This is a genomic window from Enterococcus sp. DIV1328a (assembly GCF_050536905.1).
Taxonomy (GTDB): Bacteria; Bacillota; Bacilli; order Lactobacillales; family Enterococcaceae; genus Enterococcus; species Enterococcus faecalis.
Genome location: NZ_CP172912.1, coordinates 115,343 through 212,500 on the forward strand (window position 1 = coordinate 115,343; position 97,158 = coordinate 212,500).

The window sequence follows — 97,158 nt, forward strand, 5'->3', positions numbered from 1 at the left end:
AAACGGCCATTGCAGAGAGTAAAGGCGTTTCTCTTGCAGAGATGCAAGCGGCTGCGCAACACTATTTAAAACGAATTAGCTACGCCAACACAGACCTTGAAGCACAAAATAAAGCCGCAGAAGCAGTGACACAAGCAACGACGCTTTATGATGTGAATAAAGCTATTTTAGGTGGCGATTATGGCCAAGGGATTTCAAATACCTATGATGCTGAATTAGAAAAAGGCCTGTTAGCCATTGACTTAACCACTTTATATCGTGCGTTGGATCAAGCAGTTACAGCCATTGAAAAGGCAGAAAGCTATACACCAGAAACGATTCAAGCACTACAAACAACAAAAGAGACAGTCGCAACAGAACTTGCGGGAAAAACGTATACAGCCGCGCAAGTGACTACTTGGCAAACGGAGGTCCAAACAGCTTTGGATAATTTAAAAGAGAAACAAACACAACCTTTAAAAAGTGTCTTTTCCATTGATGCGGGAAGAAAATATTTTTCCGTGGAGCAACTGGAAGAATTAGTAGCCAAAGCCAGTCAAAATGGGTACACAGATGTCCAATTAATTTTAGGAAATGATGGCTTACGGTTTATTTTGGATGATATGTCGGTCAATGTGAATGGTAAAAAATACAACCACAACCGGGTTTCAAAAGCAATCCAACGAGGCAACAACGCATATTACAATGATCCTAATGGCAACGCGTTAACACAAAAAGAAATGGATCGGTTGTTGGCTTTTGCGAAAGCGCGCAACATCAACATCATTCCCGTGATTAACAGTCCAGGACATATGGATGCGTTGTTAGTGGCCATGGAAAAACTAGCGATTAAAAATCCCGCTTTTGATGGCTCAAAACGAACAGTAGATTTAGGGAACCAAAAGGCAGTGAATTTCACAAAGGCGATTATCAGTAAGTACGTGGCTTATTTTTCCGCGCATAGTGAAATTTTCAATTTTGGTGGCGATGAGTATGCAAATGATGTCGACACAGGCGGTTGGGCGAAACTGCAATCTTCTGGGCGCTACAAGGATTTTGTCGCTTATGCGAATGATTTAGCTAAAATAATTAAAGATGCGGGCATGCAGCCAATGAGCTTCAATGATGGCATTTATTACAACAGCGACGATTCTTTCGGTACATTTGACCCAGAGATTATTATTTCTTATTGGACAGCCGGTTGGAGCGGATATGACGTAGCCAAACCTGAGTACTTTGTTCAAAAAGGACACAAAATTTTTAATACCAATGATGCGTGGTATTGGGTCGCTGGCAATGTTGATTCTGGCATTTATCAATATGACGATGCTTTAGCAAATATGTCGAAAAAAGCATTTACAGATGTGCCAGCAGGTAGCCCAAATCTTCCAATTATTGGAAGTATTCAATGTGTTTGGTATGATGACCCTAGTCGTGACTATGATTTTGAACGAATTTATACGCTAATGGATACGTTCTCGGAAAATTATCGTGAGTATATGGTGGTTAAATAAAACTAGTTAAAGCTAACGAGGTATCTATAAAGACTGATCCTGGGACAAAAACCACTTTGGATTTTTGTCCCAGGATCAAAACCTGATAAACGGCGGGAACAGAACCAACTCCTTCGGAAATAAGCCGAAATTCTCCAAAAATTAAAGAGCAATTTTCGGAAATTTCTTCTTATTTCTCGGAGCTAAACGGTTCTTTCCCGACCTCAGCCTTCTTTAACGGAAGAAGATTTGTTTGAGGGCCAACAATCAATTTAGGAATGCCTTATTGAAATGTTCCTGTTCTTATTGTAGACTGAAAGAAGTGGTGGTGGAAAGCTATCACCATTAATAGAAAAGCAGGAAAATAAAAAGGATCTTGTTGGAAGTTTAATGCTTGAAAATGTAAGCGGAATCATTTTGTTGGAATGCTAAAAAAGGGAGTAGAGTTATGAGTAATGAAAATATCGTCTTAGCAAGAAATACAGAGCGTGCACTAAAGCATCCTCTCGCAGCCCAAACAGTCGCATTTTCCCACTATAATCATTTGTCGGCACAGTTACCTATTGAGCCAACCTCTGGACAATTGGTAGAAGGTGGCATTCGGGCCCAAGCGACACAATGTTTGAAAAATATCCAAGCGGTTGTTGAAAGTATCAACCATGTGATGAGTGACATTGTCAGAATGACCATTTTTGTCAAAGATATGCGGGATGCTGCCGCAGTTGAGGAGGTCTATGCGGCCTTTTTTACCCATTATTATCCAGCTAAAACAGTGGTCGCCGTCACAGATTTGCCGTTAGGCGCTTCCGTTCAAATGGAGGCACTTGTTTCAAATGGGGAAGGAACTATCCCTAATGCGCCTCAAGCTGGGGATTTAATTAAATTAACAAATCAGACTGTTCAGGCACCAATTGATGCTCTAGCCAGTCAAACGGTCGCGTTTTCTCACTATAACAATCTGTCTGCACAATTGCCTATAGATCCTCAAACGGGCAGAGTTGTGGCTGACTGTGTTAAAACGCAAACAAAACAATGTTTGAAAAACATAAAAGCCATTTTAACCAGTATTGATGTGCCTTTTGATGATATTGTGAAGGTCAATATTTATTTAAAAGATTTATCTAAGCTAGAAGCTGTCAATCAAGTATATGCCGCTTTTTTCCCAGATTCAGGAATTGCGCGTACGGTCAATTATATGCCAGCACGAACAGTGATTGCTGTTGCTGATTTACCAATGGGCGCGGCGGTGCAAGTAGAAGCGGTGGTTTCTCATGGGGATGGTACGCCACCACAAGCGATTGAAGATCGACATGGATTAATTATTGAAGCAAATAATACAGAGCACGCACCGAAGTGTCCATTTTCGACACAAACTGTTGCTTTTTCTCATTACAACCATCTATCAGCTCAGCTACCATTGGACCCTAAAACAAATGCGTTAGTCGCTGGCGGAATCAAGGAACAAACGACGCAATGCTTAGAAAACATCAAAGCGATTATTGAAAGTGTGGATCACAGCTTAGCTGATCTGGTGAAAGTGAATATTTTTGTGAAAGAGATTGAAGAGCTGGCGGCAGTAGATGACGTCTACCAAACGTACTTCCCTGAAGGCACGCCTGCCAGAAGAGTGATTGGTGTGACGGATTTACCAAAAGGTGCCCAGATTCAAATCGAAGCGATTGCTGGGAACGCAGAAGGTACGCCACCAATTGGCTAAACAGTAAAATAAACAAACGTCAGCTGGCTTCTGAAGCCAACTGACGTTTTTAGTATTTAGATAAATCAGTAAAGTAAGTTAGTTGCCATTTTTGTGTTTTTTTTGCGGTTTGATTAAGGTTTTGGCACCAAGAAGGATAAAAACGGGCCGCCATTTTGCCTTTTTGTTGGTGCATTTTGAGAATTTTTTGTTGGATTAAACATTCTTTCGGCAGAAGAAAGAGACCTTGCTTTTCTTGATCAGCAATGACAATTGCTAACATTTCAGGGGCTTCCGTAGCATCAAAGGCTTCGTTCTGATTTTGTTGATTTTTTTCCCAGAAGGCTACAAAATAGCCTTCTTTTTTCGGCGTTTTTTTGGCTAAGCGACTGCGGATAAGTTGTTGCGATTCATTAACTTGACATAAAAAGCCTTCATATTCGGCATTTTGTTTTTCTTCGGAAAGCAGGGTGATCGCGCCCACTGCTTTTTCAAGTATTGGTAATGAATTCATCATCTTCCTCCAAATTAAATAGAATAGTTGCGAGAAACAAAGGGAACTTCTTCACCATTTTCGAGCTGATTTAGGTACAAAGCTAACATGAAAAAGTAACCTGAGAGTAAGTTGACTACATCATACAGCTGCGGATCAATTTTTTTACCACCATAGTCCATGCGATAAAGTAAACGAACAATATCTTTGGCTTTGGCTCTTAAAATGTGTGCATAAGAGGAACAGATTGTGCCCATCGGTAAAACAAAAGGACGATTTTCTTCGTATGTCAGTTCATTCATAGCATTGACACGTTCCAAAAGCCAGGCTATTTCGTCCTCTGTGACTGTTAATTTTGTTCGGGTCGTTGGATTGACATGGTAGATTAACTCGCAAATTTTGGCTAGTTCTTCTGTTAGTGCAGGCTGTTCAGGGACGTCTAATTGTTGCACATATCCTCGTAGAAGACCTGTCATCGAGGCCAATTCATCAGTCATTAATTCAAAATCACATCGTAAATCTTCTGGTTTAGAAGATAGATACGGGTATGCTTCATACGGACTGCGGTACATTTTTTTCATTCAATTTCCCTACTTTCTAAAAATAAAAAGCCCTCAAAAAGAATGCACGAAAGCCAATCTTTTTGAGCGCCGTTGCTCGACTGTTCACAGTACACCATTGTACTTGCTAAGGTAATCATAGCCAAGAGTGAAGGGAGAGTCAAGGGGGAATCAATATGAGATAACTTTATTGATTTATTTTTTGCTTAATATAATCAATGACATCTTTCTTTTGTTCTTTAGCCTCTGATATATATTCCTTTAGTTCTTTATCCGTAATTGTTGAACTGTTAATTCCTTGTTCATACAATTGTCGTCTAGTTTTTGAAACATCATCTGTTGGATTCAATTCTCTATTCTTTAAATTCTCGGTTGTTTCAATTGTTATAGATGATGTAGAAGTTGGTGTTGTGTCCGGATTACTACTATCTTTTTTAGAAGACTGGGTAGTTTGCTGTTTAGTTGATACTTCAGTAGATGAAGCGTCTCTATTTTTTCCCCCAGTATTATTACTACATGCCGTTAAAAATAAGGCTAACAATAGTACAATAAGTTTTTTTTTCATTATATCCTCCTATAAAATAACGAAACATGGTCGGCCTTCTGTCCAATCAATTGGATCATTTGACGGAGTATTCCAAAGTGCTTGTGTTGACACCCAACCTGAGTAAAACTGGCGGCTGTATGGATCATAGGTTAAAGTGTAACCATTTTTGTACTCATGAACAACAATAGCATGTCCAATCCCAACATTTTGATATAAAATAACAGGATATCCTTCAGAAAGATAGGCGTTCAATGTAGCTACATCATTAATAACTTTGATCGAACGGCCATATGATTGAGCTGTTATCACTAAATCAGTTGCAGAAGCGCCAAAGTATCTTTGATTTAACCCGCCATAAGATGCCATTCTTGTTGCAACACTGACAGGATTTACATTATAACCGTAAGAGCCTCTTAAAATCATAGATAAACTTGTTGGAACACATCCTGCTGCGCCAATGGTATAGTTTCCGATATAAGTATTAATCCATTGTGGGTCACGTTGAGAATAATAATAAGGTTTTTTCTTTAATCTTTCTGCACGTAATCTGTTTGCTATCTCTGCTGGTGTGCGAGCTTCATCGCCAACTAAAAAAGCTTTTCCAGATCCTTTAGGAGCCGCTTCACCCTTTCTAACTATTTTGATTTGAATAGCTTCCAATCGTTTAGATGCAGATTGACTCCCAGATGGTGCACCATTAGCTGCCCAATTCAACCAACCTTTATCTTGGATATGAACACGGTAATAGACATCATAATATCTGGAAACATCTCCAGATAGGTTTATTTTAATCGCTTCCAAACGTAATTTTTTCCCACTAGTACCAGATAACTCACCATTTTTTTTCTTCTCTTGCCAACCAATACTTTGAACATGTGTCGAATATTCTATATTTCCGGCTAAAGCAGCATCACTAAGATTGATTTTAATCGCTTCTAATCGTAGTTTTTTTCCACTAGTACCAGCGCTTTCACCATTTCTAACAAACCCTTGCCATCCGATTTCTTGCACGTGTGTTTGATAATTGACATTTGGTTTGATTTCATCTGGACGTTTTGCTTCATTTCCAATTAAAAAGGCTTTTCCAGATCCTTCAGGTGCCGCTTCGCCCTTCTTCACTAATTTAATTTGAATGGCTTCTAATCTTTTAGCGGCGCTTTGACTACCTGCGGACTCACTGTTTTTTGCCCAATTCAACCAACCTTTATCTTCTATATGCACACGATAATAAACATCATATGCGTTAGCTATTTCTCCAGTTAAGCGAATTTGAATCGCTTCGAGCCGCAAAGACTTTCCGCTTGTACCAGACAATTGATTATCTTTCACATATCCTTGCCACCCAATTTCTTGGACATGTGTTCTATATTCTACAGATCCAGCCAAATCTGAATTTGAAATATTCATTTTAATTCCTTCAAGACGTAAAGAGCGTCTGCTAGTCCCAGATATTTCCCCGTTTTTGACAACCCCTTGCCATCCGATGTCTTGGATATGTGTCTGATAATTAATATCAGGAACTTTTTCTTCTGCTTTTGCCGGTGCTACAGGTGTGTCCTCATTACTTTGTGATGTTTCCAAAGTAGTTTCAGTATCGTCGCTACTATTTTCTGTATCATTAACAGTTGTTACTTCTGATGTAGAAACTTCAGTGGTAGAATCGGAGGTTGAGGAAGTGGAAGTTGTTTCTGTTTCCTCTTGAGAATTTATGATGCTTGGATTCATTTCTTCAGTGACACCGCTACTCATTTGTTGCTCCGTTAGAGATGTTTCTGAAGCCACCGTTTCTTCAGTAGTTCCCTTAGAGCGTTCCAAAGCGTAAGCAGAAATAGGGGTAACGAGAAATCCCGACAATAAAACCGCTAACATAGAACTAGTTATAACACTTTTTTTCATTAATTTACTCCTTCATAGCTTATTTATTATTTATAGTATACGACAACGTCAAAGGCCAAACAAGAACGTCTTGTTTTTATAAGAACAATAGTGAAAAAGTGTCTATAAAATGACTGAAAAAATTACCAGAAGTAAACCAATCAATAAACTGACAAGACCAGAGATTTGACCTAATCGTTGTTGGATAGAAGAAGGCTGGTCGGTAACTGTGAGCAAACTTGAGAAAAAGTTCATTTTTTTCACGAGTATTAAATACGCAACAATAAGCAAAAGAATACCCGAAAAAAGGTACGAAAGGGGCTCAGAAATAAATTTTTGGGCACGAAGTAAAAAAATTCCTATGAAGAGGACAACAAAACCATACTTAAGAAAAGTTTCTTTTGACATGTTAAAATCGCTTCCTTTTAATTGATGAATTTTATTAATAGCCACTATTCTTATGATTAAATTATAGGACTTTGAGGGCGGTGGAGCAAAGGAAAAATGGAGAATGGTGGGAGGAAAGTGTGATAACACAAAAGAAAACCCGCTAGAAACACCTATTTTATAGGTTTTCTAGCGGGTTGATTGTTATTCCCACTCCACAGTTGCAGGTGGTTTTGAAGTAATATCGTACACGATACGGTTTACATGTGCAACTTCGTTCACGATGCGCACAGAGATTTTTTGTAAAACATCCCAAGGGATACGGGCAAAGTCAGCGGTCATGCCGTCGATAGAAGTCACAGCACGGATACCGACTGTGTAATCGTAGGTACGGCCATCGCCCATAACGCCTACTGAGCGGATGCCAGGTAAGACAGTAAAGTACTGCCAAATGTCACGATCTAAGCCAGCTGCTGCGATTTCTTCACGTAGGATAGCATCTGAATCACGAACGATTTGTAATTTATCTTCTGTAATTTCACCAAGCACACGAATACCTAATCCTGGTCCTGGGAATGGTTGGCGCCAAACGATTGCATCAGGCATGCCAAGTTCAGTTCCTAAGGCACGAACTTCGTCTTTGAATAATGTATTTAAAGGTTCAATTAATTCAAATTGCATGTCTTCAGGAAGACCACCAACGTTGTGATGTGATTTAATTGTTTGCGCAGTTTCTGTACCAGATTCGATGACGTCTGTGTAAAGAGTTCCTTGTGCTAGGAATGAAACGCCTTCTTCCCCAGCAAGTTTAGTTGCTTCGTCATCAAAAACATACACAAATTCGTTACCGATGATTTTACGTTTTTGTTCAGGGTCAGAAACGCCTGCTAATTTGCTTAAGAAGCGTTCTTTCGCATCTACTTTAATAATGTTTAAGCCAAATTTACCGCCTAAACTTTCCATTACTTGCTCTGCTTCACCTTTACGTAATAATCCATGGTCAACGAAGATACAAGTTAATTGGTCGCCAATGGCTTTTTGTAAAAGTACGCCGACAACACTTGAGTCAACGCCACCTGATAAACCAAGTAAGACTTTTTTATCGCCTACTTGTTCACGGATTTTAGCGACTTCCATATCGATGAAGTTTTCCATGCTCCAGTCACCAGTACAGCCACACACATCAAAAGCAAAGTGACGTAATAAGTCGTTACCATATTCTGAATGACGAACTTCTGGGTGAAATTGTACGCCGTAGAATTTGCGGTTGGCATCTTCGATAGAAGCGATTGGACAATCGTTGCTTGTCCCAACTTTTTCGAATCCAGGAGCGATTTCTGTTACTAAATCACCGTGGCTCATCCAAACGGTTTGTTTCGCAGGTGTTCCTTGGAATAATGTCGCATCACCAAGGATTTCTAATTCTGCTTTTCCGTATTCACGGTTTGCGGCAGGTTCTACTTTTCCGCCTAAGTTATGAGTCATTAATTGCATACCGTAGCAGATGCCAAGAATGGGAATTCCTAACTCATAAATTTCTGGATCAATGCTAAAAGCATCTTTGTCATACACGCTGTTTGGTCCACCTGAGAAGATGATTCCTTTAGGCGCGATTTTGCGAATTTCTTCTGCCGTAGTTCGGTGGCTTAATAACTCAGAGAATACGCCAAATTCACGAATACGACGAGTAATCAATTGGTTAAACTGACTACCAAAGTCTAAAACAATAATTTTTTCGACAGATGTCAAATCGGCAACGTTAGTCACGTCTATTACCCCTTATCCATTTAAATTTATCTAAAGAAAAGGCGGTTAAAAAGTGGTCAGCACCAAGAATTAAGAAAGGATTTTCAAAAATTGTTTTACGATTTTTAGAAAATTTTGGCTTAATTCCGCAGGGGCTACTTTTAAACAGCCGAGAATCAGGCGGTTAAAAAGTGGTTCACTTTTGTTCCGTACTCTTCTTTGTCTAGCTATACTTATTAAAACATTTTACTCCTTGAAAGTCATGCATTCTGCTGAAAATTTTCAAGGATATTTCTACAAAAGATACAGGATATTTCTTAGCTCGTCAACCCTTAATATTTACGTAGATAGATTTGGTCAATCAAATGATTTTCCGTTTTATGCAAAATAATGTCCGCACGTCCGCGCGTTGGCAAGATATATTCCTCCAAGTTCGGCAAGTTCACGGTTTTCCAAACATTCCGTGCCATGGCGAAAGCATCTTCTCGTTTGCCAATTGCATATTGGTAATAATAATTATTAGGATCTAAGAAAGCCGTATCTAATAAGGCCCCAAAACGTTCTAGGTACCATTTTTCAATTAAGGCTGGATCGGCATCCACAAAAATAGAAAAATCAAAAAAATCACTCACATAAATTTGTTGATTGGCGGGTAACTGTAATGTGTTAATGCCTTCAACAATCAGAATATCTGGTTGTTGAATCAACTCATATTCGCCTTCGATAACATCGTAGACACTGTGAGAATAGACGGGTGCTTTAATTTCGTCTTTGCCGCTTTTGACTTCGTTTAAGAAATTAATTAGCTTCTCCATGTCATAACTTTCAGGAAACCCTTTTCGGTCCATAATTCCCTGTTCTTCTAACACTTTATTGGGATACAAAAATCCATCCGTTGTAATGAGTTGAACGTTTCTTCGTTTAAACGTTCGGGCCAGAATTCTTTGCAAAAGACGAGCGGTGGTGCTTTTACCAACGGCGACACTGCCGGCAATTCCAATGATGAATGGTGGTACAGAGACATATTCATGTAGGAATAATCCTTTGCTAAGTGTTAGCGATTCAAATTCTTTCATGTATAAATGAATAAGATGCGTTAAGGGTACATAAATTTCTTGTACATCTTTTAGTGAAATTTGGTCGTTCACACTTTTAATGTTATCCAATTCTGCTTCGGTTAACGGTGCTTTGCCGTCATGATAAAACCCATGCCATTCTTCTCTGGAAATTGGGTAGTAATTCATTTTATCGTCCATTGTTCCTCCACCAAACCCTGTTCAATCTTTGTACATTTTACCATAATTTCACAAGGGAAACACAGGATTTTACAAAAGAATTCCCTTCTTCGCCAATTTATGATGAAAATGGTATCATGAAAAGAGAAAACTGTTAGAAAAGAGGGGAAAAGCCATGAGAAAAATTGTATTATTTGGTGATAGCATTACTGCTGGTTATTTAGACGAAGCCGTCTCACCTGTTCTTGTTGACTTAGTGAAACGGGATATTGCTGCGATGGGTCTAGAAGAAGTGGCCGTTATTAATGCTGGAATGCCTGGCGATACAACAGAGGATGGTTTAAAACGATTAAATAAAGAAGTACTGATTGAGAAACCTGATGAAGTGGTGATTTTCTTTGGCGCCAATGATGCGTCACTGGATCGAAAGGTAACAGTAACCACGTTTAGAGAAAACCTTGAAACAATGATTCACGAAATTGGTTCAGAAAAGGTGATTTTAATTACGCCACCATATGCGGATAGTGGCAGACGTCCAGAACGTCCACAAACGCGTATCAAGGAATTGGTCAAGGTTGCACAAGAAGTCGGAGCGGCACATAACTTGCCAGTTATTGATTTGTATAAAGCGATGACTGTTTATCCTGGAACGGATGAATTTTTACAAGCGGATGGTTTGCATTTTTCACAAGTGGGCTATGAATTATTAGGTGCCTTGATTGTTCGAGAAATAAAAGGTAGACTAAAACCAAAACAAGCATAGATAGGAAGAACAAAATGGCGAATCATTATTATACAGAAAATCCAGAATTAGCACATGATTTAGAAAGCTGGTCTTTTCCATTACGTGGTCGGACCTTTCAGTTTACGACCGATAGCGGGGTCTTCTCAAGAGGAACAGTGGATTATGGTTCTCGTGTGTTGATTGATGCCTTTGAATGGGAAAATTTACCAGCAGGCCGTTTGTTAGATGTTGGTTGTGGCTATGGACCAATTGGGTTGTCCTTAGCAGCGGCGACTGGTCGACTGGTGGAAATGGTAGATGTCAACCAACGGGCAGTTGGGCTAGCTCAAATGAACGCCCAACGCAACCAAATTACTACTGTGGATATTCATTCTTCCAATGTGTATGAAACCTTAAACGAAACGACCTACGCGGCGATTGTTAGCAATCCGCCCATTCGTGCAGGCAAAAAAGTTGTCCATGGCATTTTAACAGGGGCTTTTCCGTTGTTGAAAGTTGGTGGCACACTAACGGTAGTTATTCAAAAGAAACAAGGTGCACCTAGTGCAGAAAAGAAAATGGCTGAAGTATTTGGCAATGTTGAAATTGTGACAAAAGACAAAGGCTATTATATTTTACGAAGTGTTAAAGAAGCAGAGTAAAAAAGAACCGCCACTTTAGTGGAGGTTCTTTTTTAGAATAGATACGCTTGATCAATTTTTTGGTTCAACAGTTTTTTTTCGTCTGGCGATAAAAAAGCACCTGCAAGCGCATTTTTAGTGAGTTGCTTCATTTCGTCATAACTTAATTGATACCAAGTGGCCAATTTCATGAATTCTTTCGTTAACGTAGTATCTGAAACAGTGCGATTATCGGTATTGATGCAGACGGCTAAGCCAGCCTCTATAAATTGTTGAAAAGGGTATTCAGCCAATGTTTTGACGGTGCCTGTTTGGAAGTTGCTAGTTGGACACATTTCTAAAAGAACCTTTTTTTCTTTTAAGAGCGCCAAATATTCGGGTGTATCTTTCAAAGCAATACCGTGACCAATCCGAGTAGCACCTAAAGTGACAGCATCAGCGACATTTTTGCCACAGCCGCATTCCCCAGCGTGGAGTGTTAATGGAATTGACAATTGGTTGGCTAAAGCTAATACGTCTTCAAATGTGTATGGAGGGAAATCGACTTCATTGCCAGCTAAATCAAAGCCGACAACGCCTGTCTCTCTGAAATCATGCGCTAAGTGAACGATTTTTTCTATGGCTTGTTGTTGGTCATGCCGCATGCCGCATAACAGTGCATTGCTTTTTACACCAAAATCTTCTTCGCCTTGTTTTAAGCCAGTTAAAACAGCAGTCACGATTTCAGGTAACCGTAAGCCTTTTTCTGTATGTTGGGAAGGCGCAAAACGCACCTCTATGTAAGCCACGCCATCTTCTGCAGCTTGGCTAATCACGTCATACGCCGCTGCTTGCAAAGCTTCAGCTGTTTGTAGACAGGTTAGCACGAAGTCGAACCGAGTTAAATAATCATTCAAATCGGTGCATTTTTCAGGGGCAACCACTAACTCTTTCAAGGCTTGTTCGTCTTGGGGTAATGGAATGTTTTGTTTTTCAGCAATGGTGCGTAAAGTGGTTGGTCGAATCGACCCATCTAAGTGACAGTGCAGCTCGATTTTTGGTAATTGACGGACACGGGATTCTTCCATGAAAAAAATAGCCTCCATTTTCTTTTGTTTTTTAATCTTTTTAGTCTATTTCTTTTGTCTTTTTTTTGTTAAAATGTAAAAGATTCGATAAGTATTTTGAAGACTGTAACACGTCTACAAATGTCTGTCAATGCAAAAGGAGACGTTGGGAGGGGCGCGATGAAACTAACGATTAAAGAAATTGCTGATATGGCTGGTGTTTCTGTCACAACCGTCTCACAAATTCTGAATAATAAAGGGAGTCGTTTCAGTGAAAAAACCCGCAACAAGGTGTTGGCGGTAGTCGCTGAAAATCATTACAAACCAGATTACTTTGCTTCGAATGTAATCAACCGTCATTCCAAAACCATTGGTATGATTGTGCCAGATGTGACGGATTTCTTTTTCTCAAAAGTGATTGAAGGTGTGGAAACATATTTAAATTCGTTAGGCTACATGATTTTGTTATGCAATTCAAAGCATGATTCCGAGCAAGCGATGCAATATGTTAGCGAGTTGATTCATCGGTCGGTGGATGGCATTATTTTTGCCACGCCGAATGTTTTGCCAGAAAATCATATTTTAAAAGACCGACGAGAACATCCGATTCCTGTCATTCTTGTCGATCGTGGGATTAATCCACGAGATAGCGGACGACTAATCGTTAAAGAGTACGAAGGTGCTTATCAAGCGGTCCATCATTTGATCCAACAAGGGCATCAGCATATAGGTATGTTGCGCGAAAGTGCCGGCTATTATCGTTTAACGGAACGAGTGACGGCGTATCAGCATGCGTTACAGGACAACAATTTACCTTTTCGTCCGCATTATGTTTGTGCTGGGGAATTGAACTTGCATGGCGGCTATGCTGCGGCGAAAGAAGTTTTGAAAAATGAAGAAATCACAGCAATTTTTTGTGGTAATGATGAAATGGCGATGGGAGCTTATCAAGCCATTGAAGAAGCGGGCAAGAAAATTCCTGACGATATTTCGGTGGTTGGCTTTGATGGCTTGGAAATTTCCGAATATTTGGTGCCGAGTTTAACAACCGTCTATCAGCCGAGTTTTGATATTGGCTATTATGCAGCAAAATTTTTGGTGGAAGCTATTGCAGATCCAACAGGGAAAGTTCCAAATAAAGTTTTTGATGCGACGTTTATTGCTAGAAAAAGCACAAAACCGATTTAAAAAACAGCTTAGAAATGGAATGTTCGTGTTGTTTGCGTTTTCACAAGAAAAAAATAATAGTAAACTGGTTTACTAAATGGTTTAAAGCTGAACGATTTTGTTGTATAATACATTATCGGGAAATCGGAGGGAACGAATTCATGAGAATGGTAGACATTATTGAAAAGAAACGTGACGGGCATCAACTAACAAGCGAAGAAATTCAATTTATTATCAACGGATACACAGATGGTTCAATTCCAGATTATCAGGTAAGTGCCTTTTTAATGGCTGTTTTTTACCAAGATATGACAGACGAAGAAATTACACAAATGACGTTAGCAATGGTCCATTCAGGCGAAATTGTGGATCTTTCTTCTATAGAAGGAATCAAAGTCGACAAGCATTCTACAGGTGGCGTAGGCGACACTACGACGCTTATTTTAGCGCCATTAGTTGCTAGTGTCGGGGTCAATGTAGCAAAAATGTCTGGTCGTGGCTTAGGCTATACGGGCGGTACGTTGGATAAATTAGAAGCGATTCCTGGTTTTAAAGTTGAATTGACAGAAGAACGTTTTATTCAATTGGTGAACGATACAAAAGTGGCAGTAATTGGTCAGTCAGGTGATCTAGCACCAGCAGACAAAAAACTTTATGCGTTACGTGATGTGACCGCCACTGTTGACTCAATTCCATTAATTGCAAGTTCCATTATGAGTAAAAAAATTGCCGCAGGGGCAGATGCGATTGTCTTAGACGTGACTACTGGTGAAGGGGCCTTTATGAAAGACCTAGCAAGTGCTCGTCGATTAGCGGAAACAATGGTTCGCATTGGAAAACTGGCAAATCGCCAAACGATGGCAGTAATTTCAGACATGTCACAACCTTTAGGGGAGGCCATCGGAAATAGCTTAGAAATCGTTGAAGCAATCGAGACCTTGCAAGGAAATGGGCCAGAAGATTTAGTGGAGATGTGCTATGTCTTAGGAAGTCAGATGGTCGTTTTAGCTAAAAAAGCCGAGACGTTAGACGAAGCACGGGCTTTATTAGAAGAAGCTTTAACAAGCGGTCGAGCGCTCGCAAAATTTAAAGAAATGATTGAAAATCAAGGCGGCGACAGTTCCGTTGTTGACCAGCCAGAAAAATTATTAACCGCAACTTATCAATTTGATTTACCTGCCAAAGAAACAGGCGTGGTACAAAAAATCGTTGCCAATGAAATTGGCGTTGCCGCAATGTTGCTGGGCGCTGGTCGGGCTACGAAAGAAGATACGATTGATTTTGCAGTTGGCTTGAAACTTCACAAAAAAGTAGGGAGCCCAGTTGAAAAAGGCGAATCATTACTAACCATTTATGCCAATCGTGAAGACGTGACAGAAGTCGAACAATTGCTTTATAAAAACATTGAAATTGGACCAACCGGCGAAGAGCCTATTTTGATTCACGATATTATTACGGAATAAAACAAAAAGAAAAGAGGAATTCTCATCATGGAATTAAACCGCATGATTGACCACACTATTTTGAAACCAGAAGCGACAGAAGCCGCTGTCCAAAAAATTATTGACGAAGCTAAGGAGTACAACTTCTTCTCTGTATGTATCAATCCTTGTTGGGTCGCTTTTGCTAGCGAGCAATTAGCTGATACCGACGTCGCTGTGTGTACCGTTATTGGCTTTCCTTTGGGGGCGAATACACCAGAAGTTAAAGCATACGAAGCAGCTGATGCAATTAAAAATGGTGCGAATGAAGTGGATATGGTGATTAATATTGGTGCATTAAAATCACAACAATACGATTACGTACGTCAAGACATTCAAGGCGTAGTAGATGCAGCCAAAGGAAAAGCGTTAGTCAAAGTGATTATTGAAACAGCATTATTAACAGACGAAGAAAAAGTTAAAGCTTGTGAATTAGCCAAAGAAGCAGGTGCCGATTTCGTTAAAACATCTACTGGCTTCTCAACAGGCGGCGCTAAAGTAGCAGACATTCGTTTAATGCGTGAGACAGTTGGTCCTGACATGGGCGTTAAGGCTTCTGGTGGCGTGCATAATGCAGAAGAAGCGCTAGCAATGATTGAAGCGGGGGCAACACGTATCGGTGCAAGTACGGGTGTAGCAATTGTTTCTGGCGCAACTGGCGAAGGGTATTAATTCGTATTTCAAATTAAACGAAGGTGTGGCGAAAAAGATGACAGTAAAACAAGAATGGCTTGATTGTGCCGTAGAAGCATTGGCACACGCCTATGTACCGTATTCTAACTTTCCTGTGGGCGCTTGCTTAGTGACTGCAGACGGAAAAATGTATCAAGGAGTCAACATTGAAAATGCCTCCTTTGGTTTAACAAATTGTGCAGAAAGAACGGCGATTTTTAAAGCCATTTCAGAAGATGAACGGACCTTCCAACATTTAGTTGTAGCAGGTAATACAGAGGCACCCATTTCTCCATGTGGCGCTTGTCGTCAAGTAATGGCTGAATTCTTTGATCCACAAATGCCAGTCACGCTAGTTGGTAAAGATGGCGCGACTAAAACAATGACAGTTGAGGCATTATTGCCCTATTCATTTACAGATAAAGATTTTTAAAAAAAGGACATAAGGTTTCGTTGGGCTCAAAGTAGATTTCAATAGCATAAATGCGAATGAAATAATAGATAAAATAGTAGGGGGCTTTTCGGAAAGTGAAACAAGCAAAATTTTTAGGTCTAGGATTGGCAGCAGTTGCCTTAACCATTGGGTTAGCTGCATGTGGTGGCAATAGCAAAAAGAACGCCAACACAAAAGGTGATCCACAACATAGTGTCGTAATGGTCACAGATACAGCCGGCATTGATGACAAATCTTTTAACCAATCTGCGTGGGAAGGAATGCAAGAGTGGGGCAAAGAGCACAAACTTCCAGAAGGACCTCAAGGGTATGCGTATATTCAATCAAATGAAGCATCTGATTATACATCAAACATTGACCAAGCCATTTCAAGTCAATTTAAAACGATTTTTGGCATTGGGTATTTACTAAAAAATGCAGTAGTAGATGCAGCGGACGCCAACCCAGAAACGAATTTCGTTCTAATCGACGATACAGTTAATGGGAAAAACAACGTCGCTTCTGCAACATTTAGAGATAATGAATCTGCGTATTTAGCAGGTGTGGCAGCAGCTAACACTACGAAAACCAACAAAGTAGGATTTATCGGCGGGGTTGAAGGACCTGTTATTGGCCGTTTCCAAGCTGGTTTTGAAAAAGGTGTAGCAGATGCTGGCAAAAAATTAGGAAAAGATATTCAAATTACGTCTACTTATGCAGGGACATTTGCAGACGCTTCAAAAGGACGGGCCTTAGCTTCTTCTATGTATCAAGCAGGTGCCGACATTATTTATCACGCAGCGGCGACTACAGGACAAGGAATCTTCCAAGAAGCCAAAGCGCTAAATGAAACAGGTTCAAAAGATAAAGTTTGGGTGATTGGTGTTGACCGTGACCAAAACGAAGACGGTAAATATACAACCAAAGATGGCAAGGATGATAACTTAACGTTAGCTTCAACCATTAAAGGGGTAAATATTGCTGTGAAAAAAATCTCTGATCTTGCATTAGAAGATAAATTCCCTGGCGGCGAACATTTAACTTATGGATTGAAAGATGGCGGTGTTGATTTAACAACAGAAGCCCTAAGCGATCAAGCCAAAACGGCAGTTAAAGAAGCCAAAGAACAAATCATCTCTGGTGACGTAAAAGTCCCAGACCAACCTTAGAAACAACTTAGTTGTTTAAATACATTAAACTATTTTTAGGAGGCTTTACAGAAATGAAAAAAGCAAAATTATTCGGTTTTAGTTTGATTGCATTAGGTTTATCAGTTTCACTTGCAGCATGTGGTGGTGGCAAAGGCAAAACCGCTGAAAGCGGCGGTGGCAAAGGGGATGCAGCGCATAGTGCTGTAATCATTACAGATACAGGCGGCGTGGATGACAAGTCGTTCAACCAATCTTCTTGGGAAGGATTGCAAGCTTGGGGTAAAGAACATGATTTACCAGAAGGTTCAAAAGGGTATGCATATATTCAATCGAATGATGCAGCTGACTATACAACAAATATTGACCAAGCGGTATCAAGTAAATTCAACACAATCTTTGGTATTGGCTACTTGCTAAAAGATGCAATTTCTTCTGCAGCAGATGCCAACCCTGATACAAACTTTGTTTTAATCGATGATCAAATCGATGGCAAAAAGAATGTCGTTTCTGCAACATTTAGAGATAATGAAGCAGCTTACTTAGCCGGTGTTGCTGCTGCAAACGAAACAAAAACGAACAAAGTCGGTTTTGTTGGTGGTGAAGAAGGGGTCGTAATTGACCGTTTCCAAGCTGGTTTTGAAAAAGGTGTGGCTGATGCTGCGAAAGAATTAGGTAAAGAAATTACTGTTGATACAAAATATGCGGCTTCATTTGCTGATCCTGCCAAAGGGAAAGCTTTAGCTGCTGCAATGTACCAAAACGGCGTTGATATCATCTTCCATGCTTCTGGTGCGACTGGACAAGGGGTCTTCCAAGAAGCAAAAGACTTGAATGAATCAGGTTCTGGCGACAAAGTTTGGGTAATCGGTGTTGACCGCGATCAAGATGCTGATGGCAAGTACAAAACAAAAGACGGCAAAGAAGACAACTTCACGTTAACTTCAACGCTTAAAGGTGTCGGCACAGCGGTTCAAGATATTGCCAACCGTGCGTTAGAAGACAAATTCCCTGGTGGCGAACATTTAGTTTATGGATTAAAAGATGGTGGCGTTGACTTAACAGACGGCTATTTAAACGACAAAACAAAAGAAGCTGTTAAAACAGCAAAAGATAAAGTAATCTCAGGTGACGTAAAAGTCCCAGAAAAACCAGAATAATTTAAGCTCCTAAATGAAAAAAGAAGGGCTCATTATTGTTCCTTCTAAAAATGAAGTGGTCCTTGGCAGCGACGGCTGCCAAGGAAACCCTTTATGATGTTTGGATTTTTAACTAAATAGTTGAGGTTCTTCAACTACTTAGTTAAGGGTCAAAATTACCCTCTAAAGTATTGCCAATATAATTTTGTTAGGAAGTGAATAGACCTTGTCTCAAGAAGAAAACGTAATTGAGATGCGTAAAATCACCAAAGAATTTGGGACGTTCAAAGCCAACGACCAAATTGATTTACAAGTAAAACCTGGTGAAATCCACGCACTGCTAGGTGAAAATGGTGCAGGCAAGTCGACCTTGATGAATATCTTATCAGGGCTATTGGAACCGACCTCAGGTGAGATTTATATGAATGGCGAAAAAGTCAACATTACAAGTCCTACTGCAGCCAATCGTTTAGGAATCGGAATGGTCCATCAGCATTTTATGTTAGTTGAAGCCTTTACTGTGACTGAAAATATTATCTTAGGTAGTGAACCTACCCATGGCGGTATTTTAGACCGGAAAAAAGCGAAAAAAGAGATTGAAGAAGTGTCTAAGCAATACGGGTTGGATGTAAATCCCAATGCCTATATTCGCGATATTTCTGTGGGTATGCAACAACGGGTTGAAATTTTAAAGACCTTATATCGCGGGGCGAACGTTTTAATTTTTGACGAACCAACCGCAGTATTAACGCCACAAGAAATTGATGAATTAATGATTATTTTGAAAGAACTAACCGATGAAGGCAAATCGATCATTTTAATTACACATAAGTTAGATGAAATTAAAAAAGTGGCGGACCGTTGTACGGTCATTCGCCGGGGGCAAAGTATTGGCACCGTCAATGTGAAAGACGTTTCTTCGCAACAGTTAGCCGATATGATGGTGGGCCGTTCTGTTTCTTTCAAAACAGAGAAAAAACCAGCGCAACCGAAAGAAACAATTTTATCAATTAAAGATTTAGTAGTGAAAGAAAGCCGCGGCTTAGATGCGGTGAAAAATCTTAGCTTAGATGTCCGAGCAGGGGAAGTTGTTGGGATTGCGGGGATTGATGGCAATGGACAAACAGAATTAATCCAAGCCTTAGCAGGATTAACGAAAGTCGAAAAAGGCTCCATTCATTTGAATGAAAAAGAGATTACTAATCGCAAACCTAGGGAAATTACGGAAATGGGTGTCGCCCACGTTCCTGAAGACCGACATAAATATGGTTTGGTATTAGAGATGACATTGGCTGAAAATATTGGCCTACAAACGTATTACCAAAAACCATACAGTTCAACAGGTATTTTAAACTATCGAATGATTAACAAACATGCCCGTGAATTAATTGAAGAATATGATGTACGGACTCCTAATGAATTAGTACCAGCTCGGGCGCTTTCAGGTGGGAATCAGCAAAAAGCGATTATTGCCCGAGAAGTTGACCGCGATCCAGATTTGTTGATTGTTTCTCAACCAACACGCGGTTTAGATGTCGGAGCTATTGAATACATTCATCGTCGACTAATTGAACAAAGAGATAAAAATAAAGCTGTTTTATTAGTAAGTTTTGAATTAGACGAAATTTTAAACGTTTCTGATCGTATCGCTGTTATTCATGCGGGGGAAATCGTCGGAATTGTTGATCCGAAAGAAACGACAGAAAATGAATTGGGCTTGTTAATGGCTGGCTACTCATTGGAAGAAGCCCGTGCTGAGTTATCAAAAGTAGAGGCAGGTGAAACTGTTGAATAATCGTTCTGAAAAAATAAGAAATATTTTAGTCCCTGTGTTATCTGTTATTATGGGTTTCCTCTTAGGGGCAATTATTATGGTTATCTTTGGCTATGACCCAGTGGCTGGGTATCAAGCGATGTTTGAAACAGCTTTCCAAGGAAAGAAAAGTATTGGTGAGATTTTTGTCACCGCAGCACCGTTGATTTTTACCGCTTTAGGATTCTCGGTGGCAAATTCGGCTGGATTCTTTAATATCGGGCTTTCTGGACAAGCCTTATGTGGTTGGGTGGCTAGTATTTGGGTCGCTTTATCCATGCCTGATGCCCCCCGGATGATTGCGTTGCCGGTGGCGATTATTGTTGGGGCAGTTGCAGGAGCTTTAGCAGCAGCCATTCCAGGTTTCTTGCGTGCCTATTTTGGGACGAGTGAAGTTATTGTTACGATTATGTTGAATTATATTTTATTATACACAGGAAATCATATTGCTAATAATGTCATGAAACCAAGTATTATGGCGAATAAAGGGATTACCAAAATGATTGGTGCGAATGCATCATTACGCTCACCGTTTTTAACAAGTATCAGTGATGGCTCTCGTTTGAACATCGGCATTTTCTTGGCCTTCATTTTCCTTATTCTTGTGTGGTTCTTGATGAAAAAAACAACGCTTGGTTTTGAAATTCGGTCGGTGGGGTTAAACCCATTTGCTTCTGAATATGCTGGAATGAGCAGCAAGCGAACGATTATTTTATCCATGATGATTTCAGGAACGCTGGCTGGTTTAGGTGGTGCGGTCCAAGGATTGGGGACTTTCCAAAACTTCTTTATTCAAAACACATCGTTGAGCATTGGGTTCGATGGTATGGCCGTGTCTCTATTAGGAGCAGGTAGCTCAATCGGGATTTTACTTTCCGCATTACTGTTTGGAATGTTAAAACTTGGTGGACAAGGAATGCCGTTGATAGCTGGTGTACCAACCGAATTAGTTGATGTTGTTATTGCAGCAATTATTTTCTTTGTGGGAATTAGTTATTTAATTCGTTTCTTGTTAGCGAAAGCGTCTGGTAGTAAAAAAGAAGTAGCGATTGTAGAAACAATTGAAGCGGCGCCAGACAAAAACAATCAAGAGGGGGGAGACATCTAATGGATTTAGCAACAATTTCCTCAATCATCACGCAAACATTAGTGTATGCAACTCCGCTCATCTTGACAGCATTAGGCGGAACGTTCTCAGAACGAAGTGGTGTGGTTAACGTTGGTTTGGAAGGTATTATGGTAATGGGCGCTTTCAGTTCGGTCGTTTTTAACTTGACGTTTGCTGATACATTTGGCGCGGCGACACCATGGATTGCTTGTTTAGTAGGAGGCGTTGTCGGGATTGTCTTTTCTCTCTTACATGCCGTTGCAACTATTAACTTACGAGCAGATCATATTATCAGTGGTACTGTCATTAACTTGATGGCACCGGCGCTAGGGGTTTTCCTAGTAAAAGTTATTTATCAAAAAGGACAAACAGATATGATTACACAATCATTTGGTTATTTTTCTTTCCCAGGATTGTCAAAAATTCCAGTGATTGGTGAACTATTCTTTGCAAAAACCTCTTTGCCAGCTTTCGTAGCAATTTTGATTGCGATTTTAGCTTGGTTTGTCATTTATAAAACACGTTTTGGCTTACGGTTACGTTCTGTGGGAGAACATCCACAAGCGGCAGATACATTGGGAATTAATGTCTACTTAATGCGTTATTCTGGCGTCTTGCTATCCGGCTTCTTAGGCGGTATGGGCGGAGCTGTCTTTGCTCAAAGTATTGCGGGTCGTTTTGGGATTACCACAATTGCAGGACAAGGGTTTATTTCAATGGCCGCAATGATCTTTGGTAAATGGAATCCACTTGGGGCAATGGGCGCAGCCTTATTCTTTGGTTTTGCACAAAACTTAAGTATTGCTGGGGAAAACTTACCAATTATTTCAGAAATTCCAAAAGTTTATCTACAAGCAGCACCATACGTATTGACCATTTTAGTCCTAGTTGTGTTCTTCGGAAAATCATCGGGACCAAAAGCGAACGGGAAAAATTACGTCAAAACGAAATAAGAAAAGAAATAGGCCCTCCGTCAAAGCGACGGGGGGCCATTTCTTTTCTTAGGATAATCAGTTGAACACAAGCGACATTAGGTACTGCTTCACTGCAAAAAAGCGAGTTGATAAAGGTAACTTTTCTTTTTTCTTTTGGCTGTTTTTTACAATTCGAAGGAAGTGTCGAAATTTTGAAAAAAACCAACAAGTCTAGCAGCTTTTTTTTCAAAAATCGTTGGTTTTTCTGCTATACTTTTGTTTGTAGTAAGAATAGGAAAAGTGGAGGACGTTCAATGAATAAAACACGTGTAGAAGCATTTAGTGATGCAGTCATTGCCATCATCATGACCATCATGATTTTAGAAATTAAGACTCCTCAAGTGGGTGTTTTGGCAGGTTTGATAGAAAATATCCCATATTTTTTATCGTTTATTGTCAGTTTTATTTTTATCTGTATCGCTTGGTACAATCATCATTACATAATGTCCGTAACTCATTGGTTTTCTAAAAAAGCGTTTTGGGCAAATAATTTTTGGTTATTCTCCATGGCCTTCATTCCGGTAGCAACTGCTTGGGTGAGTGAATTTTGGTGGATGCGGGCACCTGTTTATTTTTATCTTGTTGTGTATACGGTTTGGGATTTTGCCTACTTCTTGCTAACAAGGATCATTTATGAAGACAATGTAGTGAAAGATCCACAAGGTGCAGCTAAGTTAAGAAAATCGAAATCTTATAGTAAGGCAACAAAAATCATTCATCTTTGTCTTTTCGCAATCGGATATATCGGCATTTATTTTTATCCGCCCATTGGCATTGGTGTGATTTTATCAGAAGCGGTTATCTGGTATTTAAATGTGCCAAAAGAGGGAGACCGCTTGGAGTGTTAAAAGTTTCGATTGTATAAAGAGTCGTGTTCTTTTTAAAGAGCAGGCTATTCGAAAAAAACAATAAAAAAGTTTCCTAATTACGGTGGGAGACTTTTTTTCTTTCAATTTTTAAGCCCTGCTAAAATCGAAGGAATCAGTGAAAATTTTAATGCTCTTTCAGGCAATAATAGCGGATTCATGGTATAATTGAAGAGCTGAGAATAAATAGATTATTCTGTTTGATTCTCGAGACTATTTAAAAGGCTAGCGTAAAATAATTGTCATTCTTGACGTATTTACGACCTTAGAGGAGGAAGCAAGTGTGTTTAAACGTGTTCATTTAATCGTACTAGATTCAGTCGGTATTGGTGAAGCACCAGATGCTGAAAAATTTGGAGATGTCGGCAGTGATACACTGGGTCATATTGCCAAAGAAGCGGGACTAACCATTCCTCATTTAGAAAAACTTGGATTGGGAACTATTGCTCCTTTAACAGGTGTCAAAGCAGTGGCAGACCACGATGGCTATGCCACCAAATTAGAAGAAATTTCTGTTGGAAAAGATACTATGACCGGTCACTGGGAAATTATGGGCTTGAACATCAAAAAACCTTTTCGAGTATTCCCAAACGGCTTTCCTGAAGAATTACTGAAACAAATTGAAGATTTTTCTGGGCGAAAAGTTGTTTGTAACAAACCATATAGCGGGACAGCAGTCATTGATGATTACGGCGAACATCAAATGAAAACAGGGGATTTAATCGTTTATACTTCAGCGGACCCTGTTTTACAAATTGCGGCGCATGAAGACATTATTCCATTAGAAGAATTGTATAAAATTTGTCAATATGTTCGTGACATTACGAAAGACGAACCTTATATGATTGGTCGGATTATCGCTCGCCCGTATGTTGGTGAACCAGGTAATTTCACTCGAACCAGTAACCGTCATGACTATGCTTTAGATCCTTTTGGCCATACTGTTTTAGATTCGTTGAAAGAAAACGGCAATGATGTGATCGCTGTTGGGAAAATTAACGACATCTTTAATGGACAAGGAATTACTGAAGCTATCCGCACGAAGAGCAATATGGATGGGGTGGATCAATTATTAACGGTCATGAAGAAAGATTTCACAGGTTTAAGTTTTACTAACTTAGTGGATTTCGATGCGCTGTATGGCCACCGTCGTGATGTGAAGGGCTATGCAAAAGCCATCGAAGATTTTGATGGTCGTTTGCCAGAGATTATGGCAGCTATGGCCGAAGATGATTTGCTTTTAATTACAGCAGATCACGGGAATGACCCAACTTTCCCAGGAACAGACCACACACGTGAATATGTGCCTTTATTGGCTTATAGTAAAAAAATGACAAAACAAGGCAGCTTGCCACAAGGATTTTATTCAGATATTTCAGCAACGATTGCTGAAAACTTTGAAGTTCCTGCAACGGAAAACGGTCAAAGCTTTTTAAATCAATTACAATAATTCGAGGAGGCAACACATGACAACGTTAACGAACCATTTAAACGAAACAACTGAGTTTTTGAAAGAAAAAGGGGTGCAACAAGCAGACTTCGGTCTAATCTTAGGTTCTGGGTTAGGTGAATTAGCTAATGAAATAACCGATGCGATTGCTATTCCTTTCTCTGAAATTCCCCATTTTTCTGTTTCAACAGTCGTTGGACATGCTGGACAATTAGTTTACGGAACGCTTTCTGGAAAAAAAGTTTTGGCGATGCAAGGACGTTTTCATTATTATGAAGGACATTCGATGCAAACGGTCACTTATCCCGTTCGTGTGATGGCTGCTTTAGGCATTCATTCAATGATTGTAACCAACGCAGCTGGTGGCGTAAATGAAACATATACACCGGGGAATTTGATGTTAATCAATGACCACATTAATTTTACAGGCGATAATCCGTTAATTGGTGAAAATGATGAAGAAATCGGGCCGCGTTTTCCAGATATGAGTCATGCTTACACGCAAGAATATCGGGAAGTGGCAAAAAAAGTGGCTGCGGAACAAAATATTGATTTAAAAGAAGGCGTGTATATGGGCTTTTCTGGCCCGACATATGAAACGCCTGCAGAAATTCGGATGTCACGGACGATGGGTGCGGATGCAGTTGGCATGTCAACTGTTTCGGAGGTCATTGTAGCTGTGCATAGTGGCATGAAAGTACTAGGCATCTCTTGTATTACGAATTTAGCAGCTGGTATGCAAAGTAGTTTAAATCATGCAGAAGTAGTTGAAACAACTGAACGCGTTAAAGGACAATTCAAAGAGTTAGTGAAAGCAACACTAGCAGCTTTATAAAAAAGGAGTAAACCAGAATGAGTGTGCATATCGAAGCAAAACCAGGTGAAATTGCCGATAAAATTTTACTACCAGGGGATCCCCTCAGAGCAAAATATATTGCGGAAACTTTTTTAGAGAATCCTGTCTGCTATAATCAAGTTCGTGGAATGTTAGGTTACACAGGAACATATAAGGGACAGCGTGTTTCGGTCCAAGGAACAGGGATGGGGATGCCTTCAGCAGGTATTTATGCCCATGAGTTAATTAACTCTTACAATGTGAAGAAGTTAATTCGTGTTGGTACGTGTGGTTCTATTTCAGAAAAAGTCAACGTTCGTGAATTAGTTATCGCACAAGCAGCAGCGACACCTTCTTCCGCGATTCGCAATGATTTTCCTAAATATGATTTTCCACAAATTGCGAGCTTTGATCTTTTACTCAAATCTTACGAAATTGCTAAAGCAAAAGGCTTTACTACCCATGTTGGTAACGTATTGTCAGATGATGTTTTTTACAAAGATAGCTTAGATGATGTCTTTCGTTTAGGTCGATACGGGGTATTAGCGATTGAAATGGAAGCGGCAATGTTATATTATTTAGCAGCAAAATTTGATGTAGAAGCATTGGCGATTATGACGGTGAGTGATAGCTTGGTGACAGGCGAAGAAACAACGGCAGAAGAACGCCAAACGACGTTTAATGAAATGATTGAAGTTGGTTTAGAAACGGCAATTGCTAATTAAAAAAATGCTTGGATGATTATTTTCATCCAAGCATTTTTTTTAATTTAAGAGCGCTTTTTTTACATCTTCAACAATTTGAGTATTCGCAATAGGTCCGTTGTATAACCAACTACTTTTTTTATCATAGGTATGAACTTGGTTATTTTTCACAGCAGGTAAGTTCTTCCAAATTGCTTCTTGGAAAAGAGGTGCTGATTCATCGCTGTTTACAAGGAAAATGTGGTCTGCGTCAAGCTCAGCTAATTTTTCTAAAGAAACTTGATTCCAATCCGCAGTAGCGTTTTTAGAAATTTCTTCCACTAATTTTGGAACTTGGAGGCCTAAGTCCTGATAGAGCACAGTTCCGCTTGAGCGATTATCGCTAACCATAAAGACTTGGTTGTTGGTTACCCATAAGACTGCCGCAGATTTGCCAGCATCTTTTTTGCCAAGGTCTTCTTGGACGCCTTTGGTTAAGGTATCATAATCTTCTAACACTTTTTTCGCTTGTTCTTTTTTATCTAAAACAGTGGCAATATCTTCCAATTGATCACGCCAGGTGACATTTTCGCCGTTTTTGACTACATAAGTTGGCGCAATTTTACTGTATTCTTTGTATTTACCGCCTTCAACTAGAGCAGATGAACTGATTAATAATAAGTCAGGTTCAAATTTTAGAACCGCTTCATATGGCAAGTCATAGGAAATAGTGGGGACATCTTTCAATTCTTTCGCTAAATAATCTTGAATGCTGCCTTGTCCAACTGTCCATTGTGCCACTGGTTTTTCTCCTAGTGCAACTAGATAATCTTCTAAATAGCTCGCAATAATCCGTTTGGGTTTCGCGGGGACGGTTACTTTATTGCCTAAGGTATCTGTTACTTCATGTGTTTTGTCAGCGTTATTGGCTTCTTTATTCGTATTACCACAAGCTCCGAGTAAGAATGAACCAAGAAGAAGGGTGGTACCAATTAGGACCGTCTTTTTTAAAAGTTTCATTGTGTAACTCCTTTATTTTTAGTTGATAACGATTCTCATTATCAGTTAAAAACGACGGTTTGTCAATCATCGCTTGCTTTTTTGAGCAAATAAGTTGCATTTTTTAGATAATTCGTTTTTTTGATTGGAAGAAACATTGCTTTTTAAGGAAGGCTCTTTTATAATCAAGGAACAATGAGTGAGAACGATTCTCAATAAATGTAAAATAACGACAAAAAAATTAAAGAGGAATGGTTATGAATTATTTAGAGGCAGAGGACTTAACTACAGGATATGGTCGTCAAGTGATTAGTGAAGCGCTGAACTGTTCATTTGAAGCGGGAACTATTACAAGTATTATTGGACCAAATGGTTGTGGCAAATCGACCTTGTTAAAAACACTTGCGCGTATTTTGCCAGCTGAGAAAGGCAAGGTGTTCATTAAGAACCAAGAACTTCAACATTTTTCTTCAAAAGAAGTGGCGCAAGAACTAGCGATTTTATCACAAACGCCAGAAAATACAATCGATTTATCTGTTTTTGACCTCGTCTCTTTCGGGCGATATCCTTATCAATCGGGCTGGAAAAGTGTCACCACAGAAGATCAAGAGTACATACAATGGGCATTAGAATTAACAGGCTTAACTGAGTTAGCTAGAGAGTCTGTGGCAATTTTATCAGGTGGACAACGGCAACGGGTTTGGATTGCTATGGCGCTAGTGCAGGATACAGATATTTTAATTTTAGATGAACCGACCACCTATTTGGATCCTGCGCATCAGCTAGAAATTTTAAATGTGTTAAAACGAATCAATCAAGAACATCAGAAAACTATCGTGATGACGATTCATGATATTAATTTAGCTTCTCGTTTTTCTGATCGCGTGATTGCGATGAAAGAGGGAAAGATTATCAATGAGGGAACACCGCAAGAAGTGATTACTGTTACTGGCTTAGCAGATGTTTTCGCTATTCAAGCAGAAATTAGTTATCATAGTCAGACACAGCGGCCACTAGTGCTTTCTTATGAGTTGATGGAAATGGAGCTGGATGGATGAAAGGCATAAGCGGATTTTATAGACACCAATGGCAAGTGTTGCTTGTCTGTCTTTTTTTGCTGCTGGGGACAATGCTTCTGTCGCTGATGTTTGGTGCGACGTCGGTTTCGATTCAAACGATTATTGAATCATTTACGCACTTCGATGCGACCAATCAAGCGCATCAAGTCATCCAAACGGTTCGGTTGCCGCGGATTTTAGGTGCCGCTTTTGTGGGAGCAAGTTTAGCGGTGAGTGGGGCGTTAGCGCAAGGGATTACGCAAAACCCATTGGCAGATTCTGGCTTGCTGGGTATCAATGCTGGGGCTGGCTTGGGCTTAGCGCTTGTTTTTGCTTTCCTCCCTCAGGCAAGTTATTGGTGGCTTTTAGTTGTTTCTTTTCTTGGTGCCGGCGTGAGTGTGGCACTGATTTATTATCTTTCTAATCATTCAATTCGAGGAGCAAGCCCCATGCGTCTGACCTTGGTGGGGGCTGGTATTAGTGCCCTTTTTTTATCATTTAGTCAATTCTTAGCCATTCAGTTCAATTTGAGTCAAGAGTTAACGTTTTGGTTTCTTGGCGGCGTCAGCGTTATTTCTTGGGCACAATTAAAAATAGTCGTCCCGATCTTTCTGGGCGCATTTGCATTAGCAGTTCTGATTAGTCCGTCGATGACTATTTTACGGTTTGGCGATGATGCAACAATTGGTTTGGGGCGAAATCCGCAGCGTATTCGGTTGTTTGCCAGTATAACGATTTTGCTTTTATCAGGATTGTCTGTGGCGCTGGTTGGCTCGGTCAGTTTTGTTGGTTTGGTGGTGCCTCATGTGATGCGAACAGTTTCTGGAGAAAATTACCGTCGCTTGATTCCGTTCTCGGCGTTAGGCGGTGCGCTCCTCGTTTTGGTGGCAGATTTAATCGCTCGAATGGTGAATCCGCCTTTTGAAACACCATTTGGGATTATCACGGCCTTAATTGGCATCCCATTCTTTCTTTATTTATTTCGTAAAGGAGGGCAACTAGGATGACACAGAAAAAAGTGTCCCGTTGGGTGGCTGTCTTAATAGTTGGGATTATCCTAACTGCTTGTATCAGTTTAACGCAAGGGGAATTATCTGTTTCCGTCATGGATTTAAAAGCCCTTCTTTTGGGACAGGGAAGTCAGGCCAAACAACTGTTAGTTTGGGATTTTCGGTTACCACGGATTGTGCTAGCGGTCCTTTCGGGCGCAGCTTTAGGCTTAAGCGGCGCTATTCTTCAAGGGATTACTCGGAATCCGTTAGCAGATACTGGGATTTTAGGCATTAATGCGGGTGCGGGTTTGGCAGTGATTTTGTTTATTAGTTTTGTTGAGACGACAAGTATCACAACGTTTGCACTTCCGCTCGTGGCCTTAGTTGGCGGCTTGCTAGCGGCTGTTGGGATTTTAGTAATCGCGTATCATCATCGTTTAGGATTGACGCCAGTTCGAATGGTCTTATCGGGTGTCATTTTGAGTACGGGTATTTCAGCACTCACCTTATTAATTACATCAAAAATTGACACTGAAAAGTACCGTTTTGTTACAATGTGGCAAGCAGGCAGTATCTGGGGTAGTAATTGGTTCTTTGTGGGCGCTTTGTTGCCTTGGCTAGTCATCGGGTTCTTTTTTGCGATGAAGCGTCATCGTCTGTTGGATATTTTACAATTGGGGGACGAAACAGCTATTTCTGTAGGTATTGCTGTGAAAAAAGAACGAATCGTTTCGTTGCTGTTAGCGGTGATGTTGGCGGCATCAGCGATTTCCGTTACAGGGGGAATTAATTTTTTAGGTTTACTTGCGCCACATATTGCTCGCAAATGTGGTTTTACGCAACAAAAACAGGTATTGCCATTGGCGGCGTTGTTTGGGAGTTTACTTTTATTGGTTAGTGATACGATTGGTCGGCTATTGCCTGGCAATGGAGAAATGCCTGCAGGGATTATTGTTGCGATCATCGGTGCGCCTTATTTTCTTTATTTGTTAATCAAAACAAGCGATTCGTTATAAAAAAGAATCAAAAGCTGGGTCAATTGGTCGTTGTGAAAGCAACTGTCATTTGCTCGGCTTTTTGATTGGCGGATTTTTGAAAAAATAGTATGATAAATGCGTAAGAGCATTGAATGGAGGATGAAAGAATGGAAAACTTTAATTTTTATGTACCAACAGACATCCGTTTTGGGAAAGATCGTTTAGACGAATTACCTGCTGTGTTAGATCAATTTGGCAAAAATGTCTTACTTGTTTATGGTGGCGGTAGTATCAAACGTAATGGCTTGTACCAACAAATTACTGATTTGGCCCAAAAAAACGGGCATACATTGATTGAGTTGAGCGGTGTCGAACCAAACCCGCGCATTGAAACCGTTAGAAAAGGAATTGAGTTGTGTAAAGAAAACCAAGTCGATGTTATTTTAGCAGTTGGCGGTGGTTCAACCATTGACTGTTCCAAAGCAATAGCTGCGGGCTTTTATTCGGAAGAAGATATCTGGACAGTCATTGCAGCCAGAAAAGGGTATACAGGTCCTGCTTTACCAATCGTGACCATCTTGACTTTAGCAGCGACAGGTAGTGAAATGAACGCAGGTGCTGTCATTTCTAACTTAGAAACCAATCAAAAATTAGGCTTTGGTGGTCCGAATATGATTCCAAAAGTTTCGTTCTTGGATCCAACGAATACTTTTACGGTTCCTCAAAATCAAACAGCAGCTGGCTCAGCGGATATTTTCAGTCATTTGATTGAAAACTATTTTAGTATTTCGACAGGCACGGACGTCCAAGATTTTGTGTCAGAAGGCTTAATGCGAACGGTTATCAAAAATTGTCCTATTGCTTTAGAAAATCCAGAAGATTATGATGCACGTGCTAATTTAATGTGGGCAAGCAGTTTAGCCTTAAATGGTTTAACAGGGCGCGGCAAACAAGGTGTTTGGTCTTGTCACCCAATGGAACATGAATTAAGTGCGTTTTATGACATTACGCATGGGATTGGCTTAGCAATTTTAACGCCTCGTTGGATGAATTACGTTTTGTCTGAACAAACCGTAGGCAAGTTTGCGCAATTTGCTCGAAATGTTTGGGGAATAGTCGAACAAGAAGAGGAAGTAGCAGCGAAAAAAGGTATTCAAGCATTATATGATTACTTTGTGGCTTGTGGCATTCCAATGACATTACCAGAAGTTGGCATCGAAGCAGATAAATTTGAAGAAATGGCACAACAAGCTGTGGACCATAGTGCAATTGCCGAAAAGGCTTATGTGCCATTGGATGCAGCGGATATAGTAGCGATTTATAAAGATTGTTTAACCGAAAGTCAATTTATTTAATCCATAAAAAAGCGGTTTGCCTTGGCAAACCGCTTTTGTTAATAAGAAACAGGTTCTTATAAGTAGTATTTTTCTTTCACAGTTAAATCATCGTTTAATTCATAAACTAATGGTTTACCTGTTGGGATTTCAAGATCCATAATATCTTCATCAGAAATGCCTTCGATGTGTTTAGCTAAAGCACGTAATGAATTACCATGAGCCGCTACTAAGACAGTTTTGTTGTCTTTTAAAGCTGGCGCAATTTCATCTTGCCAGAATGGTAATGCACGTTCCAAAGTAACTTTCAAGTTTTCGCCACCAGGAATATCGCGTTGGTCTAACATTGCATAACGACGGTCGTTTGCTGCAGAACCTTCATCTGTTGCTTCCATTAATGGAGGAAGAGTATCGTAAGAACGACGCCAGATGTGGACTTGTTCGTCTCCGTATTTTTCAGCAGTTTCTTTTTTGTTTAGTCCTTGTAATTTACCATAGTGACGTTCGTTTAAGCGCCAAGATTTGATTTGAGGTACCCATAATTGATCTGAGTATTCTAGTAAATAGTTACAAGTTTTGATGGCACGAGTTAAAACAGAAGTATAAGCAACGTCGAATTCGATGCCTGCTTCTTTAATTTTACGGCCGCCTTCTTTTGCTTCTTCAACACCTTCAGGTGCTAAATCTACGTCAGCCCATCCAGTAAATTGGTTTAAGGCATTCCATTCGCTAAGTCCATGACGAGAAAAAACTAATTTTGGCATGTATAAGCTCTCCTTTGAGTTTAGTTTTCTGAAAATAAGATTTCCACGTTTATTGTACACCGTTTTGCGCAAGATTTCCAATGGAAAATAGTAAAAAAACGTGAAAGTTGCTGAAAAGATAGAAAGATGGATACCTCTATTTAGTTTGAACATTTATGGAGTAGTAGTTATAGAAATATTAATTGGTTCTTTCAAAGGAAACTTTGACATCAAATGAGTTTGACTTTAGTAAAAGTAAACTTCCTTTTTTTAAGTCAATGTCAAGTGTTTGTTGCTCGTCATTTAATTCACTCAGTTGTTCATTCTTTTGATTATCGCTTTGAATTAACTGAATTCGTTGCTCCTTTTGTAAAGCAGTAAAGGTAACCTGATACTTTCCAGAAGCTATTTGACTGCCAACATAATATGTCCCTATTTTCGTTAGAGTAAAAGCTTCTTTGCTGCCTAATAGCTTAAACGGTACCGGTGTGAATTGGACGGTTGTATTTGCGGGAATTTCAATTGAATCATCGTTAGTTAAATAGACACCAGTAAAAGTTTTGCCCATGGGTGGAATCATAGAATCAGCAGAAGCCGCTGAAGTATCTTTCATAGCAGTTGTCGAGATTTCATAAATCCCTGTTTTTTCTAGGGACATGTTTTTGTTTTTAGAAGTATTATTAGAAAGCACTTGTTCCTGTCCAGGGTTATTTTTTTGTTTGAAAAGGGCTAGTTGAGGCTGTTCCGTCTGTTTTTTAAAGAGAAAATAGTAACCGCCTAACGAAACCAGTATCAAAAAGAGTGGGACTAATAGTTTAGTTTTCGTAATCATTATTGTTTCCTCCAGCTAATAGTTTTTCTAGGTTTATAACAACATCTACCTGATTATAAATATGTGGATCATGAGTAGCGATGATCACGTAAGTTTCTGGTGTTGCTAAATCTAATATACGAGCAATGATATCCGCACCGGTCTTTTCATCTAACGCTCCAGTAGGTTCATCTGCTAAAATAATTTTTGGTTTTTTTAATGCCATTCTAGCCATTGAAACACGTTGTGCTTGTCCTCCCGATAGTTCATATATCTTGGATTTTAGTAAGTCTGAATCTAATCCATAATCTGAAAGCGCTTCTATTTGTTGGTCGATATTCTTATTTACGAGGGATAAATTATAAGCAACGGTTTTTTCATCAATTAAAGCATAATTTTGAAAAACGTAGCCGAGATACTCTTTGAAAAATTTTTGTTCTTTGATTTTCCAAATGTTTTGGTTATCAATTGAAATTTGTCCTTGTGTTGGTCGAATGATTCTTGCTAAGGAATTAAGAATCGTTGATTTTCCAGAACCGGAAGGCCCAATAATGGCATAGGTTTTATTCGGTTCAAATTGTAAATTAAGGTTTTCGTAGATTACCTTTTCTTGGTATTTTTGTGATAAATTCGCTACATAGATGGTCAAATTTCAAAATCTCCTTTCAAGAAATCGCTGGTTCTTTTTGAAATAATCCTTTTTAAAATGAAAAAAACGAGTACGATTTCAACGATGCTACCTAATAGAAGTAGATATTTAATTAGCGCTTGATTGGTAATTAAAAAGGCAACAATAAATGTTAGCAGTAATAAAACCAAATAATAGCTAAAAGTCATCAGAAGCACTTGATTTAGATTGATGCCTAACAAGCGTTTAATACTAATTTCTTTTAAGTGCTGTTTTAACATACCTGTAAAAAATTGGAGCAAGAGCATAAATTGAACCATGACTAAAACGCCAACAGCTAATTTGGCACTGTTGATTCGATCAACCAGCCGATTCATTTTAAGTTGAATAGATTTATACGGACTAATAACATCGGCAATGTTTTTCGTTAAAGAAGTATCTGCTGTTAAACGAGCAAGAGCATTGGCAGAAAAAAGACCATTAGTGATGTTGTTATAAGTTGAAACGGCAGAAGGGATGGCTAAGACCGTTTCCATGTTTAAAACGACTATAATTTCATCTAGGTTGTATTGAGTCCGGCTTTTATCGAAGCGAGTTAATTCTGCTCCTTGGTAATCAAATAGAAATGTTTTTCTACCATTTGGCACAAAAACTATCTTAAATTCACTTCTTTTGATATCGGAGTCACGAAAAAATTCCATATATGTAGCGTTTTTGACACTTTCGATGTCTGCTTTGTATTTATGAGGAACATACATGGTAGCAGGAACTTTGGATTGCCTATTTTCTGTTGTTTCATTTTGTAATTGCCGATTGATTTGATACGCGTTGTTGTTCATATAAGTAATATGTTTAGTTACTTCTGGCTTAACCTTATCTTTAGCATAATTTTTAAGTATTTCTTGCTTTTGCTGACTAGACAACTGTTCAGGGATGATAATTGCTGATTGTTGGGCGAAAATATAATCCTTTTCTGAAAAGTAATTCATAAATTTTTTGCCATAGTCTTCATCGGCACTGACATCGATAAATCCATTTTTTACTTGTTGTTGATCACTAGGGAATTCAACAAGAAGCGTGCGATAATCCTTTAATTGTTGCCAAGGTTTTAATCCTTGAATATGTTGTGTTAAAATAGCTTGCTCGTTGGTCAGTTTATTTAAAATCAGTGGAATCACTAAGAGTGTAACAACAATTCCAAAAAACCAAATAATATTTACTAATATAGGCATATTTTTGCCTTTTAAAATTGCTAAAATATTGCCATATTTGGTCAACTGATAAAATAAGACGCTGCCAAGGGTAATTAATAAAAGTAAGAAGATGGCATTAGTTAGTAGGATGGAGAGTAGAGAAAGTGCGCTCATAGAAAGCCAATTATTTTGGGTGATTAGCAGAAATACGCCAAATAGACTGACGGAACTCACTATGATTGTTAAGCAATCGGTTAACCAACTTTTCCAAGCAAAAATGGCTCCTTTGCCCATAAAGCGTGCCACATAGGTTTTTTTACGGTATAAGTAGAGAATCGAAAAATAAGCAAAAAACAGTGCCAATGTTAGGCTCCATAAACCAACTGCACGAATGCCGTCAGACCAAAGAGCTGGGCCTGCGAGATACCACTGCAATTCCATACTTTGCGGCTGAACGCCTTTGTTTTTTAACTGTTGGAGCGTTTCCTCAGTAAAAGCCTTATCGGAATAATAACTACTTTCGAAGGAAACATTCGCTAATTTTTTGAGATTTGTTTCAAATTTTTGTTTATTTTCAAGAGTAGGTAGGAAAGCAAAGTAACTTTCATTCCCTTGATCATTTAAATAGGTTCGAAAGAGTTGTTGCTGATTCTTTTGACTATTTTCTGCTAAAAGCTGGTAAATTGTATGGGAACTGATTTTTTCTGTGTCGCTGGATAATTGAATCAGATATTTAGCGGGGAATTTAATATCATCGGCAATTTCTTTTAATTGCGTAAGGCCAATCAATGCGAAGGTTGATAAAGCAAAGATTAGTAAGATACCACGTGCTTTCATTCCTCAAGTCCTTTCTTTATAAAAAGTGCGAGGTACTCCTTTTTGAATTAACTCATTTTAAAATGCATACCAACCATAAAAAGCATCTAAACGAACATCGTTCCAAGCTTTTGTAGCATCAGCTCTAGCCCAACCATAATTTGCAGCAGATCTAGCTTTTACTCTACCAAACATATTTTTGACAGCTGAAGAAGAGCCGAGTCTGACAGGAGCTTGTAAATAATAATAAGACCAACCGTGATTACCGCTTCTTCCGTAATTCCAAGTATCATAATAAGTTGGATGAGGGCGAGCGATAGTTGCTTGTGCGACAGTGCTACCAACACCAATAGTGAACAATAGAACACTTAGGGAAACTACAGCTTTTACTACTAATTTTTTCATAAAAAAACCACCTTTTTCATCATTTTTTTTGTACCTCGCATTAAAATTATATAACAACAAGAACTGTTGCACAACAAAATTTGAATAAAAAAATTAAATAAAATTTAAATAAAAAAACATATAATTAATAATTTGTGAAGATAATAGGGATAAAAATGAGGGGTCTTACAAGTGATTGAGGAGAGGGGGAACTGTATAAAATAAATTCAATTATTTTTAAATTAATAAAAAAATAAAAAGTTTGAGTGCGGGAACAGAACCAACTCCGAGAAATAAGTCAAAATTCTTCAAAAATTAAAGAAAATTTTTCGGAAATTTCTTCTTATTTCTCGGAGTTAAACAGTTCTGTCCAGACCTCAAACTCTAAAACTTAAAATAAACGAGTAGAAATAAATTAAAACGCTTTGAGAGACTAGATGGATTTATCAAAAGCTTAAAATCATTCTTTTAGTAATTTTATTCTTAGGAATACAGCCGCTCGACATCTGTCTCAGGTAAATTGATGTACTTATAACAAGTGCCCACCGAAACGCCGCATTTATTAGAAATAAATTGGATTGTTTCTTTGTTTTCATAATATAATGCACGGATTTTGCGGACGGTACGTCCATCAATTTTTGGACGTCCACCTACTTTTCCGTTTTCACGAGCTTTGTGGAGCCCAACGAGTGTTCGTTCTTTAATTAGTGCACATTCCATCGCAGATAAGCTCTCCATTAATTGGAAATAGGCTTCACCTGTTGGAAGGTGAGTATCAATTCCTTCTGAAATGCTGACAAAATCAACTTGTTTTTTCTTTAACATTTTCATAAAGTCTGTTAATTGGCGGGTTGTTTTACCTAAATGGTGCAATTTACAAACAATAAGTGTATCCCCAGCAGAAAGAAGTTTTTCGACTTCGTCTAAGACACTGATCTCCGCTTGAGGATCAAATGTCTCTTGGAAAATATCATCACAACCAAACGATTGGAGAGTGGTTAGTTGATTTTTTAAATCGTCTTCAATAATAGTTGTGCGTGCATAACCAATTCGTTTCATATATTATCCTTCCTATATAAATAATCTTTTTTCACACATTCTTAACGTGCGGGAACATGTAAGGTTTTCGGTCCAGCTTCATAACCGACGATTACCATAGAAACCATATTTAAAAATAAGCCGTGTTCAACGACGCCAACCAAGTTGTCTAAATAAGAACCTAAAGCTTCTGGATCTGTAATTTTTTCTAAATGCAAATCGATGATATGGTGGCCTCCATCTGTTATTAATGTTTCGCCAGCAGCGTTTAAACGAAGTGTTGGGTGATAGCCTTTTTCTTCAAATAAATGCACTAGTTGGCGGCTGCCATAAGGAACAACCTCAACTGGAAGTGGGAAAGCCCCTAAATCGTCCACCATTTTTGATTTATCCACAATCCAAATACATTTCTTTGAATAAGTGGCCACAATTTTTTCAAAAAGTAAGGCAGCGCCACCGCCTTTGATTCCTTGAAAATCAGCGCTGATTTCATCGGCGCCATCAATCGTAAGATCTACATACGGAACCTCATCAATACTTTTTAAAGGAATGCCCAAGGCCAAGGCTTGTTTCTCTGTTTCTTTTGAAGTAGTAACCCCTACGATTGACAATCCTTCTTCTTTTACGCGACGACCAATTTCGTCTACCATAAATTTTGCTGTTGAGCCAGTACCCAAACCGACAATCATGCCGTCTTCTACATATTTTGCAGCTTCGATTCCTACCATTTGTTTCAGATTCATCGCTGTTTTCCGCCCCCTTCAATAGTCAAAGATATTGTACCGTTAATTAACTAAAAAAGATAGAAAGTTTTTGAAAAAGTCATAAAAATTTTTAAAGGAAAAGTGCGTTTAAATAGAAGGAAAAGCTTTTTTTCGAAAGGCGAAAGAAGAGGGTTGACAGCTGATACTTATCGTGGTATCCTAACAAAGGTGCTTTATCTACAGGTTCCTTATAGGGACGTGCTGACTGTCTATCAAAGCATATTTGATAAAGAGTGCAGAGATTGCATTATTTTTTATCGCGAAAAAAGAACCACCTGGATGTGTGGAACTAGAAGCGAAGTAAGGAAGGAGGAGAACAAGGAATGCCTACAATTAACCAATTAGTACGTAAACCTCGTAAATCTAAAGTAGAAAAATCTGATTCACCAGCCTTAAACAAAGGATATAACAGTTTTAAGAAAACTCAAACAAACGTTAACTCTCCGCAAAAACGTGGAGTTTGTACACGTGTGGGTACGATGACACCTAAAAAACCGAACTCAGCTTTACGTAAATATGCCCGTGTTCGTTTGTCAAACTTAATCGAAGTTACAGCTTATATCCCAGGTATCGGTCACAACTTACAAGAACACAGCGTGGTATTATTACGTGGTGGACGTGTAAAAGACTTACCAGGGGTACGTTACCATATCGTTCGTGGTGCGCTTGATACTGCCGGTGTTAACGACCGTAAACAAAGCCGCTCTAAATACGGTACAAAACGTCCTAAAGCTTAATTATAATAAGACAATAACAACTTGAAAAATCATATTTCGGAAGGAGGAGTTACGGATGCCTCGTAAAGGTCCTGTTGCAAAACGTGATGTTTTACCAGATCCAATTTATAACTCAAAATTAGTAACTCGCTTAATCAACCGTGTAATGGTTGACGGTAAACGCGGGATTGCTGCTAACATTATCTATAATTCATTTGATATCATCAAAGAATCTACAGGTAACGATCCATTGGAAGTTTTTGAACAAGCAATGAAAAACGTTATGCCTGTTCTTGAAGTTAAAGCACGTCGTGTTGGGGGTTCTAACTACCAAGTACCAGTTGAAGTTCGTCCAGAACGTCGTACAACTTTAGGTTTACGTTGGGTAGTTAACTACGCACGTCTACGTGGTGAACACACAATGGAAGAACGTCTAGCGAAAGAAATCATGGATGCTGCTAACAACACTGGCGCTTCTGTTAAAAAACGCGAAGACACACACAAAATGGCAGACGCAAACCGCGCATTTGCTCATTATCGTTGGTAAGATCCTCTCTGTCTGTCGCGTAAAGTGGCAGCAGAAAGTCAATTTACAATCGATTTAAATAAAGAGAGGAGTAAACATACAAAATGGCAAGAGAATTTTCACTTGAAAAAACTCGTAACATTGGTATCATGGCCCACGTTGATGCTGGTAAAACAACAACAACTGAGCGTATCTTGTACTACACTGGTAAAATCCATAAAATCGGTGAAACCCATGAAGGTGCTTCACAAATGGACTGGATGGAACAAGAACAAGAACGTGGTATCACGATTACATCCGCTGCGACAACTGCACAGTGGAAAGGCTACCGTGTAAATATCATCGATACTCCAGGACACGTGGACTTCACAATTGAAGTACAACGTTCTCTACGCGTATTAGATGGTGCGGTAACAGTTCTTGACTCTCAATCAGGTGTAGAACCTCAAACAGAAACTGTTTGGCGTCAAGCGACTGAATATAAAGTTCCTCGTATTGTATTCTGTAACAAAATGGATAAAATCGGTGCGGACTTCTTCTATTCAGTAGAATCATTACATGATCGTTTACAAGCAAACGCTCATCCAATTCAAATTCCAATCGGAGCTGAAGAAGACTTCACTGGAATCATTGACTTGATTAAAATGAAAGCTGAAATCTACACAAATGATTTGGGAACAGATATTCAAGAAACTGATATTCCTGAAGATTATTTAGAAAAAGCGCAAGAATGGCGCGAAAAATTAGTTGAAGCTGTTGCTGAAACTGACGAAGACTTAATGATGAAATATCTTGAAGGTGAAGAAATCACTGAAGAAGAATTAGTCGCTGGTATCCGTCAAGCAACAATCAACGTTGAGTTCTTCCCTGTATTAGCTGGTTCAGCATTCAAGAATAAAGGGGTTCAATTAATGTTGGACGCTGTTCTTGATTACTTACCATCTCCATTAGATATCGATGCTATCAAAGGGATCGATACTAAAACAGACGAAGAAACAACTCGTCCAGCTGATGACGAAGCACCTTTCGCTTCATTAGCATTTAAAGTTATGACTGACCCATTCGTAGGTCGTTTAACTTTCTTCCGTGTTTATTCTGGTGTCCTTGAAAGTGGTTCATACGTATTGAACGCTTCAAAAGGCAAAAAAGAACGTATCGGTCGTATCCTACAAATGCACGCCAACACTCGTCAAGAAATTGACAAAGTGTACTCTGGTGATATCGCTGCTGCTGTTGGTCTAAAAGACACAACAACTGGTGATACATTATGTGCATTAGATGCACCAGTTATTCTTGAATCTATTGAATTCCCTGATCCAGTTATCCAAGTCGCTGTTGAACCTAAATCAAAAGCTGACCAAGATAAAATGGGCGTGGCTCTACAAAAACTTGCTGAAGAAGATCCATCATTCCGCGTTGAAACAAACGTTGAAACTGGTGAAACAGTTATCTCTGGTATGGGTGAATTGCACTTAGACGTTTTAGTAGACCGTATGAAACGTGAATTCAAAGTTGAAGCTAACGTAGGTGCTCCTCAAGTATCTTACCGCGAAACATTCCGTGCTGCGACTAAAGCAGAAGGTAAATTCGTTCGTCAGTCTGGTGGTAAAGGACAATACGGTCACGTATGGGTTGAATTTACACCAAATGAAGAAGGTAAAGGCTTCGAGTTTGAAAACGCAATTGTCGGTGGTGTGGTTCCTCGTGAATACATCCCAGCAGTTGAAAAAGGGTTAGAAGACTCTATGAACAACGGTGTTCTTGCTGGTTATCCATTAGTTGATATCAAAGCAAAACTTTACGATGGTTCATACCACGATGTCGATTCAAATGAAACGGCCTTCCGTGTAGCTGCTTCTATGGCATTGAAAGCTGCGGCTAAAAATGCAAACCCAGTTATTTTAGAACCAATGATGAAAGTTACAATTACTGTTCCTGAAGATTACTTAGGTGATATCATGGGACACGTAACAAGTCGTCGTGGACGTGTTGAAGGTATGGAAGCACACGGTAACTCTCAAATCGTTAATGCGATGGTACCTTTAGCTGAAATGTTTGGTTATGCTACAACATTACGTTCAGCAACACAAGGACGCGGTACATTTATGATGGTATTTGACCACTATGAAGACGTACCTAAGTCTGTTCAAGAAGAAATCATCAAGAAAAACGGCGGCAACGCATAATTTTCCTTGAGAATAAAAGGTTTGTTTTTAGAACTATCCTTTTTTCAAGATTTCGTGTAAAATAGCTTATGATGATCAGACGATTTTTAGTAACGTCTATCACATATAAAACAAACAATAAAATTTATATTTTTAGGAGGAACATTCAAAATGGCAAAAGAAAAATTTGACCGTTCTAAATCCCATGTTAACATTGGTACTATCGGACACGTTGACCATGGTAAAACTACATTAACAGCTGCAATTGCTACTGTATTATCAAAACACGGTGGCGGGGAAGCACAAAGCTACGATTCTATCGATAACGCTCCAGAAGAAAAAGAACGTGGAATCACAATCAACACTTCTCATATCGAATATGAAACTGAAACTCGTCACTATGCACACGTTGACTGCCCAGGACACGCGGACTACGTTAAAAACATGATCACTGGTGCTGCTCAAATGGACGGAGCTATCTTAGTAGTTTCTGCTGCTGATGGTCCTATGCCTCAAACACGTGAACATATCTTATTATCACGTAACGTTGGTGTACCATACATCGTTGTATTCTTAAACAAAATGGATATGGTTGATGACGAAGAATTATTAGAATTAGTAGAAATGGAAGTTCGTGACTTATTATCAGAATACGATTTCCCAGGCGATGATGTTCCAGTTATCGCAGGTTCTGCTTTGAAAGCTTTAGAAGGCGACGAGTCTTATGAAGAAAAAATCTTAGAATTAATGGCTGCAGTTGACGAATATATCCCAACTCCAGAACGTGATACTGACAAACCATTCATGATGCCAGTCGAAGACGTATTCTCAATCACTGGACGTGGTACTGTTGCTACAGGCCGTGTTGAACGTGGTGAAGTTCGCGTTGGTGACGAAGTTGAAATCGTTGGTATTAAAGACGAAACATCTAAAACAACTGTTACAGGTGTTGAAATGTTCCGTAAATTATTAGACTACGCTGAAGCAGGCGACAACATCGGTGCTTTATTACGTGGTGTAGCACGTGAAGATATCGAACGTGGACAAGTATTAGCTAAACCAGCTACAATCACTCCACACACAAAATTCAAAGCTGAAGTATACGTATTATCAAAAGAAGAAGGCGGACGTCACACTCCATTCTTCACTAACTACCGTCCTCAATTCTACTTCCGTACAACAGACGTTACTGGTGTTGTAGAATTGCCAGAAGGTACTGAAATGGTAATGCCTGGTGATAATGTTGCTATGGACGTTGAATTAATTCACCCAATCGCTATCGAAGACGGAACTCGTTTCTCTATTCGTGAAGGCGGACGTACTGTAGGTTCAGGCGTTGTTACTGAAATCGTTAAATAATTAACTTTTTAACTATAGCTTTAACCAGCGTAAAAAACTGGGGTATTCGGACGTAAGACCAGAGAATTTATTCTCTGGTCTTTTTTTGTTTAGAAATTGGCTGGCTAAAAAATAAGCCAATTGGCTGTTTTAGCAGACTTGTTTCTTCAGTATACTTGGAGAAAAAGGTTAGGTGATTTAATGGAAAAAGTATTGTCGATTGCAGGCTCCGATTCAACTGGAGGGGCAGGGATTCAAGCAGATTTAAAAACATTTGAAGAGTATGGAGTTTTTGGATTTTCAAGTTTAACCTCGATTGTGACGATGGATCCTACGACAGGCTGGTCGCATGAAGTAACTGAATTGCCAGAAACGCTCTTAGAAAAACAATTGATTTCGGTTTTTGCAGGCGGTCCAGTAGCGGCTTTGAAAACAGGGATGATGGGTAATGAACAAAATATTAAAATGGCTAGTAAGTACATTAAACAAGAGAAAATTCAAAAAGTCGTGATTGACCCAGTCATTGCTTGTAAGGGAACGGCACAAATTCTGCAACCCAAAAGTGTGGAAGGCCTAAAAAACGATTTACTGCCATTAGCATTAGTTGCCACGCCTAATTTAATTGAAGCGGGCATCTTATCTGGTTTAGGCGAAATTTCTTCCGTGGCGGAGATGGAAGAAGCGGCAAAACGAATTGTACAAATGGGAGCCAAACATGTCGTGGTTAAAGGGGGACATCGCTTAGCTGGTGAAAAAGCACTGGACTTGTTTTACGATGGTCACACCGCGCATCTTTTGGAAAATGAATTATATCCTACTGATTATAATCATGGTGCAGGTTGTACTTTTTCAGCGGCAATCACAGCTGGCTTGGCAAAAGGTTATTCGGTGTTAGAAGCAGTAACTTTAGCAAAAAAATTTGTAGCAGCGGCGATTAAACACGGTATTCAAGTTAATCCTTATGTGGGGCACGTGTGGCATGGCGCATACACTCATGCGGAACAACGGATGCGTAAGAAAGAATAATATTTAGAACTAGAGGAGTCTGTCAAGGACTGGCTCTAGTTTTTTTGTGATAAAGAATAACAATAGTAGGTATTACGTTAAAAGAATGTTCAAATTTTTAAAAGAGGAGTAGAATAGAACTGTAATTGCAAAAAAAGAAGCGGAACATAGAAGGGGTGATAACTTTTCTGTGCTTCAGTTTAGAACGGACTGTGGTGTTTGTTTTGACGAACTACCGGAAAGCGACTTCTTTTTGTTTTGGCTTCAAATGGTATTTAATGGAGGGAATGCAATGTTAGAAAAAGAAACGTACAGTCAACTGTTTAAATGGTCTTTTTCAAAAAAGACACAAGTCACATACTGGGATGGTACCGTCAAAGAGTATGGGCAAGGGTCGGGGGATCCGGTTTTTAAAATTGTATTCAATGAAAAAATTCCTGTGAAGGATTTACTGAATAACGCTTCGTTAACTTTAGGGGAAGCCTACATGGATCGCAAAATTGAAATCGAAGGCGATATCCAAGCGCTGATTTATGATGTGTATAACCAAAAGGATAGCTTTTTACACAATGCTAAATTTATTAAATGGCTTCCTAAAGAAAGTCATTCAAAAAAACGTTCGCAAGAGGATATTCACAGCCATTACGATCTAGGAAATGATTTTTACAAAAAATGGCTTGACCAAACAATGACGTATTCATGTGCTTATTTTAAAACGCCTGAAGATACATTAGAACAAGCGCAAGTGAATAAAGTTCATCATATTTTAGATAAATTATTTATCAAAGAGGGCGACACTTTACTGGATATTGGCTGCGGCTGGGGCACGTTAATTTTAACTGCGGTGAAAGAATATGGAGCCAAAGCAACTGGGATTACATTAAGTGAAGAGCAATTTCATCATATTCGCCATATTATAGAAAAAGAAGGCCTACAAGATCGAATGACTGTCAAATTGATGGATTATCGTGATTTAAAAGGAGAGTCTTTTGACCATATTACGAGTGTTGGGATGTTTGAACATGTCGGTGCAGAAAATCTACATGAATATTTTGACGTCGTTCAACGAAACTTAGCGCCTAAAGGTACGGCGTTGATTCATGGTATCAGTCGCCAACAAGGTGGGGCTAAAAATGCTTGGATTAATCGTTATATTTTCCCTGGTGGCTATATTCCTGGTGTCACTGAGCTAGTCGGCCATATGACAGAAAATGACTTGCAAGTGATTGACTTGGAAAGTTTGCGCAGAGATTATCAATTGACGTTGGAACATTGGACAAAAAACTTCCATAATATAGAAACAGAAATTGTTGACGAAAAAGGGGAGCGCTTCTATCGAATGTGGGACTTATATTTGCAAGCATGTGCAGCCTCATTCCAAGCAAGCAATATTGATGTTATTCAATATTTATTGGTTCATCCAGATAACAATGATATTCCAATGCGCCGGATTGGTTAATAGAATAAAAAAGAAAGAATTTGAGATTCTGGTAAAAAAGGAATCCCAAATTCTTTTTTTATAAAAATAGGATGAAAAGAATTGAAAAACAAAACAAATGCTTTTCAAAACAAGAAAAAATTCTTTCGAAAAAACGCAGAAAATCCTTGCTAACACTATCCTTTCATAGTATAATCAAAAAGGTGCTGTTTACAGGAGTGTAAAAAGCATTGGTAGATCAACGATTTGATTTGCCGGCTGTGAAGCGAGAGGTTGCGACACGCTCGGACGCTTTGCCATGAACGAGCATGCCGGATAAATTTTCGTGGAGCTATGTCTACTTTTAAAATAGGCGAAGGAGGGAACAAGATGGCAAAACAAAAAATTCGTATCCGTTTAAAAGCGTATGAACACCGTATTTTAGATCAATCAGCGGATAAAATTGTGGAAACAGCAAAAAGAACTGGAGCTGACGTATCAGGTCCGATTCCATTACCAACAGAACGCTCACTTTACACAGTTATTCGTGCGACTCATAAATACAAAGATTCTCGCGAACAATTCGAAATGCGTACTCACAAACGTCTAATTGACATTGTGAACCCAACACCAAAAACAGTTGACGCTCTAATGAAGCTTGACTTACCGTCTGGTGTTAATATTGAAATCAAACTATAAAATTAAGATGGAGGTGTACTCATGACCAAAGGAATCTTAGGGAAAAAAGTGGGAATGACACAAATCTTTACTGAGTCTGGTGAATTAATTCCAGTAACAGTAGTTGAAGCTACGCCAAACGTAGTTTTACAAGTAAAAACTGTTGAAACTGACGGATACGAAGCTATCCAAGTTGGTTACCAAGACAAACGTGAAGTTTTATCAAACAAACCTGCGAAAGGTCATGTTGCAAAAGCAAACACGGCTCCTAAGCGCTTCATTAAAGAATTCAAGAATGTTGAGCTAGGAGAATATGAAGTAGGTAAAGAAATCAAAGTAGATGTTTTCCAAGCAGGAGACGTTGTTGATGTTACAGGTACTACGAAAGGTAAAGGATTCCAAGGGGCAATCAAACGTCACGGCCAAAGCCGCGGACCTATGTCTCATGGTTCTCGTTATCACCGTCGTCCTGGGTCAATGGGTCCAGTAGCGCCTAACCGTGTATTTAAAAATAAACGACTAGCCGGCCGTATGGGTGGCGACCGCGTAACAATTCAAAACCTTGAAGTTGTTAAAGTGGACGTAGAAAGAAATGTTATCTTAATCAAAGGAAACATTCCTGGAGCGAAAAAATCTTTAATCACAATCAAATCAGCTGTGAAAGCTAAATAAGTGTAGGGAAAGGAGGAACTAAGGAATGCCGAATGTAGCATTATTCAAACAAGATGGAACTCAAAACGGTGAAATCACTTTAAATGAAGAAATCTTCGGAATCGAACCTAATGAAAGTGTTGTCTATGATGCAATCATCATGCAACGTGCTTCATTAAGACAAGGAACACACGCAGTTAAAAATCGTAGCGCTGTTCGTGGCGGTGGCCGCAAACCATGGCGTCAAAAAGGAACTGGTCGTGCTCGTCAAGGTTCAATCCGTTCACCACAATGGCGTGGAGGTGGCGTAGTCTTTGGACCAACACCGCGTTCATACAGCTACAAACTTCCTAAAAAAGTTCGTCGCTTAGCAATGAAATCTGTATTATCAGACAAAGTTGCTGAAAATAACTTGGTAGCAGTAGAAGGTTTAAGCTTCGATGCACCAAAAACAAAAGAATTCAAACAAGTTCTTGCTAACTTGTCTATCGATACTAAAGTATTAGTTGTTTTAGAAAATGGTAACGACTTTGCAGCTTTATCAGCTCGTAACTTACCAAACGTTTCTGTAGTAACTTCTGATAACGTTAGTGTGTTAGATGTTGTGTCAGCTAACAAAGTCTTGGCAACACAAACAGCTCTTACTCAAATTGAGGAGGTGCTTGCATAATGGAATTACTAGACGTAATCAAACGCCCAGTGATCACTGAAAAATCCATGTTAGCTATGGACGAAAAGAAATATACTTTCGAAGTGGACACTCGCGCAAACAAAACTTTAGTAAAACAAGCTGTTGAATCAGCATTCGATGTTAAAGTAGCAAACGTAAACATCTTAAACGTGCGTCCAAAATTCAAACGCATGGGTAAATATGCAGGTTATACAAAAAAACGTCGCAAAGCGATCGTTACATTAACTGAAGATTCAAAAGAAATTCAATTATTCGAAGCTGCTGAATAAGCAGTCCTGAACAATATCAACGTAGGAGGGAAATAAGACGTGGCGATTAAAAAGTACAAACCTACCACAAATGGCCGTCGTAACATGACAAGTTCTGATTTCGCTGAAATCACAACTTCAACACCAGAAAAATCATTGTTACAGCCATTAAAAAACAATGCCGGTCGTAACAACAACGGTCGCATTACGGTTCGTCACCAAGGTGGCGGTCACAAACGTCAATACCGTGTGATTGACTTCAAACGTAATAAAGATAACGTCGCAGCGGTTGTTAAAACGATCGAGTACGATCCAAACCGTTCTGCTAACATCGCGTTAGTTCATTACGAAGACGGGGTTAAGGCATACATCTTAGCACCAAAAGGATTAGAAGTAGGCATGCGCCTAGTATCTGGTCCAGAAGCAGATATTAAAGTAGGTAACGCATTACCATTGGAAAACATTCCAGTTGGTACAGTTATCCACAACATTGAAATGAAACCTGGTAAAGGTGGACAATTAATTCGTTCAGCTGGAACAAGCGCGCAAGTACTTGGTAAAGAAGGCAAATACGTATTAATCCGCTTAAACTCTGGCGAAGTTCGTATGATCTTAGCAACTTGCCGTGCAACAATCGGTTCAGTTGGTAACGAACAACACGAATTAATCAACATTGGTAAAGCTGGCCGCTCTCGTTGGATGCGTAAACGCCCAACTGTTCGTGGTAGCGTAATGAACCCTAACGATCACCCACACGGTGGTGGTGAAGGTAAAACACCAATTGGACGTAAAGCGCCAGTATCTCCATGGGGTCAACCAGCAATTGGATACAAAACACGTAATAAAAAAGCTAAATCAGACAAACTTATCGTTCGTCGTCGTACTAAATAATTTTTTTGACCATGTGTCGTACATTTTGAGAGGAGGTTCACCATGGGTCGTAGTTTAAAAAAAGGACCTTTCGTCGATGATCATTTGATGAAAAAGGTCGAAGCACAACAAGGTGCCGAAAAGAAAAAAGTAATTAAAACTTGGTCTCGCCGCTCTACAATTTTTCCATCATTCGTAGGTTTCACAATCGCTGTATATGATGGACGGAAACATGTCCCTGTTTACATTCAAGAAGACATGGTAGGACATAAATTAGGTGAATTTGCACCAACTAGAACTTATCGTGGCCACGTTGCTGACGATAAAAAAACTAAACGCTAATTTTGAGGGGAGGATATGCAAATGTCAGAACAAATTACATCAGCTAAAGCAACTGCAAAAACAGTTCGCACTTCACCTCGTAAAGCACGTTTAGTAATCGATCTTATCAGAGGGAAAAGCGTTGCGGATGCAATTTCAATCTTGAAATTCACACCGAACAAGTCTGCTGGAATCATTGAAAAAGTTTTAATGTCAGCAGTTGCTAACGCAGAAAACAACTTTGACTTAGACGTTGAAAGCTTAGTCGTATCTGAAGCATTTGTTAACGAAGGACCAACAATGAAACGTTTCCGTCCTCGTGCAAAAGGTTCAGCTTCACCAATCAACAAACGTACTAGTCACATCACAGTAGTTGTAACAGAGAAATAAGTCTCATGAAATAGGCTGTTTTCTTTATGAAAACAGAGCTTAAACATTTAAGAGGAGGGACAATCAGTGGGTCAAAAAGTACATCCAATTGGAATGCGTGTAGGCATCATCCGCGACTGGGATGCGAAATGGTATGCTGAAAAAGAGTATGCTGAATTCTTACACGAAGATTTAAGAATCCGTAAATTTATCGCAACAAAACTTGCTGATGCTGCTGTATCTACAATTGAAATCGAACGCGCTGCAAACCGTGTTAACATTTCAATTCACACAGCTAAACCAGGTATGGTTATCGGTAAAGGCGGATCTGAAGTCGAAAACCTAAGAAAAGAATTAAATAAATTAACTGGCAAACGAGTTCACATCAACATCGTTGAAATCAAAAAACCAGATTTAGATGCAAAATTAGTAGGCGAAGGAATTGCACGTCAATTAGAAAACCGTGTTGCTTTCCGTCGTGCTCAAAAACAAGCTATCCAACGCGCAATGCGTGCTGGTGCTAAAGGAATCAAAACTCAAGTATCAGGTCGTCTAAACGGTGCGGATATCGCTCGTTCAGAAGGATACTCTGAAGGAACTGTACCACTTCACACATTACGTGCGGACATTGATTACGCATGGGAAGAAGCGGACACTACTTACGGAAAACTAGGAGTTAAAGTGTGGATCTATCGTGGAGAAATTCTTCCAACGAAAAAAAACACTGAGAAAGGAGGGAAATAATCATGTTAGTACCTAAACGTGTAAAACACCGTCGTGAATTCCGCGGAAAAATGCGCGGTGAAGCTAAAGGCGGAAAAGAAGTAGCATTTGGTGAATGGGGTTTACAAGCAACTGAATCTCACTGGATTACTAACCGTCAAATCGAAGCAGCCCGTATTGCAATGACTCGTTACATGAAACGTGGCGGGAAAGTATGGATTAAAATTTTCCCTCACAAGTCTTACACAAGTAAAGCTATCGGCGTACGTATGGGTAAAGGTAAAGGGGCACCAGAAGGCTGGGTATCACCAGTTAAACGTGGTAAAATCATGTTTGAAATCGCAGGCGTTCCTGAAGAAGTAGCTCGTGAAGCTCTTCGTCTTGCATCTCACAAATTGCCGGTAAAAACTAAGATCGTAAAACGTGAGGAAATGGGTGGTGAATCGAATGAAGGTTAAAGAAATCAGAGAATTAACCACTGCCGAAATGCTAGATAAAGAAAAACAATTAAAAGAAGAATTGTTCAACTTAAGATTCCAATTAGCAACAGGTCAATTAGAAAACACTGCACGTATTAAAGAAGTACGTCAATCGATTGCACGCATCAAAACAGTATTGCGTGAACAAGCTAACTAATAGTGGAAGGAGGCCAAACGCGTATGACTGAAGAAAGAAATCAACGTAAAGTTTACCAAGGTCGTGTGGTATCAGACAAAATGGATAAAACAATCACAGTTGTCGTTGAAACAAAGAAAAACCACCCTATCTATGGCAAACGTATGAAATATTCTAAAAAATATAAAGCGCATGATGAAAACAACACAGCGAAAGTTGGAGACATCGTAAAAATCATGGAAACTCGTCCATTATCAGCTACAAAACGTTTCCGTTTACTAGAGGTAGTCGAAGAAGCAGTTATTATCTAATAAAACGAGAATTTCCTAATAGATTGAAGCACAAAATCTGAAAGGGGGATACACATCGTGATCCAACAAGAAAGTCGTTTAAGAGTCGCTGACAATTCTGGCGCACGTGAAATTTTAACGATCAAAGTCCTAGGCGGATCTGGTCGTAAAACTGCTAACATCGGTGACGTTATTGTTGCTACTGTCAAACAAGCAACGCCAGGTGGGGTTGTTAAAAAAGGTGAAGTAGTTAAAGCCGTTATCGTTCGTACAAAATCTGGCGCTCGTCGTGCTGACGGTTCTTACATCAAATTTGATGAAAATGCTGCGGTAATTATCCGTGACGATAAAAGCCCACGCGGAACACGTATCTTCGGACCAGTTGCACGTGAATTACGTGAAAACAACTTCATGAAGATCGTTTCTCTAGCACCAGAAGTATTATAATCTCGAGCCCACGTTAAAGGAGGTGCGAAACAGTAATGTTTGTTAAAAAAGGCGATAAAGTAAAAGTTATCACTGGTAAAGATAAAAACAAAGAAGGCGTTGTCTTAGCAGCGTTTCCTAAACAAGATAAAGTTATCGTTGAAGGTGTCAACGTCGTTAAAAAACACCAAAAACCAAACCAAGCAGCCCCACAAGGTGGAATCCTTGAAGTGGAAGCGCCAATTCATGTTTCTAATGTAATGGTGATTGATCCTTCAAACGGAGAAGCTACTAAAGTTGCGTTTAAAGAAGTCGACGGCAAAAAAGTCCGCGTTTCTAAAAAAACAGGTGAAGTTTTAGATAAATAAAAATTGCGGAAGGAGGGCTTACTGAATGAACCGCCTGAAAGAAAAATATATTAAAGAAGTAACACCATCATTGGTGGAAAAATTTAATTACAGCTCAGTTATGCAAACACCTAAAGTTGATAAAATCGTTATCAACATGGGTGTGGGTGATGCAGTATCAAATGCTAAAAACTTAGACAAAGCTGTTGAAGAATTAGCATTAATCACTGGTCAAAAACCACTTATCACAAAAGCTAAAAAATCTATCGCTGGATTCCGTTTACGTGAAGGAATGCCAATCGGTGCGAAAGTAACGCTACGCGGCGAAAGAATGTACGAATTTTTAGATAAATTAGTAACAGTTTCTTTACCTCGTGTACGTGACTTCCACGGTGTCAGCAAAAAAGCTTTCGATGGTCGTGGTAACTATACTTTAGGTATTAAAGAACAATTAATCTTCCCAGAAGTTGATTATGATTTAGTAGATAAAGTACGCGGTATGGACATCGTAATTGTTACAACAGCGAACACTGACGAAGAGTCTCGCGAATTGTTGGCACAATTAGGTATGCCATTCCAAAAATAATATAAGGAGGCGAACTACGTGGCTAAAAAATCAATGATTGCTAAAAACAAACGTCCTGCTAAACATTCAACACAAGCTTATACTCGTTGTGAACGTTGTGGACGTCCACATTCAGTTTATCGTAAATTTCATCTTTGCCGTATTTGCTTCCGCGAACTTGCCTATAAAGGTCAAATTCCCGGCGTGAAGAAAGCTAGCTGGTAAACAAGTAAACTCGCATAAAGGAGGTAAATAGTTCAATGGTCATGACAGATCCAATTGCAGATTTTCTAACTCGCATTCGTAATGCGAACATGGTTAAACATGAAACTTTAGAAGTACCTGCTTCAAAAATCAAACGTGATATCGCAGAAATCCTGAAACGTGAAGGATTTATCCGCGACGTAGAATACATCGAAGATGACAAACAAGGCGTAATCCGTGTTTTCCTAAAATATGGTAAAAACGAAGAACGTGTTATCACAAACTTAAAACGTATTTCTAAACCAGGTTTACGTGCATACGTAAAAGCTGACGAAGTACCAAAAGTATTAAACGGTCTAGGAATTGCAATCATCTCTACATCAGAGGGTGTAATTACTGACAAAGAAGCTAGAGCGAAAAATATCGGCGGCGAAGTAATCGCCTACGTATGGTAATTCTAAAAAATACACAAGGAGGTGTCTCTAAGTGAGCCGTATTGGTAATAAAGTTGTTGTTCTTCCTGCTGGTGTTGAAATCAAGCAAGACGGAAACAACATTACAGTTAAAGGACCTAAAGGTGAATTAACACGCGAATTTTCTTCTGATATCAAAATGAACATCGAAGGAAACGAAGTGACATTCACTCGTCCAAACGATTCAAAAGAAATGAAAACAATCCACGGAACAACTCGTGCAAACTTCAACAACATGGTTGTTGGTGTTTCTGAAGGTTTCCAAAAAGCACTTGAACTTATCGGGGTCGGATACCGTGCCCAAGTACAAGGCAACAAATTAACTTTAAACGTTGGTTATTCTCATCCTGTCGAAATGACAGCACCAGAAGGCGTAACATTTGAAGTACCTGCGAACACACAAGTTATCGTTAAAGGCATCAACAAAGAAGTTGTTGGTGAATTAGCTGCTAACATCCGTGGCGTTCGTCCTCCAGAACCTTATAAAGGCAAAGGGATTCGCTATGTTGGTGAATTTGTACGCCGTAAAGAAGGTAAAACTGGTAAATAATAACAGCTGTGTAGAAAACAGAAGTCAACAACAAGCAACTGTCATTTTATGGGATTTTTCCAATAAAATGCTTTTGTCTTGTCTGCCAGCTTCTCTTTTCCGTAATCTGCTGACTGCTTGAAATATTAGTAGTAAACATTAAATCAAAGAGGTGAAAATTGTGATTACAAAACCAGATAAAAACAAAACACGTCAAAAGAGACATCGTCGTGTACGTAACAAAATCTCTGGTACTGCTGAGTGCCCACGCTTGAACATTTTCCGTTCTAACAAAAACATCTACGCGCAAGTCATTGATGACGTAGCGGGTGTGACGCTAGCAAGTGCCTCTGCCTTGGATAAAGAAATTTCAGGTGGAACAAAAACAGAAACAGCTGCAGCTGTTGGTAAACTAGTTGCTGAACGTGCCGCTGAAAAAGGCATCAAAAAAGTAGTCTTCGACCGTGGTGGATACCTTTACCATGGCCGCGTGCAAGCTTTAGCTGAAGCTGCTCGTGAAAATGGACTAGAATTTTAGGAGAAGGAGGAACACCATTCATGGTTTATATTGATCCAAAACATTTGGAATTAGAAGACCGCGTTGTAGCGATCAACCGTGTAACAAAAGTTGTTAAAGGTGGACGTCGTTTACGTTTCGCAGCTTTAGTTGTTGTCGGTGACAAAAACGGACACGTTGGTTTCGGTACTGGTAAAGCACAAGAAGTACCTGAAGCTATCCGTAAAGCAATCGAAGACGCGAAGAAAAACTTAGTTGAAGTGCCTATGGTTGGTTCTACTATCCCGCACGAAGTAATTGGCGTATTCGGTGGCGGCCGTATCCTTATGAAACCTGCAGTAGAAGGTTCTGGGGTAGCTGCTGGTGGACCAGTTCGTGCCGTATTGGAATTAGCTGGTGTAGCAGATATTACATCTAAATCACTAGGTTCAAACACACCTATTAACGTTGTTCGCGCAACTGTTGAAGGTCTAAAACAATTAAAACGTGCCGAAGAAGTGGCAGCACTTCGCGGTAAATCTGTAGAAGAAATTATCGGTTAAGGAGGACAAAAATAATGGCTGAATTAAAAATTACTTTAAAACGCAGTGTTATCGGACGTCCTCAAAACCAACGTGCTACAGTTAAAGCGTTAGGTTTAGGTAAAGTGAATAGTACTGTTACAAAACCTGCCAATGAAGCAATCAAAGGTATGGTTAACACTATTTCACATTTAGTGGACGTAGAAGAAGTTTAAGATTTATAGATTTGTAATAGAAGATTGCTTAAGGAGGTGCCAAACCTATGAAACTTCATGAATTAAAACCTGCTGAGGGCTCACGCCAAGTACGTAACCGTGTTGGACGTGGTACTTCATCTGGTAATGGTAAAACAGCTGGCCGTGGACAAAAAGGGCAAAAAGCCCGTTCAGGCGGTGGTGTTCGTTTAGGATTTGAAGGGGGTCAAACTCCATTATTCCGTCGTTTACCAAAACGTGGGTTTACAAACATTAATCGTAAAGATTACGCTGTTGTGAACTTAGATACTTTAAACCGTTTTGAAGATGGAACAGAAGTAACTCCTGTTGTCCTAAAAGAAGCAGGAATCGTTAAAAACGAAAAAGCGGGAATCAAAGTTCTTGCAGATGGTGAGTTAACGAAAAAATTAACTGTGAAAGCAGCTAAATTCTCGAAATCAGCACAAGAAGCTATCGAAGCTGCTGGTGGTTCAATCGAGGTGATCTAATTGTTCAAGCTATTAAAGAACGCCTTTAAAGTCAAAGACATTAGATCAAAAATCTTATTTACAGTTTTAATCTTGTTTGTATTTCGCCTAGGTGCGCACATTACTGTGCCCGGGGTGAATGCAAAGGGATTGTCTGATTTAAGTAGCTTACCCTTTTTGAATATGTTGAATATGGTGAGTGGTAGTGCCATGCAAAACTTCTCTATCTTCTCGATGGGGGTTTCGCCATACATTACAGCCTCTATTATTATTCAACTATTGCAAATGGATATTGTACCTAGATTTGTAGAATGGTCAAAACAAGGGGAAGTTGGGCGTAAGAAATTAAATCAAGCTACAAGATATCTAACGATTGTCTTGGGTGTGGCTCAGTCAATGGGGATCACTGCTGGTTTTAATAGCTTAAGTCAAACTGGGATTGTCAACAATCCAACCTTAGGTACCTTTGTGATGATTGCAGTTATTTTAACTGCTGGGACGATGTTTGTGACTTGGATGGGTGAACAAATTACAGAAAAAGGAATCGGAAATGGTGTTTCAATGATTATCTTTGCCGGGATTATTTCTCGTTTGCCAGGAGCAGTCAAAGAAATCTATGAAGATTACTTCGTCAATATCGAGTCTTCTCGTATTTGGCAATCTGTTATTTTCATTGCAATCTTAGTTATTGCTATTTTGGTGATTGTTACAGTCGTAACGTTCTTCCAACAAGCAGAACGTAAGATTCCAATCCAATATACAAAACGTGTTTCTGGTGCACCAACAAGTAGTTATTTACCGTTAAAAGTAAATGCTGCTGGGGTTATTCCAGTTATCTTTGCCAGCTCGTTAATTGCAACACCAAATGCCATTTTACAAGCTTTCTCATCAAAATTCGCTGGTGAAAATTGGTATGACATTATGACAAAAATCTTCAGTTATAACACAGTTCCAGGGGCAATCATCTATACTGTCCTAATCGTTGCGTTTACGTTCTTCTATGCATTTGTTCAAGTAAACCCTGAGAAATTAGCGGAAAACTTACAAAAACAAGGAAGCTACATTCCAAGCGTGCGACCAGGTAAAGGTACAGAAGAATATGTATCTGGCGTGTTAATGAGATTAAGTGTTGTCGGCTCAATTTTCCTAGGACTTGTTGCTTTACTTCCAATCATTGCGCAAATGGTTTGGAACTTACCTCAATCAATCGGTTTAGGTGGAACAAGTTTACTAATCGTTATCGGGGTTGCATTAGAAACAACGAAACAATTAGAAGGATTAATGATGAAACGTCAATATGTCGGCTTTATCAATAAGTAAGAATCGAGTGTTGAGGTTTTACCTCAGCACCATTCTCACATATGGCTAGCTTCATAAGCCGGTCTTTAAAATTAGGAGGAGAATATATGAACCTCATTTTAATGGGATTACCTGGAGCAGGTAAAGGCACCCAAGCAGAAAAAATCATTGATACGTATGGCATTCCACATATTTCTACTGGAGATATGTTCCGTGCAGCAATGAAAAATGAAACTGCCTTGGGCCTAGAAGCGAAATCTTATATCGATAAAGGTGAACTGGTTCCTGACGAAGTAACAAACGGAATTGTTAAAGAACGCCTTGCTGAACCAGACACAGACAAAGGATTCCTATTAGATGGTTTCCCACGTACACTGGATCAAGCAAAAGCATTAGATACAATGCTTAAAGAATTAAACAAAAAAATTGATGCTGTCATTGACATCCATGTAGAAGAAGATGTATTAATCGAGCGTTTAGCTGGACGATTCATCTGTCGCACATGTGGCGCAACGTATCATAAATTATTCAACCCGCCAAAAGTTGAAGGCACTTGTGATCGCTGTGGCGGACATGAATTCTACCAAAGAGAAGATGATAAGCCCGAAACGGTTAAAAATCGTTTGGCAGTCAACATTGAAAGTAGCGCACCAATCTTAGCTTTCTATAAAGAACAAGGCTTGATGCATACAATCGATGGCAATCGCGAAATCGATACTGTTTTTTCTGATGTGAAAAAAATCATTGACGAAAACTAATTTCCAATTGCCCGCAGTTTAACCCTGTTGTTGTATTCAGTTTCTCTTGCCAAAACATAACTAAATATGGTAGAATATATCAGTCCGACTTCTACAGTTTTGTGACATCAAAATGAATAACGAAGTTAGTTGAGAATTTCTAGGTGGGAGCTGGAGTTTCCGCCGTTTTATCGTGTGAAAACGCGAAACAAGTACAAGGAGGTACTGTGCGTGGCAAAAGAAGATATGATTGAAGTCGAAGGTACAGTCGTCGAAACTTTGCCGAATGCAATGTTTAAAGTCGAACTAGAAAATGGACACCAAGTTCTTGCTACTGTTTCAGGTAAAATCCGTATGCACTACATCCGTATCTTACCTGGTGACAAAGTAACAGTTGAATTATCACCGTATGATTTAACGCGTGGCCGTATTACTTATCGCTTTAAATAATTGTACTCCGTAAAACCACAGGAGGTATTATCATGAAAGTAAGACCATCAGTAAAACCAATGTGTGAACATTGTAAAGTAATTCGCCGTAAAGGACGTGTTATGGTTATTTGCCCAGCAAATCCAAAACATAAACAACGTCAAGGATAATTAGGAGGTGTAACGAATAATGGCTCGTATTGCAGGAGTAGACATCCCTCGTGACAAACGTGTAGTAGTTTCTCTTACTTACATTTATGGTATTGGTAACACTACAGCTAAAAAAGTTTTAGCAAACGTTGGCGTATCTGAAGATGTTCGTGTACGTGATTTAACAAACGAACAAACAGATGCGATTCGTGCGGAAATTGATAAGTTAAAAGTTGAAGGGGATCTTCGTCGTGAAGTGAACTTAAACATCAAACGCTTGATGGAAATCGGTTCATACCGTGGAATCCGTCACCGTCGTGGATTACCAACTCGTGGACAAAACACGAAAAATAATGCACGTACTCGTAAAGGCCCTACTAAAACAGTAGCAGGCAAGAAAAAATAATTCCTAAGTGAAGGAGGTTAGAACTTCATGGCAGCAAAAAAAGTTAGTCGTAAACGCCGTGTCAAAAAGAATATAGAATCAGGTGTAGCACATATCCATTCTACATTCAACAATACAATCGTAATGATTACTGATACACATGGTAATGCATTAGCATGGTCATCAGCAGGATCATTAGGCTTTAAAGGAAGCAAAAAATCAACTCCTTTTGCCGCTCAAATGGCTGCAGAAGCCGCAACTAAAGTGGCAATGGAACATGGACTTAAAACTGTAGACGTAACAGTTAAAGGACCTGGTTCTGGACGTGAAGCAGCAATTCGTTCATTACAAGCAACAGGTTTAGAAGTGACTGCAATTCGTGACGTGACTCCAGTTCCTCATAATGGATGCCGCCCTCCAAAACGCCGTCGTGTTTAATGAGCGCCACTCATTCTGAGTTTGAATTAGGAACGTCATTGAACAAGACACTTTTCGTTTTGAAAGGGGTATAGATAAGAATGATTGAATTTGAAAAACCAAGAATCGAAAAAATTGATGAAAATAGAGATTATGGTAAGTTCGTCGTTGAACCATTAGAACGCGGTTACGGAACTACTTTAGGTAACTCTCTACGTCGTATTTTATTGTCTTCTTTACCAGGAGCTGCAATTACGAATATTCAAATCGATGGTGTTTTACACGAATTCTCAACCATTCCAGGTGTACGAGAAGACGTAACACAAATTATTTTGAATATTAAAGGCTTAGCATTGAAATTATATGCTGAAGAAGAGAAAACCCTTGAGATCGATATTACAGGACCCGCTACCGTGACTGCCGGCGATATTATCGTGGACAGTGATGTTGAGATCCTAAATAAAGATTTAGTTATCTGTAGTGTTGCTGAAGGAGCTACTTTCCATGCTCGCTTAACAGTGAAACCTGGTCGTGGCTATGTTCAAGCAGACGAAAACAAAAAAGAAGATATGCCAATCGGTGTACTTCCAGTTGATTCCATCTACACACCCGTTCGTCGTGTTAACTACCAAGTAGAAAATACACGTGTTGGTCGTCGTGATGATTTCGACAAATTAACAATGGAAATATGGACAGATGGTTCAATCATTCCTCAAGAAGCACTAAGTTTAGCTGCGAAAATCATGACTGAGCATTTAGATATCTTTGTAAACCTTACTGACGAAGCGAAAAACGCTGAAATCATGGTGGAAAAAGAAGAAACTCAAAAAGAGAAAATGCTAGAAATGACGATTGAAGAACTTGATTTATCAGTTCGTTCATATAACTGTTTAAAACGTGCAGGCATTAATACTGTACAAGAACTTACAAACAAATCTGAACCAGAAATGATCAAAGTACGTAATTTAGGTCGTAAATCTCTTGAAGAAGTAAAACTTAAATTGCATGATCTAGGATTAGGATTACGTAAGGACGATTAAGACTTTTACGAAGTTTCCAGTCCTGCTTAACAGCAGTGGCTCGTGAGAACAGAAACGAAGGAGGGAACCCAACGTGAGTTACCGTAAATTAGGACGCACATCAAGCCAACGTAAAGCTATGCTACGTGATATTACAACTGATTTAATCATCAACGAACGCATCGTAACTACTGAAGCTCGTGCGAAAGAAGTACGTTCAACTGTAGAAAAAATGATTACTTTAGGTAAACGTGGAGATCTTCATGCACGTCGTCAAGCAGCTACTTTCGTTCGTAATGAAGTTGCTAGTGTTCGTGAAGAAGATGAGTCTATCGTTGTTGAATCAGCTTTACAAAAGCTATTTAACGATTTAGGACCTCGTTTCGCGGAACGCCAAGGTGGTTACACTCGTATCTTGAAGACAGAACCAAGACGCGGCGATGCAGCACCAATGGTAGTTATCGAATTTGTTAAATAATTAATAAACCGATCACTTTATAGATGTTTCTTTTAGAGTGTTATGATGTTGGAGGCGACTCCGAGTCTAGCTCTGCTTTCCCTGTTAAAGATGGCTTTAGCAGGGGAGCACTCATCATATAAAGGTGATTTTTTTTTGCTTTGGGAAAACGCTGTTTTCTCAAAGCTTTTTTGTTTCTTAAAAGCATTGCAGAAGCTTTTCCGGTTTGTTATACTGGTTATTAATTGGAATTTTCAGATAATTAAACATCTGAGTTAGTAGAAGGGGGAATTATATGTCGCAAATGTTTGCTTTTTCGTTGCTGATGGTTATTTTATACATTGGTGATGTAGTTTCTATCAAAACAAAAGCTTGGATTCCATCCGTTTTTGTTTGTGGTGTTTTATTTATTCTTGGTTATTGGACTATTTTTCCACAAAATATTGTGGAAGTGGCAGGGATTCCTACAGTGGTTGCCACTTTATTAATGTATCTGTTGATTACTAATATGGGTACTCTGCTCTCTGTTAAAGAATTGGTTAATCAATGGAAAACGATTGTGATTGCTTTGTCAGGTATTCTGGGCATTATTGCCTTGTTGTTAGCTGTAGGGACTTTTGTTTTTGACTTAAAAACAGTTTTAGTTGCAATCCCGCCGTTAGTAGGAGGTTTAGTTTCTTCATTAGTAATGTCAGAAGCGGCTCAATCAGCTGGTTTAGCCTCACTTTCGGTTTTGGCAATTTTAATTTATGTCATTCAAGGGTTTGCAGGTTATCCCTTAACTTCAATTGTTCTAAAAAAAGAAGGAAAGCGGAAGCTTCAAGAATATCGAGCAGGGACATGGCAGCCGGTTCATGAACAAGAGGGGCAAGAAACAGGAGCAGAACCAGATGTGCCTAAACTATTTGAAAAAGTACCCAAACGATATCATACAGATTATTCACGAATTTTACGTTTAGCCTTAGTTGCCACACTTGCTTATTATGTTTCTGTGTGGACGGCACCGTTTGTGACGATTAGTCCTTTTGTGCTGTGTTTATGTTTTGGCGTGATTGCAACGTCTTTAGGCTTTTTAGAAAAGCAACCATTACAGAAAGCAAATAGCTTTGGTTTTGCGATTTTAGGGTTAATGCTTTTTGTCTTTGATGGCTTAAAGCAAGCCACACCTGAAATGTTGATGGATTTATTTTTACCAATGATTGGGATTATTGTGATTGGTGTTATCGGGATGTACATCTTTTCAGCAATTGTTGGTCGTGTATTAGGTGTGAGTAAAGAGATGGCATTCGCTGTTTCGTTGACAGCTTTATATGGCTTTCCAGCCGATTATATTATTACTAATGAAGTGATTCAATCATTGACAGAAGATGAACAAGAACAGGCGGCTTTAACGAGCCATTTAATGCCACCGATGTTAGTGGCAGGTTTCGTAACAGTCACCATTGTTTCGGTTATTTTAGCGGGTATTTTTTCAAGTATTTTATTAAGTTTGTAGAAACGGGGCGTAAGTATGAAAAAAATCAAAGCACTAATCATGCAGCATGCACAAGAAATGATTGCTTTTCGACGGGATTTACACCAACATCCAGAATTACAATTTGAAGAATTTCGAACGACAGAAAAAGTCGCGGCAGTTCTTGATCAATTAGGAATTACTTATCGCAAAACAGAACCGACGGGTTTAATTGCTGAAATTGTGGGCGGCAAACCAGGCCGAGTGGTTGCGCTGCGGGCGGATATGGATGCCTTACCTGTACAGGAATTAAATGAAGATTTAGCTTATAAATCTTTAGAAGCTGGCAAGATGCATGCATGTGGGCATGATTCCCATACCGCGATGTTAGTAACAGCAGCTAAAGTATTAAAAGAAATCCAAGAAGAACTTCAGGGAACAGTAAGGTTAATTTTTCAACCATCTGAAGAAAATGCGCAAGGTGCTAAAGCAATGGTTGCGCAAGGCGCAATGACCGGTGTTGATGATGTATTTGGCTTACATATCTGGTCACAAATGCCTGTAGGAACCGCTTCGTGTCGAGTGGGCTCAAGTTTCGCATCCGCAGATATTTTTTCTGTTGATTTTAAAGGCCGTGGTGGCCATGGTGCCATGCCAAACGCTTGTATTGATGCGGCAGTCATAGCTTCTTCTTTCGTGATGAATCTGCAAACGATTGTTTCTCGGGAGACAGATCCTTTAGATCCAGTAGTTGTCACGATTGGACGGATGGATGTGGGGACCCGTTTTAATGTGATTGCTGAGAATGCACGTTTAGAAGGAACGGTTCGTTGCTTTAGTGTAGCAACGCGTAAGCGAGTAGAACAGGCGCTACAACGCTATGCGGAACAAACAGCCGCTATTTACGGTGGGACGGCTTCGTTAGATTATCAATATGGAACGTTGCCAGTGATTAATGATGAGCAAGATGCCTTGTTTGCTCAAACACTAATTAAGGAAAATTTTGGTGAAGCGGCCTTAAGACAAGAAGAGCCGACAACCGGTGGCGAAGACTTCAGTTATTATACTGAACATGCTTCTGGTTGTTTTGCCTTAGTGGGAAGTGGTAATCCGGAGAAAGATACGGAATGGGCACATCACCATGGTCGTTTCAATATTGATGAAGATGCGATGGCAATGGGTGCTGAGTTATATGCCCAATATGCGTTTGAATATTTGAAGACACATTTTTAAAAGAAAATCAGTAACTTCTTGTTTTATGAGAACAAGAAGTTATTTTTATGAAAAATAGACCTGTCAAGACAGATAAGAGCTCCCATAATGACCGTTCTTTTGGTATAATAAAAAATAGTGTGAAGAATCAGAACAGATGATTGAAAAAACGCTACTTTTTTGGTAGTGTTAGAAAGAATAAATAGATTGAGGGAGTACGCGATGCAACCAATCATTGAACTAAATAATATCCAATTTAATTATCAACCAGAAGATGCTTCTCCCGCTTTAAAAGATGTGTCTTTTTCCATTCAACAAGGCGAATGGGTCGCTATTATTGGCCATAATGGTTCTGGTAAATCAACGTTAGCCAAAACGATCAATGGTCTGTTACTGCCAGCTGCTGGGACTATCAAAGTTGGCGGCAAAGAATTAAATGAAGCAAACGTCTGGGATATCCGGCGTATGGTAGGAATGGTTTTTCAAAATCCAGATAACCAATTTGTCGGTTCAACAGTCGAAGACGATGTGGCTTTTGGTTTAGAAAATCAAGGTATTCCGCGTGATGAAATGGTCGAACGTGTCCACGATGCCTTAGAACGGGTTCGTATGTTAGATTTTGCCAAGCGAGAACCTGCTCGGCTATCTGGCGGTCAAAAACAACGAGTAGCTATCGCTGGTGTGGTTGCTTTGCGACCAGATATTATTATTTTAGACGAAGCGACAAGTATGTTAGATCCAGAAGGTCGTGCAGAAGTAATTGCTACCATTCAAAAGATTAAAGAAGAAAGCAATTTAACAGTTATTTCTATTACCCACGATATTGATGAAGCGGCTAATGCGAATCGTATTTTAGTGATGCGCCAAGGACAATTGACAAACGAGGGAACACCAGAAAAGATTTTTTCTGCAGGAGAAGCGCTTGTTGAAATGGGCTTGGATTTACCGTTTCCTGAAAAATTAAAAGTAGCTTTGAAAGAGCGTGGCGTTGTTGTGCCAACGAATTATTTAACAGAAGAAGGGATGGTGGATTGGTTATGGACATCCGTTTTAAACAAGTAGATTTTACTTACCAACCCAATACTCCTTTTGAGCAACGGGCATTATTCGATATTAATTTAACGATTCAAGACGGCTCTTATACAGCGATTGTCGGTCATACTGGCAGTGGCAAATCAACGCTATTGCAACATTTAAATGCTTTGGTGAAACCAACTAAAGGCCAAGTGACAATTGGAGAGCGTGTAATTACGCCAGAAACTGATAATAAGAATTTAAAACCAATTCGTAAAAAAGTTGGGATCGTTTTTCAATTTCCAGAAGCACAATTGTTTGAAGAAACAGTGGAGCGAGACATCGCTTTCGGACCGAAAAACTTTGGTGTTTCAGACGAAGAAGCGAAAAAATTAGCTAAGAAAATGCTTGATTTAGTCGGCTTAGATGAAAAATACTTACAACATTCTCCGTTTGAGTTATCAGGTGGTCAAATGCGCCGTGTCGCAATTGCTGGTGTGCTAGCGATGGAACCAGAAGTCTTAGTATTAGATGAACCGACTGCTGGTTTGGATCCTAAGGGTCGTAAAGAAATGATGGAGATGTTTAGCCGTCTGCATAAGGAACATAATATGACCATCGTTTTAGTGACACATTTGATGGATGACGTGGCTAATTACGCAGATCATGTGATTGTTTTAGAAAAAGGACAAATCGTCCGAGCGGGAGCACCACAAGAAGTGTTTCAAGAGACACAATGGCTGAAAGAAAAACAATTAGGCGTGCCAACTGCAGCCGAATTTGCTGAAAAATTAGTGGCAAAAGGCTTTTCTTTTGAGCAATTACCATTAACGGCCGATCAATTAGCCGATCAGCTTCTGAAAAAAATGCAGGAAGCAGGTGAGGCAAAATGATGAATAAATTGATTTTTGGGCGTTATATTCCAGGCGATTCTTTTATCCATCGTTTAGATCCGCGTGCAAAATTATTAGCTAGTTTTTATTTTATTGGAATTATCTTTTTAGCAAATAATTGGCAGAGTTATGTTTTAATAGCAGCCTTTACTGCTTTTGCTATTTCATTATCAAAAATCAGCGCCCGCTTCTTTATCCGCGGTGTTCGGCCATTATTATGGCTAATTCTGTTTACTGTGGCTCTTCAAACCTTGTTTACACAAGGGGGAGAGGTGTACTTTCAGTGGGGAATTATTTCCATTACCCAGTTTGGTGTGACGAATGGGCTATTTATTTTCTGTCGTTTTGTTTTAATTATTTTCATGTCAACGTTATTAACTTTAACGACGGCACCATTAGAGTTATCAGATGCGATTGAATATTTGTTACGCCCACTTCGTGTGGTGAAATTTCCAGTTCATGAAGTTTCATTGATGTTATCAATTGCCTTACGTTTTGTCCCAACATTAATGGATGAAACGGAAAAGATTATGAATGCCCAACGTGCCCGTGGTGTTGATTTTGGTGAAGGAAACTTACTTCAAAAAATGAAAGCTATTGTTCCACTTTTGATTCCGCTTTTCGTAAGTAGTTTTAATCGTGCGGAAGACTTAGCGACTGCCATGGAAGCAAGAGGTTATCAAGGCGGTGAAGGACGGACAAAATACCGCATTCTTCATTGGCACCTACGAGATACAATAGTAATGTTTGGCTTTGTCTTGTTAACCATTGGCTTATTTGTATTAAGAACTTAGAAAAGGTGAAGAAAAATTATGCCCCGCTATAAAGCAATCATTGCCTATGATGGCACTCATTTTCATGGCTTTCAAAAGCAGCCTAATGAACGTACCGTTCAAGAAGAAATAGAAAAAACGTTAGCACGCATGAATAATGGACGCTCCGTGACGGTTTTTGGTTCAGGACGAACAGATGCAGGTGTTCATGCAATGGGCCAAGTGATTCACTTTGATTATCCGCAGGAACGTCCGTTGGAAAAAATGCGCTTTGCGTTAGACACACAAACACCAGAAGACATTGCTGTGCGAAGCGTGGAACGTGTTTCAGAAGACTTTCATGCACGTTATCACGTGATCGAAAAAACCTATCAATTTAAAGTGGATATTGGCAAACCGCGAAGTCCATTTCGACGTTTTTATGCCAGTTATTTTCCGTATCCCATTGATCTCGAAAAAATCCAACAAGCTTTGCCTGATTTATTAGGTACCCATGATTTTACCTCTTTCTGTGCCTCAGGAAGTTCGGTAGAAGATAAAGTCCGAACCATTCATGAAGCCAGTGTTCATGTTAATGAAACGGGGGATGAATTAACATTCACTTTTCGGGGCGATGGTTTCTTGTACAAAATGATTCGGATTTTAGTTGGTACGCTATTGAAAATCGGCAATGGGCGGCTGGAACCAACCGCGATTCCAGCAATTATCGCAGCCAAAGATCGAAATTTAGCGGGTCCGACTGCTCATCCAGAAGGATTGTATTTAGCAGAAGTGAAATATGAAAACTAAAAAGACGTAGACCTTACAAGAAAAGGTCTGCGTCTTTTTAGTTGCAAAATTTAGATGTATTTAACAGCTGTTCCGTAAGCCACGACAGATTGCATGTCTGTGCCAATTGTGCCAGAATCAAAACGCATCATCACAACGGCATCTGCACCTAATTTAGAGGCTTCTGCTTTTAAACGTTCGATTGCTTGGTCGCGTGCTTCTCGTTGCATATCAGTGTAACCTTTGATTTCACCGCCAACTACGCTTTTTAGTCCAGCACCTAAATCTTTAAACATATTTTTAGAACGTGTGGTTAACCCGAAAACTTCTCCAATAATTTCATATTCTTGACCGCTAATTCTCTCGGTTGTTGTAACTAACATGGGCAATTTCCTCCAGTACTTGTTGGTAACTTCAATTTACCATAGTCAAGAGTTTGGTACAACGAATATACATAAAAACGACACTAGAAAAGATGCGCTTCCGCATTTTTTCTAGTGTCGTTTTGGTAAGAATTAATCAAGAATAGGATCTTTTTTAGAAATCATGACCCAAACCCAACTAATTAGAAAAGCAACCGTTGCTGGAACGACCCAGCCCATGCCAATAGTGAACAATGGTAAGTATTGGCCGGCTTTTTCTAAAAGCGTTGTTACAAACGCCGTATCTTTGATAAAGGCAGGCGCGCTATTTAATGCATCTAAAACAGCAGCAATCAATGTGATATAGGTCGTTGCTTGATAGACTTCCCGTCGATGTTTGAAAATAGGACTGATGATTACCAAAAGCATTAAAGTAATCGCCAATGGATAAAGGAACATCAAGACTGGAACGGCAAATTGAATGATGTTGGTTAAGCCGACATTTGCAAAAATAGCTGGTAAAATAACAACAATTGCCAAGAATTTTTGATAGGAAACTTTCGGAAACATTTCTTCAAAAGTCTCAGAAAAGGCTGTGCTTAAGCCAATACCGGTTTTTAAACAAGCAAGAACTACGATAAAAGCCAGTAAAATACTCCCTGGTAGGCCTAAATAGTAATTGGCAATTTGGGCTAAGGCAATCCCGCCGTTTTCACTGATTGGAAAAGCCCCGATACTCATTGTTCCCATATAAGCAAGTAAGGTATAGATAACCCCCATCAATACAACACTGAAAGCACCTGATTTAATCATTCCTTTAGCGATATCTCCTGGTTTTTCGACGCCCATATTTCGTAAAGTGGAAACGACAACAATCCCAAAAGCTAATGAAGCTAAAGCATCCAGCGTATTATAACCTTCTGTAAATCCTTTAAAGAAAGGACTTGAAATATAATTTTCACCAACAGCGGCACTGGCCACATGACCTAATGGTTTTACAAAGGCTAAAACAATCAAAATTCCTAGCAATGCTAAAAATAACGGATTTAAAAATTTACCCACATAATCTAAGATTTTACTTGGCTTTCTAGAGAAGAGCCAAACAGCTAAGAAAAATAATGCGGAAAAACCAGCAAGAACCAGCCATTGCAAGTCTTTAGGAACAAATGGTGCAAGACCAATCTCAAAAGAAGTAGTTGCTAACCTTGGTAAAGCAAAGAAAGGACCAATCGTTAAATATAATAGTAAGGTAAAAATAAGAGCATAACGACGATTAATCCGAGAAGCTAAGTCAAAAACACCTGAACTTTTAGAAACACCCATAGCAATGACACCAAGAAAAGGTAAGCCAATTCCAGTGGCTAAGAAGCCCAAGTTTGCTAAAAAGACGGAAGCCCCCGCTTCTTGTCCCATATGTACAGGGAAAATTAAATTTCCAGCACCGAAAAACAAACCGAATAACATTGAACCAACGTATAGATAATCACGCCAAACTAACTTTTTTTGCATAGATTCACACTCCTTAATATTGTCTTATTATTTAAAATAACAGAAGAAGAAACAGAGAGCAACCAGTTTTTATAGAAAACATTGGTTTTCTTATTTTTCTATGAAATAAGCATACTGATAATCATCACAATAGTGTCCATTTATATAAAATTCTTCTTTAAAATGTGCTTCCTGCACAAAACCATGTTTTTCATAGAATCGAATGGCTTCTTGATTGGTAGCCATTACTCGCAAACTCAGCTTATGAATCCCGCTTATCTGGGCCATATCTTTGACATACGACAACAAAGTACCACCAATCCCTTGGCCTTGGAAATCTGGCGAAACGCCAATACTTAGTAGCCATTGCTTTTGATGAGCTGCTAACGAAGTGGGCGGATGGACTTCAATAAATCCAGCGAGTTGTTGTTCGCTGATGGCAACAAAAATCGTTTCATCTTTCATTTTTTCTTGATATGCCGCAAGCGAGAGTGGTTGTATCTCGGCAGGGGTATTCTTTTTTGTCCAAATGATTTGATCCAAGGCATGTAATGCGGGCCAATCGGCTTCGGCAACTAAGCGAATAGTGAGTGAGGTAGACAAGATAATAGGGCTCCTTTTTCTGAAATTTTAAAATATAAAAAGACTATAGCATTTATTGTCTGAAAATTCAAATACTTTTAAAACGAAAAGAAAAATGGCTGCACCTTTTCGAGAAAATCAAAATATGCTACCATAGCTACCAGAGGATAGATGGTAAAAAAGAATCTATCTAAATGGAGGGTATGTTTGTGAAAAAAATGGCAGTATATTGTGGCGCCAGTCTGGGGAATGAGCCAATCTATCAGCAAGCTGCAGTAGCGTTAGCCGCTTGGATGAAAGAAAATCACTATGATCTAGTTTATGGCGGTGGCAATGTTGGTCTAATGGGTACGGTGGCTGACACGCTTTTAGCAGAAGGTGGAGAGGTAATTGGTGTCATGCCCACTTTTTTAATGGAACGAGAGATTGCACATAATGGCATTACAAAGATGCATACAGTCAGTGATATGCATGCGCGTAAGAAAAAGATGATTGAATTGGCAGATGTGTATTTAGCTTTACCCGGTGGTCCCGGCACGCTAGAAGAAATTAGCGAGGTGATCTCTTGGGGCCGAGTCGGTGAACATATGAATCCTTGTATTTTATACAACGTGAATGGTTACTATGATTTACTAGCTGCTTTTTTTGATAAAATGGTAGAAACTAATTTCTTAACAGAAGCGGATCGAGCTAAAATTTTCATTTCAGATTCCTTAGAAGAAATTGGTGCATTTATTGATTCCTATGAACCGCCAATGATTCGTCAATACAAAAAATAACAAAAGAGGCAGTCACTCTAACCAGAATGACTGCCTCTTTTTTACTAGTTTTTCGTTAAAATCCGATGTAAGAACTCTTTTGTCCGAGCTTCTTTTGGATGGACAAAAATATCTTCAGCGGTCCCTTCTTCGGCAATGACACCTTTATCCATGAAAATAACACGATCGGATACGTCCCGCGCAAATTCCATTTCATGTGTTACAATCACCATTGTTAGCCCAGTATGGGCAAGATTTTTCATCGTTTTTAGCACTTCGCCAACCATTTCAGGATCCAATGCAGAAGTTGGTTCATCGAAAAGTAAAACATCTGGATCCATTGATAATGCTCGAGCAATGGCTACCCGTTGCTTTTGTCCACCAGACAATTGAGCAGGTTTGGCATCAATAAAACGAGCCATGCCAACTTTTTCTAAATTTTCTAAGGCAATTTTTTTGGCTTCTTCTTTGTTTCTTTTTAGGACAGTCATCTGACCAGAAGTACAGTTTTCTAAGACATTCATGTTATTAAATAAATTGAATGATTGGAAAACCATACCTAAATGGGTCCGATATTTGGGCAAACTATAACCACGTTCTAAAACATTTTTACCATTATAGATGATTTTGCCATCTGTTGGTTTTTCTAACAAATTAATACAACGTAGTAACGTTGATTTACCAGAACCAGAAGAACCGATAATGGTGACAACTTCTCCTTTGTTGACGTTCATATTGATATCTTTTAATACTTCGTTTTCGCCAAAGCTTTTTCGTAAATGTTCAATTTCAATAATTGCACTCATCTGTTTGCCTCCTAGCTTTCTTTTCCTTCTTCAGTTAATTCTTCTACTTTAACGTAAGCAGAAGGGCCATCCATTTTACGTTCCACAACACGTAAGATTCGTGTGATCACAAAAGTCATTACCAAGTACATGATGCCGACAATTGTAAAGGTTTGGAAGAACTGGAAGTTTGCGCCAGAAGCAGCATTCCCTTGGAAGAATAAATCTGCAACACCGATAACACTTAACACGGCCGTATCTTTGATATTAATGACAAATTCATTCCCTGTTGCAGGTAAAATATTACGTAATACTTGGGGAATAACGACTTTACGCATTGTTTGTCCATGGGTCATCCCAATCGCTTGTGCTGCCTCGAATTGTCCTTTATCTACTGCGAAAATACCTCCGCGAACAATTTCAGACATATAGGCACCAGTATTCACAGAAACGATAAATAATGCGGCCACTGTTCGGTCTAAAGAGATGCCAAAAGCTAGAGCTAAACCATAGAAAATAACCATTGCTTGAACCATCATTGGTGTACCACGGAAAACTTCAATATAAATAGAAAGAATTAAATTTCCTAATTTTTGGAAGAAACGAGCGACTGGGTTTTCAGAATCTGGAATTGTACGGAAGACACCAATTAGTAAACCAAGGGTTGTTCCGACAACTGTCCCAATTAACGCGATAAATAGCGTTAAACCAGCACCACGTAAAAACATGTCGCCATATTGATTCCAAATATTTTTGAAATCGTTAATAAGTCCTGTTTTTTGTTCATCACTATCTGTTGCTGCAGGTTGATCCTTGATTGCTTGGTCCATAATTTTTGTCCGTTCATCTTGAGAAATACCTGCTAAAATTTTGTTTACTTTTTCAATGTCTGGATCGCCTTTACGCATGCCGACTGCTACTTGCGAGTCTTCAGCGCTAGCATCAAAGCCCTTTTCTTTTGGAAATTCTAACATTTTTAATTCTTTATTGACACTAGTTGCTGTTATGCCTTCAGGGCGTTCACTAACATACCCATCAATCATGCCAGAAGCAAGTGCTGTTCGCATAGCCGAAAAGTTATCCATTGCTTGCTGCTTATTGACATTTGGAATTTGATCAATTAATCCGTAGTGGAATGTATTTAGTTGAGCTGTAATTTTAGCATCAGCTAAATCTTTCAAGCTTTTTGCATTAGCGTATTTGCCATCTTTTTTTACAATTACGACAAATTGTGATTCATAATAAGGGTTTGTAAAAGCAATTTCTTTTTTTCGTTCAGCGGTTGGGCTCATTCCGGCGATAATGGCATCAATTTTTCCAGATTGTAAGGCGGGCGCCAAGCCATCCCATTTGGTTTGGACGATTACTAATTTACGACCTAAACCATCGGCAATTTTTTTAGAAATTTGAACATCATAGCCGCCTGCATAAGAGTTGCCTTGAATAGGCACTGCGCCATGTGCGTCATTTTTCTGTGACCAGTTAAAAGGGGCGTAGCCAGCTTCCATGCCGACACGAAATTCACCATTTTCCTCCGCCGAAGCGTTGGTTGTCATGCCAAGTAACGAAAATAGCGTGACAAGTAGTAGACTGAATGAAAAAACTTTTTTGTTCATCTTTTTCTCTCCTTTAAATTTCTTGTCTGATTGATCGTTTTGTCTTTTTTCAATCAACAAGCTTTGATAATCAGCTGAGCAAAAGCGATTCTGTCTTTTTAAAGGAGAATACTTCTGTCACAACCTATTTTTGAATACAAAAAAACAACCAAACAGATGTAAGGTTGCTAGGTAATGTCGAAAAAAATTCCTCAACGAAACATAGCACAACTTAGCATCACTACTAAGACAGTCCGCAAGCTCTTAACTTACGTCCCAACACACAACAGAAGAGGCTCCGTTATGCATTTCGGCGATTGATCCTAAACTTGCTTCCCAGTGTCCTCTCACTCCACAAGCGTAATAAAAACCGCGACCTCTACCTCTTTTTTGAGGCACTATTCAGTTATTAAATTCAGTTATTAATTTTAGGATAAATCCAGAAGAAAGTCAATATGTTCCAGCAAAGGAATTTATCAAGAGGACACAAACACCATGAAATTAGCGTAACATTTTCCCTACGAAATAGAAACTAATACGAAAAAAGCAACCATTCCTAAAGGAACAGTTGCTTTTTACTTAAGCTTTGACAGCTTTTGGTTCACGACCTAAAATAGCTTGAAGAACAGTCAATACACCTAAAGAAGCTAAAATTGTATAAATTAGACTTGAGTAAGTTAAGATACCGAAATCCCAAGTTTTGTAAACTAATAAAACAATTGCTAAGGCGATAATAGCGATAACGTTGAAGAACGCAAAAGCCCAAAGATTTCCGTTTTCTTTACGAGAAAGATAAAAAACAGAGAACCAAATGCTTAAAACGCCCCAAGCGATGCAGGCAATAATTGCAGCCCAATAAATAATAAATGCGACCATTGTTGTTTCACCTCACTTTTACTCATGCATATTTTACCACGAGTTGAGAAATTTGTCACAAACTCTTTCAAGATAAATCAATATATAGGTAAGAAGTTTTCAAAAAGTGGAAAAACTTTTGGTGCTAATGTTAAAATACGTTATAATATAGAAGATTAGGAGCTGAATCGATATGCAAGATATCACGCAAGCCGAGGCAATTCATTGGTTGGCAACCCAACAAAAAATCACATTTTTAACAGGTGCGGGTATCTCGACAGCCTCAGGTGTGCCAGATTATCGTTCCTTAAAAGGTGTCTATCAAGGAATCCAGCAACCGGAATACTTATTGAGCCGGACTTGCTTAAAAACAGAGCCAGAAAAGTTTTATCAATTCGTTAAAACGCTCTATCATCCAGACGCACAACCTAATATCATTCACCAGAAAATGGCCCAATTAGAGCAAATGAAACGGGGAAAAATTGTTTCACAAAATATTGATGGGCTTCATCGAAAAGCAGGTAGCCAAGAAGTGGTGGACTTTCATGGTAATTTATATGAATGTTATTGCCAAACTTGTGGTGCAACGGTTCCTTGGCAAGACTATTTGCTTAGTGATCGGCACGCAGACTGTCATGGACAAATCCGTCCAGCTATTACTTTGTATGAAGAAGGACTATCCGAAGAGGCAATCGAAAAAGCCATTCAGGCCGTTGCTTCTGCCGACTTAATCGTGATTGTCGGCACGAGTTTTCAAGTGCATCCATTTTGCGATTTGATTCATTATAAACAACCAACGGCAGCTATTTTAGCCATTAATCAAACGCCGCTATTTTTACAACAACCTTATTATTTTTTAGAAGCGAAAGCCGAAACGATATTTGCAGAATTAACGATAAAGGAGTAACGGAATGGAAGAATTTAAATCAGAAAAAGAAAAAATGATCGCAGGTGCACTATATTTTGCCTCAGATCCTGAATTAGTGGCCGATCGCAAAAAAGCCCGTGAACAAATGGCGTTAATTAACCAACAACCAGACACATATATTCGTCGTCAATTAATAGAAGAAACGTTTGGAAAAGTGGGTGTCGGGACGTACATCGAACCGATGATTCAATTTGATTATGGCTACAACATTTCTGTGGGAAAAAATTTCTATGCCAATTTTAATAACGTTTTTTTAGATGTTTGTCCAATCGAAATTGGCGATAACTGTATGTTTGGACCCAATGTGCAACTTTATACAGCCGAGCATCCATTACAAGCGGCCAAGCGTAATAGCGGAATGGAATCAGGGAAACGAATTATCATTGGCAACAATGTTTGGATTGGCGGTGGAGCGATTGTCCTTCCTGGCGTAACATTAGGCGATAATGTAGTGGTGGCAGCAGGTGCTGTTGTGACCAAATCGTTCCCAGAAAACTGTGTGATCGCAGGTAATCCAGCACGGATAATTAAAGAATTGACTGAAGATGACGCCCCAACAACTTCTTTAGAACAACAACGAGCAAAGATTAACCAAATCGATAAGGAACTGGTCCGTTTATTAGAACAGCGGATGGACGTCGTCGCAGAGATTGCTGCAGTGAAAAAGAAAGCAGGTCATGCGGTTTTTGATTCTGAAAGAGAACAACAAGTATTAGAAACTATTCTGAATCATGTTGAAAATGCCGAGTATGAAGAAACATTATCTGAGACTTTCCAGGGAATTATGGACGCCTCTAAACGTTTCCAAGAAAAACATTTAGGAGAGTGAGGCGAAGGTCGTGGATGGAGAAATCAGAAGAAGAGAGATTGTTAAAAGATTAAGAGAGACCGAAAAGCCAGTTAGTGCCACTCGTTTTGCAAAAGCTTTTGATGTCAGCAGACAAATTATTGTAGGAGATGTCGCTCTATTACGGGCGACAGGGGTCGAAATTGTCGCAACAGCTCGAGGGTATATGTTGGAACAACCTTTAGAAGGAATTGAACGGAAAATTGCTTGTCAACATACGCCTGAACAAACGAGAGAAGAATTGTCAGTCATTGTTGCCAAAGGTGGAGAAGTGGTAGATGTGAGTATTGCACATCCGCTTTATGGGGAATTAATCGGCAGTTTGCGCATTCAATCAGAGAAAGATATTGATAAATTTATGGACAAGTATCAAAAAGAGCATGCTACATTACTATCAGTTTTAACAGGAGGCGTTCATCTGCATACTATTCGCTGTGCAGACGAAGAAACTTTCCAAGAAATCAAAGAGGCGCTTCGAAAAAAAAGTATTTTGTTTGAAGGATAACGAGAAAAAGAGAGGACATTGATGTTTGTTCAAGCCCTTTCTTTTTTTTCTTAGAAAATTACCAAAAAAAGATAGAAGAATTTGTGAATTTTCTTCTATTTTTTTAACTTTTTGCTAGAAATTTTTTATGAAACAGTATACTATTAAAAAAGGAGCCATTTAAACAATAACTATGTCAATTATATATGTTGGTACATAAAAATAAATGGAGAAAAATAAAAAAGGAGAATGAGTATGAAAAAACAATTTGCCCTGTTCTCTACCTTATTACTTTTAGGTTCATCAATGCCAGTAGGTGCATTTGCAGAAGGTAATAACTTGGTAGCTGAAAATAGTTCTGTTGCAGAAACAACCGCAGAAGCAACAACTGCTGAAGACACTGAAACGACAGCAACTAGTGAAACAACAGAAGCGACAGAAGAATCAACAACTGAAACAGAAAGTTCAACCGAATCAAGTGAATCTACAACCACGGAGTCCACGGAAACGTCAGGAACCGAAACGACAGATTCCACAACGGATTCAACATCCACAAGTACGACAGAATCGACTACTGACTCCACCTCAACGAGTACAACAGAGTCAACCACAGATTCTACGTCAACAAGTACAACTGAATCAAGTACCACGCCGACGACCACACCAAGTTCTTCTAAAGAACAGCCAAAACCTGGCACGAGTACTTCTGAATCAAAACAGCCGGCGAAACCAGTGACACCAACAGCGCCAGCTGAAAAGCCAGTAGAACAACCAGCAGCGTCAACACCGCAGCCCGAAATAGTCCCACCAGTTACAAATGAAACGGTTGGGTTAGTGGAAGACGATGAGACGTTTACGGTCAGCAAAACGAAGAAGACAGAAGAGTTTATTCAAGAAATCGGTGAATCTGCTCGGAAAGTGGCCAAGGACAAAAACTTATATGCTAGTGTGATGATTGCTCAAGCAATTTTAGAAAGTGGCAGCGGCAATAGTAAATTAAGCCAGAAACCAAACTACAATTTGTTTGGTATTAAAGGCGATTACAAAGGTCAATCTGTTTCTTTTATTACCTATGAAGACAATGGTTTTGGTAACCTATACACAGTAGAAGCAAAATTCCGTCAATATCCAACGTATAAAGAATCAATGGAAGATTATGCGAAATTATTGAAAAATGGTTTAGATTCCAATAAAGATTTCTATCATGGTGTCTGGAAAACGGAAGCCAAATCATACAAAGAAGCGACGCGTTTCCTAACAGGAAAATATGCAACGGACAAAGATTACCATAAGAAATTAAATGCGTTAATTAAAACATACGATTTAACTTATTATGATAAAGAAAAAGCAACCGTTGAACCAATGGAATCAAATTTCCCAGCCTATAATGGCAAAAACTATGACACCTTTAATAGTTATGCTTGGGGCAACTGTACACAATATGTCTACAACCGTATTACGCAATTAGGTAAACGTGTGGACTTAACAATGGGGAATGGTCAAGATTGGGGCGAAACAGGTCGTGCACGCGGGTACAAAGTAAGTCGTACACCAAAAGCAGGCGCAGCGGTTTCCTTCCCAGCTGGCGTTTTAGGCGCAGACAATACTTATGGTCATGTCGCATTTGTAGAAAAAGTCTTTAAAGATGGTAGCATCTTAATTTCTGAAATGAACGTGAAGGGATTAAACGTTGTTTCGACACGTACAATCTCAGCCGATGAAACACATTTAATGAACTATATCGTTCCAAAAGATAAATAAAAAAATCAGCTCTTTGTCAATAAGAACGAATGAGTTGGAAAAATCAAAGTTAGCACTGAAGAAGCAATTTTAATTCTTCAGTGCTAGCTTTTTTTGTGGCAAAAGGTTTCTCCAATAAAGTTTAATACATTCAGTTATTGCCAGGAGGTTTCAGGTCGGGATAAGTTAGCAACAGTCGCCGAGAACTATATTTTTTTTAGGTAGAATCATTTACTTTTAGGCGAAAGATGTCTTATAATTGTAAGCGGATACAAAAAATAAAAAAAGAGGTGGTTAAATGAGTAAAAAAGAAATAAATCAAGTAGTTGCCAGTAGCTATCAATTGTATATTAATGGAGGGTGGACAACAGGTAGTGGTAACAAAATGATTGCTAGTTACAATCCTAGTAATGGCGAAAAATTAGCAGAATTTGTTGATGCCACAAATGCAGATGTGGATCGAGCTGTAGAAGCAGCTCAAGAAGCGTTTCAGACATGGAAAGATGTTGATGTTGTAACAAGAAGCAATCTTTTGTTGAAAATTGCTGATTTGATTGAAGAAAATCAAGAACATTTGGCTATGGTAGAGACTTTAGATAATGGAAAACCGCTTCGGGAAACGCAATCGATTGATGTTCCTGCCAGTGCAGACCATTTTCGGTATTTTGCTAGTGTGATTCGTGGAGAAGAAGGGTCTGTCAAAGAATTTGATAAGGATACGTTATCCATTGTTGTGAAAGAACCCATCGGTGTTGTGGGTCAAATTATTCCGTGGAATTTCCCCTTATTAATGGGCGCTTGGAAATTAGCACCAGCGTTGGCAGCAGGTAATACGGTTGTGATTCATCCGTCCTCGAGCACATCATTAAGTCTGTTGGAATTGTTTAAAATTTTTGATCAAGTCTTGCCGAAAGGAGTAGTGAATTTAATCACCGGTCGTGGTTCTGATTCAGGAAATTATATGTTGGCACATCCAGGGTTTGATAAGCTAGCTTTTACAGGTTCAACAGAGGTGGGGTACACTGTCGCTAAAGCGGCGGCCGACCGCCTAATTCCAGCCACTTTAGAACTTGGCGGAAAATCAGCCAACATTATTTTTGAAGATGCCAATTGGGAACGAGCATTAGAAGGTGTGCAGTTAGGAATTTTATTCAACCAAGGGCAAGTTTGTTGTGCTGGGTCTCGTGTGTTCGTTCAGTCAGGTATTTATGATCAATTTGTAGAAGCTTTAAAGGAAAAATTTGAACAAGTGAACGTTGGTTTCCCGTGGGAAAAAGATGTTGAAATGGGCGCTCAGATCAATGAGCATCAATTGGAAGAAATTTTAAAATATGTCGAAATTGGTGTGAAGGAAGGAGCTACACTGATTACTGGTGGGCAACGTTTAACAGAAAATGGGCTAGACAAGGGGGCATTTTTAGCACCTACGTTATTAGCGAATGGCACGAATACAATGTGCGTGGCCCAAGAAGAAATCTTTGGTCCTGTTGCAACAGTGATTAAATTTGAAACGGAAGAAGAAGTCATTCGTTTAGCTAATGATTCTGAATATGGTCTAGGTGGTGCCGTCTTTTCTCAAGATATCAATGTGGCATTACGGGTTGCTCGTGGTGTACGGACAGGTCGGATGTGGGTCAACACATACAATCAATTGCCTGCGGGCGCGCCATTTGGCGGTTATAAAAAATCAGGAATTGGTCGAGAAACGCATAAATCAATGCTAGATGCTTATACGCAAATGAAAAATATTTACATTGTGACAAAAGAAGAAGCAGATGGGCTGTATTAAGTAGTGTAGTGAATTTTAGATAACAAACTTATTTTTGGTTATTGTTATTTTTCGAGCTAAACAAAACAATAATTTTTTTAAAAAGTTGAGTGATGAGTAAAGTAAAACAGATTAAAAGTAAAGCCTGGTGCAAAAATCACTTTGGATTTTTGTACCAGGCTTTAAAGCGGAGTAACAATAGTGGTCACTCTTGGTTATTTTCAATTTTCGACTATTATAGAAGGAGTTATTTTGCTTCTTCTGCTTCAAATTTAGCAAAAGCTGTTTCAATAACTTCTTTTAATGCAGAAGCAGAAGCTTCCATTTTTTCTTGTTCAGCATCTGTTAATGGAATTTCAATGACTTGTTTAACTCCTTGGCGGTTGATGATCGCTGGTGCACCGATATAAATATCGTTTTGACCATATTCACCTTCTAAATAAACAGATAGTGGTAACACAGAGTTTTCATCGTTTAGGATAGCTTTAGTGATACGCGCTAGTGCAACCGCGATTCCATAGAAAGTAGCTCCTTTTTTCTCGATGATTGTGTAAGCAGCGTCGCGTACGTTGAAGAATAAATTAACCATTGCTTCTTCATCGACGTCAGGATTATTTTTCACCCATTCGTAAATTTGTAAGCCAGCGACATTCGCATGTGACCAAACTGGGAATTCTGTATCTCCGTGTTCCCCTAAGATGTAGGCATGGACATTTCGTGCATCAACGTCAACTAATTCGGCAATTGCTTGACGGAAACGAGCAGAATCTAGTGAAGTTCCTGAACCGATTACTCGTTCTTTCGGGAAGCCAGAGAATTTCCAAGTTGAATAAGTCAAAATATCGACTGGGTTTGCGGCAACTAAGAAGATACCATTGAAACCAGAATCAACAATTGTTGTAACGATTTCTTTATTAATTTTCAAGTTTTTATGAACTAAGTCTAAACGAGTTTCGCCTGGTTTTTGAGGCGCACCAGCTGTTAAGACAACTAAGTCTGCATCATGGCAATCGTCATAAGTAGCAGCATAGATTTTTTTAGGAGAAGTAAATGCTAATGCGTGAGATAAGTCCAACGCGTCTCCTTCAGTTTTTGGTACATTAATATCAATAATCCCAACTTCTTGAGCAATATTCTGAGTTACTAAAGCAAAGGCATAGCTAGAACCTACGGCACCGTCCCCGACTAAAATTACTTTTTGGTGATCTTTATTCCCTGCGGCTGCAGTCATGTGTACCATTCCTTCCTCTACATTCTTTTTCGTGAGCAACGAGTTTTTATTTCCTGTTGCTAAAGTGATAGTAACATGGTTTGTAAAAAATGTCACGAACTTTGATTGTAAAAATGATACAGTTTTCAGACCTGTTTCAAAATGGTAGCTCTTACATGTGCGTAATTTCACTATCTTGCGCATATTTAAATTTCTAAAAAATTTTTTTACATCTTTCTTAATCTTCAAAGACTGCGAGTTTTTTTATTTCTATGGTATAATGAATAAAACTGGGTAGCGCATACGCTTCCCAGCCATTTTGTGTTGGCAAGCTTATAATCCAAGGAGAATGAAAGATGAAAGTAATCGTAGGACTGGGAAATCCCGGTAGTAAATACAAAGAAACAAAACACAACATTGGCTTTATTACGCTAGATGAAATTGCGTATCGGCAAAATGTTTCGTTTAATAATAGTAATTTTGAAGCAGATATTGCAGAGTTTTTTATAGGGACTGAGAAAGTATTGTTAGTGAAACCATTAACATTTATGAATGAATCAGGTCGCTCTGTTGGTCCGTTGTTGACCTACTTTGGGGTAGATGAGGAAGACTTGATTGTTATTTATGATGACTTAGACTTAGAGGTCGGTAAAATTCGTTTACGGCAAAAAGGTAGTGCTGGCGGCCACAATGGGATAAAAAGTCTGATTGCCCATTTAGGCACAAATGTCTTTCCTAGAATTAAAATTGGCATTGGTCGGCCCTCAAAAAATGATACAGTTATCCACCATGTACTAAGTACTTTTCCCAAAGAAACACACGAAGAGATGTTACTTGCTGTAAAAAAAGCAGCCGATGCCGCTTTATATGCATGCGAAGGACATACGTTTGTTGAAACAATGAATCAATTTAATGGAAAATAGCAGAAAGGAGGGCCCTTGTTTGAATATTATCGAACGAATTAGCCAAACAGAAATTGCTAAATCATGGCGCAGTCAACTAATGACAACAGGAACGCGCCAACTAATTACTGGGTTATCAGGCTCTGCTAAAACATTACTGATGGCAGGCGCTTTACAAAAGACGCATCAAAAAATTGTTATTGCGGTCCCAAACCTATACTATGCCAATCAATTAGTAGATGATTTTTTAAATATTTTACCTTCAGAACAAGTTCATCTATTTCCAGTAGATGAAGTGTTATCCGCCGAAATGGCCTTTTCTTCACCAGAAGCGCGCGCAGATCGAGTGAGTGCGTTAAATTTCCTGATGACAGCGAATGCAGGAATCGTGGTCGTACCAGTAGCTGGACTACGAAAATATTTGCCAACGAAAGAAACGTGGCAAAATGCGCAACTTCATTGGGAAATCGGGACGGAAGTAGAACCTGAAATCCTCGCGCAACGCTTAGTGTTAATGGGCTATGAACGCCAATCGATGGTCGGAAAGCCCGGCGAATTTAGTATTCGCGGAAGCATTGTTGATGTCTATCCGCTAAATGCCGAATACCCTGTTCGGGTGGAACTGTTTGATGTTGAAATTGACTCAATCCGTTATTTTGAAGCAGATACCCAACGTTCATTAGAAAATCTTGAAGAAGTAACGATTTCACCAATGACTGATTTAGTATTCTCAAAGGCAGATATGAATCATGGCATGACGAGGTTACAAGATGCTCTAGAAAAACGTTTAGCGACAGCTAAAGATCAAACGGAGACCGATTTTTTAGAAGAATATTTTGGTCAGTTGCTGTCTTCTTGGGAACAAGGGATTCCTACAGAAAATGCTCACTATTATACAGATTTTCTGTACCAACAAAAAACTACGCTGTTAGATTATTTACCAGAAAATAGTTTGCTTTTTGTGGATGATTATTCTCGTATGATGGAAACGGAGCGAGAAATCGCTAGAGAGGAAGCGGAATGGCAAACCCTGAAAATTGAAGAAATGCGCGTGTTTTCTGAACAAACTTTTGGTGTAGACTTTCATGATCAATTGCGAAAAACTGCACGAAATACGACCTTCTTTTCACTTTTTCAAAAAGGGATGGGGAATCTTCGTTTCCAAAAAGTCCATAATTTCCAATATCGTTCAATGCAACAATTCTTCGGTCAAATGCCGTTGCTAAAAGCGGAAGTGGACCGTTGGCAAAAGCAAAACCAAACGGTCGTTGTTTTTGTTCCTACGAAAGAACGGATTCAAAAAGTCGAAGAGCTATTTCAGGACTTTGACATACCTAGCGTAGTAAGCAATTGGGATCAGTTGTTAGATGGGCATGTCCAAATTGTCCAAGGGGCATTACAAACAGGGTTTGAATTACCTAAAAACAAGCTCGTGGCGATTACGGAAAAAGAAATTTTTCATACAACGACCAAAAAACGGGCACGTCGTCAAACAATTTCTAATGCGGAACGTTTGAAAAGTTATAGCGACTTAAAAACGGGCGATTATGTCGTTCATGCGAATCACGGGATTGGTAAATATATTGGTATGGAAACCTTAGAAGTTGATGGGGTCCATCAAGATTACATGACTATCTTGTACCAAAATGATGACAAGTTATTTATTCCAGTAACACAATTGAACTTGATTCAAAAGTTCGTTGCTTCCGAGTCTAAAACGCCGAAAATTAACAAGCTAGGCGGCAGTGAATGGACGAAAACTAAACGAAAAGTTGCTTCAAAAATTGAAGATATCGCGGATGATTTAATCTTACTTTATGCGACAAGAGAATCGGAAAAAGGCTATGCTTTTCCGCCAGATGATGCGTATCAAAAAGAATTTGAAGAGGCTTTTCCGTATTCTGAAACAGATGATCAATTACGTAGTGCTGCCGAAATTAAACACGACATGGAAAAATCTCGACCAATGGATCGTTTGTTAGTTGGCGATGTAGGGTTTGGTAAAACAGAAGTGGCTTTACGAGCGGCTTTCAAAGCTGTTAGCAACAATAAACAGGTTGCCTTTTTAGTGCCAACAACTATTTTAGCGCAACAACATTACGAAACGATTCAAGAGCGGTTTGAGGGCTTTCCTGTAGAAATTGGTTTATTAAGTCGTTTCCGCACGAAAAAACAGCAAAATGAAACAATTGAAAAAATTAAACATGGCCAAGTAGATATTGTGATTGGTACCCATCGTTTATTGTCGCAAGATATTAATTTTAGTGATTTAGGCTTGTTGATTATTGATGAGGAACAACGGTTTGGAGTGAAACATAAAGAACGACTAAAACAATTGCGTTCACAAGTGGATGTCTTGACGTTAACAGCAACGCCAATCCCAAGGACCCTTCATATGTCGATGTTAGGTGTCCGTGATTTATCTGTCATCGAAACCCCACCAGAGAATCGTTATCCGATCCAAACGTATGTCATGGAAAATAATCCTGGGGCGATTCGGGAAGCGATTGAGCGAGAAATGGCTCGAGATGGTCAAGTCTTTTATTTATACAATCGAGTAGATACGATTGAACGAAAAGTTGAAGAGTTACAAGCGCTAGTTCCAGATGCAAGAATTGCGTATGCACATGGTCAAATGACAGAAGTACAACTGGAGAATACTTTGTTTGATTTTATTGAAGGACAATATGATATATTAGTCACTACAACAATTATTGAAACAGGAGTAGATATTCCTAATGCTAATACCTTGTTTGTAGAAAATGCGGACTATATGGGCTTATCTACGTTGTATCAATTACGTGGTCGTGTGGGGCGTAGCAATCGAGTGGCCTATGCTTATTTTATGTACGAACAGCAAAAAATCCTAAACGAAGTTAGTGAGAAACGTTTAGAAGCAATTAAAGACTTTACGGAATTAGGTTCTGGGTTCAAAATTGCGATGCGTGACCTTTCCATTCGAGGGGCCGGAAACCTTCTTGGTGCCCAACAACATGGCTTCATTGATTCGGTTGGGTTTGATATGTACTCACAGATGTTATCTGAGGCAGTTGCTCGTAAACAAGGAAAAAATATCCAAGACCAAAAAACGTCTGTTGAAATTGATTTGGGCATTGATGCTTATATTCCAGGAACGTACATTACAGACGAACGACAAAAAATTGAAATTTATAAACGGATTCGTCAATTAGAAAATATGGATATGTACGAAGAATTAGAAGCGGACTTGTTAGACCGCTTTGGAGAGTATCCTGACGAAGTGGCGCATTTATTAACCACTGGCCGTATCAAAATGGATGGCGACCGTGCCTTGTTAGAAAGTATTCGTAAACGCGACCAAAAAGTCAAGTTTGTGTTAAGTAAAATTGGCACAAAAACATACTCTGTGGAGCAGTTGTTTGAAGCGTTATCGGCAACCAGCTTAAAAGCGGATCTAGCAGTTGAGAAAGAACAAATGACTATTTCCTTGAAGTTGCCGAAAGATTGTAAAGAAGCTGTTTGGATTCAAGAAATTGCTGCTTTTACAACCGCATTGCGACAAGAAAAATACAAACATTCGCAAGAAACGGATTCCCTTTAAAAGGAGGCCTAGAAGATGGCACAAAAAGAAATGCAACGAATGATGCAAGGTGCCGTTGTGTTAACCATTGCTTCCTTCATTGCAAAAGTGTTGAGTGCGTTTTATCGCGTTCCTTTTCAGAACTTTGTAGGGGATGAAGGATTTTACGTGTATCAGCAAGTTTATCCAATCTATGGGATTGCGATGACATTAGCATTGTCAGGCTTACCGCAATTTATTTCCAAAATTGTTGCTGAACAACCAGATATTCGGAGTCAAAAACAAGTGTTGCGCCAACTATATCCCTATGTGTTATGGTTAGCGATTGCTTGTTGGGCCTTCTTTTTCTTTGGTAGTCAAGAAATTGCTATTAGTATGGGGGATGCTGCACTCCAACCATTAATGGAAGTTGTTTCCTTTACCTTTTTACTCGTTCCAATTCTTTCTTTCTATCGTGGGAATTTTCAAGGTCATTTGTTGATGGTGCCTAGTGGTATTTCACAGGTGATGGAACAGTTTGTGCGTGTCGGGGTTATTCTAGTAGCTGCGTTGTCCTATCATTACTTTGGTGGCTCCATTTACCAAACGGGGACGGTGGCCATGAGTGGTGCGTTGGCTGGCGGTGTCTTAGCGGTACTTGTCTTATGGTACTACAATCGAAAAATTCTTAGTGGAAGTACGGAATACTTGCATCAATGGAAGATTATGCCTCAAACCACAGGACTATTTAAACGTTTAATGATTGAGGGTGGTTTGGTCTCTTTATATAGTGCTTTTCTGATTCTATTTCAATTAATTGATTCCTTTAAAGTAAAAAATGCTCTCATGCTTTTCGGGCTCTCTGATTTAGCTGCGAAAGTGGACAAAGGGGTCTATGATAGAGGACAACCACTAGTTCAATTAGGATTGGTAATTGCTTTAGCTTTAAGCTCGACCTTTTTACCAGGTTTGACAAAATATTTTATGAAAAAAGACCGTCAACAATTTTTACAAGTTGCAAAAATCTTTTTGCGTCTTACCACAACCTTGGCATCGGCAGCTTCGATTGGTCTAATGATGTTATTGCCGTACATGAACTTTACACTTTTTAAAGATTATAAAGGCAACGATGTTTTAGGGGTGTATGTTTTATCCATCGCTTTTATGGCCATTATTCAGGCCTACCAAAGTATTGAACAAAGTCGCAATCGTTTTAAAGGTCCTTTAGTGGCAGCTGGTGTGGGCTTATTAGTGAAATTACTGACAACGGGCTTTTTCACCATTCGTTGGGGAACATTAGGTGCTAGTTGGTCTACTATTCTTGGGTTACTAGCGACGTTATTCGTTTTAGTCCGACAATCGGATGCAGCGATTAATTGTTTTGTTCGAGAACGAAGCTTTTTGAAAAAATTGTTGCTTAGTTTAGCAATCATGATGCTGTCATTACTGGTCTATCAAGGAATTATCTCCATCTTGTTCCAAGGTGTGCATCACCGAAGTCAAGCGTTTTTCGTTACAGTTTTAGGTGTTGCAGTGGGTGGTACAGTTTTTATTAGCACCATCATTAAGTTAGAATTATTTACGATACGTGAATGGTTAAGTTTACCGTATGGCGCAAAAATTTTACGGATGAGACAAAAAAAATAAAAGAGGTGAATGTGATGCGGTTAGATAAATTTTTAAAAGTTTCTCGCATTATTAAAAGAAGAACAGTTGCCAAAGAAGTCGCTGATAAAGGTCGGATTCAAATCAACGGAGTCTTAGCCAAATCTTCTAGTACTGTGAAGATTGGTGACCTTGTCAAAATTCAATTTGGGAACAGAATTTTAGAAGTAGAAGTCCTGCAACTAAATGACTCTACGAAAAAAGAAGATGCCACAAAAATGTATGAAATAAAATCAGAAACACGTGTCTCTGAAGAATAAGCAGGTGAGGATGGAGCGCTTGGCAAGTTCATTGAAAAGATGAATATTCCAAGCGCTTCATCCTTTCAGCGTTTTAATGAAACGGACGCGCCGCTTTTGAAAAAAATTAATAAATCAACCGCTGTTATTTCAAAAGCAAAGAATATTTTAGAAAAAAGCTTGATTTTCTTTAACTTCTCTGAAATTAACATTAGACAAGGTTCTTAGATGTTGGTATAATAAAACGGACAATCCAAAGCGAGTGGAGCGAGACGATGGGAAAGAATGAAAAAAACTCGAAGAAAGTTGCGGCATTGGAAAATGACTACACGAAAGAACAGTATGTCGAATTCCAAAAACAACAGAAACAATTGATTTTTAGACGCAGACGCTTGGCAGCGATTTTTCTCGTGGCCTTCATTATTTTTGCCTTTTCTGGCATCCAATTGATGAAAGATTATCATCGCTTAGGTGCTTTCAAACAAGAACGAGCAGATGCAATTGCTGAATCCGTAGCAGTTGATAAGAAGGTCAAGGATCTAAAAAAAGACGTTGCTTTGTTAAAAGATGATGATTATGTGGCAAAATTAGCACGTAGCCGTTTCCTTCTCTCAAAAGAAGGCGAACAGATTTATCCCACACCAGAACAAATGAAAAAAACACAGACTTCTGGAGCGGAAGAAAGCAAGAGCAGTTCAGAAAAAAATAGTCAATCACAGTCTTCAACTGAAACAACTAAGTCTTCAGCTGAATAAACTGCAATTATAATTAGGGAAAAAATAGGAGGAACAATTTTTTTATGTCAATCGAAGTAGGAGCTAAATTGCCAGGAAAAGTGTCAGGGATTACTAACTTTGGTGCATTTATTGATTTAGGAGAAGGAAAAACTGGGTTAGTACACATCAGTGAAGTGTCTAATGGATTCGTTAAAGATATTCATGATGTATTAACAGTAGGTGACGAAGTAACAGTGAAAGTAACCTCAGTTGGTGACGACGGCAAAATTGGCTTATCGATCCGTAAAGCACAAGAGCCAGCAGAAGGGCAACAACCAAAACGTGAATTTCAACGTCGTGAAAACAATTATGAGAATCGTGACCGTAATCCACGCGCAGGGGGCAAAAAGCCTTTCAATAAACCACAAGCAAATAACAATAACAATAAACAAGATTTTGACTCATTGATGAGCTCTTTCTTGAAAGATAGTGATGACCGTTTATCTTCATTAAAACGTAATACTGAAGGCAAACGTGGCGGACGTGGCGGACGTCGCGGCTAAGCACAAACAAATAGGGGGACTGGGGATAACGAATGGGTTATTTCTCGGTTCCTCTTTTATTCTAAGGAAGAAAGAAGGGCGAACAATGTTTTGGCAGTTTTATAAACGAGGAAAAGAACAAGGATTTTGGCAACCGCATCAAACAATCGTGGTCGCCGTTTCTGGTGGTGTAGACTCCATGGCCCTTTTGACGTTAATGGAACAGGTGGCAGAAAAAGAACAGTTACAATTGGTTGTTGCACATGTCAATCATCAATTGCGAGAAGCGTCGGCACAGGAAGCGCAATATCTCGCTACCTATTGTCAGCAGCGAGAGCTAACGTATTATGAAACACGTTGGGAAGACCCTGAAAAGCAACGGAATTTAGAAGCAAAAGCGCGCACATTTCGTTATGAATTTTTTAAAGAAGTCATGGAAATTGAAGGTGCGGCGGTCTTAATGACGGCACATCATCTAGACGATCAAGCGGAAACGATTTTAATGAAGCTGATTCGAGGAACTAATTTTTCCCATTCCGCAGGCATTAAAGAGAGACGTCCTTTTGCGACAGGGGAATTGATTCGCCCGTTACTTATTTATCCAAAAGAAGAATTGTATCAATTTGCACAGCGCCAAGCATTCGTTTATTTTGAGGACGAAACAAACCAAACCAATGAATATTTAAGAAATCGGCTTCGTAATCAGGTTTTGCCGCTATTAAAGCAGGAAAATCCGCAATTCTTAGATCAGATTGCTTCTTTTAGTAATGAACAACGTTTTGCTCAAGAATTTATTCAAGAACAAATTGAGCCTCAATTATCTGAAGCCGTAGAACCGACCAAACAAGGCTGGCGCATTCCTTTGAAGAGATTATTAAAAGAAACGCCTGCGTACCAGCACTTCTTTTTAACCGCGTTTTTCCAAAAAACATTAGTGCCATTAGGGGTTTCGTTAAACCAACGCCAGATGACACAAGTTTTAAAAGTTTTGAATGATGAACGCCAACCGCAAGGCTCGGTTATGTTAGAACAGCAATGGCAACTAGCTAAAAGTTACGATTGGCTGTACTTAGAACAAAAACAGGTTGCACTGCGAGAAGAAGTTACACATTTATTAGTACCTGGCGCGGGGATTTATTTATCGGAAACCGAGTGGCTAGGATTAATTGCGACAGACAAACCGTTTCCTCTTCCTGAAGAGATTAATCAGTGGACGGGTCAGTTGTTAGCGATCCCGTTGACCACAGCCACACCTTTGACCGTTCGTCATCGCCAAAGTGGTGATCGGATTACATTAAAACCAGGGTTTACGAAAAAATTAAGCAGAGTTTTTATTGATCAAAAAGTGCCAAATGAAGCGAGAGAGAGTGCTTGGGTCATTACGGATGAGCAAGAGGAAATCATTTGGGTACCAAAATTTGCAAATTCCTATTTGAGTATTCCTTTAGAAACTGATAAAATACACTACAGACTCCTTTTTAAGACAAAGGAGTAATGCTGAAAGGAGCGCACTATGATAGAAAAAGATATTGAGAAAGTCCTAATCTCCAAAGAAGAAATTCTTGCGAAGTCTGCAGAGCTTGGCAAGCAACTGACAGAAGAATATCAAGGGAAAAATCCTTTAGTGGTCGGTATTTTAAAAGGTGCAGTACCATTTATGGCTGATTTGACTCGTGAAATCAATACTTATTTAGAATTGGACTTTATGGATGTATCTAGCTACGGCAACGCGACAGTTTCTTCAGGCGAAGTAAAAATTGTCAAAGACTTGGACACAAATGTCGAAGGTAGACATATTTTAATCGTAGAAGATATCATCGATAGTGGTCGTACATTAGCGTATTTAGTAGATTTGTTTAGATACCGTAAAGCTGCATCTGTGAAAATTGTTACCTTATTAGATAAACCAGAAGGCCGTGTAGTAGACATTAAAGCTGACTACGTAGGGTTTGATGTGCCCAATGAGTTTGTGGTCGGTTACGGATTAGACTATGCAGAAACGTACCGCAACTTGCCTTATATTGGCGTTTTAAAACCTGAAGTTTACGAATCAAATTAATATCTATCAAGGAATTAATTGTGTTACAATGTAAAGGTCAGGATTGATAAAAGAATAACATGAATTGTAATGATGAGCATAAGGAGGACAGGCATGAACAAAAAGAATAATGGCATGAAAAATGGTTTATACTACGTCTTAGTAGTACTTGCCATGGTCATGGTTGTCTATTTCATTTTTGGAAATAACAACCAACAATCGCCAGACATCGATTACTCAACCTTCCAACAACAATTGGAAGACGGAAAAGTCAAAGACATGACCATTCAACCAACCAATGGGGTTTACCGGATTGAAGGTCAGTATAAAGAAAAACAAGAAGTGAAAGACACAGGTGGTCTGTCATTGTGGGGCTCAACGCAAGCGTCGTCAAAAGGCTTCACAACAACCGTTTTACCTAGTGATACAACCTTAGCTGGCATTCAAGATGCGGCACAAAATAACAAGGTGAAGCTAGTTGTCAAAGAACAATCAACAAGTGGAGCTTGGTTGTCACTGTTGTTTAGTTTCTTACCATTAGTGATTATTTTCTTCTTCTTCTACATGATGATGAGCCAACAAGGCGGTGGCGGTGGCGGCGGTGGCCGTGTGATGAACTTCGGTAAATCAAAAGCCAAAGAAGCCGATAAAAAAGCTAACCGTGTCCGCTTCTCAGATGTAGCTGGTGCGGAAGAAGAAAAACAAGAATTAGTTGAAGTAGTGGAGTTCTTAAAAGATCCACGTCGTTTCGCTGAATTAGGCGCACGGATTCCTGCGGGCGTACTATTAGAAGGACCTCCAGGGACTGGTAAAACGTTACTTGCTAAAGCCGTAGCAGGTGAAGCAGGTGTGCCATTTTACTCAATCTCAGGTTCAGATTTCGTTGAAATGTTTGTCGGGGTCGGTGCTAGCCGTGTCCGGGATTTATTTGAAACAGCGAAGAAAAACGCACCTGCGATTATCTTTATCGATGAAATCGATGCAGTTGGTCGTCAACGTGGTGCTGGTATGGGTGGCGGACACGACGAACGTGAACAAACCCTTAACCAATTATTAGTTGAGATGGATGGTTTTGATGGCAATGAAGGAGTTATCGTAATTGCTGCAACGAACCGTTCAGACGTGTTAGACCCAGCGTTGTTACGTCCAGGTCGTTTTGACCGCCAAATCTTGGTAGGACGTCCAGATGTCAAAGGTCGTGAAGCGATTTTACGTGTTCATGCGAAAAACAAACCGTTAGCTGATGACGTTGATTTGAAAGTTGTTGCACAACAAACACCAGGTTTTGCTGGTGCTGATTTAGAAAATGTCTTAAACGAAGCAGCCTTAGTTGCCGCTCGTCGTAACAAGAAAAAAATTGATGCTTCTGATGTGGATGAAGCCGAAGACCGCGTAATTGCTGGTCCAGCTAAAAAAGATCGCGTGATTAATAAAAAAGAACGCGAAATGGTGGCTTACCATGAAGCGGGACACACAATCGTTGGTTTAGTCTTAAGCCGTGCCCGTGTTGTCCATAAAGTAACAATTATCCCTCGTGGTCGCGCAGGCGGTTATATGATTGCTTTACCAAAAGAAGATCAATTCTTAATGACTAAAGAAGATATGTTTGAACAAATCGTTGGCTTACTTGGTGGACGTACAGCAGAAGAAATTATCTTTGGCGTTCAATCAACAGGGGCTTCAAATGACTTTGAACAAGCAACAGGGATTGCCCGTAGCATGGTAACTGAATATGGAATGAGTGACAAATTAGGACCTGTTCAATATGAAGGAAACCATCAAGTCTTTGTCGGTCGTGATTATGGTCAAACAAAAGCTTACTCAGAACAAGTGGCGTTTGAAATCGATCAGGAAGTTCGTCGTATCTTAATGGATGCTCATACGAAAGCGCATGAAATTATCGAAGCGCACCGTGAACAACATAAACTAATCGCTGAAAAACTATTAGAATATGAAACATTAGATGCAAAAGCAATCAAATCATTATTTGAAACAGGTAAAATGCCTGAAGGTGCTGACAGCGACTACCCTAGTGAAAAAGAAGCGCAAACATTCGAAGAAGCAAAACGTGCTTTAGAAGAAAAAGAAGCGCAAAAACAAGTTGAAGAAAAACAAGACTTTGAAGAAGCGAAAAAAGAATTACATGATGAAGCAGAAGAAGTCAAAGTAGAAAGCGAACAAACAGAAAAAGAAGTCCAATCTGAAGAGAAAAAAGATTCAGATTCCAATTCTGAATATGATCGCAATAACTACGAAGATCGTTATAAATAACCAATTAGTAGAAGGTGCAGTATTTGTCGAGTTGACGAATACTGCACCTTCTATAATATTAAGATATTCTATAGAAGGAAGATTATTTGGTTGAAAAAACACCTGATTCCTAGTATTATCTGACTAATGGACAAAAAAGCACCAAGAGAAGAGGAAAAAGAATGGAAGATTATTTAGTAAAAGCCCTTTGTTATAAAGGTTCAATTCGAGCATATGCCATCAGTGCCACTGAAACTGTTAGCGAAGCGCAAAGAAGACATGATACATGGAGTTCTTCTACCGCAGCGTTAGGGCGCACATTGATTGGAGCCCTTTTACTAGGAGCGACTTTAAAAGGTGACGATAAATTAACTGTAAAAGTACAAGGGAATGGCCCAGCTGGCGCTATTATTGTCGATAGTAATGGCCGTGGAGAAACAAAAGGCTACATTAAAAATCCACATGTCAGCTTAAAGTTGAATGCAACAGGTAAAATTGATGTACGTGGCGCTGTCGGTAACGAAGGAATTTTCACAGTCATTAAAGATTTAGGATTAAAAGAAACCTTTTCTGGACAAACACCTATTGTTTCTGGTGAAATCGGTGAAGACTTTACATATTTTATGGCGGTCTCTGAACAAGTTCCCTCAGCTATCGGTTTAGGTGTATTGGTGGACACGGATGAATCGGTGAAAGCAGCCGGTGGTTTTATGATTCAAGTAATGCCAGGTGCCGATGAAAGTACCATTGATTTTATTGAACAGCGTCTAGCGGAAGTGCCACCAATTTCACAATTACTAGAAAATGGAGAAACACCTGAACAAGTCTTGTATCGCTTATTGGGAGAAGACGAAGTAGAAATTTTAGAAAAAATGCCTGTACAATTTAAATGTGACTGTTCTAAAGAAAAATTTGCGACCGCTTTGATTGCTGTTGGGATCGATGAATTAAATGCGATGATTGATGAAGATCATGGAGCAGAAGCAGTTTGTCAATTCTGTAACAATAAATATCACTATAGTGAAGAAGAATTAATTGAACTTCGCGATGAAGCGATTCGCAATACGAAACAAAAGTAGGAGGAAAGACTATGTGGAAAATTGGAGACGTTGAAATCCCCAACCGTGTTGTCGTAGCTCCGATGGCGGGTATTAGTAACGCCGCTTTTCGTGTGACTGTAAAAGAATTTGGCGCAGGATTAGTCGTTTGTGAAATGATTAGTGACAAAGGAATTAAATTAAGGAACAAAAAAACCTTAGAAATGCTATATATTGATGAGCGAGAATATCCTTTAAGTGTACAAATTTTTGGTGGAGATAAAGAAACATTAGTGGAAGCTGCTAAGTTTGTTGAAGAAAATACGCAAGCGGCGATTATTGATATTAACATGGGTTGCCCTGTCAATAAAATAATTAAAGCTGAAGCTGGTGCGAAATGGTTGCTGGATCCGAATAAAGTGCATGAGATGGTTCACGCAGTCTCTTCGGCAGTTTCTTTGCCTGTCACTGTAAAAATGCGAACAGGCTGGGATGAAGATCATCTATATGCTGTAGACAACGCTTTGGCTGCCGAACAAGCAGGCGCTTCGGCAATTGCTATGCATGGTCGGACACGTGTCCAAATGTACGAAGGGACAGCCAATTGGGACGTTTTAAAGGAAGTGAAAAAGCATTTAACCATTCCTTTTATGGGAAATGGCGATGTCAAAACGCCTGAAGATGCTAAACGCATGTTAGAATATGTTGGAGCGGATGGTGTGATGATTGGTCGAGCTGCTTTGGGCAATCCTTGGATGATTCAACGGACGAAAGAATACTTGGAAACGGGCGAATTGATGCCTGAGCCTTCACCAGCTGAAAAAATTAATATTGCAAAAGTTCATTTACAACGATTAGTGGATTTAAAAGGTGAAAAAATTGCGGTCCGTGAGTTTCGCCAACATGCTTCTTACTATCTAAAAGGAATCTCGCGAGCGGCCAAAGTCAAAGTTGCGATTAACCAAGTTGAAACACAACAAGCAGTTGTCGATTTACTTGATGCCTTTGTAGAGAAGATTTCCAAAGTTGCTGTAACTACTATAGAAGAATAAAAAATTCAAGCCGAAAGTAAAATTCGGCTTGCTTTTTTTCGAATTACTGTGGCATTATTAGGATAGGTTAAAATCAAGAATGGAGGAACAACAGTGGCAGAAGAACAACAAGCGCATTTAGAGGATTTAAATGATCAAATGCTCGTGCGCCGCGAAAAAATGGAAGCTTTACGTGAAGAAGGGATTGATCCTTTCGGTAAACGTTTCGATCGCACTCATAATTCAGCAGAACTTCATGAACAATATGATAATCATACAAAAGAAGAACTTAGTGAAATGAATACAGAAGTCAGCGTTGCTGGACGTATGATGACAAAACGTGGTAAAGGAAAAGCTGGTTTCGCCCATTTGCAAGACCGTGAAGGCCAAATTCAAATTTATGTTCGGAAGGACCAAGTTGGAGACGAAGCCTATGAACTATTTAAACATGCTGACTTAGGCGACTTCTTTGGTGTGACAGGTCAAGTAATGAAAACCAATACGGGGGAAGTTACTGTTAAAGCTCAAACAATTACGTTATTAACTAAAGCTTTGCGTCCGTTGCCAGATAAATACCATGGATTAACGAATGTGGAACAACGCTATCGTCAACGCTATTTGGATTTAATCAGTAACAAAGAAAGCTTTGATCGTTTCATGAAACGCAGTCAAATTATTAGCGAAATCCGTCGTTATCTAGATGGCAATGGCTATGTCGAAGTAGAAACGCCTGTCTTGCATAACGAAGCAGGAGGAGCTGCTGCTCGTCCATTTATCACACACCATAATGCATTAGATATGGACTTATACTTACGCATTGCCCTAGAGTTACATTTAAAACGTTTAATTGTCGGTGGCATGGAAAAAGTATATGAAATTGGTCGTGTCTTCCGTAATGAAGGAATCGATACCACTCATAACCCAGAATTTACAATGCTAGAAGCTTATACCGCTTATACTGATTATCAAGATGTGATGGATTTAACAGAGGGAATTATTCGTAATGCTGCGGAAAAAGTCTTAGGAACTACTGATATCACGTACGATGGTCAAGCGGTTGACTTAGGAAGTCCTTTCAAACGTCTACACATGGTAGATGCGGTCAAAGAACAAACGGGCGTAGATTTTTGGCAAGAGATGACGATAGAAGAAGCCCGTGCGTTGGCTAAAGAACATAATGTTGAAATTACAGATGCCATGACAGTCGGTCATATCATTAATGAATTTTTCGAAACATTTGTAGAAGATACGTTGCAACAACCAACATTTATTTATGGTCACCCAGTAGCTGTTTCACCATTAGCGAAGAAAAATCCAGAAGATGGTCGTTTCACTGACCGCTTTGAACTGTTTATTATCGGAAAAGAGTTTGCTAATGCATTTACAGAATTAAATGATCCAATTGACCAACGTGAACGTTTTGAAGAACAAGAAAAAGAACGGGAACAAGGAAATGATGAAGCACACGGAGTAGATGAAGATTTCATCGAAGCCTTAGAATATGGCTTACCACCAACCGGAGGATTAGGTATTGGGATTGATCGACTAGTTATGTTATTAACTGATGCACAATCAATTCGTGATGTCTTGCTATTCCCAACAATGAGATAAAAAAAGATGCCTTAAGGGCATCTTTTTTTTGTATTCGCAAAAAATTAAATAAAAAAAGAATAGAAAAACAATTGAAACCAATTCTTTTTTTCTAAAAAAATCGAAGATGGGTAATAAAAAGAATGGGTAATCTGATAAAAAAACGAACTTTATCTAATCGGATAAGAAAGAATAATCGGTATTGAAAAAAAGTTTAAAAAAAGTGAAAATAATGATTGACCAATGCTTGAAATCTTGGTATATTATTACATGTCGCAAGGCGAGTCACACAGCTGAGCGATTCAGAAATCAATAATTAAATAACAATTCTTGATTTCAAATCTCTCGAAAAAAGTTTGAAAAAACACCAAAAAAGTTGTTGACAAATAACAAACGAGATGATAAGATATAGAAGTTGTCACAACAGACAACAACAACCAAGCGAAACAACTTAAAAAAACTTTTTTAAAAAAGTTCTTGACATTCAAACGAAAGTTTGTTATGATATAAAAGTTGCTGCGAGGTAACGTAGACCTTTGAAAACTGAACAAAGAATAGACGAACCAAATGTGTAGGGCGTCTTGATTCAATTCAAGACAACAAACATTTTTAACAAGCAAGCAATATGCTAGCAAACAAATTGAGCTTAACAATCGCAAGATTGTTCTAACTTTTATTATGAGAGTTTGATCCTGGCTCAGGACGAACGCTGGCGGCGTGCCTAATACATGCAAGTCGAACGCTTCTTTCCTCCCGAGTGCTTGCACTCAATTGGAAAGAGGAGTGGCGGACGGGTGAGTAACACGTGGGTAACCTACCCATCAGAGGGGGATAACACTTGGAAACAGGTGCTAATACCGCATAACAGTTTATGCCGCATGGCATAAGAGTGAAAGGCGCTTTCGGGTGTCGCTGATGGATGGACCCGCGGTGCATTAGCTAGTTGGTGAGGTAACGGCTCACCAAGGCCACGATGCATAGCCGACCTGAGAGGGTGATCGGCCACACTGGGACTGAGACACGGCCCAGACTCCTACGGGAGGCAGCAGTAGGGAATCTTCGGCAATGGACGAAAGTCTGACCGAGCAACGCCGCGTGAGTGAAGAAGGTTTTCGGATCGTAAAACTCTGTTGTTAGAGAAGAACAAGGACGTTAGTAACTGAACGTCCCCTGACGGTATCTAACCAGAAAGCCACGGCTAACTACGTGCCAGCAGCCGCGGTAATACGTAGGTGGCAAGCGTTGTCCGGATTTATTGGGCGTAAAGCGAGCGCAGGCGGTTTCTTAAGTCTGATGTGAAAGCCCCCGGCTCAACCGGGGAGGGTCATTGGAAACTGGGAGACTTGAGTGCAGAAGAGGAGAGTGGAATTCCATGTGTAGCGGTGAAATGCGTAGATATATGGAGGAACACCAGTGGCGAAGGCGGCTCTCTGGTCTGTAACTGACGCTGAGGCTCGAAAGCGTGGGGAGCAAACAGGATTAGATACCCTGGTAGTCCACGCCGTAAACGATGAGTGCTAAGTGTTGGAGGGTTTCCGCCCTTCAGTGCTGCAGCAAACGCATTAAGCACTCCGCCTGGGGAGTACGACCGCAAGGTTGAAACTCAAAGGAATTGACGGGGGCCCGCACAAGCGGTGGAGCATGTGGTTTAATTCGAAGCAACGCGAAGAACCTTACCAGGTCTTGACATCCTTTGACCACTCTAGAGATAGAGCTTTCCCTTCGGGGACAAAGTGACAGGTGGTGCATGGTTGTCGTCAGCTCGTGTCGTGAGATGTTGGGTTAAGTCCCGCAACGAGCGCAACCCTTATTGTTAGTTGCCATCATTTAGTTGGGCACTCTAGCGAGACTGCCGGTGACAAACCGGAGGAAGGTGGGGATGACGTCAAATCATCATGCCCCTTATGACCTGGGCTACACACGTGCTACAATGGGAAGTACAACGAGTCGCTAGACCGCGAGGTCATGCAAATCTCTTAAAGCTTCTCTCAGTTCGGATTGCAGGCTGCAACTCGCCTGCATGAAGCCGGAATCGCTAGTAATCGCGGATCAGCACGCCGCGGTGAATACGTTCCCGGGCCTTGTACACACCGCCCGTCACACCACGAGAGTTTGTAACACCCGAAGTCGGTGAGGTAACCTTTTTGGAGCCAGCCGCCTAAGGTGGGATAGATGATTGGGGTGAAGTCGTAACAAGGTAGCCGTATCGGAAGGTGCGGCTGGATCACCTCCTTTCTAAGGAATATTACGGAAATACACATTTCGTCTTTACTTTGTTCAGTTTTGAGAGGTCTACTTTCAATCAAATAAGTTCGGGGCCTTAGCTCAGCTGGGAGAGCGCCTGCTTTGCACGCAGGAGGTCAGCGGTTCGATCCCGCTAGGCTCCAT

104 protein-coding genes, 1 tRNA gene, 1 rRNA gene and 1 riboswitch (1 of these 107 running past the window's edge) are annotated in these 97,158 nt (G+C 39.4%); of the genes, 83 read left to right on the plus strand and 23 right to left on the minus strand.

Annotation, left to right across the window (positions count from 1 at the left end):
• Together IGL93_RS00525 and IGL93_RS00530 are read left to right on the plus strand one after the other, a co-directional pair.
• On the plus strand, nt 1-1,493 hold the 3' portion of the coding sequence (locus IGL93_RS00525) for an EndoS/ChiA family endoglycosidase (RefSeq protein ID WP_010775486.1). The gene continues 1,015 nt to the left of window position 1, outside the view; the window shows 1,493 of its 2,508 coding nt (coding positions 1,016-2,508); its start codon lies beyond the left edge, outside the window; it ends in the stop codon at nt 1,491-1,493.
• Between the two features lie 427 nt (nt 1,494-1,920).
• Complete coding sequence (locus IGL93_RS00530) at nt 1,921-3,189, plus strand: RidA family protein (RefSeq protein WP_010775487.1); 1,269 nt, start codon at nt 1,921-1,923, stop codon at nt 3,187-3,189.
• 49 nt (nt 3,190-3,238) lie between these two features.
• Here the strand turns inward: IGL93_RS00530 and IGL93_RS00535 are convergent, their stop codons facing one another.
• The 7 genes from IGL93_RS00535 to coaA all read right to left on the minus strand — a co-directional run bounded on the left by IGL93_RS00535 (nt 3,239) and on the right by coaA (nt 10,032).
• Nucleotides 3,239-3,682: a MepB family protein gene (locus IGL93_RS00535; RefSeq protein ID WP_010775488.1), complete on the minus strand. Its 444-nt coding sequence runs from the start codon at nt 3,680-3,682 to the stop codon at nt 3,239-3,241.
• Nucleotides 3,683-3,696: 14 nt separating this feature from the next.
• On the minus strand, nt 3,697-4,242 hold the full coding sequence (locus tag IGL93_RS00540) for an ATP:cob(I)alamin adenosyltransferase (protein ID WP_010775489.1): 546 nt from the start codon (nt 4,240-4,242) through the stop codon (nt 3,697-3,699).
• 166 nt (nt 4,243-4,408) lie between these two features.
• The gene (locus tag IGL93_RS00545; RefSeq protein WP_010775490.1) at nt 4,409-4,786 is read right to left on the minus strand and encodes a hypothetical protein; all 378 of its coding nucleotides are present in this window, start codon (nt 4,784-4,786) and stop codon (nt 4,409-4,411) included.
• Nucleotides 4,787-4,795: 9 nt separating this feature from the next.
• Entirely contained in the window at nt 4,796-6,664 is a 1,869-nt protein-coding gene (locus tag IGL93_RS00550) for a C39 family peptidase (RefSeq protein ID WP_033789685.1), read from the minus strand.
• A gap of 102 nt (nt 6,665-6,766) precedes the next feature.
• A complete protein-coding gene (locus IGL93_RS00555) occupies nt 6,767-7,096 on the minus strand; it encodes a hypothetical protein (RefSeq protein ID WP_025192637.1) in 330 nt (109 codons plus the stop codon).
• Between the two features lie 138 nt (nt 7,097-7,234).
• Nucleotides 7,235-8,797 carry a glutamine-hydrolyzing GMP synthase gene (gene guaA / locus IGL93_RS00560; protein WP_002356158.1) on the minus strand — a complete coding sequence of 521 codons (1,563 nt, stop codon included), beginning with the start codon at nt 8,795-8,797 and terminating at the stop codon, nt 7,235-7,237.
• 311 nt (nt 8,798-9,108) lie between these two features.
• Nucleotides 9,109-10,032: a type I pantothenate kinase gene (gene coaA / locus IGL93_RS00565; RefSeq protein WP_002356160.1), complete on the minus strand. Its 924-nt coding sequence runs from the start codon at nt 10,030-10,032 to the stop codon at nt 9,109-9,111.
• A gap of 154 nt (nt 10,033-10,186) precedes the next feature.
• On the opposite strand from coaA, the gene IGL93_RS00570 reads away from it, so the two are divergent.
• Both IGL93_RS00570 and IGL93_RS00575 read left to right on the plus strand, forming a co-directional pair.
• Entirely contained in the window at nt 10,187-10,774 is a 588-nt protein-coding gene (locus IGL93_RS00570; protein ID WP_010775502.1) for an SGNH/GDSL hydrolase family protein, read from the plus strand.
• A 14-nt stretch (nt 10,775-10,788) separates the two neighbouring features.
• Nucleotides 10,789-11,397 carry a class I SAM-dependent methyltransferase gene (locus IGL93_RS00575; protein ID WP_002356162.1) on the plus strand — a complete coding sequence of 203 codons (609 nt, stop codon included), beginning with the start codon at nt 10,789-10,791 and terminating at the stop codon, nt 11,395-11,397.
• Nucleotides 11,398-11,429: 32 nt separating this feature from the next.
• Here the strand turns inward: IGL93_RS00575 and add are convergent, their stop codons facing one another.
• Nucleotides 11,430-12,461: an adenosine deaminase gene (add, locus tag IGL93_RS00580; RefSeq protein ID WP_002356163.1), complete on the minus strand. Its 1,032-nt coding sequence runs from the start codon at nt 12,459-12,461 to the stop codon at nt 11,430-11,432.
• Between the two features lie 141 nt (nt 12,462-12,602).
• On the opposite strand from add, the gene IGL93_RS00585 reads away from it, so the two are divergent.
• From IGL93_RS00585 to deoD, 13 genes are all read left to right on the plus strand, one after another.
• On the plus strand, nt 12,603-13,610 hold the full coding sequence (locus tag IGL93_RS00585; RefSeq protein WP_002356164.1) for a substrate-binding domain-containing protein: 1,008 nt from the start codon (nt 12,603-12,605) through the stop codon (nt 13,608-13,610).
• A gap of 140 nt (nt 13,611-13,750) precedes the next feature.
• Nucleotides 13,751-15,052 (plus strand): pyrimidine-nucleoside phosphorylase, encoded by a 1,302-nt coding sequence (locus IGL93_RS00590; RefSeq protein ID WP_002356165.1) that lies wholly within the window; start codon nt 13,751-13,753, stop codon nt 15,050-15,052.
• A gap of 27 nt (nt 15,053-15,079) precedes the next feature.
• Nucleotides 15,080-15,742, plus strand: coding sequence for a deoxyribose-phosphate aldolase (deoC, locus tag IGL93_RS00595; RefSeq protein WP_002356166.1), 663 nt, complete (start codon nt 15,080-15,082; stop codon nt 15,740-15,742).
• Nucleotides 15,711-16,175 carry a cytidine deaminase gene (locus IGL93_RS00600; protein WP_002387503.1) on the plus strand — a complete coding sequence of 155 codons (465 nt, stop codon included), beginning with the start codon at nt 15,711-15,713 and terminating at the stop codon, nt 16,173-16,175. Before deoC ends, IGL93_RS00600 begins: the two co-directional genes overlap by 32 nt.
• A 95-nt stretch (nt 16,176-16,270) precedes the next feature.
• On the plus strand, nt 16,271-17,344 hold the full coding sequence (locus tag IGL93_RS00605) for a BMP family lipoprotein (RefSeq protein ID WP_002356168.1): 1,074 nt from the start codon (nt 16,271-16,273) through the stop codon (nt 17,342-17,344).
• A 53-nt stretch (nt 17,345-17,397) separates the two neighbouring features.
• A complete protein-coding gene (locus IGL93_RS00610) occupies nt 17,398-18,483 on the plus strand; it encodes a BMP family lipoprotein (protein WP_002356169.1) in 1,086 nt (361 codons plus the stop codon).
• A 205-nt stretch (nt 18,484-18,688) separates the two neighbouring features.
• Nucleotides 18,689-20,257 (plus strand): ABC transporter ATP-binding protein, encoded by a 1,569-nt coding sequence (locus IGL93_RS00615; RefSeq protein ID WP_002383844.1) that lies wholly within the window; start codon nt 18,689-18,691, stop codon nt 20,255-20,257.
• Nucleotides 20,250-21,383, plus strand: a complete 1,134-nt coding sequence (locus IGL93_RS00620; protein ID WP_002356171.1) for an ABC transporter permease — start codon at nt 20,250-20,252, stop codon at nt 21,381-21,383. Before IGL93_RS00615 ends, IGL93_RS00620 begins: the two co-directional genes overlap by 8 nt.
• A complete protein-coding gene (locus tag IGL93_RS00625) occupies nt 21,383-22,336 on the plus strand; it encodes an ABC transporter permease (RefSeq protein WP_002356172.1) in 954 nt (317 codons plus the stop codon). Before IGL93_RS00620 ends, IGL93_RS00625 begins: the two co-directional genes overlap by 1 nt.
• 275 nt (nt 22,337-22,611) lie before the next feature.
• Nucleotides 22,612-23,205 (plus strand): TMEM175 family protein, encoded by a 594-nt coding sequence (locus tag IGL93_RS00630; protein WP_002367631.1) that lies wholly within the window; start codon nt 22,612-22,614, stop codon nt 23,203-23,205.
• Between the two features lie 301 nt (nt 23,206-23,506).
• The gene (gene deoB / locus IGL93_RS00635; RefSeq protein ID WP_002373817.1) at nt 23,507-24,673 is read left to right on the plus strand and encodes a phosphopentomutase; all 1,167 of its coding nucleotides are present in this window, start codon (nt 23,507-23,509) and stop codon (nt 24,671-24,673) included.
• A 16-nt stretch (nt 24,674-24,689) separates the two neighbouring features.
• Nucleotides 24,690-25,508, plus strand: coding sequence for a purine-nucleoside phosphorylase (locus IGL93_RS00640; protein ID WP_002356180.1), 819 nt, complete (start codon nt 24,690-24,692; stop codon nt 25,506-25,508).
• 17 nt (nt 25,509-25,525) lie between these two features.
• The gene (gene deoD / locus IGL93_RS00645; protein ID WP_002356181.1) at nt 25,526-26,233 is read left to right on the plus strand and encodes a purine-nucleoside phosphorylase; all 708 of its coding nucleotides are present in this window, start codon (nt 25,526-25,528) and stop codon (nt 26,231-26,233) included.
• A gap of 39 nt (nt 26,234-26,272) precedes the next feature.
• Here deoD and IGL93_RS00650 read toward each other — a convergent pair whose 3' ends face one another.
• Nucleotides 26,273-27,211 (minus strand): iron-hydroxamate ABC transporter substrate-binding protein, encoded by a 939-nt coding sequence (locus IGL93_RS00650; RefSeq protein ID WP_010713626.1) that lies wholly within the window; start codon nt 27,209-27,211, stop codon nt 26,273-26,275.
• Nucleotides 27,212-27,441: 230 nt separating this feature from the next.
• Here IGL93_RS00650 and IGL93_RS00655 point away from each other — a divergent pair, with 230 nt between their 5' ends.
• The 4 genes from IGL93_RS00655 to IGL93_RS00670 all read left to right on the plus strand — a co-directional run bounded on the left by IGL93_RS00655 (nt 27,442) and on the right by IGL93_RS00670 (nt 31,572).
• On the plus strand, nt 27,442-28,248 hold the full coding sequence (locus IGL93_RS00655) for an ABC transporter ATP-binding protein (RefSeq protein WP_002356183.1): 807 nt from the start codon (nt 27,442-27,444) through the stop codon (nt 28,246-28,248).
• A complete protein-coding gene (locus IGL93_RS00660; RefSeq protein WP_010775503.1) occupies nt 28,245-29,255 on the plus strand; it encodes a FecCD family ABC transporter permease in 1,011 nt (336 codons plus the stop codon). Before IGL93_RS00655 ends, IGL93_RS00660 begins: the two co-directional genes overlap by 4 nt.
• Nucleotides 29,252-30,256: a FecCD family ABC transporter permease gene (locus IGL93_RS00665; protein ID WP_010707976.1), complete on the plus strand. Its 1,005-nt coding sequence runs from the start codon at nt 29,252-29,254 to the stop codon at nt 30,254-30,256. Before IGL93_RS00660 ends, IGL93_RS00665 begins: the two co-directional genes overlap by 4 nt.
• Before the next feature lie 128 nt (nt 30,257-30,384).
• On the plus strand, nt 30,385-31,572 hold the full coding sequence (locus IGL93_RS00670) for an iron-containing alcohol dehydrogenase (protein WP_002356186.1): 1,188 nt from the start codon (nt 30,385-30,387) through the stop codon (nt 31,570-31,572).
• Nucleotides 31,573-31,628: 56 nt separating this feature from the next.
• Here the strand turns inward: IGL93_RS00670 and gpmA are convergent, their stop codons facing one another.
• The 7 genes from gpmA to rpiA form a co-directional block, all read right to left on the minus strand.
• Nucleotides 31,629-32,315 carry a 2,3-diphosphoglycerate-dependent phosphoglycerate mutase gene (gene gpmA / locus IGL93_RS00675; protein WP_002359343.1) on the minus strand — a complete coding sequence of 229 codons (687 nt, stop codon included), beginning with the start codon at nt 32,313-32,315 and terminating at the stop codon, nt 31,629-31,631.
• A 178-nt stretch (nt 32,316-32,493) separates the two neighbouring features.
• Complete coding sequence (locus IGL93_RS00680; protein ID WP_002396702.1) at nt 32,494-33,126, minus strand: hypothetical protein; 633 nt, start codon at nt 33,124-33,126, stop codon at nt 32,494-32,496.
• Nucleotides 33,110-33,754: an ATP-binding cassette domain-containing protein gene (locus tag IGL93_RS00685; protein ID WP_010713623.1), complete on the minus strand. Its 645-nt coding sequence runs from the start codon at nt 33,752-33,754 to the stop codon at nt 33,110-33,112. The genes IGL93_RS00680 and IGL93_RS00685 overlap by 17 nt, the downstream gene beginning before the upstream one ends.
• Complete coding sequence (locus IGL93_RS00690) at nt 33,751-35,763, minus strand: ABC transporter permease (protein ID WP_010775504.1); 2,013 nt, start codon at nt 35,761-35,763, stop codon at nt 33,751-33,753. Before IGL93_RS00690 ends, IGL93_RS00685 begins: the two co-directional genes overlap by 4 nt.
• 57 nt (nt 35,764-35,820) lie before the next feature.
• Nucleotides 35,821-36,147, minus strand: a complete 327-nt coding sequence (locus IGL93_RS00695; RefSeq protein ID WP_002396699.1) for a hypothetical protein — start codon at nt 36,145-36,147, stop codon at nt 35,821-35,823.
• 462 nt (nt 36,148-36,609) lie between these two features.
• On the minus strand, nt 36,610-37,185 hold the full coding sequence (locus IGL93_RS00700; protein ID WP_010713621.1) for a recombinase family protein: 576 nt from the start codon (nt 37,183-37,185) through the stop codon (nt 36,610-36,612).
• Between the two features lie 41 nt (nt 37,186-37,226).
• Nucleotides 37,227-37,907 carry a ribose-5-phosphate isomerase RpiA gene (rpiA, locus tag IGL93_RS00705; protein WP_010713620.1) on the minus strand — a complete coding sequence of 227 codons (681 nt, stop codon included), beginning with the start codon at nt 37,905-37,907 and terminating at the stop codon, nt 37,227-37,229.
• A 344-nt stretch (nt 37,908-38,251) separates the two neighbouring features.
• On the opposite strand from rpiA, the gene rpsL reads away from it, so the two are divergent.
• From rpsL to truA, 42 genes are all read left to right on the plus strand, one after another.
• Complete coding sequence (rpsL, locus tag IGL93_RS00710; RefSeq protein ID WP_002356190.1) at nt 38,252-38,665, plus strand: 30S ribosomal protein S12; 414 nt, start codon at nt 38,252-38,254, stop codon at nt 38,663-38,665.
• 55 nt (nt 38,666-38,720) lie between these two features.
• On the plus strand, nt 38,721-39,191 hold the full coding sequence (rpsG, locus tag IGL93_RS00715) for a 30S ribosomal protein S7 (RefSeq protein WP_002356191.1): 471 nt from the start codon (nt 38,721-38,723) through the stop codon (nt 39,189-39,191).
• Between the two features lie 83 nt (nt 39,192-39,274).
• Nucleotides 39,275-41,356 (plus strand): elongation factor G, encoded by a 2,082-nt coding sequence (fusA, locus tag IGL93_RS00720; RefSeq protein ID WP_002356192.1) that lies wholly within the window; start codon nt 39,275-39,277, stop codon nt 41,354-41,356.
• A 150-nt stretch (nt 41,357-41,506) separates the two neighbouring features.
• Nucleotides 41,507-42,694, plus strand: coding sequence for an elongation factor Tu (gene tuf, locus IGL93_RS00725; protein ID WP_002356194.1), 1,188 nt, complete (start codon nt 41,507-41,509; stop codon nt 42,692-42,694).
• 180 nt (nt 42,695-42,874) lie between these two features.
• Nucleotides 42,875-43,699, plus strand: coding sequence for a bifunctional hydroxymethylpyrimidine kinase/phosphomethylpyrimidine kinase (thiD, locus tag IGL93_RS00730; RefSeq protein WP_010775505.1), 825 nt, complete (start codon nt 42,875-42,877; stop codon nt 43,697-43,699).
• Between the two features lie 271 nt (nt 43,700-43,970).
• On the plus strand, nt 43,971-45,137 hold the full coding sequence (locus IGL93_RS00735) for an SAM-dependent methyltransferase (protein ID WP_002389616.1): 1,167 nt from the start codon (nt 43,971-43,973) through the stop codon (nt 45,135-45,137).
• 348 nt (nt 45,138-45,485) lie between these two features.
• A complete protein-coding gene (gene rpsJ / locus IGL93_RS00740; RefSeq protein WP_002389727.1) occupies nt 45,486-45,794 on the plus strand; it encodes a 30S ribosomal protein S10 in 309 nt (102 codons plus the stop codon).
• 21 nt (nt 45,795-45,815) lie between these two features.
• A complete protein-coding gene (gene rplC / locus IGL93_RS00745) occupies nt 45,816-46,445 on the plus strand; it encodes a 50S ribosomal protein L3 (protein ID WP_002356199.1) in 630 nt (209 codons plus the stop codon).
• Between the two features lie 25 nt (nt 46,446-46,470).
• Nucleotides 46,471-47,094 carry a 50S ribosomal protein L4 gene (gene rplD / locus IGL93_RS00750; protein WP_002356200.1) on the plus strand — a complete coding sequence of 208 codons (624 nt, stop codon included), beginning with the start codon at nt 46,471-46,473 and terminating at the stop codon, nt 47,092-47,094.
• The gene (locus tag IGL93_RS00755; RefSeq protein WP_002356203.1) at nt 47,094-47,384 is read left to right on the plus strand and encodes a 50S ribosomal protein L23; all 291 of its coding nucleotides are present in this window, start codon (nt 47,094-47,096) and stop codon (nt 47,382-47,384) included. Before rplD ends, IGL93_RS00755 begins: the two co-directional genes overlap by 1 nt.
• Before the next feature lie 39 nt (nt 47,385-47,423).
• Nucleotides 47,424-48,254, plus strand: coding sequence for a 50S ribosomal protein L2 (gene rplB / locus IGL93_RS00760; protein WP_002356204.1), 831 nt, complete (start codon nt 47,424-47,426; stop codon nt 48,252-48,254).
• Between the two features lie 42 nt (nt 48,255-48,296).
• A complete protein-coding gene (rpsS, locus tag IGL93_RS00765) occupies nt 48,297-48,575 on the plus strand; it encodes a 30S ribosomal protein S19 (protein ID WP_002356205.1) in 279 nt (92 codons plus the stop codon).
• A gap of 21 nt (nt 48,576-48,596) precedes the next feature.
• Nucleotides 48,597-48,944: a 50S ribosomal protein L22 gene (gene rplV, locus IGL93_RS00770; RefSeq protein WP_002356206.1), complete on the plus strand. Its 348-nt coding sequence runs from the start codon at nt 48,597-48,599 to the stop codon at nt 48,942-48,944.
• 66 nt (nt 48,945-49,010) lie between these two features.
• Nucleotides 49,011-49,667, plus strand: a complete 657-nt coding sequence (gene rpsC / locus IGL93_RS00775; RefSeq protein WP_002356207.1) for a 30S ribosomal protein S3 — start codon at nt 49,011-49,013, stop codon at nt 49,665-49,667.
• A 2-nt stretch (nt 49,668-49,669) separates the two neighbouring features.
• Nucleotides 49,670-50,104, plus strand: a complete 435-nt coding sequence (rplP, locus tag IGL93_RS00780) for a 50S ribosomal protein L16 (protein WP_002356208.1) — start codon at nt 49,670-49,672, stop codon at nt 50,102-50,104.
• Nucleotides 50,094-50,282: a 50S ribosomal protein L29 gene (gene rpmC / locus IGL93_RS00785; RefSeq protein ID WP_002383858.1), complete on the plus strand. Its 189-nt coding sequence runs from the start codon at nt 50,094-50,096 to the stop codon at nt 50,280-50,282. The genes rplP and rpmC overlap by 11 nt, the downstream gene beginning before the upstream one ends.
• A gap of 23 nt (nt 50,283-50,305) precedes the next feature.
• The gene (gene rpsQ / locus IGL93_RS00790; protein ID WP_002359348.1) at nt 50,306-50,572 is read left to right on the plus strand and encodes a 30S ribosomal protein S17; all 267 of its coding nucleotides are present in this window, start codon (nt 50,306-50,308) and stop codon (nt 50,570-50,572) included.
• Between the two features lie 57 nt (nt 50,573-50,629).
• Entirely contained in the window at nt 50,630-50,998 is a 369-nt protein-coding gene (gene rplN / locus IGL93_RS00795; protein WP_002356211.1) for a 50S ribosomal protein L14, read from the plus strand.
• Between the two features lie 35 nt (nt 50,999-51,033).
• Nucleotides 51,034-51,345: a 50S ribosomal protein L24 gene (gene rplX / locus IGL93_RS00800; protein WP_002356212.1), complete on the plus strand. Its 312-nt coding sequence runs from the start codon at nt 51,034-51,036 to the stop codon at nt 51,343-51,345.
• 25 nt (nt 51,346-51,370) lie between these two features.
• Complete coding sequence (gene rplE / locus IGL93_RS00805; protein WP_002356213.1) at nt 51,371-51,910, plus strand: 50S ribosomal protein L5; 540 nt, start codon at nt 51,371-51,373, stop codon at nt 51,908-51,910.
• 18 nt (nt 51,911-51,928) lie between these two features.
• Nucleotides 51,929-52,114, plus strand: a complete 186-nt coding sequence (locus tag IGL93_RS00810; RefSeq protein WP_002356214.1) for a type Z 30S ribosomal protein S14 — start codon at nt 51,929-51,931, stop codon at nt 52,112-52,114.
• Between the two features lie 35 nt (nt 52,115-52,149).
• The gene (gene rpsH, locus IGL93_RS00815; protein ID WP_002356215.1) at nt 52,150-52,548 is read left to right on the plus strand and encodes a 30S ribosomal protein S8; all 399 of its coding nucleotides are present in this window, start codon (nt 52,150-52,152) and stop codon (nt 52,546-52,548) included.
• A gap of 31 nt (nt 52,549-52,579) precedes the next feature.
• A complete protein-coding gene (rplF, locus tag IGL93_RS00820; protein ID WP_002356217.1) occupies nt 52,580-53,116 on the plus strand; it encodes a 50S ribosomal protein L6 in 537 nt (178 codons plus the stop codon).
• A gap of 160 nt (nt 53,117-53,276) precedes the next feature.
• Entirely contained in the window at nt 53,277-53,633 is a 357-nt protein-coding gene (gene rplR / locus IGL93_RS00825; RefSeq protein ID WP_002356218.1) for a 50S ribosomal protein L18, read from the plus strand.
• A 20-nt stretch (nt 53,634-53,653) separates the two neighbouring features.
• Nucleotides 53,654-54,154: a 30S ribosomal protein S5 gene (rpsE, locus tag IGL93_RS00830; protein WP_002356219.1), complete on the plus strand. Its 501-nt coding sequence runs from the start codon at nt 53,654-53,656 to the stop codon at nt 54,152-54,154.
• Nucleotides 54,155-54,168: 14 nt separating this feature from the next.
• Complete coding sequence (gene rpmD / locus IGL93_RS00835) at nt 54,169-54,348, plus strand: 50S ribosomal protein L30 (protein ID WP_002356220.1); 180 nt, start codon at nt 54,169-54,171, stop codon at nt 54,346-54,348.
• 47 nt (nt 54,349-54,395) lie between these two features.
• Nucleotides 54,396-54,836, plus strand: coding sequence for a 50S ribosomal protein L15 (rplO, locus tag IGL93_RS00840; protein ID WP_002356221.1), 441 nt, complete (start codon nt 54,396-54,398; stop codon nt 54,834-54,836).
• Complete coding sequence (gene secY, locus IGL93_RS00845; protein ID WP_002359350.1) at nt 54,837-56,135, plus strand: preprotein translocase subunit SecY; 1,299 nt, start codon at nt 54,837-54,839, stop codon at nt 56,133-56,135. It abuts the gene before it with no gap.
• 86 nt (nt 56,136-56,221) lie between these two features.
• Nucleotides 56,222-56,872, plus strand: a complete 651-nt coding sequence (locus IGL93_RS00850; protein WP_002356223.1) for an adenylate kinase — start codon at nt 56,222-56,224, stop codon at nt 56,870-56,872.
• Nucleotides 56,873-57,082: 210 nt separating this feature from the next.
• A complete protein-coding gene (infA, locus tag IGL93_RS00855; RefSeq protein ID WP_002356224.1) occupies nt 57,083-57,301 on the plus strand; it encodes a translation initiation factor IF-1 in 219 nt (72 codons plus the stop codon).
• 32 nt (nt 57,302-57,333) lie between these two features.
• Nucleotides 57,334-57,450 (plus strand): 50S ribosomal protein L36, encoded by a 117-nt coding sequence (gene rpmJ / locus IGL93_RS00860; RefSeq protein ID WP_002288710.1) that lies wholly within the window; start codon nt 57,334-57,336, stop codon nt 57,448-57,450.
• A gap of 19 nt (nt 57,451-57,469) precedes the next feature.
• On the plus strand, nt 57,470-57,835 hold the full coding sequence (gene rpsM, locus IGL93_RS00865) for a 30S ribosomal protein S13 (RefSeq protein WP_002356225.1): 366 nt from the start codon (nt 57,470-57,472) through the stop codon (nt 57,833-57,835).
• 27 nt (nt 57,836-57,862) lie between these two features.
• A complete protein-coding gene (gene rpsK / locus IGL93_RS00870; RefSeq protein WP_002356226.1) occupies nt 57,863-58,252 on the plus strand; it encodes a 30S ribosomal protein S11 in 390 nt (129 codons plus the stop codon).
• Between the two features lie 80 nt (nt 58,253-58,332).
• The gene (locus IGL93_RS00875; protein ID WP_002356227.1) at nt 58,333-59,271 is read left to right on the plus strand and encodes a DNA-directed RNA polymerase subunit alpha; all 939 of its coding nucleotides are present in this window, start codon (nt 58,333-58,335) and stop codon (nt 59,269-59,271) included.
• 73 nt (nt 59,272-59,344) lie between these two features.
• Nucleotides 59,345-59,728, plus strand: a complete 384-nt coding sequence (gene rplQ, locus IGL93_RS00880; protein ID WP_002356228.1) for a 50S ribosomal protein L17 — start codon at nt 59,345-59,347, stop codon at nt 59,726-59,728.
• Nucleotides 59,729-59,773: 45 nt separating this feature from the next.
• Nucleotides 59,774-59,986 (plus strand): hypothetical protein, encoded by a 213-nt coding sequence (locus tag IGL93_RS00885; protein ID WP_002411018.1) that lies wholly within the window; start codon nt 59,774-59,776, stop codon nt 59,984-59,986.
• Nucleotides 59,987-60,002: 16 nt separating this feature from the next.
• Nucleotides 60,003-61,202 (plus strand): DUF819 family protein, encoded by a 1,200-nt coding sequence (locus tag IGL93_RS00890; protein WP_002356229.1) that lies wholly within the window; start codon nt 60,003-60,005, stop codon nt 61,200-61,202.
• Between the two features lie 15 nt (nt 61,203-61,217).
• Nucleotides 61,218-62,393, plus strand: coding sequence for a M20 family metallopeptidase (locus IGL93_RS00895; RefSeq protein ID WP_010713618.1), 1,176 nt, complete (start codon nt 61,218-61,220; stop codon nt 62,391-62,393).
• A gap of 201 nt (nt 62,394-62,594) precedes the next feature.
• On the plus strand, nt 62,595-63,434 hold the full coding sequence (locus IGL93_RS00900) for an energy-coupling factor ABC transporter ATP-binding protein (RefSeq protein ID WP_002359354.1): 840 nt from the start codon (nt 62,595-62,597) through the stop codon (nt 63,432-63,434).
• Nucleotides 63,410-64,279 (plus strand): energy-coupling factor ABC transporter ATP-binding protein, encoded by an 870-nt coding sequence (locus IGL93_RS00905; protein ID WP_002381364.1) that lies wholly within the window; start codon nt 63,410-63,412, stop codon nt 64,277-64,279. Before IGL93_RS00900 ends, IGL93_RS00905 begins: the two co-directional genes overlap by 25 nt.
• Nucleotides 64,276-65,073, plus strand: coding sequence for an energy-coupling factor transporter transmembrane component T family protein (locus tag IGL93_RS00910; protein ID WP_002373841.1), 798 nt, complete (start codon nt 64,276-64,278; stop codon nt 65,071-65,073). Before IGL93_RS00905 ends, IGL93_RS00910 begins: the two co-directional genes overlap by 4 nt.
• 18 nt (nt 65,074-65,091) lie before the next feature.
• The gene (gene truA, locus IGL93_RS00915; protein ID WP_002370657.1) at nt 65,092-65,841 is read left to right on the plus strand and encodes a tRNA pseudouridine(38-40) synthase TruA; all 750 of its coding nucleotides are present in this window, start codon (nt 65,092-65,094) and stop codon (nt 65,839-65,841) included.
• 50 nt (nt 65,842-65,891) lie between these two features.
• Here the strand turns inward: truA and IGL93_RS00920 are convergent, their stop codons facing one another.
• The 3 genes from IGL93_RS00920 to IGL93_RS00930 all read right to left on the minus strand — a co-directional run bounded on the left by IGL93_RS00920 (nt 65,892) and on the right by IGL93_RS00930 (nt 68,273).
• Nucleotides 65,892-66,203, minus strand: coding sequence for a heavy metal-binding domain-containing protein (locus IGL93_RS00920; protein WP_002381365.1), 312 nt, complete (start codon nt 66,201-66,203; stop codon nt 65,892-65,894).
• 132 nt (nt 66,204-66,335) lie between these two features.
• A complete protein-coding gene (gene brnQ, locus IGL93_RS00925; RefSeq protein WP_002373848.1) occupies nt 66,336-67,691 on the minus strand; it encodes a branched-chain amino acid transport system II carrier protein in 1,356 nt (451 codons plus the stop codon).
• A 90-nt stretch (nt 67,692-67,781) separates the two neighbouring features.
• A complete protein-coding gene (locus IGL93_RS00930) occupies nt 67,782-68,273 on the minus strand; it encodes a GNAT family N-acetyltransferase (RefSeq protein ID WP_010775507.1) in 492 nt (163 codons plus the stop codon).
• Nucleotides 68,274-68,446: 173 nt separating this feature from the next.
• Between IGL93_RS00930 and IGL93_RS00935 the strand changes: the two genes are divergently transcribed.
• Nucleotides 68,447-69,031 carry a TIGR00730 family Rossman fold protein gene (locus IGL93_RS00935; protein ID WP_002387512.1) on the plus strand — a complete coding sequence of 195 codons (585 nt, stop codon included), beginning with the start codon at nt 68,447-68,449 and terminating at the stop codon, nt 69,029-69,031.
• A gap of 44 nt (nt 69,032-69,075) precedes the next feature.
• On the opposite strand, the gene IGL93_RS00940 is transcribed toward IGL93_RS00935, so the two are convergent.
• The 3 genes from IGL93_RS00940 to IGL93_RS00950 all read right to left on the minus strand — a co-directional run bounded on the left by IGL93_RS00940 (nt 69,076) and on the right by IGL93_RS00950 (nt 72,266).
• On the minus strand, nt 69,076-69,816 hold the full coding sequence (locus IGL93_RS00940) for an amino acid ABC transporter ATP-binding protein (protein ID WP_002356242.1): 741 nt from the start codon (nt 69,814-69,816) through the stop codon (nt 69,076-69,078).
• 11 nt (nt 69,817-69,827) lie between these two features.
• Nucleotides 69,828-71,411 (minus strand): ABC transporter permease subunit, encoded by a 1,584-nt coding sequence (locus IGL93_RS00945; protein ID WP_010706796.1) that lies wholly within the window; start codon nt 71,409-71,411, stop codon nt 69,828-69,830.
• A 194-nt stretch (nt 71,412-71,605) separates the two neighbouring features.
• Nucleotides 71,606-71,780, minus strand: a riboswitch (Lysine riboswitch).
• A gap of 189 nt (nt 71,781-71,969) precedes the next feature.
• On the minus strand, nt 71,970-72,266 hold the full coding sequence (locus tag IGL93_RS00950; protein ID WP_002356244.1) for a hypothetical protein: 297 nt from the start codon (nt 72,264-72,266) through the stop codon (nt 71,970-71,972).
• Between the two features lie 172 nt (nt 72,267-72,438).
• Here IGL93_RS00950 and IGL93_RS00955 point away from each other — a divergent pair, with 172 nt between their 5' ends.
• The 5 genes from IGL93_RS00955 to IGL93_RS00975 all read left to right on the plus strand — a co-directional run bounded on the left by IGL93_RS00955 (nt 72,439) and on the right by IGL93_RS00975 (nt 78,033).
• Nucleotides 72,439-73,152 carry an NAD-dependent protein deacylase gene (locus IGL93_RS00955; protein ID WP_002390258.1) on the plus strand — a complete coding sequence of 238 codons (714 nt, stop codon included), beginning with the start codon at nt 72,439-72,441 and terminating at the stop codon, nt 73,150-73,152.
• Between the two features lie 4 nt (nt 73,153-73,156).
• Nucleotides 73,157-74,002 carry a chorismate mutase gene (locus tag IGL93_RS00960; protein ID WP_002363448.1) on the plus strand — a complete coding sequence of 282 codons (846 nt, stop codon included), beginning with the start codon at nt 73,157-73,159 and terminating at the stop codon, nt 74,000-74,002.
• A 10-nt stretch (nt 74,003-74,012) separates the two neighbouring features.
• Nucleotides 74,013-74,525: a transcription repressor NadR gene (locus IGL93_RS00965; RefSeq protein ID WP_010775509.1), complete on the plus strand. Its 513-nt coding sequence runs from the start codon at nt 74,013-74,015 to the stop codon at nt 74,523-74,525.
• A gap of 228 nt (nt 74,526-74,753) precedes the next feature.
• The gene (locus IGL93_RS00970) at nt 74,754-76,265 is read left to right on the plus strand and encodes a glucosaminidase domain-containing protein (protein ID WP_025190311.1); all 1,512 of its coding nucleotides are present in this window, start codon (nt 74,754-74,756) and stop codon (nt 76,263-76,265) included.
• A 277-nt stretch (nt 76,266-76,542) separates the two neighbouring features.
• Nucleotides 76,543-78,033, plus strand: coding sequence for an aldehyde dehydrogenase family protein (locus IGL93_RS00975; protein ID WP_010775511.1), 1,491 nt, complete (start codon nt 76,543-76,545; stop codon nt 78,031-78,033).
• Nucleotides 78,034-78,259: 226 nt separating this feature from the next.
• Here IGL93_RS00975 and IGL93_RS00980 read toward each other — a convergent pair whose 3' ends face one another.
• The gene (locus IGL93_RS00980) at nt 78,260-79,243 is read right to left on the minus strand and encodes an L-lactate dehydrogenase (protein ID WP_002356251.1); all 984 of its coding nucleotides are present in this window, start codon (nt 79,241-79,243) and stop codon (nt 78,260-78,262) included.
• Nucleotides 79,244-79,578: 335 nt separating this feature from the next.
• On the opposite strand from IGL93_RS00980, the gene pth reads away from it, so the two are divergent.
• The 14 genes from pth (at nt 79,579) to IGL93_RS01050 (ending at nt 97,157) form a co-directional block, all read left to right on the plus strand.
• On the plus strand, nt 79,579-80,145 hold the full coding sequence (pth, locus tag IGL93_RS00985) for an aminoacyl-tRNA hydrolase (RefSeq protein WP_002361556.1): 567 nt from the start codon (nt 79,579-79,581) through the stop codon (nt 80,143-80,145).
• Between the two features lie 19 nt (nt 80,146-80,164).
• Entirely contained in the window at nt 80,165-83,704 is a 3,540-nt protein-coding gene (gene mfd, locus IGL93_RS00990) for a transcription-repair coupling factor (RefSeq protein WP_430600016.1), read from the plus strand.
• A gap of 15 nt (nt 83,705-83,719) precedes the next feature.
• Nucleotides 83,720-85,309: a putative polysaccharide biosynthesis protein gene (locus tag IGL93_RS00995; RefSeq protein WP_002368546.1), complete on the plus strand. Its 1,590-nt coding sequence runs from the start codon at nt 83,720-83,722 to the stop codon at nt 85,307-85,309.
• A 14-nt stretch (nt 85,310-85,323) separates the two neighbouring features.
• Entirely contained in the window at nt 85,324-85,587 is a 264-nt protein-coding gene (locus tag IGL93_RS01000) for an RNA-binding S4 domain-containing protein (protein WP_002356255.1), read from the plus strand.
• 254 nt (nt 85,588-85,841) lie between these two features.
• On the plus strand, nt 85,842-86,321 hold the full coding sequence (locus IGL93_RS01005; RefSeq protein WP_002356257.1) for an FtsB family cell division protein: 480 nt from the start codon (nt 85,842-85,844) through the stop codon (nt 86,319-86,321).
• Between the two features lie 44 nt (nt 86,322-86,365).
• Nucleotides 86,366-86,845 carry a S1 domain-containing RNA-binding protein gene (locus IGL93_RS01010; protein ID WP_002356258.1) on the plus strand — a complete coding sequence of 160 codons (480 nt, stop codon included), beginning with the start codon at nt 86,366-86,368 and terminating at the stop codon, nt 86,843-86,845.
• Between the two features lie 85 nt (nt 86,846-86,930).
• Nucleotides 86,931-88,319: a tRNA lysidine(34) synthetase TilS gene (gene tilS / locus IGL93_RS01015; protein WP_010775512.1), complete on the plus strand. Its 1,389-nt coding sequence runs from the start codon at nt 86,931-86,933 to the stop codon at nt 88,317-88,319.
• Nucleotides 88,320-88,337: 18 nt separating this feature from the next.
• Nucleotides 88,338-88,883 carry a hypoxanthine phosphoribosyltransferase gene (gene hpt / locus IGL93_RS01020; RefSeq protein WP_002356260.1) on the plus strand — a complete coding sequence of 182 codons (546 nt, stop codon included), beginning with the start codon at nt 88,338-88,340 and terminating at the stop codon, nt 88,881-88,883.
• A 93-nt stretch (nt 88,884-88,976) separates the two neighbouring features.
• Nucleotides 88,977-91,133: an ATP-dependent zinc metalloprotease FtsH gene (gene ftsH / locus IGL93_RS01025; RefSeq protein WP_002363441.1), complete on the plus strand. Its 2,157-nt coding sequence runs from the start codon at nt 88,977-88,979 to the stop codon at nt 91,131-91,133.
• 161 nt (nt 91,134-91,294) lie between these two features.
• On the plus strand, nt 91,295-92,191 hold the full coding sequence (gene hslO / locus IGL93_RS01030) for an Hsp33 family molecular chaperone HslO (protein ID WP_002359370.1): 897 nt from the start codon (nt 91,295-91,297) through the stop codon (nt 92,189-92,191).
• Between the two features lie 11 nt (nt 92,192-92,202).
• Nucleotides 92,203-93,201 carry a tRNA dihydrouridine synthase DusB gene (gene dusB, locus IGL93_RS01035; protein ID WP_002356263.1) on the plus strand — a complete coding sequence of 333 codons (999 nt, stop codon included), beginning with the start codon at nt 92,203-92,205 and terminating at the stop codon, nt 93,199-93,201.
• Nucleotides 93,202-93,294: 93 nt separating this feature from the next.
• Nucleotides 93,295-94,791 (plus strand): lysine--tRNA ligase, encoded by a 1,497-nt coding sequence (lysS, locus tag IGL93_RS01040; protein WP_002359372.1) that lies wholly within the window; start codon nt 93,295-93,297, stop codon nt 94,789-94,791.
• A 653-nt stretch (nt 94,792-95,444) separates the two neighbouring features.
• Nucleotides 95,445-97,005 (plus strand): 16S ribosomal RNA (locus tag IGL93_RS01045).
• 79 nt (nt 97,006-97,084) lie between these two features.
• Nucleotides 97,085-97,157: transfer RNA gene (locus tag IGL93_RS01050), tRNA-Ala, on the plus strand.
• The last annotated feature ends 1 nt before the right edge of the window (nt 97,158 follow it).

What these genes read in the sequence shown, in the direction of transcription:
- truA (WP_002370657.1), top strand. Translation starts at nt 65,092, where the DNA reads ATGCCCCGCTATAAAGCAATCATTGCCTATGATGGCACTCATTTTCAT.
- rplV (WP_002356206.1), top strand. Translation starts at nt 48,597, where the DNA reads ATGTCAGAACAAATTACATCAGCTAAAGCAACTGCAAAAACAGTTCGC.
- tilS (WP_010775512.1), top strand. Translation starts at nt 86,931, where the DNA reads ATGTTTTGGCAGTTTTATAAACGAGGAAAAGAACAAGGATTTTGGCAA.
- IGL93_RS00895 (WP_010713618.1), top strand. Translation starts at nt 61,218, where the DNA reads ATGAAAAAAATCAAAGCACTAATCATGCAGCATGCACAAGAAATGATT.
- fusA (WP_002356192.1), top strand. Translation starts at nt 39,275, where the DNA reads ATGGCAAGAGAATTTTCACTTGAAAAAACTCGTAACATTGGTATCATG.
- IGL93_RS00940 (WP_002356242.1), bottom strand. Translation starts at nt 69,816, where the DNA reads ATGAGTGCAATTATTGAAATTGAACATTTACGAAAAAGCTTTGGCGAA.
- IGL93_RS00955 (WP_002390258.1), top strand. Translation starts at nt 72,439, where the DNA reads ATGCAAGATATCACGCAAGCCGAGGCAATTCATTGGTTGGCAACCCAA.
- IGL93_RS01005 (WP_002356257.1), top strand. Translation starts at nt 85,842, where the DNA reads ATGGGAAAGAATGAAAAAAACTCGAAGAAAGTTGCGGCATTGGAAAAT.
- IGL93_RS00875 (WP_002356227.1), top strand. Translation starts at nt 58,333, where the DNA reads ATGATTGAATTTGAAAAACCAAGAATCGAAAAAATTGATGAAAATAGA.
- hslO (WP_002359370.1), top strand. Translation starts at nt 91,295, where the DNA reads ATGGAAGATTATTTAGTAAAAGCCCTTTGTTATAAAGGTTCAATTCGA.
- IGL93_RS00590 (WP_002356165.1), top strand. Translation starts at nt 13,751, where the DNA reads ATGAGAATGGTAGACATTATTGAAAAGAAACGTGACGGGCATCAACTA.
- rpsM (WP_002356225.1), top strand. Translation starts at nt 57,470, where the DNA reads ATGGCTCGTATTGCAGGAGTAGACATCCCTCGTGACAAACGTGTAGTA.
- rpsG (WP_002356191.1), top strand. Translation starts at nt 38,721, where the DNA reads ATGCCTCGTAAAGGTCCTGTTGCAAAACGTGATGTTTTACCAGATCCA.
- IGL93_RS00610 (WP_002356169.1), top strand. Translation starts at nt 17,398, where the DNA reads ATGAAAAAAGCAAAATTATTCGGTTTTAGTTTGATTGCATTAGGTTTA.
- IGL93_RS00575 (WP_002356162.1), top strand. Translation starts at nt 10,789, where the DNA reads ATGGCGAATCATTATTATACAGAAAATCCAGAATTAGCACATGATTTA.
- tuf (WP_002356194.1), top strand. Translation starts at nt 41,507, where the DNA reads ATGGCAAAAGAAAAATTTGACCGTTCTAAATCCCATGTTAACATTGGT.
- rplE (WP_002356213.1), top strand. Translation starts at nt 51,371, where the DNA reads ATGAACCGCCTGAAAGAAAAATATATTAAAGAAGTAACACCATCATTG.
- hpt (WP_002356260.1), top strand. Translation starts at nt 88,338, where the DNA reads ATGATAGAAAAAGATATTGAGAAAGTCCTAATCTCCAAAGAAGAAATT.
- IGL93_RS00540 (WP_010775489.1), bottom strand. Translation starts at nt 4,242, where the DNA reads ATGAAAAAAATGTACCGCAGTCCGTATGAAGCATACCCGTATCTATCT.
- rpsK (WP_002356226.1), top strand. Translation starts at nt 57,863, where the DNA reads ATGGCAGCAAAAAAAGTTAGTCGTAAACGCCGTGTCAAAAAGAATATA.
- thiD (WP_010775505.1), top strand. Translation starts at nt 42,875, where the DNA reads ATGGAAAAAGTATTGTCGATTGCAGGCTCCGATTCAACTGGAGGGGCA.
- rplX (WP_002356212.1), top strand. Translation starts at nt 51,034, where the DNA reads ATGTTTGTTAAAAAAGGCGATAAAGTAAAAGTTATCACTGGTAAAGAT.
- rpsH (WP_002356215.1), top strand. Translation starts at nt 52,150, where the DNA reads ATGGTCATGACAGATCCAATTGCAGATTTTCTAACTCGCATTCGTAAT.
- gpmA (WP_002359343.1), bottom strand. Translation starts at nt 32,315, where the DNA reads ATGCCAAAATTAGTTTTTTCTCGTCATGGACTTAGCGAATGGAATGCC.
- IGL93_RS00920 (WP_002381365.1), bottom strand. Translation starts at nt 66,203, where the DNA reads ATGTTAGTTACAACAACCGAGAGAATTAGCGGTCAAGAATATGAAATT.
- coaA (WP_002356160.1), bottom strand. Translation starts at nt 10,032, where the DNA reads ATGGACGATAAAATGAATTACTACCCAATTTCCAGAGAAGAATGGCAT.
- IGL93_RS00655 (WP_002356183.1), top strand. Translation starts at nt 27,442, where the DNA reads ATGGTTATGAATTATTTAGAGGCAGAGGACTTAACTACAGGATATGGT.
- IGL93_RS00890 (WP_002356229.1), top strand. Translation starts at nt 60,003, where the DNA reads ATGTCGCAAATGTTTGCTTTTTCGTTGCTGATGGTTATTTTATACATT.
- rpmC (WP_002383858.1), top strand. Translation starts at nt 50,094, where the DNA reads ATGAAGGTTAAAGAAATCAGAGAATTAACCACTGCCGAAATGCTAGAT.
- rplO (WP_002356221.1), top strand. Translation starts at nt 54,396, where the DNA reads ATGAAACTTCATGAATTAAAACCTGCTGAGGGCTCACGCCAAGTACGT.
- IGL93_RS00960 (WP_002363448.1), top strand. Translation starts at nt 73,157, where the DNA reads ATGGAAGAATTTAAATCAGAAAAAGAAAAAATGATCGCAGGTGCACTA.
- rpiA (WP_010713620.1), bottom strand. Translation starts at nt 37,907, where the DNA reads ATGAATCTGAAACAAATGGTAGGAATCGAAGCTGCAAAATATGTAGAA.
- IGL93_RS00665 (WP_010707976.1), top strand. Translation starts at nt 29,252, where the DNA reads ATGACACAGAAAAAAGTGTCCCGTTGGGTGGCTGTCTTAATAGTTGGG.
- brnQ (WP_002373848.1), bottom strand. Translation starts at nt 67,691, where the DNA reads ATGCAAAAAAAGTTAGTTTGGCGTGATTATCTATACGTTGGTTCAATG.
- rpmD (WP_002356220.1), top strand. Translation starts at nt 54,169, where the DNA reads ATGGCTGAATTAAAAATTACTTTAAAACGCAGTGTTATCGGACGTCCT.
- IGL93_RS00980 (WP_002356251.1), bottom strand. Translation starts at nt 79,243, where the DNA reads ATGACTGCAGCCGCAGGGAATAAAGATCACCAAAAAGTAATTTTAGTC.
- IGL93_RS00570 (WP_010775502.1), top strand. Translation starts at nt 10,187, where the DNA reads ATGAGAAAAATTGTATTATTTGGTGATAGCATTACTGCTGGTTATTTA.
- IGL93_RS00905 (WP_002381364.1), top strand. Translation starts at nt 63,410, where the DNA reads ATGGACATCCGTTTTAAACAAGTAGATTTTACTTACCAACCCAATACT.
- IGL93_RS00625 (WP_002356172.1), top strand. Translation starts at nt 21,383, where the DNA reads ATGGATTTAGCAACAATTTCCTCAATCATCACGCAAACATTAGTGTAT.
- rpmJ (WP_002288710.1), top strand. Translation starts at nt 57,334, where the DNA reads ATGAAAGTAAGACCATCAGTAAAACCAATGTGTGAACATTGTAAAGTA.
- IGL93_RS00695 (WP_002396699.1), bottom strand. Translation starts at nt 36,147, where the DNA reads ATGAAAAAATTAGTAGTAAAAGCTGTAGTTTCCCTAAGTGTTCTATTG.
- IGL93_RS00935 (WP_002387512.1), top strand. Translation starts at nt 68,447, where the DNA reads ATGGAGGGTATGTTTGTGAAAAAAATGGCAGTATATTGTGGCGCCAGT.
- IGL93_RS01010 (WP_002356258.1), top strand. Translation starts at nt 86,366, where the DNA reads ATGTCAATCGAAGTAGGAGCTAAATTGCCAGGAAAAGTGTCAGGGATT.
- IGL93_RS00545 (WP_010775490.1), bottom strand. Translation starts at nt 4,786, where the DNA reads ATGAAAAAAAAACTTATTGTACTATTGTTAGCCTTATTTTTAACGGCA.
- IGL93_RS00650 (WP_010713626.1), bottom strand. Translation starts at nt 27,211, where the DNA reads ATGAAACTTTTAAAAAAGACGGTCCTAATTGGTACCACCCTTCTTCTT.
- rpsS (WP_002356205.1), top strand. Translation starts at nt 48,297, where the DNA reads ATGGGTCGTAGTTTAAAAAAAGGACCTTTCGTCGATGATCATTTGATG.
- IGL93_RS00995 (WP_002368546.1), top strand. Translation starts at nt 83,720, where the DNA reads ATGGCACAAAAAGAAATGCAACGAATGATGCAAGGTGCCGTTGTGTTA.
- rpsL (WP_002356190.1), top strand. Translation starts at nt 38,252, where the DNA reads ATGCCTACAATTAACCAATTAGTACGTAAACCTCGTAAATCTAAAGTA.
- rplD (WP_002356200.1), top strand. Translation starts at nt 46,471, where the DNA reads ATGCCGAATGTAGCATTATTCAAACAAGATGGAACTCAAAACGGTGAA.
- IGL93_RS00755 (WP_002356203.1), top strand. Translation starts at nt 47,094, where the DNA reads ATGGAATTACTAGACGTAATCAAACGCCCAGTGATCACTGAAAAATCC.
- IGL93_RS00585 (WP_002356164.1), top strand. Translation starts at nt 12,603, where the DNA reads ATGAAACTAACGATTAAAGAAATTGCTGATATGGCTGGTGTTTCTGTC.
- IGL93_RS00910 (WP_002373841.1), top strand. Translation starts at nt 64,276, where the DNA reads ATGATGAATAAATTGATTTTTGGGCGTTATATTCCAGGCGATTCTTTT.
- dusB (WP_002356263.1), top strand. Translation starts at nt 92,203, where the DNA reads ATGTGGAAAATTGGAGACGTTGAAATCCCCAACCGTGTTGTCGTAGCT.
- IGL93_RS00535 (WP_010775488.1), bottom strand. Translation starts at nt 3,682, where the DNA reads ATGAATTCATTACCAATACTTGAAAAAGCAGTGGGCGCGATCACCCTG.
- IGL93_RS00885 (WP_002411018.1), top strand. Translation starts at nt 59,774, where the DNA reads ATGTTGGAGGCGACTCCGAGTCTAGCTCTGCTTTCCCTGTTAAAGATG.
- ftsH (WP_002363441.1), top strand. Translation starts at nt 88,977, where the DNA reads ATGAACAAAAAGAATAATGGCATGAAAAATGGTTTATACTACGTCTTA.
- IGL93_RS00690 (WP_010775504.1), bottom strand. Translation starts at nt 35,763, where the DNA reads ATGAAAGCACGTGGTATCTTACTAATCTTTGCTTTATCAACCTTCGCA.
- IGL93_RS00735 (WP_002389616.1), top strand. Translation starts at nt 43,971, where the DNA reads ATGTTAGAAAAAGAAACGTACAGTCAACTGTTTAAATGGTCTTTTTCA.
- IGL93_RS00945 (WP_010706796.1), bottom strand. Translation starts at nt 71,411, where the DNA reads ATGAACAAAAAAGTTTTTTCATTCAGTCTACTACTTGTCACGCTATTT.
- deoC (WP_002356166.1), top strand. Translation starts at nt 15,080, where the DNA reads ATGGAATTAAACCGCATGATTGACCACACTATTTTGAAACCAGAAGCG.
- IGL93_RS00970 (WP_025190311.1), top strand. Translation starts at nt 74,754, where the DNA reads ATGAGTATGAAAAAACAATTTGCCCTGTTCTCTACCTTATTACTTTTA.
- IGL93_RS00700 (WP_010713621.1), bottom strand. Translation starts at nt 37,185, where the DNA reads ATGAAACGAATTGGTTATGCACGCACAACTATTATTGAAGACGATTTA.
- IGL93_RS00630 (WP_002367631.1), top strand. Translation starts at nt 22,612, where the DNA reads ATGAATAAAACACGTGTAGAAGCATTTAGTGATGCAGTCATTGCCATC.
- IGL93_RS00975 (WP_010775511.1), top strand. Translation starts at nt 76,543, where the DNA reads ATGAGTAAAAAAGAAATAAATCAAGTAGTTGCCAGTAGCTATCAATTG.
- pth (WP_002361556.1), top strand. Translation starts at nt 79,579, where the DNA reads ATGAAAGTAATCGTAGGACTGGGAAATCCCGGTAGTAAATACAAAGAA.
- IGL93_RS01000 (WP_002356255.1), top strand. Translation starts at nt 85,324, where the DNA reads ATGCGGTTAGATAAATTTTTAAAAGTTTCTCGCATTATTAAAAGAAGA.
- rpsJ (WP_002389727.1), top strand. Translation starts at nt 45,486, where the DNA reads ATGGCAAAACAAAAAATTCGTATCCGTTTAAAAGCGTATGAACACCGT.
- IGL93_RS00900 (WP_002359354.1), top strand. Translation starts at nt 62,595, where the DNA reads ATGCAACCAATCATTGAACTAAATAATATCCAATTTAATTATCAACCA.
- IGL93_RS00680 (WP_002396702.1), bottom strand. Translation starts at nt 33,126, where the DNA reads ATGATTACGAAAACTAAACTATTAGTCCCACTCTTTTTGATACTGGTT.
- add (WP_002356163.1), bottom strand. Translation starts at nt 12,461, where the DNA reads ATGGAGGCTATTTTTTTCATGGAAGAATCCCGTGTCCGTCAATTACCA.
- IGL93_RS00950 (WP_002356244.1), bottom strand. Translation starts at nt 72,266, where the DNA reads ATGGTCGCATTTATTATTTATTGGGCTGCAATTATTGCCTGCATCGCT.
- IGL93_RS00670 (WP_002356186.1), top strand. Translation starts at nt 30,385, where the DNA reads ATGGAAAACTTTAATTTTTATGTACCAACAGACATCCGTTTTGGGAAA.
- IGL93_RS00640 (WP_002356180.1), top strand. Translation starts at nt 24,690, where the DNA reads ATGACAACGTTAACGAACCATTTAAACGAAACAACTGAGTTTTTGAAA.
- rplC (WP_002356199.1), top strand. Translation starts at nt 45,816, where the DNA reads ATGACCAAAGGAATCTTAGGGAAAAAAGTGGGAATGACACAAATCTTT.
- rpsQ (WP_002359348.1), top strand. Translation starts at nt 50,306, where the DNA reads ATGACTGAAGAAAGAAATCAACGTAAAGTTTACCAAGGTCGTGTGGTA.
- rplP (WP_002356208.1), top strand. Translation starts at nt 49,670, where the DNA reads ATGTTAGTACCTAAACGTGTAAAACACCGTCGTGAATTCCGCGGAAAA.
- IGL93_RS00550 (WP_033789685.1), bottom strand. Translation starts at nt 6,664, where the DNA reads ATGAAAAAAAGTGTTATAACTAGTTCTATGTTAGCGGTTTTATTGTCG.
- deoD (WP_002356181.1), top strand. Translation starts at nt 25,526, where the DNA reads ATGAGTGTGCATATCGAAGCAAAACCAGGTGAAATTGCCGATAAAATT.
- rpsE (WP_002356219.1), top strand. Translation starts at nt 53,654, where the DNA reads ATGGTTTATATTGATCCAAAACATTTGGAATTAGAAGACCGCGTTGTA.
- IGL93_RS00530 (WP_010775487.1), top strand. Translation starts at nt 1,921, where the DNA reads ATGAGTAATGAAAATATCGTCTTAGCAAGAAATACAGAGCGTGCACTA.
- IGL93_RS00850 (WP_002356223.1), top strand. Translation starts at nt 56,222, where the DNA reads ATGAACCTCATTTTAATGGGATTACCTGGAGCAGGTAAAGGCACCCAA.
- IGL93_RS00660 (WP_010775503.1), top strand. Translation starts at nt 28,245, where the DNA reads ATGAAAGGCATAAGCGGATTTTATAGACACCAATGGCAAGTGTTGCTT.